General features: G+C 34.3%; 128 protein-coding genes and 2 pseudogenes (1 of these 130 running past the window's edge). 5 read left to right on the top strand and 125 right to left on the bottom strand.

What is annotated here, in order from left to right:
* The 5 genes from DFR57_RS07885 to DFR57_RS07905 form a co-directional block, all read right to left on the bottom strand.
* A partial coding sequence (locus DFR57_RS07885; protein ID WP_147269776.1) for a transposase family protein occupies positions 1-605 on the bottom strand: 605 nt, incomplete at its 3' end.
* A 195-nt stretch (positions 606-800) separates the two neighbouring features.
* Positions 801-1,049, bottom strand: a complete 249-nt coding sequence (gene tlp / locus DFR57_RS07890) for a small acid-soluble spore protein Tlp (RefSeq protein WP_114352606.1) — start codon at positions 1,047-1,049, stop codon at positions 801-803.
* Positions 1,050-1,133: 84 nt separating this feature from the next.
* Positions 1,134-1,691, bottom strand: a complete 558-nt coding sequence (locus tag DFR57_RS07895; RefSeq protein WP_114352607.1) for a TlpA disulfide reductase family protein — start codon at positions 1,689-1,691, stop codon at positions 1,134-1,136.
* A gap of 132 nt (positions 1,692-1,823) precedes the next feature.
* Entirely contained in the window at positions 1,824-4,529 is a 2,706-nt protein-coding gene (gene acnA, locus DFR57_RS07900) for an aconitate hydratase AcnA (RefSeq protein ID WP_114352608.1), read from the bottom strand.
* A 271-nt stretch (positions 4,530-4,800) separates the two neighbouring features.
* Positions 4,801-5,895 (bottom strand): ATP-binding protein, encoded by a 1,095-nt coding sequence (locus DFR57_RS07905; RefSeq protein WP_114352609.1) that lies wholly within the window; start codon positions 5,893-5,895, stop codon positions 4,801-4,803.
* A 385-nt stretch (positions 5,896-6,280) separates the two neighbouring features.
* On the opposite strand from DFR57_RS07905, the gene DFR57_RS07910 reads away from it, so the two are divergent.
* Entirely contained in the window at positions 6,281-6,757 is a 477-nt protein-coding gene (locus DFR57_RS07910) for a DUF2621 family protein (RefSeq protein ID WP_114352610.1), read from the top strand.
* Between the two features lie 31 nt (positions 6,758-6,788).
* Here the strand turns inward: DFR57_RS07910 and DFR57_RS07915 are convergent, their stop codons facing one another.
* The 7 genes from DFR57_RS07915 to DFR57_RS07945 form a co-directional block, all read right to left on the bottom strand.
* On the bottom strand, positions 6,789-7,250 hold the full coding sequence (locus DFR57_RS07915) for a CcdC family protein (protein ID WP_114352611.1): 462 nt from the start codon (positions 7,248-7,250) through the stop codon (positions 6,789-6,791).
* Between the two features lie 31 nt (positions 7,251-7,281).
* Positions 7,282-7,710: a Na(+)/H(+) antiporter subunit B gene (locus DFR57_RS07920; RefSeq protein WP_114352612.1), complete on the bottom strand. Its 429-nt coding sequence runs from the start codon at positions 7,708-7,710 to the stop codon at positions 7,282-7,284.
* Between the two features lie 75 nt (positions 7,711-7,785).
* Positions 7,786-8,490, bottom strand: a complete 705-nt coding sequence (locus tag DFR57_RS07925) for a cytochrome c biogenesis CcdA family protein (RefSeq protein ID WP_114352613.1) — start codon at positions 8,488-8,490, stop codon at positions 7,786-7,788.
* 110 nt (positions 8,491-8,600) lie between these two features.
* A complete protein-coding gene (locus DFR57_RS07930) occupies positions 8,601-8,822 on the bottom strand; it encodes a YneF family protein (RefSeq protein WP_114352614.1) in 222 nt (73 codons plus the stop codon).
* A gap of 170 nt (positions 8,823-8,992) precedes the next feature.
* Complete coding sequence (gene tkt / locus DFR57_RS07935) at positions 8,993-10,993, bottom strand: transketolase (protein ID WP_114352615.1); 2,001 nt, start codon at positions 10,991-10,993, stop codon at positions 8,993-8,995.
* Between the two features lie 224 nt (positions 10,994-11,217).
* The gene (locus tag DFR57_RS07940) at positions 11,218-11,442 is read right to left on the bottom strand and encodes a DUF896 domain-containing protein (protein WP_114352616.1); all 225 of its coding nucleotides are present in this window, start codon (positions 11,440-11,442) and stop codon (positions 11,218-11,220) included.
* A 101-nt stretch (positions 11,443-11,543) separates the two neighbouring features.
* Positions 11,544-12,209: a YneB family resolvase-like protein gene (locus DFR57_RS07945; protein WP_114352617.1), complete on the bottom strand. Its 666-nt coding sequence runs from the start codon at positions 12,207-12,209 to the stop codon at positions 11,544-11,546.
* Between the two features lie 275 nt (positions 12,210-12,484).
* Between DFR57_RS07945 and lexA the strand changes: the two genes are divergently transcribed.
* Positions 12,485-13,105, top strand: a complete 621-nt coding sequence (lexA, locus tag DFR57_RS07950; RefSeq protein WP_114352618.1) for a transcriptional repressor LexA — start codon at positions 12,485-12,487, stop codon at positions 13,103-13,105.
* 101 nt (positions 13,106-13,206) lie between these two features.
* Here lexA and DFR57_RS18245 read toward each other — a convergent pair whose 3' ends face one another.
* The 4 genes from DFR57_RS18245 to DFR57_RS18160 form a co-directional block, all read right to left on the bottom strand.
* Positions 13,207-13,380 (bottom strand): peptidoglycan-binding domain-containing protein, encoded by a 174-nt coding sequence (locus DFR57_RS18245; RefSeq protein ID WP_170132940.1) that lies wholly within the window; start codon positions 13,378-13,380, stop codon positions 13,207-13,209.
* A 97-nt stretch (positions 13,381-13,477) separates the two neighbouring features.
* On the bottom strand, positions 13,478-13,678 hold the full coding sequence (locus tag DFR57_RS07955; RefSeq protein WP_245937421.1) for an N-acetylmuramoyl-L-alanine amidase: 201 nt from the start codon (positions 13,676-13,678) through the stop codon (positions 13,478-13,480).
* A gap of 105 nt (positions 13,679-13,783) precedes the next feature.
* Positions 13,784-14,134, bottom strand: coding sequence for an N-acetylmuramoyl-L-alanine amidase CwlD (locus DFR57_RS07960; protein WP_114352620.1), 351 nt, complete (start codon positions 14,132-14,134; stop codon positions 13,784-13,786).
* A gap of 292 nt (positions 14,135-14,426) precedes the next feature.
* Positions 14,427-14,606, bottom strand: a complete 180-nt coding sequence (locus DFR57_RS18160) for a hypothetical protein (RefSeq protein WP_147269777.1) — start codon at positions 14,604-14,606, stop codon at positions 14,427-14,429.
* Positions 14,607-15,046: 440 nt separating this feature from the next.
* Here DFR57_RS18160 and DFR57_RS18660 point away from each other — a divergent pair, with 440 nt between their 5' ends.
* Positions 15,047-15,139 (top strand): IS3 family transposase, encoded by a 93-nt coding sequence (locus tag DFR57_RS18660; RefSeq protein WP_114352621.1) that lies wholly within the window; start codon positions 15,047-15,049, stop codon positions 15,137-15,139.
* 46 nt (positions 15,140-15,185) lie between these two features.
* Here DFR57_RS18660 and DFR57_RS07975 read toward each other — a convergent pair.
* From DFR57_RS07975 to DFR57_RS18460, 13 genes and pseudogenes are all read right to left on the bottom strand, one after another.
* A pseudogene (locus tag DFR57_RS07975) lies at positions 15,186-15,618 on the bottom strand (P27 family phage terminase small subunit).
* 216 nt (positions 15,619-15,834) lie between these two features.
* Complete coding sequence (locus tag DFR57_RS18165) at positions 15,835-16,080, bottom strand: hypothetical protein (protein ID WP_147269778.1); 246 nt, start codon at positions 16,078-16,080, stop codon at positions 15,835-15,837.
* Positions 16,070-16,207 (bottom strand): hypothetical protein, encoded by a 138-nt coding sequence (locus tag DFR57_RS18250; RefSeq protein ID WP_170132941.1) that lies wholly within the window; start codon positions 16,205-16,207, stop codon positions 16,070-16,072. Before DFR57_RS18250 ends, DFR57_RS18165 begins: the two co-directional genes overlap by 11 nt.
* 131 nt (positions 16,208-16,338) lie before the next feature.
* Positions 16,339-16,659, bottom strand: a complete 321-nt coding sequence (locus tag DFR57_RS07980) for a hypothetical protein (RefSeq protein ID WP_114352622.1) — start codon at positions 16,657-16,659, stop codon at positions 16,339-16,341.
* Positions 16,660-16,711: 52 nt separating this feature from the next.
* Positions 16,712-17,032: a hypothetical protein gene (locus DFR57_RS07985; protein ID WP_114352623.1), complete on the bottom strand. Its 321-nt coding sequence runs from the start codon at positions 17,030-17,032 to the stop codon at positions 16,712-16,714.
* Between the two features lie 104 nt (positions 17,033-17,136).
* Positions 17,137-17,991 (bottom strand): hypothetical protein, encoded by an 855-nt coding sequence (locus DFR57_RS07990; RefSeq protein ID WP_114352624.1) that lies wholly within the window; start codon positions 17,989-17,991, stop codon positions 17,137-17,139.
* A gap of 98 nt (positions 17,992-18,089) precedes the next feature.
* Positions 18,090-18,902 (bottom strand): DUF6414 family protein, encoded by an 813-nt coding sequence (locus tag DFR57_RS07995; RefSeq protein WP_114352625.1) that lies wholly within the window; start codon positions 18,900-18,902, stop codon positions 18,090-18,092.
* 52 nt (positions 18,903-18,954) lie between these two features.
* Positions 18,955-19,113, bottom strand: a complete 159-nt coding sequence (locus DFR57_RS18255; protein ID WP_170132942.1) for a hypothetical protein — start codon at positions 19,111-19,113, stop codon at positions 18,955-18,957.
* A gap of 327 nt (positions 19,114-19,440) precedes the next feature.
* Complete coding sequence (locus tag DFR57_RS08000; protein ID WP_342768833.1) at positions 19,441-19,833, bottom strand: hypothetical protein; 393 nt, start codon at positions 19,831-19,833, stop codon at positions 19,441-19,443.
* Between the two features lie 60 nt (positions 19,834-19,893).
* Positions 19,894-20,121, bottom strand: a complete 228-nt coding sequence (locus DFR57_RS18615; RefSeq protein WP_342768834.1) for a hypothetical protein — start codon at positions 20,119-20,121, stop codon at positions 19,894-19,896.
* The gene (locus DFR57_RS18620; RefSeq protein WP_342768835.1) at positions 20,114-20,365 is read right to left on the bottom strand and encodes a hypothetical protein; all 252 of its coding nucleotides are present in this window, start codon (positions 20,363-20,365) and stop codon (positions 20,114-20,116) included. Before DFR57_RS18620 ends, DFR57_RS18615 begins: the two co-directional genes overlap by 8 nt.
* A gap of 125 nt (positions 20,366-20,490) precedes the next feature.
* Positions 20,491-20,637, bottom strand: a complete 147-nt coding sequence (locus tag DFR57_RS18455) for a hypothetical protein (protein ID WP_245937422.1) — start codon at positions 20,635-20,637, stop codon at positions 20,491-20,493.
* A gap of 113 nt (positions 20,638-20,750) precedes the next feature.
* Positions 20,751-21,014 carry a hypothetical protein gene (locus DFR57_RS18460; RefSeq protein ID WP_245937423.1) on the bottom strand — a complete coding sequence of 88 codons (264 nt, stop codon included), beginning with the start codon at positions 21,012-21,014 and terminating at the stop codon, positions 20,751-20,753.
* An 81-nt stretch (positions 21,015-21,095) separates the two neighbouring features.
* On the opposite strand from DFR57_RS18460, the gene DFR57_RS08015 reads away from it, so the two are divergent.
* Positions 21,096-21,278 carry a hypothetical protein gene (locus DFR57_RS08015; RefSeq protein ID WP_114352626.1) on the top strand — a complete coding sequence of 61 codons (183 nt, stop codon included), beginning with the start codon at positions 21,096-21,098 and terminating at the stop codon, positions 21,276-21,278.
* Positions 21,279-21,307: 29 nt separating this feature from the next.
* On the opposite strand, the gene DFR57_RS08020 is transcribed toward DFR57_RS08015, so the two are convergent.
* Together DFR57_RS08020 and DFR57_RS08025 are read right to left on the bottom strand one after the other, a co-directional pair.
* Positions 21,308-21,541, bottom strand: coding sequence for a DnaB-like helicase C-terminal domain-containing protein (locus DFR57_RS08020; RefSeq protein WP_114352627.1), 234 nt, complete (start codon positions 21,539-21,541; stop codon positions 21,308-21,310).
* Positions 21,531-21,866 (bottom strand): DnaB-like helicase C-terminal domain-containing protein, encoded by a 336-nt coding sequence (locus DFR57_RS08025; RefSeq protein WP_114352628.1) that lies wholly within the window; start codon positions 21,864-21,866, stop codon positions 21,531-21,533. The genes DFR57_RS08020 and DFR57_RS08025 overlap by 11 nt, the downstream gene beginning before the upstream one ends.
* Positions 21,867-22,000: 134 nt before the next feature.
* On the opposite strand from DFR57_RS08025, the pseudogene DFR57_RS18570 reads away from it, so the two are divergent.
* Positions 22,001-22,317 (top strand): annotated as a pseudogene (locus DFR57_RS18570) (tyrosine-type recombinase/integrase); the annotation flags it as partial.
* A gap of 109 nt (positions 22,318-22,426) precedes the next feature.
* Here DFR57_RS18570 and glnA read toward each other — a convergent pair.
* The 94 genes from glnA to xerC form a co-directional block, all read right to left on the bottom strand.
* A complete protein-coding gene (gene glnA / locus DFR57_RS08035) occupies positions 22,427-23,758 on the bottom strand; it encodes a type I glutamate--ammonia ligase (RefSeq protein WP_114352629.1) in 1,332 nt (443 codons plus the stop codon).
* Between the two features lie 23 nt (positions 23,759-23,781).
* Positions 23,782-24,168, bottom strand: a complete 387-nt coding sequence (locus DFR57_RS08040) for a MerR family transcriptional regulator (RefSeq protein WP_114352831.1) — start codon at positions 24,166-24,168, stop codon at positions 23,782-23,784.
* A 137-nt stretch (positions 24,169-24,305) separates the two neighbouring features.
* Positions 24,306-25,535, bottom strand: a complete 1,230-nt coding sequence (locus DFR57_RS08045; protein WP_114352630.1) for a methionine gamma-lyase family protein — start codon at positions 25,533-25,535, stop codon at positions 24,306-24,308.
* A 3-nt stretch (positions 25,536-25,538) separates the two neighbouring features.
* Entirely contained in the window at positions 25,539-26,777 is a 1,239-nt protein-coding gene (hflX, locus tag DFR57_RS08050) for a GTPase HflX (protein ID WP_114352631.1), read from the bottom strand.
* Positions 26,778-26,903: 126 nt separating this feature from the next.
* Entirely contained in the window at positions 26,904-27,128 is a 225-nt protein-coding gene (hfq, locus tag DFR57_RS08055; protein ID WP_114352632.1) for an RNA chaperone Hfq, read from the bottom strand.
* A 38-nt stretch (positions 27,129-27,166) separates the two neighbouring features.
* Positions 27,167-28,099 (bottom strand): tRNA (adenosine(37)-N6)-dimethylallyltransferase MiaA, encoded by a 933-nt coding sequence (gene miaA / locus DFR57_RS08060; protein ID WP_114352633.1) that lies wholly within the window; start codon positions 28,097-28,099, stop codon positions 27,167-27,169.
* Between the two features lie 22 nt (positions 28,100-28,121).
* A complete protein-coding gene (gene mutL / locus DFR57_RS08065) occupies positions 28,122-30,002 on the bottom strand; it encodes a DNA mismatch repair endonuclease MutL (RefSeq protein WP_114352634.1) in 1,881 nt (626 codons plus the stop codon).
* A gap of 32 nt (positions 30,003-30,034) precedes the next feature.
* Positions 30,035-32,608: a DNA mismatch repair protein MutS gene (mutS, locus tag DFR57_RS08070; protein WP_114352635.1), complete on the bottom strand. Its 2,574-nt coding sequence runs from the start codon at positions 32,606-32,608 to the stop codon at positions 30,035-30,037.
* Positions 32,609-32,776: 168 nt separating this feature from the next.
* A complete protein-coding gene (cotE, locus tag DFR57_RS08075; RefSeq protein WP_114352636.1) occupies positions 32,777-33,343 on the bottom strand; it encodes an outer spore coat protein CotE in 567 nt (188 codons plus the stop codon).
* Positions 33,344-33,603: 260 nt separating this feature from the next.
* Positions 33,604-34,026, bottom strand: a complete 423-nt coding sequence (locus tag DFR57_RS08080; protein ID WP_114352637.1) for a YlbF/YmcA family competence regulator — start codon at positions 34,024-34,026, stop codon at positions 33,604-33,606.
* Positions 34,026-35,603 carry a tRNA (N6-isopentenyl adenosine(37)-C2)-methylthiotransferase MiaB gene (gene miaB, locus DFR57_RS08085; protein WP_114352638.1) on the bottom strand — a complete coding sequence of 526 codons (1,578 nt, stop codon included), beginning with the start codon at positions 35,601-35,603 and terminating at the stop codon, positions 34,026-34,028. The genes DFR57_RS08080 and miaB overlap by 1 nt, the downstream gene beginning before the upstream one ends.
* A gap of 112 nt (positions 35,604-35,715) precedes the next feature.
* Positions 35,716-36,630: a dipeptidase gene (locus tag DFR57_RS08090; protein ID WP_114352639.1), complete on the bottom strand. Its 915-nt coding sequence runs from the start codon at positions 36,628-36,630 to the stop codon at positions 35,716-35,718.
* A gap of 152 nt (positions 36,631-36,782) precedes the next feature.
* Positions 36,783-37,043, bottom strand: coding sequence for a stage V sporulation protein S (locus DFR57_RS08095; protein ID WP_114352640.1), 261 nt, complete (start codon positions 37,041-37,043; stop codon positions 36,783-36,785).
* A gap of 107 nt (positions 37,044-37,150) precedes the next feature.
* Positions 37,151-37,948, bottom strand: a complete 798-nt coding sequence (locus DFR57_RS08100) for a TIGR00282 family metallophosphoesterase (RefSeq protein WP_114352641.1) — start codon at positions 37,946-37,948, stop codon at positions 37,151-37,153.
* An 84-nt stretch (positions 37,949-38,032) separates the two neighbouring features.
* Positions 38,033-39,595, bottom strand: coding sequence for a ribonuclease Y (rny, locus tag DFR57_RS08105; RefSeq protein WP_114352642.1), 1,563 nt, complete (start codon positions 39,593-39,595; stop codon positions 38,033-38,035).
* 297 nt (positions 39,596-39,892) lie between these two features.
* Complete coding sequence (gene recA / locus DFR57_RS08110; RefSeq protein ID WP_114352643.1) at positions 39,893-40,939, bottom strand: recombinase RecA; 1,047 nt, start codon at positions 40,937-40,939, stop codon at positions 39,893-39,895.
* A 169-nt stretch (positions 40,940-41,108) separates the two neighbouring features.
* Positions 41,109-42,359: a competence/damage-inducible protein A gene (locus DFR57_RS08115; protein WP_114352644.1), complete on the bottom strand. Its 1,251-nt coding sequence runs from the start codon at positions 42,357-42,359 to the stop codon at positions 41,109-41,111.
* On the bottom strand, positions 42,359-42,937 hold the full coding sequence (gene pgsA / locus DFR57_RS08120; RefSeq protein ID WP_114352645.1) for a CDP-diacylglycerol--glycerol-3-phosphate 3-phosphatidyltransferase: 579 nt from the start codon (positions 42,935-42,937) through the stop codon (positions 42,359-42,361). Before pgsA ends, DFR57_RS08115 begins: the two co-directional genes overlap by 1 nt.
* A gap of 130 nt (positions 42,938-43,067) precedes the next feature.
* Complete coding sequence (locus DFR57_RS08125) at positions 43,068-43,988, bottom strand: helix-turn-helix domain-containing protein (protein ID WP_114352646.1); 921 nt, start codon at positions 43,986-43,988, stop codon at positions 43,068-43,070.
* A gap of 362 nt (positions 43,989-44,350) precedes the next feature.
* Positions 44,351-44,611: a DUF3243 domain-containing protein gene (locus DFR57_RS08130; protein WP_114352647.1), complete on the bottom strand. Its 261-nt coding sequence runs from the start codon at positions 44,609-44,611 to the stop codon at positions 44,351-44,353.
* Between the two features lie 95 nt (positions 44,612-44,706).
* Complete coding sequence (gene ymfI, locus DFR57_RS08135) at positions 44,707-45,435, bottom strand: elongation factor P 5-aminopentanone reductase (RefSeq protein ID WP_114352648.1); 729 nt, start codon at positions 45,433-45,435, stop codon at positions 44,707-44,709.
* Positions 45,432-46,718 (bottom strand): EF-P 5-aminopentanol modification-associated protein YfmH, encoded by a 1,287-nt coding sequence (gene yfmH, locus DFR57_RS08140; protein ID WP_114352649.1) that lies wholly within the window; start codon positions 46,716-46,718, stop codon positions 45,432-45,434. Before yfmH ends, ymfI begins: the two co-directional genes overlap by 4 nt.
* Entirely contained in the window at positions 46,708-47,994 is a 1,287-nt protein-coding gene (yfmF, locus tag DFR57_RS08145; protein ID WP_114352650.1) for an EF-P 5-aminopentanol modification-associated protein YfmF, read from the bottom strand. Before yfmF ends, yfmH begins: the two co-directional genes overlap by 11 nt.
* A gap of 125 nt (positions 47,995-48,119) precedes the next feature.
* Entirely contained in the window at positions 48,120-48,845 is a 726-nt protein-coding gene (locus DFR57_RS08150; protein ID WP_114352651.1) for a GntR family transcriptional regulator, read from the bottom strand.
* Between the two features lie 84 nt (positions 48,846-48,929).
* Entirely contained in the window at positions 48,930-51,230 is a 2,301-nt protein-coding gene (locus DFR57_RS08155) for a DNA translocase FtsK (protein ID WP_114352652.1), read from the bottom strand.
* Between the two features lie 177 nt (positions 51,231-51,407).
* Complete coding sequence (locus DFR57_RS08160) at positions 51,408-51,617, bottom strand: YlzJ-like family protein (protein ID WP_114352653.1); 210 nt, start codon at positions 51,615-51,617, stop codon at positions 51,408-51,410.
* Between the two features lies 1 nt (position 51,618).
* A complete protein-coding gene (locus DFR57_RS08165) occupies positions 51,619-52,326 on the bottom strand; it encodes a ClpP family protease (protein ID WP_245937424.1) in 708 nt (235 codons plus the stop codon).
* A gap of 109 nt (positions 52,327-52,435) precedes the next feature.
* Positions 52,436-53,311, bottom strand: coding sequence for a 4-hydroxy-tetrahydrodipicolinate synthase (gene dapA, locus DFR57_RS08170; protein WP_114352832.1), 876 nt, complete (start codon positions 53,309-53,311; stop codon positions 52,436-52,438).
* Positions 53,312-53,362: 51 nt separating this feature from the next.
* On the bottom strand, positions 53,363-54,577 hold the full coding sequence (dapG, locus tag DFR57_RS08175) for an aspartate kinase (RefSeq protein ID WP_114352655.1): 1,215 nt from the start codon (positions 54,575-54,577) through the stop codon (positions 53,363-53,365).
* Between the two features lie 16 nt (positions 54,578-54,593).
* Positions 54,594-55,640, bottom strand: a complete 1,047-nt coding sequence (locus DFR57_RS08180) for an aspartate-semialdehyde dehydrogenase (RefSeq protein ID WP_114352656.1) — start codon at positions 55,638-55,640, stop codon at positions 54,594-54,596.
* A 100-nt stretch (positions 55,641-55,740) separates the two neighbouring features.
* Positions 55,741-56,325 (bottom strand): dipicolinate synthase subunit B, encoded by a 585-nt coding sequence (locus DFR57_RS08185; protein ID WP_114352657.1) that lies wholly within the window; start codon positions 56,323-56,325, stop codon positions 55,741-55,743.
* 70 nt (positions 56,326-56,395) lie between these two features.
* Positions 56,396-57,265, bottom strand: coding sequence for a dipicolinic acid synthetase subunit A (gene dpaA / locus DFR57_RS08190; RefSeq protein ID WP_114352658.1), 870 nt, complete (start codon positions 57,263-57,265; stop codon positions 56,396-56,398).
* A gap of 232 nt (positions 57,266-57,497) precedes the next feature.
* Positions 57,498-57,731 carry a YlmC/YmxH family sporulation protein gene (locus DFR57_RS08195; RefSeq protein ID WP_114352659.1) on the bottom strand — a complete coding sequence of 78 codons (234 nt, stop codon included), beginning with the start codon at positions 57,729-57,731 and terminating at the stop codon, positions 57,498-57,500.
* A gap of 17 nt (positions 57,732-57,748) precedes the next feature.
* Positions 57,749-58,966 carry a M16 family metallopeptidase gene (locus DFR57_RS08200; RefSeq protein WP_114352660.1) on the bottom strand — a complete coding sequence of 406 codons (1,218 nt, stop codon included), beginning with the start codon at positions 58,964-58,966 and terminating at the stop codon, positions 57,749-57,751.
* A 253-nt stretch (positions 58,967-59,219) separates the two neighbouring features.
* Positions 59,220-61,325 (bottom strand): polyribonucleotide nucleotidyltransferase, encoded by a 2,106-nt coding sequence (gene pnp, locus DFR57_RS08205; protein WP_114352661.1) that lies wholly within the window; start codon positions 61,323-61,325, stop codon positions 59,220-59,222.
* A gap of 404 nt (positions 61,326-61,729) precedes the next feature.
* The gene (gene rpsO / locus DFR57_RS08210; RefSeq protein ID WP_114352662.1) at positions 61,730-61,999 is read right to left on the bottom strand and encodes a 30S ribosomal protein S15; all 270 of its coding nucleotides are present in this window, start codon (positions 61,997-61,999) and stop codon (positions 61,730-61,732) included.
* Between the two features lie 124 nt (positions 62,000-62,123).
* Positions 62,124-63,059 (bottom strand): riboflavin biosynthesis protein RibF, encoded by a 936-nt coding sequence (gene ribF, locus DFR57_RS08215; protein WP_114352833.1) that lies wholly within the window; start codon positions 63,057-63,059, stop codon positions 62,124-62,126.
* 13 nt (positions 63,060-63,072) lie between these two features.
* Positions 63,073-63,978, bottom strand: coding sequence for a tRNA pseudouridine(55) synthase TruB (truB, locus tag DFR57_RS08220; protein WP_114352663.1), 906 nt, complete (start codon positions 63,976-63,978; stop codon positions 63,073-63,075).
* A gap of 102 nt (positions 63,979-64,080) precedes the next feature.
* Complete coding sequence (gene rbfA, locus DFR57_RS08225) at positions 64,081-64,431, bottom strand: 30S ribosome-binding factor RbfA (RefSeq protein WP_114352664.1); 351 nt, start codon at positions 64,429-64,431, stop codon at positions 64,081-64,083.
* 26 nt (positions 64,432-64,457) lie between these two features.
* Positions 64,458-64,739 carry a DUF503 domain-containing protein gene (locus tag DFR57_RS08230; protein WP_114352665.1) on the bottom strand — a complete coding sequence of 94 codons (282 nt, stop codon included), beginning with the start codon at positions 64,737-64,739 and terminating at the stop codon, positions 64,458-64,460.
* Positions 64,736-66,823, bottom strand: a complete 2,088-nt coding sequence (gene infB, locus DFR57_RS08235; protein ID WP_114352666.1) for a translation initiation factor IF-2 — start codon at positions 66,821-66,823, stop codon at positions 64,736-64,738. Before infB ends, DFR57_RS08230 begins: the two co-directional genes overlap by 4 nt.
* Before the next feature lie 4 nt (positions 66,824-66,827).
* Positions 66,828-67,148 (bottom strand): YlxQ family RNA-binding protein, encoded by a 321-nt coding sequence (locus tag DFR57_RS08240; protein WP_114352667.1) that lies wholly within the window; start codon positions 67,146-67,148, stop codon positions 66,828-66,830.
* A complete protein-coding gene (rnpM, locus tag DFR57_RS08245; RefSeq protein WP_114352668.1) occupies positions 67,145-67,423 on the bottom strand; it encodes an RNase P modulator RnpM in 279 nt (92 codons plus the stop codon). The genes DFR57_RS08240 and rnpM overlap by 4 nt, the downstream gene beginning before the upstream one ends.
* Positions 67,424-67,435: 12 nt before the next feature.
* Positions 67,436-68,557 (bottom strand): transcription termination factor NusA, encoded by a 1,122-nt coding sequence (nusA, locus tag DFR57_RS08250; RefSeq protein ID WP_114352669.1) that lies wholly within the window; start codon positions 68,555-68,557, stop codon positions 67,436-67,438.
* A gap of 13 nt (positions 68,558-68,570) precedes the next feature.
* Positions 68,571-69,044 (bottom strand): ribosome maturation factor RimP, encoded by a 474-nt coding sequence (gene rimP / locus DFR57_RS08255; RefSeq protein WP_114352670.1) that lies wholly within the window; start codon positions 69,042-69,044, stop codon positions 68,571-68,573.
* A gap of 292 nt (positions 69,045-69,336) precedes the next feature.
* Entirely contained in the window at positions 69,337-73,623 is a 4,287-nt protein-coding gene (locus DFR57_RS08260) for a PolC-type DNA polymerase III (protein ID WP_114352671.1), read from the bottom strand.
* A gap of 78 nt (positions 73,624-73,701) precedes the next feature.
* Positions 73,702-75,399, bottom strand: coding sequence for a proline--tRNA ligase (locus DFR57_RS08265; protein ID WP_114352672.1), 1,698 nt, complete (start codon positions 75,397-75,399; stop codon positions 73,702-73,704).
* 32 nt (positions 75,400-75,431) lie between these two features.
* Positions 75,432-76,688 (bottom strand): RIP metalloprotease RseP, encoded by a 1,257-nt coding sequence (gene rseP, locus DFR57_RS08270; RefSeq protein WP_114352673.1) that lies wholly within the window; start codon positions 76,686-76,688, stop codon positions 75,432-75,434.
* A gap of 36 nt (positions 76,689-76,724) precedes the next feature.
* Complete coding sequence (dxr, locus tag DFR57_RS08275; RefSeq protein ID WP_114352674.1) at positions 76,725-77,873, bottom strand: 1-deoxy-D-xylulose-5-phosphate reductoisomerase; 1,149 nt, start codon at positions 77,871-77,873, stop codon at positions 76,725-76,727.
* A gap of 24 nt (positions 77,874-77,897) precedes the next feature.
* Entirely contained in the window at positions 77,898-78,680 is a 783-nt protein-coding gene (locus DFR57_RS08280; protein WP_114352675.1) for a phosphatidate cytidylyltransferase, read from the bottom strand.
* Positions 78,681-78,693: 13 nt separating this feature from the next.
* Positions 78,694-79,458, bottom strand: coding sequence for an undecaprenyl pyrophosphate synthase (locus DFR57_RS08285; RefSeq protein ID WP_114352676.1), 765 nt, complete (start codon positions 79,456-79,458; stop codon positions 78,694-78,696).
* Between the two features lie 265 nt (positions 79,459-79,723).
* Entirely contained in the window at positions 79,724-80,281 is a 558-nt protein-coding gene (frr, locus tag DFR57_RS08290) for a ribosome recycling factor (RefSeq protein WP_114352677.1), read from the bottom strand.
* Positions 80,282-80,283: 2 nt separating this feature from the next.
* Positions 80,284-81,006 (bottom strand): UMP kinase, encoded by a 723-nt coding sequence (gene pyrH / locus DFR57_RS08295; RefSeq protein WP_114352678.1) that lies wholly within the window; start codon positions 81,004-81,006, stop codon positions 80,284-80,286.
* Positions 81,007-81,192: 186 nt separating this feature from the next.
* A complete protein-coding gene (gene tsf / locus DFR57_RS08300) occupies positions 81,193-82,080 on the bottom strand; it encodes a translation elongation factor Ts (RefSeq protein ID WP_114352679.1) in 888 nt (295 codons plus the stop codon).
* A gap of 78 nt (positions 82,081-82,158) precedes the next feature.
* Complete coding sequence (gene rpsB / locus DFR57_RS08305; protein ID WP_114352680.1) at positions 82,159-82,911, bottom strand: 30S ribosomal protein S2; 753 nt, start codon at positions 82,909-82,911, stop codon at positions 82,159-82,161.
* Between the two features lie 145 nt (positions 82,912-83,056).
* Positions 83,057-83,560 carry a DUF6115 domain-containing protein gene (locus DFR57_RS08310; protein WP_114352681.1) on the bottom strand — a complete coding sequence of 168 codons (504 nt, stop codon included), beginning with the start codon at positions 83,558-83,560 and terminating at the stop codon, positions 83,057-83,059.
* A gap of 12 nt (positions 83,561-83,572) precedes the next feature.
* On the bottom strand, positions 83,573-83,878 hold the full coding sequence (locus DFR57_RS08315; protein WP_114352682.1) for a hypothetical protein: 306 nt from the start codon (positions 83,876-83,878) through the stop codon (positions 83,573-83,575).
* 12 nt (positions 83,879-83,890) lie between these two features.
* Positions 83,891-85,267, bottom strand: a complete 1,377-nt coding sequence (locus tag DFR57_RS08320; protein ID WP_114352683.1) for a flagellar assembly protein A — start codon at positions 85,265-85,267, stop codon at positions 83,891-83,893.
* 33 nt (positions 85,268-85,300) lie between these two features.
* Positions 85,301-86,062, bottom strand: coding sequence for a FliA/WhiG family RNA polymerase sigma factor (locus DFR57_RS08325; protein WP_114352684.1), 762 nt, complete (start codon positions 86,060-86,062; stop codon positions 85,301-85,303).
* A gap of 37 nt (positions 86,063-86,099) precedes the next feature.
* Positions 86,100-86,597 (bottom strand): chemotaxis protein CheD, encoded by a 498-nt coding sequence (locus tag DFR57_RS08330; RefSeq protein WP_114352685.1) that lies wholly within the window; start codon positions 86,595-86,597, stop codon positions 86,100-86,102.
* Complete coding sequence (locus tag DFR57_RS08335) at positions 86,594-87,229, bottom strand: chemotaxis protein CheC (RefSeq protein WP_114352686.1); 636 nt, start codon at positions 87,227-87,229, stop codon at positions 86,594-86,596. The genes DFR57_RS08330 and DFR57_RS08335 overlap by 4 nt, the downstream gene beginning before the upstream one ends.
* 18 nt (positions 87,230-87,247) lie before the next feature.
* Positions 87,248-87,703, bottom strand: coding sequence for a chemotaxis protein CheW (locus DFR57_RS08340; RefSeq protein ID WP_114352687.1), 456 nt, complete (start codon positions 87,701-87,703; stop codon positions 87,248-87,250).
* A gap of 12 nt (positions 87,704-87,715) precedes the next feature.
* On the bottom strand, positions 87,716-89,752 hold the full coding sequence (locus tag DFR57_RS08345) for a chemotaxis protein CheA (RefSeq protein WP_114352688.1): 2,037 nt from the start codon (positions 89,750-89,752) through the stop codon (positions 87,716-87,718).
* Positions 89,753-89,764: 12 nt separating this feature from the next.
* The gene (locus DFR57_RS08350; RefSeq protein ID WP_114352689.1) at positions 89,765-90,814 is read right to left on the bottom strand and encodes a protein-glutamate methylesterase/protein-glutamine glutaminase; all 1,050 of its coding nucleotides are present in this window, start codon (positions 90,812-90,814) and stop codon (positions 89,765-89,767) included.
* Between the two features lie 6 nt (positions 90,815-90,820).
* Entirely contained in the window at positions 90,821-91,684 is an 864-nt protein-coding gene (locus DFR57_RS08355; RefSeq protein WP_114352690.1) for a MinD/ParA family protein, read from the bottom strand.
* Positions 91,677-92,795: a flagellar biosynthesis GTPase FlhF gene (gene flhF, locus DFR57_RS08360; protein ID WP_114352691.1), complete on the bottom strand. Its 1,119-nt coding sequence runs from the start codon at positions 92,793-92,795 to the stop codon at positions 91,677-91,679. The genes DFR57_RS08355 and flhF overlap by 8 nt, the downstream gene beginning before the upstream one ends.
* Positions 92,792-94,825, bottom strand: coding sequence for a flagellar biosynthesis protein FlhA (flhA, locus tag DFR57_RS08365; RefSeq protein WP_114352692.1), 2,034 nt, complete (start codon positions 94,823-94,825; stop codon positions 92,792-92,794). The genes flhF and flhA overlap by 4 nt, the downstream gene beginning before the upstream one ends.
* Before the next feature lie 41 nt (positions 94,826-94,866).
* Positions 94,867-95,946 carry a flagellar biosynthesis protein FlhB gene (flhB, locus tag DFR57_RS08370; protein ID WP_114352693.1) on the bottom strand — a complete coding sequence of 360 codons (1,080 nt, stop codon included), beginning with the start codon at positions 95,944-95,946 and terminating at the stop codon, positions 94,867-94,869.
* Positions 95,947-96,717, bottom strand: coding sequence for a flagellar biosynthetic protein FliR (fliR, locus tag DFR57_RS08375; RefSeq protein ID WP_114352694.1), 771 nt, complete (start codon positions 96,715-96,717; stop codon positions 95,947-95,949).
* 3 nt (positions 96,718-96,720) lie between these two features.
* Entirely contained in the window at positions 96,721-96,990 is a 270-nt protein-coding gene (fliQ, locus tag DFR57_RS08380; protein ID WP_114352695.1) for a flagellar biosynthesis protein FliQ, read from the bottom strand.
* Between the two features lie 29 nt (positions 96,991-97,019).
* Entirely contained in the window at positions 97,020-97,685 is a 666-nt protein-coding gene (gene fliP, locus DFR57_RS08385; protein ID WP_114352696.1) for a flagellar type III secretion system pore protein FliP, read from the bottom strand.
* Entirely contained in the window at positions 97,678-98,352 is a 675-nt protein-coding gene (locus tag DFR57_RS08390) for a flagellar biosynthetic protein FliO (protein ID WP_147269780.1), read from the bottom strand. The genes fliP and DFR57_RS08390 overlap by 8 nt, the downstream gene beginning before the upstream one ends.
* Before the next feature lie 4 nt (positions 98,353-98,356).
* The gene (locus DFR57_RS08395) at positions 98,357-98,719 is read right to left on the bottom strand and encodes a response regulator (protein WP_114352698.1); all 363 of its coding nucleotides are present in this window, start codon (positions 98,717-98,719) and stop codon (positions 98,357-98,359) included.
* 30 nt (positions 98,720-98,749) lie between these two features.
* Entirely contained in the window at positions 98,750-99,931 is a 1,182-nt protein-coding gene (gene fliY, locus DFR57_RS08400; protein ID WP_114352699.1) for a flagellar motor switch phosphatase FliY, read from the bottom strand.
* Positions 99,921-100,922 (bottom strand): flagellar motor switch protein FliM, encoded by a 1,002-nt coding sequence (fliM, locus tag DFR57_RS08405; protein ID WP_114352700.1) that lies wholly within the window; start codon positions 100,920-100,922, stop codon positions 99,921-99,923. Before fliM ends, fliY begins: the two co-directional genes overlap by 11 nt.
* Positions 100,923-100,949: 27 nt before the next feature.
* Positions 100,950-101,369 carry a flagellar basal body-associated FliL family protein gene (locus DFR57_RS08410; RefSeq protein ID WP_114352701.1) on the bottom strand — a complete coding sequence of 140 codons (420 nt, stop codon included), beginning with the start codon at positions 101,367-101,369 and terminating at the stop codon, positions 100,950-100,952.
* On the bottom strand, positions 101,359-101,580 hold the full coding sequence (locus DFR57_RS08415) for a flagellar FlbD family protein (protein WP_114352702.1): 222 nt from the start codon (positions 101,578-101,580) through the stop codon (positions 101,359-101,361). Before DFR57_RS08415 ends, DFR57_RS08410 begins: the two co-directional genes overlap by 11 nt.
* Before the next feature lie 44 nt (positions 101,581-101,624).
* Entirely contained in the window at positions 101,625-102,518 is an 894-nt protein-coding gene (gene flgG / locus DFR57_RS08420) for a flagellar basal body rod protein FlgG (RefSeq protein ID WP_114352703.1), read from the bottom strand.
* Positions 102,519-102,591: 73 nt separating this feature from the next.
* Positions 102,592-102,957, bottom strand: coding sequence for a TIGR02530 family flagellar biosynthesis protein (locus DFR57_RS08425; RefSeq protein WP_114352704.1), 366 nt, complete (start codon positions 102,955-102,957; stop codon positions 102,592-102,594).
* Positions 102,958-102,972: 15 nt separating this feature from the next.
* The gene (flgD, locus tag DFR57_RS08430; protein ID WP_114352705.1) at positions 102,973-103,419 is read right to left on the bottom strand and encodes a flagellar hook assembly protein FlgD; all 447 of its coding nucleotides are present in this window, start codon (positions 103,417-103,419) and stop codon (positions 102,973-102,975) included.
* A 13-nt stretch (positions 103,420-103,432) separates the two neighbouring features.
* The gene (locus tag DFR57_RS08435) at positions 103,433-104,794 is read right to left on the bottom strand and encodes a flagellar hook-length control protein FliK (protein WP_114352706.1); all 1,362 of its coding nucleotides are present in this window, start codon (positions 104,792-104,794) and stop codon (positions 103,433-103,435) included.
* Positions 104,795-104,825: 31 nt separating this feature from the next.
* On the bottom strand, positions 104,826-105,401 hold the full coding sequence (locus DFR57_RS08440; RefSeq protein ID WP_114352707.1) for a MotE family protein: 576 nt from the start codon (positions 105,399-105,401) through the stop codon (positions 104,826-104,828).
* 3 nt (positions 105,402-105,404) lie between these two features.
* A complete protein-coding gene (fliJ, locus tag DFR57_RS08445) occupies positions 105,405-105,854 on the bottom strand; it encodes a flagellar export protein FliJ (RefSeq protein WP_170132943.1) in 450 nt (149 codons plus the stop codon).
* The gene (gene fliI, locus DFR57_RS08450; RefSeq protein ID WP_114352709.1) at positions 105,854-107,170 is read right to left on the bottom strand and encodes a flagellar protein export ATPase FliI; all 1,317 of its coding nucleotides are present in this window, start codon (positions 107,168-107,170) and stop codon (positions 105,854-105,856) included. Before fliI ends, fliJ begins: the two co-directional genes overlap by 1 nt.
* A complete protein-coding gene (gene fliH / locus DFR57_RS08455; protein ID WP_170132944.1) occupies positions 107,145-107,909 on the bottom strand; it encodes a flagellar assembly protein FliH in 765 nt (254 codons plus the stop codon). Before fliH ends, fliI begins: the two co-directional genes overlap by 26 nt.
* The gene (gene fliG / locus DFR57_RS08460; RefSeq protein ID WP_114352711.1) at positions 107,902-108,915 is read right to left on the bottom strand and encodes a flagellar motor switch protein FliG; all 1,014 of its coding nucleotides are present in this window, start codon (positions 108,913-108,915) and stop codon (positions 107,902-107,904) included. The genes fliH and fliG overlap by 8 nt, the downstream gene beginning before the upstream one ends.
* Positions 108,916-108,932: 17 nt before the next feature.
* Entirely contained in the window at positions 108,933-110,525 is a 1,593-nt protein-coding gene (gene fliF, locus DFR57_RS08465; protein WP_114352712.1) for a flagellar basal-body MS-ring/collar protein FliF, read from the bottom strand.
* A gap of 44 nt (positions 110,526-110,569) precedes the next feature.
* Positions 110,570-110,848: a flagellar hook-basal body complex protein FliE gene (gene fliE / locus DFR57_RS08470; RefSeq protein ID WP_245937430.1), complete on the bottom strand. Its 279-nt coding sequence runs from the start codon at positions 110,846-110,848 to the stop codon at positions 110,570-110,572.
* Positions 110,849-110,896: 48 nt separating this feature from the next.
* Entirely contained in the window at positions 110,897-111,352 is a 456-nt protein-coding gene (gene flgC / locus DFR57_RS08475; protein ID WP_114352714.1) for a flagellar basal body rod protein FlgC, read from the bottom strand.
* On the bottom strand, positions 111,353-111,751 hold the full coding sequence (gene flgB, locus DFR57_RS08480; RefSeq protein WP_114352715.1) for a flagellar basal body rod protein FlgB: 399 nt from the start codon (positions 111,749-111,751) through the stop codon (positions 111,353-111,355).
* 313 nt (positions 111,752-112,064) lie between these two features.
* Positions 112,065-112,847 carry a GTP-sensing pleiotropic transcriptional regulator CodY gene (codY, locus tag DFR57_RS08485; protein WP_114352716.1) on the bottom strand — a complete coding sequence of 261 codons (783 nt, stop codon included), beginning with the start codon at positions 112,845-112,847 and terminating at the stop codon, positions 112,065-112,067.
* A gap of 21 nt (positions 112,848-112,868) precedes the next feature.
* Positions 112,869-114,263, bottom strand: a complete 1,395-nt coding sequence (gene hslU / locus DFR57_RS08490) for an ATP-dependent protease ATPase subunit HslU (RefSeq protein WP_114352717.1) — start codon at positions 114,261-114,263, stop codon at positions 112,869-112,871.
* Positions 114,264-114,280: 17 nt separating this feature from the next.
* On the bottom strand, positions 114,281-114,826 hold the full coding sequence (gene hslV, locus DFR57_RS08495) for an ATP-dependent protease subunit HslV (RefSeq protein ID WP_114352718.1): 546 nt from the start codon (positions 114,824-114,826) through the stop codon (positions 114,281-114,283).
* Between the two features lie 18 nt (positions 114,827-114,844).
* Positions 114,845-115,343, bottom strand: the 3' portion of a protein-coding gene (xerC, locus tag DFR57_RS08500; protein WP_114352719.1) for a tyrosine recombinase XerC. 416 nt of this gene lie beyond the right edge of the window; the window shows 499 of its 915 coding nt (coding positions 417-915); its start codon lies off the right edge, out of view; its stop codon occupies positions 114,845-114,847.

Raw genomic sequence — 115,343 nt, forward strand, 5'->3', positions numbered from 1 at the left:
ACGTTATCTCCATGTTTACGTAGATATTCCTTCACGGTTTCTTTTTTTCGATCTTTCAGAATATCCAAGGGTTTCCTTTCAATGGGATCTGCGATTATCGTTTGATATTTTTCTCCCCCTGCATCCCCTTTATATTCATCAATCGCTATGATTTCTGGTAACTGTTTTGTCTCGCTTAACATCGAAGAACTAATGTGATCAAAACGACGCATCACCGTGGTTGGGGAGGTTCCAAATCGAGAAGCGACATCCTTAAAGTTCTTCCCGTGGATTAATTCAATTCCCATTGCTTGTTTATACTCTACAGATTGTCTTTGATAGCGTTCTACCATTGAATTATCTTCATAGAATCGTTTTCTACATGCTTCATTTTCACAAACATATCTACGTTTCCGATAGAATAAAGTTGTTGGTCTCCCAAATATATGTTGATGTTGAATTTTTTGCACACGATAATCATGGACTTTTTCTGTTCGTTGTTCACAACAGGGACAGCTATGAGGTTCGCGCTCCAATTCTAGATGAAGTTGATAGGAACCATCTTCCACACATGATTTCGTAACGACAAACGCTTCTAATCCTGGTAAAAAAATGTTAGAATTCACTTACACGCATCTCCTTTTTGTGTTTTGTTTATTGGTCTAAACAAAGTTTATCAAAATTAGGAGATTGCGTGTTTTTATTTGTCTGAATTTTTTCTTTACCCCAACATATATTTTAGAGCCTTAAAATATGTATTTTCGATAATAAAACAAAGATCTCCATACCTTCAATTAGGTAAAGAGATCTTTAGAATTATCTTATTCTTTCCTTTGTTGATAAGCATACTCGTCTTTAATTTCTTTTCTTAAGCCTTTTAAAGCTGCATTTCTTCTTTCATTTTTTTGCTCAATTTGTTCTTTTTCTTCATCAGATGCAGTAGCAAGAGCATCATGCGCCTCTTCAATATTTTCAATAGTGTTTGTCACCATTTCCTGAAGTTTATCAACATTATCACTTCTGTCATCTGGCTTATTATCAGTTAAATTTTCACGATTTAAATCAGTCATTGTTTCACTCCTTATATTTATTGCTTAAACAAGCTCAAAAATATTATGTGTGACAACGACTTTTTCTATTCTTTTAAGCTTTCCTTATTTATTTCTTTCCCACATTTCTGTCATTTCCTCTAATGTCAGAGCACCCTTTATCGTGTCCTCCATTAAAATTCCGTTTTCGTCAATTAAAAAACTTGTTGGAATTGTTATAACAGAGAAAGCATTTGTAACATCTGAATTTTCATCTAAGAGAACTGGAAAAGTATAGCTTCCTTCATCTAGAAAGGCTTGTACGTCTGATAGCTTAGATTCTGTTTCTGTCACATTAATTGTAATTACCTCTAATTCTTCTTTGTACTGATTGCTGAATTTTTCCAAGGCTGGCATTTCATCTCGACATGGTTTACACCAGCTCGCCCAAAAATTAATAAAAATAGGTTTATTTCGTTCCGTATTAAATGTATATACTTTTTCTTGATTTTCGAATAATTTCAATTCAAAATTATTTACCTGATCTCCTTTTTGAAGAAAAGCAACCTCTGGAGAGACAATCATAGCACCATCCTGTTTATCTTCTTCAGGCCAAAAATTTTGATAAATCAGTATTGTACTCAATGCTATTAAGGAAATGATAGCTATTATATTTTTAATCATGATTTCTGCATCCTTTTTTTAATAATTACCTTTTTAATTAATTCATTTCTTCTCTTTTAATTAAAAAGGTAATTAAAAAAGTTGTCAGTAATATAAGACAAGGCAGTCAAATGACTGCCTTGTGCATCCTTATTACTTTTGTAATTTATTACGTAATACCATTGGAAGTATACCACCGTGACGGTAATAATCAATCTCAACTTCACTATCAAATCTTGCTATTGCTTCAAAAGTAATTCCTTTTCCATCTTCACCAATAGCATTAACTCGAACTACATCACGAGGTTGTACTGATTCATCCACTTCTACATCAAATGTTTCTTTACCAGTTAAACCTAGAGAATCAGCGCTATCACCATCTTTAAATTGTAAAGGTAGTACGCCCATCATAACTAAGTTTGAACGGTGAATTCTTTCAAAGCTTTCAGCAATAACTGTTTTAATACCTAATAAATTAGTACCTTTTGCAGCCCAGTCACGTGAGCTTCCCATACCGTAATCTTTACCAGCAAGAATCGCTAAACCTGTTCCATCTTCTTGATATTTCATTGCAGCATCATAAATTGCCATTACATCCCCTGTTGGCCAGTAAGTGGTGTAACCACCCTCTGTATCAGGTGCAAGTAAATTCTTAATTCTAATGTTTGCAAATGTACCTCTCATCATAACTTCATGGTTACCACGTCTAGACCCGTATGAGTTAAAGTTACGAGGAGAAACATCTTTTTCTTGTAGATATTTACCTGCTGGCATATCCTTTGCAATTGCACCGGCTGGTGAAATGTGGTCGGTAGTTACAGAATCACCAAATTTACCAATTGCACGTAATCCTTTTAATGCTTCTACCTTCCCGCCGTCTTTAGATAATCCTTCAAAGAATGGTGGGTTCTGAATATAAGTAGACTCGTCATTCCATTTGTATAATGGCTCATCCGTTGTTTCAATCGCATTCCATTTTTCGTTTGAATCAAATATATTTTCATATTCTTTACGGAAAATCTCTGGTGTAACAACTTTCTCTACTTCATTTCTAATTTCTTCTAGAGTTGGCCAAATATCATCAAAGTAAACAGGCTGACCATCTTTATCGATCCCCATAGGTTCACTTCTAAGATCAACATCTACTGTACCAGCAAGAGCATATGCTACCACTAATGGTGGCGACGCTAAATAATTTGCTTTAACAAGCGGATGAATTCTACCTTCAAAGTTACGATTACCAGATAAAACAGAACTTACAGTTAGATTATTATCAGCAATTGCTTCTTCAATTTCCTCGCGAAGCGGTCCTGAGTTACCAATACATGTCGTACAACCATAACCAACAAGATTAAATCCTAGCTTATTCAAGTATTCCATTAAACCAGAATTTTCAAGATAAGTTGTTACAACCTTTGAACCTGGAGCCAAGGAAGTTTTAACATAAGCTGGAACTTCCAGACCTTTTTCTACTGCCTTTTTCGCCAACAATCCTGCCCCTAACATAACATATGGGTTAGAAGTGTTTGTACAAGATGTGATTGCTGCGATTGCAACTGCACCAGTTTTCATTTCAGACGTTTTACCATCTGGATGATTAATTTTTGCTGTTTTATTAAATTCAGCTTTATCTAATCCAAAGCCTTGGTTACCAGCAGGAGCTGTAATTGCATCATTAAATGATTTTTTCATATCCGTTAAAGGAATTAAATCCTGAGGTCTTTTTGGACCAGATAAATTTGGTTCTAATTCAGAAAGATTAATTTCTACTAAGTTGGTAAATTCCGGATCTGGTTGGTCGGAAGAATACCATAAATTATTTTCTTTACAATACTTCTCCACTAATGCGATTTGGTCTTCACTACGACCTGTTAAACGCATATAATTTAAGGACTCTTCATCAACCGGGAAGAAACCACAAGTAGCTCCGTATTCAGGCGCCATATTAGATATCGTTGCTCTATCAGCTAAAGGCATATCTTTTAAGCCGGGTCCGAAATACTCTACAAATTTTCCTACTACTTTCTTTTCACGTAATACTTGCGTCACTTTTAATGCTAAGTCAGTTGCAGTAGTACCATTTGGAAAACTTCCCGTAAATTTAACACCAATAACTTCTGGTGCAGGGAAATAAGAAGGCTGTCCAAGCATTCCTGCTTCTGCTTCTATACCACCAACACCCCAACCTAATACACCTAAACCATTGATCATCGTTGTATGAGAGTCGGTACCAAATAAAGTATCAGGGAAAGCATCATACTCCCCGGTTTCATTTTCTAATGCATGTACTACATTTGCAATATATTCTAAGTTAACTTGGTGCACGATACCAGTTGCTGGTGGTACAGCACGATAATTATCAAATGCTTTTTGTGCCCAATTTAAAAATTCATATCTTTCTCCATTACGTTCGAATTCTAATTCCATATTGATACGTAATGCATCACTTGTACCATACTGGTCAACTTGAACAGAGTGGTCAATAACTAAATCCACTGGAACTTCAGGATTGATCTCGTCAGGTGAACCACCCATATCAACCATCGCTTTACGAAGAGATGCTAAGTCCACTACAGCAGGTACACCTGTAAAGTCTTGCAATATAACTCTTGATGGCTTAAAAGGAACGTCTGCACCTTTTTCCTTGCCCCAGTTTGCTAAGCTTTTTACATGTTCATCTTTAATTACTTTTCCATCATATTGACGAACTAAAGATTCTAACAATACGCGAACCGAAAAAGGTAAACGTTCAATTTTCCCTAATCCAGCTTCTTCTAATGCTTTTAAATCATAGTAGTTATACTTTTTCCCATTCAATTCAAATTGCTTTTTTGCTTGAAATACATCTTGATTTGTCATGTGAATTGTTACCCCCTTCAATATGTAAGATCGTTCATCGATCCCTAAATAATCCCCATTCATATGTCACACATATGCTCTGCACTATATTATTTTAAATGAAATCGGTTTATAAGTAAAACAATTCAACAGAAATTATGTCGAAAATCTATTTTAATAGAAAATTCATATAGTTAAGTGCAAATAATAAGATTATTGTTTACATCTATATTCTAAAAACAATTTTTTATAAAAAAAGACCATCACATAAAACAAATGTAATGATCAAAAGTTACATAATAGGTAAAATAATTTCAAATGTACTTCCTTTATCTTTATTTCCACTAATATTTAACACTCCTTGATGGTTTTCAATAATTTGATTACAGATCATTAAACCTAAACCTGTCCCATTTTTCTTTGTGGTAAAGAATGGCTCTTTTAACTTTTCAATCATTTGATGCGGAATTCCTGGTCCTTCATCTATAACTTTGATAGCGCATGTAGCATAAGTGTAGCTTACATCTACCCAAATATAACCATTATCCTCCATTGCTTCGATCGCATTTTTGATAAGATTTATTAACACTTGCTTTATTTGAGAACGGTCGCAATAAATTTCTTTATTAGAAAAGGAATTAACTGAGATCGTAATACCATAAAGACTCGCTTGTGTTTGTAGCAGAACCACTACGTCCTCAATCATTGATTTTACATCAACCATGGTTTTTTCATCTGTCATTGGCTTAGAGATAAATAGTAACTCTGTAGTAATCGCTTCTATCTTTTCGATTTCTTCAGTCATAATCTTATGATAAGCTTCCTTGCCCTCGACCCCTGCTTGCATTAACTGTAGGAAACCTTTAATAGATGTTAAAGGATTTCTAATTTCATGTGCAATACCTGCCGCTAACTGGCCCGCCACTGACATTTTTTCAGAACGGATCATCATTTCCTCTGCTATTTTTTTATCTGTAATGTTTTTAGAAACTGCTACTATTTTATTACCTTCCTCTTCATCCATTATTTGCACTACATTTGATTCAAACAGGATATATTTGTCCATTTTTGATTTAAGTCTAAAATAAAATTTTTGTTGTCCTGAATAGTTGTTGTCAAATTTATTATAGAGATTTTTTTTATCACTTCTTGGTATAAAGTCAAAGAAGAAGTGACCGATGATTTCTTCTTTTCTATAATTTAATTGATATTTTACAGAGTCCGAAATAAAAATAATACGTTTTTTTTCATCACATATAATAATTAAATCAAATAGATTTTTGCTAATTTCTGATAAAACTTCTCTAGGAAGACTGGTGATTAACTCTGTATTTATAGGAGTTGCAAAAAAATCATCCTCTTCATTTTGGTCTACATAATCATTCATTCCAATCCTCCTATCGTACTTGGAAACAGTCTTTGAAAAGTTTATATTCATGTGTCCAACGTGCTATAATAAAATATAAACACTATATTATTTATAGCTATGAAATAATAGATTAATTATGTATAAAATAATTTAAGTCTTTTTGAATGGCATAACTTTCCTATTAAAATGTAAAAATTCATCGATTCAATGCTATCTTACTACAAATCTTGGAAAATATAAACGCTCTCTTGACGATTAGTGGTATTTTGTCGAAAATTTAGTTAAATAGCCTGATACGCAAATTTTTACCAATTAAGGCCCTTTATAGTTTTACCACTCTATTCTCTAAACATTTACTATTATACATAATTTGTTAATTATAAAAAAAGGTTTGGTGCTAAATATGTCAACTGAATTTTCAATTTTTATTATTTTATGGACATTTCTACTCATTGGCTTGTTAACAATTGGTGGATATTTTATGTTCAGGAAGTTTCTCAAAAAATTACCAAAACAAGATGGAAGATCTGATATGGATTGGGAAGAATACTATATTAAAGAAACCAAAAATCGCTGGAATCCAGAACAAAAAAAGCTACTAGAGGAATTAGTAGCTCCTGTTCCAGAACTGTTCAGAGATGTGGCGCGTCAAAAAATTGCAGGTAAAGTTGGGGAACTTGCTTTAAAGAATAACGAAAAAAACATTTCTATGGATACTATTATAAAAGGCTATATACTTGCTACTCCTAAGCGAGATCATAAATTTTTAAAAAAGAAATTAAAAGAAAAACAAATAAGCATTACTCCATACGAAAGTTATTTTGAAGCTTCTCCAGATGATTACCGAAACAAAAAATATGCAACAAATCGAAATAAATAATACTTCGATTTGTTGCATATTTATTTATTATTTAGATTTTGTTTACGATTCTTAAATATTTAAAAAGCATTGAAATACGCCATGTAATAATCATTCCAAATGCAAGAATGAAAAACATTCCACCAGTCTCTCCTAATGATATATGTTGCCCTAATATTGCTTTTAAGACAATTCGTATTAATAAGAGCCCAAATAAAGTAACAATAAACCATTTTGATGGGATCAGAAAAATATCGCCATCTCTTTTTTCGAATTTTGTAGTTAAAATTAAAAGAATAGAAAAGACTGCACCAACAAAAAATGCTTCTATTACTTGAATCCAAGCAACTCGAAAATACTCAAAGATAAACATCGCTGCACCAGTGCTCATAAAAACAGGTGGAAGAATTATTCTTTTTACATTTGTAGGCCTTTTTGATGCACGCATTCGTATAAATATCATTCCAACAGCCATAATCACAGCACCGACAGAACTCGCAATTGCCCAATTCATTTTACATCAGCTCATTTCTTACCATATCAAATTATTCTCTATCATTTGATATTGTTAATACGATCGTCATCGTAACACCAATTACGGTTAAGTACACTCCTAAATCAAATATAAGGGCCGTTGCGAGCTCTAGCTCCCCAAATAACGGAAAGTGATAATAATCAAAGGTTTGACTCATAAATGGTTGGCCAAAAATAAATGAACCAACACCTGTACCAACCGCAATAATTAACCCAACTGTTATAAGGATACGATAATTAATGGGTAAAATTTTATTTGCAGTAGTCGTACCATAAGCCATATACATTAAAAGGATAGCTGCGGCTGTCATTAGACCACCAATAAACCCACCACCTGGAGCATTATGGCCTGCTAACAATAAGTAAACAGCAAAGCCAAATAAGATGAAGGCAATAAGGACTGTCATCGTTCGTAATATTAGATCATTTGATTTCACCATAATTTTCAACCTCTCTTATAAAACTAACTTATAAAATTTTTAAAAAATATCGTTTAAAAAGTTATTTTCAAATAATTAAAAACCATAAAAGCCAAAGAAGCTCGCAAGAAAAGATGTTAGTCTAGTCATAAAGTCAAAAAACAACATTATGCCCATCACAATCATAACATATCCACCTATTTTCACTAGCTTTATACTGTTTCGCTTAATCCATTGCATTTTACCTATAAAGAATGATAGTACTAGAAAAGGCACGGAAAAACCTAATGAATATGCACTCATTAAAATTACACCTGTTCCAGTATCAGTTGCAGCTAATGTTATAACAGACATTAAAATTGGTCCCGTACATGGTGTCCACCCAAGTGAAAAAGCCATTCCAATCACAAAGGAACCAAAAAATCCTGCAGGTCTATTTTTCAAGTGAACTTTTCTTTCCTTCATTAAAAACTGGAAATTAAGAGCACCAATAATAATTAATCCAAAGAAAATAATTAGTATTGCTCCTATTTGTCTTATAAGATCCTGCCACCGAAATAAAAATTCACCAATATATGTTGTGGTAAATCCTAGTAAAATAAATATACTAGAGAAACCGATTAGAAAGAAAACAGTATGAATGAAACTTTTATAATTAAATTTAGTATTTTCATTTTTTAATTCATTTACACTCATACCTGTTATGTATGAAAGAAAAGCTGGGTATAAAGGTAATACACAAGGGGATATAAAGGAAAGAAAGCCGGCACCAAAAGCAATAAAAATGTTTAGTTCTGTCAATAATCCCACTCCATTTATAAATCTTCCTATTTATGTTAACTCTCTCTTTATATAGATAAAACCCTTGCTAGGTAAAGCAAGGATTTTAATTGTTTAAACAATAATTCAATTTATTTTTCTTGATTATTATTCATTGCTCTCATCATTTGTTTAATTTTTTTCTGAGACGGTTTTTGACCCATTTGCATCATTAATGTACGCAACATTTGCTCATTAATAGGTGGGTTTTTCTTTAAATAGCTCATCATGTATTTTCTCGCTATGAAAAATCCTAGCGCAATACCAATTAAGAGCGCTACTATAGCGATTAATACGACCCATAAAGTACTCATACAAAGCTTTCCTCCTTAACATTATCTATTCTACAGTATATTAAAAGTAATAGAAGAATACAAGTAGAGTTTACTAAACAAAAAAATTGATTTCTAATATATTTTTGTAGCAATAAACACAAGAAAATCCCTGACTAATTAAACAATCAGGGATTTTTTGCATCAATTAATTAAAATAATGATTTAACAGTAGAAACAACGTTCTCTACAGTAAAGCCATATTCTTCAATAATTTTATCTCCATTTGCTGAAGCACCAAATCCGTCAATAGTGATTAACTTACCTTCATCACCAACGAAACGTTCCCAACCAAGAGAAGAAGCCATCTCAATACCGACACGCTTTTTCACATCTTTTGGTAGTACTTGGTTTTTATATTCAGCAGATTGCTGAGCAAATCTATCCCATGAAGGAATACTTACTACGCTAGCATCAATTCCGTCATTACTTAGCTCTGCTTGTGCTTTAACAGCTAGTTGAACTTCTGACCCAGTTGCAACTAAAATTGCTTCAGGAGAGTCACCTTTAGCTGGACTAACTACATATCCACCTTTTTTAACACCCTCATAAGCGTTCTTAGCAGTACCTTCTAAAGTAGGAAGGTTTTGACGCGTTAATACTAATGCAGTTGGAGTTTTTTCAGATTCCATAGCTAAACGCCATGCTGCTTGTACTTCATTTCCATCTGCAGGACGAATAACAGATAGGTTAGGCATCGCTCTAAATGCAGCAAGTTGTTCAACAGGCTCGTGCGTTGGACCATCTTCCCCTACCGCAATAGAATCATGCGTAAGAACAAACGTTACAGGCAATGATTGAATCGCAGATAAACGTACAGCTGGTCGCAAGTAATCACTAAATACAAAGAATGTACCGCCAAATACTCTTAGTCCACCATGTAAAGTCATACCGTTTAGGGCTGCAGCCATTGCGAATTCTCGTACACCAAACCATATATTTCTACCTTCTGGAGTTTGCGCTGAGAAATCTCCTGCATCTTTTAAGTTTGTTTTATTAGAACCTGCTAAATCGGCACTTCCACCAAATAAGCTAGGTACACTTTTAGCTATTGCATTTAATACTTCACCTGAAGTAGCACGCGTTGCTGCAGTGTCTTTACCTGCTTCATATACTGGAAGATCTTTATCCCAATCTTTAGGTAATTGATTATTCATTGCTTGATTTAATTCTTCAGCTAATTCAGGATACTTAGCTTTATAGTCAGCAAATAATTTTTCCCATGCTGCCTCTTCTTTTTTACCTTTTTCAACAATTTTCGTGTTGAAATCTTCATAGACTTCGTCTGGAACGGAGAAGTCTTCGTGTTCCCATTTATAGAATTCTTTTGTCAATTTAATCTCATCAGCTCCAAGAGGTGCACCATGGGATGCAGCAGAAGCAGATTTATTTGGAGAACCATATCCAATAACAGTTTTCACTTCGATTAAAGTAGGTTGATCAGTATTTTTCTTAGCTTCAGCAATTGCTTTTGAGATAGCTTCTGTATCATTACCATCCTCTACGCGAATTACTTGCCAACCATAAGCTTTAAAACGTCCTTCTACATTTTCAGAGAAAGATTTATTAAGTTCACCATCTAATGAAATATCGTTAGAATCATAAAGTGCAATCAGCTTGCCCAATTTTAAATGAGCTGCTAAAGAAGCAGTTTCATGTGAGATACCTTCCATTAAATCTCCATCACTTACTAGAGCAAATGTATAGTGGTCTACTACATTAAATCCATCTTTATTGTATTTAGCTGCCAAATGCTTCTCAGCCATTGCCATACCAACTGACATCGCTACCCCTTGACCTAATGGTCCAGTTGTTGCTTCTACACCATCAGTGTGATGTACTTCAGGGTGTCCAGGAGTTTTTGAATCCCACTGACGGAATCCCTTTAGATCATCAATTGTTACATTATAACCAGAAAGGTGTAACAAGCTATAAAGTAGCATAGAACCATGCCCTGCTGATAATACAAAGCGATCACGGTTAAACCACTTTGAGCTTTTAGGATTATGCGACATATGCTCTGTCCATAAATTATAAGCCATTGGTGCAGCCCCCATTGGTAAACCGGGGTGACCAGAATTCGCTTTCTCAATTGCATCAATAGATAAAGTTCTGATCGTATTAATAGATAAATTTTCTGTGTTAACTGACATTTAAAATTCCCCTTTCCTACATTAACGAAATATGTACGTACATTTTATATCCTATAACTATTTTAGCAATAAAACAAGTGTTAACTAACAAAAAAGCGCATATATGTGTCATTATACGTCAAAACTTCTTCGTTTACTAATCAGAATATTTTGAAACTAGTGGACTAAACAAAAAGAGGTGAACACATATATCTAGTATCACCTCTTTTTTATGTTTATCCCTATTATTTTTCATTTCTTAGCTTTTTCACTTTTTCTGGGGTAACATCTTTTCCGTTGGGATCCACTACTTTCATCCCTTTAAATTGATTTTTAAAAGATTTCCTAACGTTTTGTAAATACTCTGCTCTTAGCTCTTTTTGTTCGATTTTTTCTTCTTCGCTTAATTCCATTTTCTTGGATTTATTAGCTAATTCATTTATACGGGCAATCTTTTCTTTCATTAACATATCCAAACCTCCTCTATTAATTATCATTTATTTTAGGTCAAAGTTTAATATTTTGGAAATTATAAAAGAGAGCATACATCATTTACTGTGTATACTCTCTTTTATCTTAACTTATCTTTTTTATCGAATTCAAGTAATTCGTATTCTTTATACCTTCGATGAACAGTAGCTTTTGACACTTGATACCCCATTCCTTTTAATGTGGCAGTGATATCCGTAAAGGGTAAACCCTTTTTCTTTAGACGGATCACTTCTTGAAGAGGGAAATCTCTCCGCTCACGCCCAGGCGCTTGGTCTATTTTAGACAAATTATCGCTTGGATCAAACCCGTTTCCAACCGCTTTTTGCACGCCTCTTTTGATTTTCGCATTGTGTAATTTACGTTGATACTCTTCCACTATAGACACAATTTCTAAAACCATAGAATCAGCTTCAGAAAATCTCAGTTCTCCCTGCTCATTACATGTGTAAATTGAAACTGATAATTTTTGAAGTTGTCGGAAAAGAGCAATCTTCGTATTTCCCCTACCTAAACGTGTCTCATCTTGTATCAATAAAGTGTCTGCTTTTTTTGCTGCAAAAATATCTAACATTGAAAAGACACCTTCTCGTTCAATATCATATCCACTTTTTCTTTCTTCAATAATTTTGATTACTTGCATATCATAATTAGCAGCCATTTTTAGTAATTCACTTTTTTGTCTAGCTAATGAAGATGATTGTGCTTCTTTTTGTGTACTTACACGACAATATATAACAGCTTTCACTAATATTCATCCTTTATATTAACTAGTCGCCATGGAGGCATATAAGAATACTAGCATTAAAACAAAAAGGATCAAATAGAAAACATCATGTTTTGATAAATTTTTTAACATTATATTCACCTCACTTAGGAACGATTGTTCTTAGAACCTTTGTTCTACTTTTATTATATACGAACAAAAGTTCCTGTCAAGTATTTCTCGAACGAATGTTTGTTTTTTTGTTTTTGCCATGTTATAATTACTTTAATAAAAACTATGACTAAGGAGTCTATATAATGACTAATTTATCAAAACGACAAGAAGCAATTTTAAATTATATAAAAGAAGAAGTTGATAAAAAGGGTTACCCACCATCCGTTCGTGAAATTGGATTAGCAGTGGGACTTGCTTCTAGTTCGACTGTTCATGGACATTTAGCTCGACTTGAAAAAAAGGGTTACATTCGAAGAGATCCTACAAAGCCTCGTGCAATTGAAGTACTTCAGCATGAAGGAGATTTAGAGGTTCCTAAAGAAGCTGCTACTTTTGCTCCTGTAATAGGTAAAGTAACGGCTGGTGTCCCAATTACCGCTGTAGAGAATATTGAGGAATATATTCCATTACCAAAATCTGTTGCTAACCCTGAAGATCAAATTTATGTTTTGATTATCGAAGGTGATAGTATGATAGAGGCAGGTATTTTGAATGGTGACATGGTAATTGTCAAACAACAAAATACGGCAATAAACGGGGAAATTGTTGTTGCTATGACCGATGAAGGAGAAGCGACTGTTAAACGTTTCTTTAAAGAAAAAGATCACGTTCGATTACAGCCGGAAAATGCATCCATGGAGCCATTACTCTATGATAATGTTACGATTCTAGGAAAAGTAGTGGGATTATATCGTCATATCTAATCTTATATTTTGATTTGAATATTAAAACTCGCAGCTTATAGTCAGCTGTGAGTTTTTTGGTCTAACTTTCAGGAGTCAGTACAATGTTAGAGCATGTTATTTTAAAATTTACCCTCACTCAAAATGTGTTGCATAGGCTTAACCATTTCAGAAGGTTCACTGATTTTTCCATCTTGATAGGTTAATAGATATAGTTGAATTTTTCTAATTGTTTTTGGTCCCACTAAACCATCTTGCTTCGCACCTACTCTTTTCTGTAATGCTTTAATTACCATACTTCCTTTTTCCCCACTTCCAACTCAATACCATTCACAATAGCGTCTGTCGTTTGATTGTGGACTTGGTCACTAATGATACCATCTTGGATTGTACCTATTTCAAATTAACTTTTTTGCTAGCAGTTTTTGGCTTTGTCATATCTACTTTGTCATCAGATTTATTGGCTACTCCAAAGTAATCACAAATGCTCTTTGTGTGTTCAATAGCTACGTCTTTTTGAAATTCAAGATCCAGCATCAAAAGAAATTTCACTTCATTATCCATGAAACCATTTTCGCTTAATACGGCGATCATGTTCGTCTCACGGAAGACATGAAAATTACCCTCTTTAATATCACGGTAATTTTGCCTTTTGGTGATACTTAGCAATGTTAGCTACTAACTTACCAGCTCTTTTATTTAGATGCTCTGGATAGACATGCAGGCTAATACCTGAAGGATTAGCACTCTCAAACGTACCATAGAAAGAATAAAATGAATGCTAACATAAGCATCAGCCTCTGCTTTATTCGCACGATCTGTTCTAACGCTTAATGGTTTGTTGTAATCATCATCTGCTACCTTAATTGTGACAAAGCCACATCTTTCTATTTCAATTACTAAAAAGTCCACCAACGGTCTATTAAACTCATTTGCTTTAATTGTGCGTCCAAGTGATTTATTATAAGGTGTTCGTTTACTAGGTGTAGACCGATTATATATATCCTCGTCTGCCCAGTTCCCATCTTTTAACGTGATTAAATTTGTCATTTTTATTTCCTCCTCTTATTTATAATAGAAAATAGCCATTCCTCATAGGACAGCTATTTGTACAATCCCTTCTACTCTAAAACTTCTTTCAACGCTTTACCGGTAGCAGTTAAATAAGTATTCTTAAACCAAGTCCAATCCCTTACTATCAATACTAATCCTGTTGCAGTTATTTCTTCATCTAAAACGAGATTAGGTTTTCATCCATAGTTTGCTAAAATCACGTTGCTCCAAGTAATTGCTAAGGCAATACTTCTTACGATTGTTCCTTTATCCATACTATTCATCTCCCTCATATTTTCACTTCTGCATTTTTCTTACTAATTACATCAACGCACTTATGTGCCTGCATTGCTGATTCTTTCACCCTTGTCACTCGATCACCTACAGCTTCCCTTTTATTTTCATTGGATTTTAAGTCCAGCTTGATATCATCCACACCTCTTTTGCTATAATCTAATCCTGATTTCAATTTGGCGCTTTGCGTAGTTTCTTTAAAAATACCGTCATTTTCAACCCCCTCGTATCCATTTTTGGATATATAAAAAGCACCTCAATTGAGATGCGTATAGAAAGTTAATGTCTTTCTCTACATAATCAGTAATTATTCTTGATTAAGAGAATATGTTATATCTCCTCGTAGATATAGTAGTGTGTTGCTACTTTCCGAAATCATCCCATCTCCGGAATCATATCTTTAATAGGTTGGATCAATATTTTCTAAACTAAAACTAACACTTAGCTCTACACCAAAGAAGATTTATAATTCATTCTCTTCTTTATCCAAAGTTACTTATATTATCTCGAGGTCCATATCATCAATGTAACCACCAGTTTCCATCCGTTAAAATATCCTTCTTCAAACTCTGAACTCATTAAGAGATTATGAATTTCTAATCAAAAGAAGAAGATATGGATTATTATAATTACAAGCGAATAAAACAAAAATTGGCAGGTATGAGTCCAGTCGAATACCGAACTCGCACAAGAAAATTCATTGCTTAATATAAAACTCTTACCTTTAGGGGAGATCAGAGCTGTTCGGCACTCTTCATAATCGACCACTAAACCCTTTTTCCGCTTCACTTTTAGCTTTAATATCCCCATCCCCTTCTGGAATCACTAATTTTAATCGAGATGTAATCGTCAAACCTAAATCATTGGCAGTTGACCGACACTCACTAAAAAGTAAATTTTTACTTAGTTGTATCTGAGAGTATTATTTGAAATCTTCTGAAGTTTGGTCTTTCTTAATACTCGAATCAACTTAATATATTGATCTTTTGAATCAACATAACGAGCAAGACTATCTATATCTAGGTTGCTAAAAATTTTCAATCTCTGAAACTCGTTTGTGATTTTAATAAATATCTAGGTGGCTCAATATTATCGGTATGACATCTTAAAGCTTCTTCTTTAGTTATATGGTTTGAACGACCTTTTCCCTGTATAACTGATAAAGGTTCTTTTTTCCTTCCTGCCATCAATTACACCTCCTTAAAAATAATAATTCAAAAACTGATTTTTGTGCGCGCTTGTGGGATGCTTCGCTCTACAGCAACAACAGTTAAAAAACTTACCCCGGGGAGTTGCTTGTGAATATTATTGTGACAACGATGACAAAGACTTTCCAAGTAAGCCAATTCAAAGCGTTTGTTCCAACTTTCCTTTACTTCTTCCATGTGATGGACAACATCAGCTTACTTTAATATTCCTTGTTGCAAACATCGTTGACATAAACCTTTATCTCTTTCGAAAGCTAATCTTCTTAGCCGCTGCCATTTCCGTGACTTGTAGAAGCTATCCATTTGCTTATCCATTTGATAGCGATTGTAAGTACGGTTATAAGTATCTTGATTATTAATTTGATGATCAGTACAGTAAGTTTTTTCTGTTAGATTATGACAACCTACTCTTGCACATGGACGCTTAGGTTTATGTGGCATGATCAATCAACTCAGTTTTTAGCTCAGACATTCTTTGGTTTACTTCTTGTTGTAATCTCTCACGTGTAGCCTGATCTTTAATCCGTCGAATCTCTTTTTGCTTAGCCCTTACAGCTTTGTTCGTCACATAAGATGTATATCTTTTCTTACAATGTTAACAATCAAAGTATGTCTCTTTAATTCCTTTTGCATGGTCCTGTTGTTTAAATATTATGGTTGTTGACATACTGCAATTAGAACATTGTGCTATCAACTCGATCACCCACATTCCATACATTTCTTATCGTAATATGCTAAACGATTATCTGCGTAAACTGTTACAATATCTAAACTTATTAATCCACAAGATGGACAAATGAATCGTTTAGTCTCATCCAACTCTTTTAATGCAGCTGCCGCTTTCTTCGCTTCACGTTGGATTGCTTTTAATCCTTTAAATGTTCCGTTTATATCGAAATAAGTTTCAACAATGAAATCTTTACTAGATGAAAAGTCAGCTTCAAATATTGTATTCTTCTTTTTCACAGTCACTGGTGGTTTTGGTTTATTTATTTCTTCGCACGACTTATTGTCAGCCATGATTAACACGCTCCTTTTATGAAAAATAAAAAGACACCCTGTCAAGAGCGTCTTAATTATTAACTGAAATTTCTCTTTCATAAAGGCCGTCTACAACTACAACATATTTTTTTGAAACGTCTGTTAAATTGTAAATTCTACCTTTTGTTTCGTTGTTTTCCAGTTTTTTTATTTTATTCTTAACAATCTTAGTTGCTGGTGCAGCTACTGCTTGCCCCTTGTATTCTTCATAATAATCATCATTCAAAATTCTGTTGTAGGCATAAAAGACAATAGCATTAACTAAAGTGATTTTATTTTTATTTATTGATTTAATTTGATAATAGTTTCCTAAATCATCTAATATTAAATCTCTAGATACCATTAATTCCAATGTAATTAACCTCCCTTCTACCTACTCTATTCGTCAAAAAAAGAGGAGATTCCTGCAGTAGATTTAAAAGTCTACTTCTTAAATTTTTTACCCATTTTATCCTACTACCTTTCATTCACTTCAATAATTTCAATTTCCTTAAATTTTTGTTCAATTTCGTTTACGTAATAACTAATATCTCTTTCATCTCTGATTTTTATTTTTAATTTGATATTATTGTTTATCGTTAATGCTATACCTAAATTATATATTTTAGCAATTTCCTTAACCAAAGTCTTAATGTCAACGTCAGGCTCTATTAATTTAATCTTAATTTCATATTCATTTTGAGAATATCCAGTCCAATCTTTGTAATACTTTAAATTATTTTCATTGTTATATTTCTTTTCAGAATTCACGATAGACATTATAGTACTTTCTAATTCATCCATTCTTTTTAAGATGTCATATTTTTCAGGATCCTTCTCTTTCACATCTTTCAAAACTGATAGCTCTTCAGTAGCTCTATATATTGGATTATCAGGTTCTTCATCTTTCATTGCTCCTACAACCATATTCCTAAAATCTTCTTTTTTCTCCACAACACCTAACATGTCATTTCTGTAGAATATAGTCCTCTCTTCTACAATATCAAAAGGTAATTTCGTTCCCATTTCACATAATTGAACAATAGGTTTTCTTGTAGCATGACGGATAGCTACTTCATACATTACGTTTGGATTTAAAGCTGTTAAGTTTGCTACAACGAGATCATCTGTTAAAATTCTGCTAATTAATGATTTAGTAATAGAACCAGAATTATACATTCTATGAGCAACATCTACTTCAAATCCTTCATCTTTTAAAACTGGAATAATTAAAGAATCAATTAAACCCTCTGCAGCTCTTCTAATATCTGAATTATCTGATCCTATAGGTGTAATTATAAAACATTTCTTTTTCTTTATACTCTCAGTCATATTTTCCTCCCTCCATGCCTAATTACTAAATTCGACAAAAAGAAGCAGATCCCTGCAATAAATTAAAAAGACACCTCGTTATGAGATGTCTCTTTTTGTTATTCCTGGTAAATTGCTATTGGTGTTAGTTCTATAACAGGCCCTTTAATTTCGAAGGATTCTTCATCAATATTTTCTACATCAAAAGTTATATCGTCGCTATCACTTAATTGTGGTATAAATGTTAGAAGTTGTTTTCTATTAACTTTAAGTTTACCTGGTAATAATTTTATTAAATCAATTTTTTGGTGAGGTTTAAAAATCTTTTTGATTTTAGCCAGAATGATGAATTCTCCTTCTAAATCATACCTATCTTCAACAAAACCATCAGTATCTAAAGATGTGAAGAACTTATAATCTTCATTACTGTCTATATATGGATGGATAATCACTGTTGCTTTTTTAAACTTTAACAATGATGAAGCTAGGTCTATATCTTCTTTGTTTGTAGAATCTTCAAAAAAACCTTTATATTGGTCTACCATATCCATCATGCTAGACAATACGAGTTCAGCTGGTGATTGATTAAATTCTCCGGAGAGTTCTATAAATTCCCCAGATTTTAATTGATCCCAAATCTCCTCATCAAACCCAATTAATTTCTGAATCATATCCTTATCATCTAAAATTGTATACAAATCTTTAAATAAAGCAGAATCAGATTTACTAACAGTGCCTTCAACTTGGTGATTGTTTTCAGAACCTTTGCGATATTTTGCTAGAACTTTCTCAGCATTTCCTCCTACTTCAAGATTTTTAGTTTGTCCATTGCTTTGAGTAATGTTATATTCTGTCATTAAATCTTCAACAAGCATTTCTAAAAATTGCTTTGTTCTTTTTCCATCTTGCCAGTAAATAGTAGGTAAAAACATTTTATCATCCTCCTTTTCAAAAATATTCGACAAAAAGAAGGGAATTCCTGCATTATGTTCTATTATTCTTAAAAACTCCACCTTTACTACGTTTATACGTATCACGATGAACACCCATTAACTCTAACCAATCTTTCTTAATCATAGGCTTGTCTCTGATTGAATTCAGTTTATTCTTTTGGTCCTTATCCAATCGATCAGCTATTTTCATATCACCACCTTCTTCCTTTTAAAAAAATAATTAAAAACAATTTTCTAGTTGTTTTCTTTAATGTTTTCTTTAGGAATTTCATTCTAATGAAGAAACTCGTTAAGGAGTCCGCTAATTAGATGACAGTAGTGTCAACTACATAGATGACAGCACTGTCCGCTAATCCGCTGATAGCAAAAGGTGTCAGCTAATTATAGTACAAACAAGTATTTGCATAATAAAAAGCCGATCAAGCATGTGCTCAATCGACTTTGTCAGATTTCTATGTTCCTACTATAAAACAGAATTTCAATAGATTCTATAATATTTTTACAACGTGAATTAATGTTAATTAAAATTATAAGCAAAATCTATCCGTTTCATAATTTCAGTATGTTTGTTATAGATATAATTAGGACATTTCCCTAGATCACCTGCCATATCAATTAGTTTTTTTCCTTCAACATATTTTCTGTAAATGATTTGATGATCAAGTCCTTTAAATTTACTAATTAATCGTCTGGAGTCATACAAGTCATTCATCTTATGAGCTAACTCATATTCAATATTAAAAATAGTCTCTTCTAAATAAGTAGCTTTTGATTTTTCACTTAATTTAACATCTACTAGATCTCCGCTTATCCATCTTCCTAGTTCTCTTCTATTCCGTGAAAGTTCAAATTCTAAGTACATTACTTCTTGTTCAATTTCTTGATAATCTTGTAACCATTCATACAACATGCTCACCCGCCTCTGCTTTAGCTTAAAGAAGAAAGCCCCGCTATGACAGGGCTATAATATTTACGTATCTAGTAAGTCATCATAATCAAAATTAACTTCATTTGGTTCTCCTGCAGGCAAATCTTCGGTACTCATTTGCCCTTCTACTGTTGCGGTACCATTAAGATTAACAATGTATTCAACACTTTCATGTATTTTTTCAAATTCTTCAATCGTCATTTGTGATTGCTCAAAGAACAATACACTACTTCTACCAGCGAATTCATATAACTTTAATATTTTACCCATCACTATCACCTTTGACATTGCATTTAAGTACAGTCTTTTTACTATCACGTTGAATGGACTTGAATTCAGCAAGGTAATTTTCAACTCCACTTTCTTTAACTCCTAAAGTAGCAATATCACCTGCCATGTTTACTAATTCATCAGAATGATCTAGTTCATCACCCTGCACATGAAATTCCAATACTTCTTTTTTATCGACCTTCTTAATCTTTTTAAACAATACACTTAATTCTACTTTTGACATAACAATCAAACCTTCTAATATTTATATGGTATTTTTAAACACTCTGACATTTTGCAAGTGCGGTTCCTTTATATCTATCAAATGGAAAACCTCTGAGAATGGCTTAATTAAACATTTAAATTACGCTAGTTTTCTTTTGTTAAAACATCAACTTGGTAAGAACATTGAACATTTCCTTTTTTAGCAGATAACGCAATTTGTGACATTATATAAGCATCAACTACGTTGTCACTCGGATGTTCAAAGCCGAAATGATCTTTAACTGCTGCCATTACTGTTAATTTCTTTTCTTTACCTTTTAACCTTCTCTTATTACTTGGTTCACCTATCCATCATGTTTCATTGACATATTTTTTAACGGCATTAGGAGCAACCTCGTAATATTTCAATCCTCTTCTGAAGAGTTCATTCTTAATACCGTGATACAGGCCACCGGCAAACATTGCCTTTTGTGTATCAAATGCAAAACCTTCAACACAGATAATGTCATCTTTTTAATATGCTGCATAATATCAAAAATTAATGTTATCATTCGTTTTGGATCCTTATCACCAATTCCGGTTAATTCTTTTGCTTTTAATACTTGTACGCTTTCATCTAGTGCGACAAATTCTGTTTTACTTGCTGGATCTACTCCTATGAATCTCATTCAAAATCATCTTCTTTCTATTTGTTAAATAAAGTTAATAATGTTATTATATCCCTAATGTATAGGAGGTGAATTTTAGCGATGACCTCATTGAATGTTTTTGGTATTTTTATTACTCTAATTCCAATAATTTTATCAATCGCTGCCATTATTTTTGTTGTTTGGTTTGCCTTAACATTGATAAAGATATTAAAAGAAAAAAATAGAATTTTATCTGAAATATCTCACGAGGTAAAAAAGAACAATCATCACGATAAATTGTAAGGCTGCTTTTGCGGTCTTTTTTCTTCAAATCAATCTACCTCTTCAAAATGCTGTTTCCATCCTCTAAAAAGTATTCTAAATTCATTAATGCCAACATCACGACCTTTAGCAATAAATTGTTGAATAACTTTTCCTTGTTGTTCTCTGCCGTTTGGCTCGTGCCAAAGGAATTCTACAACATCTGCATCTTGCTCAATGGATGCTGATTCTTTTAAACTAGCTAAAGTTGGTTTTTGTGCTTGCTTTTCATTATCACGATTCATTTTGATAGAGCATCATGAAGCAACAATGCATTTCACGAGGAATATTCTTTGCAGCTGTTGTCACTTTTCCAATTGATTCTGCCCTTGTTTCTCCTTTCGATCTAGGAATTTTCATGATCTGCAAGTAATCAACAGCAACCATTGAAAGATCACCATATTTTCTTTTAAAGCTTTTTACAGGCGACTTAACTTGATCAATGGTAATTCCGAAACTATCTTGAATAAAAACTGGAAGCTGTTCTAAACGTTTGTATGCTTCTTCAATATCAGCGTATTGACCAGGATTAAGTTCTTTATTCTTTACACGGTTATAGGGATCCCTGATAAATTAGAGATAATTCGACCTTTTAATTGGTTCTCATTCATAACGATTCAAGAAGGTACAGAACAATATGGAATACCTCAACAACTTCTTAATAAAAATTTTCACACTTAAAACAGAACAAACATACTTGTTTTAACTATATTTATCATCATGATCTTAACTTAGTTTTCTGTCGTGAAGAGATGGTTATATCATTGCAAAATCAAGTTTATTTAATGCGTTCTGACGCATTTTAAAGCAAGCAAATATAAGTTCTCTCCCCATCCATTCCCTACGTCACAAGCATGCTGTTTTACTTTTAAAAGCTGGAAACGACATGAAGTTCATTCAAGAAAGATTAGGTCACGGCAGTTATCAAATTACCGCAGATGTCTATTCTCATATTTCTATAAGATTGAACAAGGATCCAATTGATAAATATGAATCACACTTTAATGAAATTAACAAATAAATTTTTTGGGGTGTTTTTGGGGTACACTATGGGGTGCGATAAAACTAGCAATCTTCTAGAGACAAAGAAAAACCCTTTGATACCAATGGTATCAAAGGGTTTGATGATATTAATATGCTTGGATATATTGTTCTCTTTCCCATGGGTGTACTTGTGTACGGAACATATCCCACTCAATTTCTTTTGATTCAATAAAGTGTTCGAATAAGTGCTCACCTAATGAATTTACAACTATTTCGTCACGAGATAATTGTTGTAGAGCGTCAAACAATGTAGCAGGTAAATCTTGAATACCGCTAGCTTCTCTTTCTTCTTTGTCCATAACATAAATATTACGATCTACTGCTTTAGGTGCATCAAGGTTATTCTCAATACCATCTAAACCAGATGCTAGTAATACAGCTAATGCTAGATATGGATTTGCAGCTGGATCCACACTACGTACTTCAACACGAGTACTTAAACCACGTGAAGCTGGTACACGGATTAGTGGACTTCTGTTAGAACCTGACCAAGCAACATAACATGGCGCTTCATAACCAGGAACTAAACGCTTATAAGAATTTACAGTAGGGTTTGTAACTGCTGTAAAAGCTAATGCGTGCTTAAGTATTCCAGCAATAAATTGATATGCAGTTTTGCTTAATTCTAATGGACCATTTTCATCTAAGAATGTATTTGTTTTGCCTTTAAATAAAGACATATTACAGTGCATACCAGAACCATTCACACCAAATAGTGGCTTAGGCATAAATGTAGCATGTAAACCGTGCTTACGAGCAATAGTTTTTACTACTAATTTAAAAGTTTGAATATCATCCGCGTGTTTAATTGCATCTGAATATTTAAAATCAATTTCATGCTGACCAGGTGCTACTTCGTGGTGAGAAGCTTCAATTTCAAATCCCATTTCTTCTAATTCAAGTACGATGTCACGACGGCAATTTTCACCTAAATCAGTAGGCGCTAAGTCGAAATATCCACCCTTATCATTTAACTCTAATGAAGGATCACCTTTTTCATCTAATTTGAAAAGGAAAAATTCAGGCTCAGTACCGATATTGAAAGCTGTGAAGCCCATTTCTTCTGCTTTTTTAAGATTTCTTTTTAAGTTATAACGAGGGCAACCTTCAAATGGTGTACCATCAGTATTGTAAATGTCACAAATAAAACGTGCAACTTTACCTTTTTCTGAAGTCCAAGGGAATACTACAAATGTATCAAGGTCTGGATAAAGTTTCATATCAGATTCCTCTATACGTACAAATCCTTCGATGGATGAACCATCAAATACCATTTGATTATCCAATGCTTTGTCAATTTGACCTAATGGAATCTCAACATTCTTAATTGTACCTAGTAAATCTGTAAACTGTAAACGAATAAATTTTACATTTTCCTCTTTAATCTTTTGCTTAATTTCTTCTTTAGTTAATCCCATGTAATAAACTCTCCTTTTTTATTTTAATGGAAGAATCGTGATAATTCTCCCTGTCTTAACGAGGTTTTGCCAAAACGACCAGAATCAAATAATTCTTTATGCAGTATCTTACGTAATTCTTTATCAGATAAATCTTCTGATGTTTTTTCTGCATCTACTTCTTTGGTTATTGGCATTTCTTTCAATGATAATACTTGCTTAATACCTGCTAAATTAATGCCTTTTTCGATTAATTCTTTGATTTCTAGTAATCGATCAACATCATTAAAAGAGAATAAACGCTGATTCCCCGTAGTTCTAGCAGGATGAATCAAGTGGTGTTGTTCGTAATACCTAATTTGTCTAGCAGTTAATCCGGTTAAGGACTTAACAATGCTAATGGAAAATAGTGGCATCGAGCGTCTATCCATATCACTCACTAAATACACCCCTTTCAATTGCTTATCCATATTTATATTATACATAATGTAATTTTCTTGTCAAGGCGTGTTAGCTTAGTTAACATTATTTTTTAAAAAAAACAGTAAAGATATCCTTTACTGCTTTTCTAACTCTTTATCATTTTTAATGCTTCTATTATAGCAAGCTTCACATGTGTATATATAATTCCACCTTGTATATAAGCTGTATATGGCGGTCTTATTGGTCCATCTGCAGTTAGTTCTAAGCTTGCACCTTGCACGAAGGTTCCAGCAGCCATTATGACGTCACTCTCATAACCAGGCATAGATGCTGGATACGGTGTCACGTGTGAATTAATCGGTGACTGATGTTGAATCGCCTGACAGAATTCAACCATTTCTTCTGCTGTTTCAAAGGTAACAGATTGGATGAGATCGGTTCTTTTTTCATTATAGGATGGTGAAGTGTTAAAACCCGCTTCAGATAATATTGCGGAGGTAAAAATAGAGCCTTTTAACGCTTCAGATACTACATGGGGCGCAATAAAAAATCCTTGATAAAATTCTCTAAGCAACCCTAAATTAGGACCAATTTCTTTCCCAATTCCTGGAGCTGTTAGCTGATTTGCTACTTGATCTATTAAATCCTTTGTCCCCGCTATATATCCTCCGGTGCGCGCAAGACCTCCTCCAGGATTTTTGATAAGAGAGCCCGCCATTATATCTGCTCCAACGTCTGTAGGTTCTTTTTCTTCCACAAACTCGCCATAACAATTATCAACAAACACGATTAAATCCTTTCGAATTGATCTAATTTTGTTAATCATGTATTCTAATTGCTCCATATCAAAGGAAGGCCGATCCGCATACCCTTTTGAGCGTTGAATTGCGATGACTTTCGTATTATCAGAAAGCGTTTCTTCAAATTGCTGCCAGTCAATGCCTTTTTCATTTAACAAAGGAATATAATCCGTTCTAATATCTAAGTCGAAAAGTGATCCAGAACGGTCCTTTTTTTCTCCTATAATTTTTTCTAACGTATCATATGGCTTTCCGGTTAAGTATATAAGGTGGTCATTGGGTCTAAGTAATCCAAATAAAGAAAGTGAAATTGCATGCGTGCCTGAAATGATTTGTGGTCGCATAAGTGAATCTTCAGCACCAAAGGCATTAGCAACTACGGCTTCTAGCTTATCCCTACCATAATCATCATATCCATATCCCGTTGTTTCATTAAAATCACTATCACTAACTCTGTTCTCCTTAAAAGCCTGTAATACTTTTGCTTGATTAAGCTCTGCTATCTTATCTATTTCCTTTAAAATAGGTGAGATTCGCTCTTCGATAGCTTGTTTTTCTTGTTGAATATTAAACATAAACTAATTTTTTCCTTTCAAATACTGATTTACAGGGTGAGTGGGTTCTATAAATCCCTCGATAAAATATTGATTTTCTGCTTCTATAAATTTTTCTTCTGTTAAAATGGAATGCTTTCTCATTAAATCTAGAATTTTCCCCTCTGAAGCTGAAACAAAACTAGAAAAAGAGACCCATTCTGTTTTAATTAATTTTTCTAAAGAATGTGTGACACGTTCTACATCGTCAGAATCTAACGCACTTATCAGTTCAAACGGCACAGAAGAAGGTGTGAAAGTCTGCTCCACTAAGTCTTTTTTGTTATAGATAGTTAACATAGGAATATTTTCTGCTTCTAAATCATTTAACAAGGAGATGACTGTATTTTCATGGTCTAAATAATTGGTAGCAGAAGCATCAATAACGTGTAAGATAAAATCAGCTTCTGTTACTTCTTCTAACGTGGAGCGAAATGCTGCTACCAATGAAGTTGGTAAATCTTGAATAAATCCAACTGTATCTGACATAATAATTTCCAGTCCACTTGGTAAACGTAATTGTCTCGTTAAAGGATCAAGTGTGGCAAATAGCTTGTCTTCCTGCAAGCTTGTACTATTTGTTAGTGCATTAAATAGTGTTGATTTACCAGCATTCGTATAACCAACAATAGCCACTTGTGTGGTATGATTTCTCTTTCGCCTGGTACGGTATTGTTCTCTTTGTTTCACTACCGCTTCCAATCGGTCTTTAATTTCTTTCATTCTGCGGCGAATATGGCGCCTATCTGATTCTAATTTTGATTCACCAGGACCTCTTGTTCCAATTCCTCCGGCAAGTTTGGACATCGCTTCCCCTTGACCATGAATTCTTGGTAGCATATATTCATATTGTGCAAGTTCAACTTGGAGTTTACCTTCTTTTGTCTTGGCCCGTAAGGCAAAAATATCTAAAATCAACTGACTTCTATCTATTACTTTTACGCCCACATGCTCTTGAATATTTCTAATTTGACTACCTGATAACTCTCCATTACTAATTAATAAATCAATCTCTTCTTCTTCCATCTGTTCTTGTAGCTCTTCAAGCTTACCTTCCCCCATATAATATCTTGGGTGTGGTTTTGGCCTATTTTGTGTTGATGTGAATATTACCTCTCCATTAGCTGTTTCGACAAGCTGCGTTAATTCCTGTAACGAATATGAAAAGCGCTCATCTTCATCTTTTTGTGTTTTAACTGCAATAATTGCGACTCTTTCTTTCATAAATAAACCAACTTTCTATGAATTCCGTATGTGATAATCATGTGGAAAATATATTTCTTTATTATTTTATCTTTTTTAGAATACCTCTATACATAATAAAGGCGCTAATAGTTTAGCGCCTTTATCTTATTCTTTCTCAATATTAACATTTTTTGAAGGTGCAAATGTAGAAATTGCGTGTTTAAAAATTAACTGTTGTTTGCCTTCTGTCTCTAACAAAACAGTGAAATTATCAAAAGCCTTTACTACACCTCGTAATTGAAAACCATTTGTGAGGAAAATAGTAACAGGAATTCGTTCTTTCCTAAGTTGATTTAAATATTGATCTTGAATATTTACAGTTTGTGACATGAATGTTTCCTCCTTTTTCTATCTATACAAGTATTATTCTAGGTGGATTGCAAGAATCCTTCTAAATCATTTAAAATATTTTCTAAATACTCTAAATCTTTGTCTTCTTCTACATTATACCAGTTTATATGCATTTTATTTCTAAACCAAGTAAATTGTCTTTTAGCAAATCGTCTAGAATTTCTTTTTAGAAGCTCTATAGCTGTATCAAAAGAATTTTGATTGTCGATATACGCTACGATTTCTTTATAACCGATTGCGCCCATGGGTTGTAATTCCCGATATCCTTTTTCTAATAATGCTTTCACTTCACTTATTAATCCCTGCTCTATCATTAAATCTACCCGTTTATTTATACGATCATATAATCGTGATCGCTCCATTTGTAAACCAATTATATGCACATCGTATAATGGCGTTAAGGCCTTCTCATGTCGATCAGACATTTTATCACCTGAGTGCTCATAAATCTCCAATGCACGTATGACTCTTCTCACATTGTTGGGATGAATTTTTTTTGCTTGTTCAGGATCTATTCTTTCAAGTCTTTTATATACCTTATCTATGCCATCTGTTTCTATTTCTTTTGATAGCTTTTCTTCAAATAGTGTATTTCTTTTTTCCTCTGTAAATTTATAATTATAGAGCGCTGCTTGAATATAAAGACCAGTACCCCCTACAATGATAGGCAGTTTTCCTCGATAACTAATTTCTTTAATTAAGGAACGTGCTTCCTTTTGAAAGTTAGCAGCAGAATAGGACTCAGTCGGTTCTAATGTATCAATTAGATGATGCGTAACCCCATCCATTTCTTTAGTTGAAACCTTAGCTGTACCTATGTCGAAGTCTTTATAAATTTGCATCGAATCACCACTTATAATTTCACCATTATATTTTTTGGCAATGTCGATACCTAAACTAGATTTTCCGACAGCTGTTGGTCCTACAATAGCTATCACTTTTTGTTTCATAAAATAACCTCTCTATCCCCTATTACATGATTCTTTTAAACATTTTTTCCATTTCGTAGGTTGAGAATTGAATAATAATAGGTCGTCCATGTGGACATGTAAACGGGTCTGTGCACTTTCTTAAATCTTCTAAAAGCTGAAACATATCATCGTTATTTAAATAATGATTAGCCTTAATGGATCGTTTACATGACATTAATATTGCTGCTTCTTCTCTTAGTTTGTATATATCTATTTTTCCTACATCCATTATCTGTTCAATCATCTCTCTAATAACTTCTTCTTCAAAGCCCTTTGGAAACCAGTTAGGATGTGAACGTATGATATACGTTTGATGACCAAATTCTTCAAAAAATAGTCCAACCTTCTCGAGCTGTACTTTATGTTCCTCAATTAATAAGGTTTCTTGTTTTGTAAATTCAAACGTAATTGGTACAAGTAGCTCCTGTACTTCTTTGGAGACATCGCCTATCATATCTTTAAAAAATTCATACTTAATTCTTTCCTGGGCAGCGTGCTGGTCAATAATATATAAGCCAGCTTCGTTTTGAGCTAGAATATATGTACCATGATGTTGTCCGATTGGATACATTTGAGGTACTCCGGTTTGATCCTCTAATTCGGCTTGTTGTTCGCTTTCTTCTTCAGTTGAATTATTTATTGCTTCTTCTTTTTCAGTTACATCCTTCTCATAGAAGCTATCAACTGGACTATCATTCGAAAAAAGACCGCTTGAAATATTTTCGTTTTTTATAGAGTCATCATTAGCTGCATTCCAAGGATACTTTTCATCATGAACTTCTGTTTGGTTTATTTTTGAAAGCTTCTCAGAAGCTTCTGGGTTCTTCTCTTGACCAAACATAAAGCTATGCTGTAATGATTTTTCTTTTGACACTTTCTTATGTCCAGCTGGAATCAACCGTTGCTCTCTCAATGCATTTTTTATCATTTCTTCTATCGCTTGAAAAAGCTCTTTTTCTTTACTAAATCGAACTTCTAATTTTGCAGGATGGACATTTACATCAACCAAAACCGGATCCATTTCAATATTTAAAACTACAATAGGTTGACGTCCAATTGGTAACAAAGTATGGAAGCCTTGATAAATCGCACGAGCTAAAGCCATACTGCGAATATAACGACCATTTACTACTGTGGTCATATAATTTCTTGATGCTCGATTTACTTCTGGTTTAGCAATAAACCCTGAAATAGAGAAATCTAACGTTTTATATTCCACTGGAATCATTGCTTTTGCAACTGACATACCATATACCTGAGCAATTATTTGAAGTAATTCACCTTTTCCGCTTGAAAAGAATAATTTATTACCATTATGGACCAATTCAAATCGGATATCAGGATGGGAAAATGCCATTCGATTTATCGTATCACTAATATGCCCTAGCTCAGTATGGATTGTTTTCATGTATTTTAAACGTGCAGGTGTATTATAAAATAAATCCTTAACAGCTATTTCAGTACCTTTTCTGGCATCCCCATAACTTTCAGAAATAATTCTTCCACCTTCTAAAGCTAGAATAGAGCTACTCTGTGTTCCATCTGAGGTTTTGATTTGTAGTCGACTTACCGCCGCAATACTCGCTAATGCCTCCCCACGAAAGCCTAGCGACCGTACATGAAAAAGATCTTGTTCATTCTTTATTTTGCTCGTTGCATGTCTAAAAAATGCCTTTTTACAATCTTCTCTATCCATTCCATCTCCGTCATCCGCCACTGTTATAGAAGATAGTCCTGCTTCTTCAATTTCGATTTTTATCCACTTACTATTTGCATCAATACTATTTTCCACTAATTCCTTCACAACTGAAGCAGGTCTTTCTACTACTTCTCCTGCTGCGATCTTGTTCGCTAGGATATCAGGCATCTGAAAGATAGCCATCATCTCACCTCACTTATTATAAAAATGATTCATTATTCCTTTAGTTTTTTCTGAATCTGATAAAGTTCATTCAATGCATCCATTGGAGTCATTTCTAAAATATTAAGTTTTAAAATGGCTTCTACCGTTTTACTATTTGCTGCTTTTGGCATTGGTTGCTTGGACTTTTTCTCATCTGCCGGAAAGAATGATAATTGATCTAATGCTTCAGATTCTTTAATTTTCCCTTTATTAGAGCCTTCGAGTTCCTTTAATATAACAGAAGCACGATCGATCAGTTCATCAGGAAGGGATGCCAGCTTAGCCACATGGATCCCGTAACTTTCATCCGCAGCTCCATCTTGAATTTGGTGTAAAAATACAACTTTCCCATCGATTTCTTCCGCTTCTACATGAATATTTTTTAATCTTTCTAGGTTATCTTCTAAACTAGTAAGTTCATGATAGTGCGTCGAAAATAACGTTTTCGCTTGAACATGATGATGTAAATGCTCGATGATAGCCTGGGCTAATGCCATGCCATCATATGTACTTGTACCTCGTCCAATTTCATCAAATAGAATAAGACTGTCAGAGGTTGCATGTTGTATAGCATTATTTGCTTCTAACATCTCTATCATAAAGGTACTTTGACCAGCGACAAGGTCATCAGCCGCACCAATTCGGGTAAAAATCTGATCAAAAAGTGGCAATACTGCTTTCTCACATGGAACAAAACAACCGATTTGAGCCATAATAACCGTTAAAGCAAATTGACGCATATACGTACTTTTACCTGACATATTTGGTCCTGTAATCAATAAAAGCTCTTTTTCTTTATCCATATTTATATCATTTGGCACAAAATGGCCATTCTTCATTACTTTTTCTACGACGGGGTGTCTACATTTCTCAATTTGAACTACCTTATTTGTGGAAAAATTAGGTTTAACATAATTATTTTCTTCACTAATCGTCGCAAAGCTTTGCAATACATCTATTTCACTAATAATATCTGCTAGTTCCTGCAATTGAGAAATATAACCTCTTACTTGATCACGAATTTTTAAGAATAGCTCATACTCAAGCTCTATGCTTTTTTCTTCCGCTTCAAGAATAAGTGATTCTTTTTCTTTTAACTCAGGTGTAATGTATCTTTCCGCGTTGGTTAACGTTTGCTTTCGTTCATACATTCCTTCTGGCAATAAATGAAGATTAGCTTTAGTTACTTCAATATAATAGCCAAACACTCGGTTATAACCAATTTTTAGTGACTTAATCTTGGTTTTTTCTTTTTCCTTTTTTTCTAATTCAGCAATCCACTGTTTACCGTTTCTAGATGCATAACGGTATTGGTCTAATTGCTCATTGTATCCATCCTTAATAATATTTCCTTCTTTAATCGAAAGGGACGGATCATCTGAAATACTTTTATCCAGAATTTCAAATAAAGCTGGTAAGGGATCTATTTTCTCACTTAAGGCCATGATTTCCTTATTTGAAAATTGATTTAATATTTCTTTTAAAGATGGAATTCTACTAATGGAGTTTTTAAGCTGTACTAAATCTTTGGCATGAACATTTCCATAAGAAACTCGTCCTGCTAATCTTTCCATATCATAAATAGCAGTTAAATGTTCTCTTAGTGTTTGTCTTTCAAAAAATTGTTGTTGAAATCCTTCTACTACAGTTAATCTTTTTTCAATTTGATTTTTACTCAGTAAAGGACGCTCCATCCATTTTTTCAGCTTCCGCGCTCCCATTGCAGTTACAGTTTTATCTAAAATCCATAATAAACTACCATATTTTTCATTTCGAATTAAAGAATTGGTAATTTCTAAATTTCTTTTTGAATAAAGATCTAAAGCCATGTATTCTTTGAGCTCTATTTCTTGTGCTGGCCTTAAATGATCAATGGACCGTTTTTGCGTATAAAACATGTAGGAAAATAAATGATTACAGGTCCTTTTTAAATTATCATTGGTGAGTGATGAGAGTAATGCTTTCTGACTTTCTATCTCAAATTCCTCTTCTAGTTCAGATATGGTGAATTGATATCGTTCCTTTAATTCAGAACGTAACTGATCAGGGAAATCTTCTTTTAATACAATTTCTTTGATTGGTCGATTTGCGATTTCAGTAATGACCGCATGCCAACCATCTTCTACTATTGCTGTAATAGTTTCACCTGTTGATAAGTCTGTATAAGCTAATCCGAAGTTTTCTTCGTTAATAAAATGAATTGTAGCTAAATAATTATTTTCCTTTTCATCCAACATACTTCCTTCCATTACAGTACCTGGGGTAATATGTTGCACTACTTCTCTCTTTACGACACCTTTTGCTATTTTTGGATCTTCCACTTGCTCACATATAGCTACTTTAAAACCTTTTTCGATAAGTCTTTTAATATAGCCTTGAGCTGAGTGGTGAGGAACGCCGCACATTGGAATTCTTTCATCACTTCCACCGTCTCTACTGGTTAAAGTGATTTCCAATTCCAATGCCGCTTTCTTTGCATCCTCAAAAAACATTTCATAAAAGTCACCTAATCTAAAAAACAAAAAACTATCTTGATATTTACTTTTAATTTTTAAATATTGTTCAATCATTGGCGTAAAACCCATTTTTCATCCTCCGTACATTTAATCTACCTGTATTATAGCATAGATAATACCTCATTTAATGACTCTAGAATCGATTAATCATCAGCTAAAGATGCATGCATTTTACCATGATAAAGAAGAAAGTGTATACCAAAAGGCGTATACACTTCATCATTGATCATGTATCCATTATACTCTTTCTTCATGGCCTTTTGACTTATGCTTAGGTTCGATTGATGATAACTCGTCATCTGATACCGGCCACTCCCAAGAATCTTCACAGCTTTCACAGCTAGGGTCAATTCTTACACAAAGTTTTGTTTCGCCTACCGCTTCTACTAAAAATTCACGTTCTACTTCGACTTTAATCTTATGGCCTTCTGTTGTGATATTACACTCTAAACAATTGGGCTGTTGCAGTACTTTTGCAATAACTTCTGTCTCATTTCCAAATGATTGTTCATCCCTAACACTTAGTGGTATCTCATCCGTGTATTCTACTTTTTCTGTCACTACCTGAGTTTTCGTATTATGATTGTAGGAAAACCAGATATTCACCTCATAGCTGCCATGAATTTCAACTACATCCTCACACTGTAATTTTGCTTTATAATGATGGTTGATGATCCAGCATCCTAAAATACTTGTCGGCCGTTGAGGTGGTGTCATTGTATTGGTGTCGCGGATGAATTTTCGCCCCTTACCAATTACTGCTTTCGTTATGATCTCACGATAATCTTGATCAAAAAATGCCATTAGTAACTACCTCCTATTCTTTCCGTTTCATCTTATGCAAGACATTCACCTAGTGTGCTTGCATAGAAAAGAATCTTTCATTGATTCTAATTCATCCTATGCATCTGCCTATATTTGTGTAACAGTTAGTTTGTAATTTTATATAAACAGTTGCTCTTTATGGGTAATTTAACGGTAAAATAAAAAGGTGGCACATCCATCATTTAAAAGAGGTTAAAAAGACTACACACTCCTATAAATAGAAGGGTGTAGTCTTATGTTTAATGACAACCAGAGTTCTGACTTTTTGAACCAGTTTCACCTGATAATAAATCTCCATCAGTCGATCGAATTACTTCATTAGTTATTTCTCTTGCTATTGTATTTGTAACCAATTGTAAAATGTCATTAATGACCACTTGGGATTCCTTAAATTCTTGAACGATAGGAATTTCATCAATCTCTGCTTGAAGACGATCGATTTCCTTCTCTACTTTTTCAAGAGCTTCATGCTTTCCGTATGCTTGAAAATTAACAGCTTGCTTTTGTAAGGCTTTTATCTTTTTAATCAAGCTCTGAATTTTTTGATTCTCATTTAACTTGGCTTCCAATTGCTTGAAACGGTCAATCTCATCAATGTTTGCCATCATTTTTGCTAATTTATGCGCTTCTTCTACCACTTGATTTCTTGTATATACTGTCATTATTTCACCTCAACTGCTGCTTCCACTAATTCACCATCTAGTGTCCACGTTTTCGTGTTTACTACTTTCACTTCTACAATTTGACCTATTAAGTCCTTTGGTGCACGGAAGTTTACTAGCTTGTTTTTATCTGTGTAGCCTGATAATACATCAGGATCTTTTTTACTTTCACCTTCTACTAAAACTTTTACTACCTGGTCTTGATACTTTTTCATTGCTTCGGCTGATTGGTCATTAACTAGCTTATTTAACCGTTGCAATCTTTCTTTTTTTACTTCCATCGGTATATTATCTTCCCATCTAGCAGAAGGAGTTCCTTCACGAGGTGAATAGATAAATGTATACGCACTTTCAAAGCCTACTTCTTCCATTAATGTCATGGTTTCTTCAAATTGTTCATCTGTTTCATTTGGAAAACCGACAATAATATCAGTAGTTAGAGTTACATTTGGCATTGCATCCTTGATCTTTTTCACTAGCTTAAGATAGTCTTCTCTTGTATATCTTCTTGCCATTACACGCAAGATATCGGAACTACCTGATTGAACTGGCAAGTGAATATGATCTAATAAATTACCACCTTTTGCTATAACTTCAATAAGATGATCATCAAAATCACGAGGGTGTGAAGTTGTAAAGCGAACCCTTGGAATATCGATTTTTCTCATCTCATCCATTAATTCGCCTAAACCATATTCAAACTCAAGATCTTTTCCATATGCATTCACGTTTTGACCTAACAATGTTACTTCTTTGTATCCTTGTGCCGCTAAATGGCGAACCTCTTGAATAATATCTTCAGGCATTCTACTTCTTTCTTTCCCACGTGTGTAAGGTACAATACAGTACGTACAGAATTTATCACAGCCATACATAATGTTAACCCACGCCTTGATTTTTCCTTTACGTACTTTGGGAAGATTTTCAATAATGTCGCCCTCTTTGGACCATACTTCTACCACCATTTCCTTGCCAAACATCGCTTCTTTAATTAATTGCGGCAAGCGGTGAATATTGTGGGTCCCAAAAATGAGATCAATAAATGGATGCTTTTTAAGGATTCTATTTACAACAGATTCCTCTTGGGACATACAACCACATATTCCTACAATTACATCAGGATTTTCTAATTTCAGTGGTTTTAAATGACCAATCTCTCCAAACACCTTATTTTCAGCATTCTCTCTAATAGCACATGTATTTAATAAGATAATATCTGCATCACTCGTATCCTCTGTAGATATATATCCCATTTGCGTTAATATACCGGCCATTACTTCTGTGTCATGTTCATTCATTTGACATCCATAAGTACGAATCATAAATTTTTTCCCTTTTCCGATTCCACGCATTTCTTCAGGAATGTCGAAGTCATAATGAATTTGGATATCTTCTCTTCTTCTTTTCTTCGCCTTTTTCATATTAGGTGGTTCATATGTCGATTGAAAATATTTGGAGATAAGATCATCACTAGACATGTCTTTTATACGGGACAAATTATGATTCGAATCGGATTTTATGTCCGTTGAATCTACTTGTCTTATTTGTTGTCCTTCTTTTCGTTGTTTTTCATTCATTGTAACAAACATCCTTCCTTTCCAACTCTCTTTTAAGGAGAGTTGCAAACTCACTTATCTATTATATGGGATTTAGTAAGGAAATACAAAGTAATTCAGCAGAAGTTTATCCTTAAGTCGGGAATTTTCTGATGAAATTCTCATAAGCTATTTTATTGCAAATATTTATTGGTAGCAACTCTTTCATTCTAGATAATAGTGACGTAAAATCCTCAGGGCTAGTTAACTCCTGTACATAAAGATCCGCACCATCAAAATCAGAACCAATTCCAATAGAGTCTCCCGCTCCATAATCGATCAAATAAATCATATGCTTACAAAAATCCTCGATCGACACCTTATCATCATCTGAGACAAATTCTTTAACATAAGTCAGGCCAATCCAACCATTCTGGTTCATCAATGCTTTAATTTGATGGTCATCTAAATTTCTCTTATGACCAGTGATTGAATAGACATTTGCATGCGATACGATAGGATGTTTTGCAAGCTTTAATGTATCAAAAAAGCCTTGATAAGAAATATGAGCTAAATCTATCCAGATTTTTTCTTCATTCAATTTTCTTACCACATTTTCACCAAAAACAGATAACCCTGTATCCAGTTCATCTAGCACTCCTGCTGACACCGCATTCTTATAATTCCACGTTAGTCCTACCATTCTTACGCCAAGGGAAAGCAATTTATCTAACTTATGCATATCATTTCCAATAGCATCTAAGCCTTCCAAGGTCAACATAGCTCCTATTTCATCAGGGGCGAGAGCAAGCAAATCATTCTTATTTTTTATTTGTACTATTTCTTCACATTTATCTATAATTTCTGAATAAAATAACTCTACCATTTCCAGGGCTACGCCAAATTTATCTTTCTGTGGAATACTTTCAGGAATGTATATAGCAAAACATTGCAGTTTAATGGGGCTATTTTTTAAAGCATGATAATTTACAGTTAACTCTTCTCTATTAAAAAAAGAAACTCTCTTACTCCACATCTTCCAAAGTGCATCACAATGCGCATCTATCATTAATATTTCCCCCTAACTCCCCGTATACTATGATCTATCTTTTTACAAAAGTGAAATTATTTGCTCAACAAAGCAAAAGAAAAAACCTGCTAGAACAACAGGTTTTAAAATATATTCTTTATTTCAGAAAAACATAAAGGTTAGTAAATAAGTTATCTTGGTTCTATTATTAATTTTATTGCGGTTCGTTCTTCCTCATCAATCATAATATCAGTAAAAGCAGGAATACAAATTAAATCAACTCCACTAGGTGCGACAAATCCTCTTGCGATAGCTACTGCTTTAACCGATTGATTGATTGCTCCAGCGCCAATTGCTTGTATTTCTGCTGAACCATTTTCACGTAAGACATTAGCGAGTGCGCCTGCTACTGAATTCGGATTTGATTTTGCTGAAACTTTTAATATGTCCATTCCTAGTACCTCCTTCGTCTCCTTATGTTATTCCTCTTCTACTATATTCATGATAATGAAAGATATGTTAAATTTATTATGCCGGAAAAAGGGAAAAAATTCAAATCTTAACCGAAGAACGGTTGGTCGTCATTAATTAAAATGCGTTCAATTTTTTCTGCTTTTCCAGTTGTATTATTTATTGTGATAATAACTCCACTTAATTGTGTACGACTTTCTTTTGAAACTTCAAATCGAACAGGTAAGCCTGTTAGAAATTTTTTTATAACCGCGGTCTGCTCCATACCTAAAATACCATCATAAGGTCCTGTCATACCCACATCAGTTATGTATGCAGTACCATTTGGAAAAACACGATTGTCTGCAGTCTGCACATGCGTGTGTGTGCCAACTACAGCTGACACTTTGCCATCTAAGTACCAGCCCATGGCTAATTTTTCGCTAGTAGCCTCTGCATGAAAGTCTACAAAAATAAGATTGGTCTTCTTTTTTGCTTCTTCAATTAATTTATCTGCTACTTTAAAGGGATCATCTACTGGCTGCATAAACGTACGACCTAATAAATTGATTACAGCCACTTCTAAACCATTGGATTTAACATAGATAATTTCATTTCCTGGTGTTCCTTCGGGTAAGTTAGCGGGAACTACCATGTTTTTCGCATCTGAAACGAAATCGAATATTTCTTTTTTATCCCACGTATGGTTGCCCATTGTAATTCCTTGAGCTCCCCACTCTAGTAACTGTTTATATATTTTTTCTGTGATTCCTTTTCCAGCTGCAGCATTTTCCCCATTAACAATCGTTACATGAGGTTGATGCTTACTCTTTAATTTAGGTAAAAACTCTTGAATCATATCTCTTCCTGGAGATCCTACGATATCTCCAATAAATAATAATTTCATATTTAACCCTCTTTTCTTAATTAACGTAAGTTTTACACATCTCCTTTATAAAGTCAAAAAAATAAAGCAACCAAAAAGGCTGCTTTATTTTGCATATTCTACTGAACGTGTTTCGCGAATTACCGTGACTTTTATGTGGCCAGGATAATCTAATTCATTTTCGATCTTCTTACGAATATCACGTGCAATCTTAATAGATTCTGCATCATCAATTTCATCTGGTTTAACTATTATTCTAATCTCACGCCCCGCTTGAATAGCGAACGATTTTTCTACACCAGCATATGATTCAGAAATCTCTTCTAGCTTTTCTAATCGTTTAATATAATTTTCTAGTGTTTCACTTCTAGCACCAGGTCTTGCGGCAGATAACGCATCTGCAGCAGCTACTAATACGGCAATAACAGATGTTGCTTCTTCATCACCATGGTGTGAAGCAATTGCATTGATGACAACGTCATTCTCTTTATACTTACTTGCGAGCTCTTTACCGATTTGAACATGGCTACCTTCAACTTCGTGATCAATAGCCTTACCAATATCGTGTAATAACCCAGCTCTTTTTGCAAGCATTTGATCTTCACCTAATTCAGCAGCAAGCAATCCAGATAAATAAGCAACTTCTATCGAGTGTTTTAATACATTTTGACCATAGCTTGTACGATATTTTAGACGACCTAAAATTTTAATTAAATCAGGGTGTAGACCGTGAACTCCAACTTCAAAAGTAGTTTGTTCACCAAATTCACGAATATATTCATCAACTTCACGTCGAGATTTATCAACCATTTCTTCAATACGAGCTGGATGAATACGTCCATCCTGAACTAGTTTCTCTAACGAGATTCTAGCCACTTCTCTACGTATAGGGTCAAAACCAGATAAAATTACTGCTTCTGGTGTGTCGTCAATGATTAAATCAATACCAGTAAGGGTTTCAAGTGTACGTATGTTACGCCCTTCTCTACCAATAATTCTTCCCTTCATTTCATCATTTGGAAGATTTACTACAGAGACAGTCGTTTCCGCAACATGATCAGCTGCACACCTCTGTAAAGCAAGTGATAAAATATTTTTAGCTTTTTTATCAGCTTCTTCTTTAGCGCGATTTTCAGCTTCCTTAATAATAATTGCCGTTTCGTGTGTTACCTCTTTTTCTACACGTTCTAAAATTACCTGTCTAGCTTGATCAGATGTATAGCCCGAAATCCGTTCTAATTCTGCTTGTTGCTCGCTTAACATTGCTCCAACTTTGCTTTCCATTTTTTCAATTTGTTGTTGTTTTTCTGTTAGCGAACCTTCTTTTTTCTCTAACATTAACTCACGTTTATCTAACGTTTGGTCTTTCCGATTTAAATTTTCCTCTTTTTGCATTAAACGACTTTCAAGTTTCTGTGCTTCTGCACGTCTTTCCCTGAGGTCTTGTTCTGCTTGTTGGCGAATTTTATGATTCTCATCTTTCGCTTCTAGCAATGCTTCTTTCTTTGCTACTTCTGCGTTTTTATGGCCCTCTTCTACAATCTGGCGAGCCAAGTCTTCCGCGCTGGAGATCTTTTTCTCTCCAACTGTTTTTCGAATCAGATAACCAACAACAATACCGACAAATGTAAGCAAAATGGAGATGATAGTGTAAAGCAAAATATCCATTATTTCACCTCCTCTTGCTATAAACTTGTACAACTTTTTTTAAGTCGGCATGTACAAATTAAACATTCTAATGAAATTCAATGTACAATTCCAATGGAATTATACAAGTTAATTTTAATCTTGTTAAATAGGTATGTCAAGGATTGTAAAAATTGTCCAACGTTGTCGTAAATGCATTTTCTCATTATATTAGAAAATGGGAGGATTAATAGACTGAAAGAGTCACATTCACGTTAATAATTACCATAAAAAAAAAGACCCAAAATAAATTTAATAATTTGGGCCTTTCACTATGGATTACTCCATATCTAATGCTGCTTGCTTTTCTTCCTCAGTTGAAGCTTCTTCTAAAACTTCCCCATTTAAACCATGATGATTTCTAATACCTGTATTGATCTCATCTGCTATTGCAACATTTTCTTTTAAGAATTGTTTTGCATTTTCTCTTCCTTGTCCTAAACGTTCTTCTTTATAGGAATACCATGCCCCACTTTTTAGGACGATATCAAGATCAGATCCAATGTCTAATATTTCTCCTTCTCTAGAAATACCTAAGCCGTACATAATATCTACTTCAGCTTGCTTAAAAGGAGGCGCTACTTTATTTTTCACGACTTTAATTCTAGTACGATTACCTACCATATCATTTCCTTGTTTTAATGTTTCGGCACGTCTTACCTCTAATCTTACTGAAGCGTAGAATTTTAGCGCTCTTCCACCTGGTGTAGTTTCTGGACTACCAAACATAACCCCAACTTTTTCACGAATCTGGTTAATGAAAATTGCTGTTGTTTTAGATTTATTTATTGCACCTGACAATTTACGTAAAGCTTGTGACATTAATCGAGCTTGTAGCCCAACGTGAGCATCACCCATCTCGCCTTCAATCTCAGCTTTTGGAACTAGTGCTGCTACAGAGTCAATAACTACAATGTCTACTGCTCCACTACGAACAAGTGCTTCAGCAATTTCTAGTGCTTGTTCACCAGTATCAGGCTGTGAAAGTAAAAGTTCATCAACATCTACTCCTAAGTTTCTAGCATAGGTAGGATCTAACGCATGCTCCGCATCAATAAACGCTGCTTGACCTCCAGCACGTTGCGCTTCTGCAATTGCATGCAAAGCTACAGTCGTTTTACCAGAAGATTCTGGGCCATAAATTTCTACTACACGACCTCTAGGGTAGCCACCGACACCTAAAGCTATATCCAATGCTACTGAGCCACTAGAAACTGTAGCGATCTTTTGCTCTGCGTGCTCACCTAACTTCATAATAGAACCTTTTCCGAATTGCTTTTCTATTTGTTTCAGCGCCATATCTAACGCTTGTTTACGATCACTCAAATTATTTCCCCCTCAAAATGTGGTACTTCCATCATACAACTTTTAAAATAATTTAACAAGTAAAAAACGAATAAATGTTCCCTTTTTTTCGTTAGACAATTAGCTTGGTAAAATGATTATTAACTATTAATTTTTATGTTTTTCTGAAAAATCGATAGCAAAAAAATATTTATAAGTTTTTTAAATGATGAAAGAGAATTTCTAATCCCTTTTTCACAGCTCTTGTTCGGATCGAGGAACGATCACCATGGAAGTGATGTTTCGTCGTCTGTGCTTTTTTTCCATTAGTGTATAAAGAAATATACACGGTACCAATATCTTTGCCTTCACTTTTATTTGGTCCTGCAACCCCAGTAAAGCTTATTCCAATATCGGAATTAAATTTTTCAGTTGCATTTTTAGCAAGTAACTCTGCACATTCTTCACTAATTGTTCCATACTTTTCTATTAGTTCAAAAGGAACCTCTAAGACAGAGTTCTTTGCTTTTGATGAATAGACAACGGCACTTCCTTGGAATACTTGTGAAGCGCCTGAAACAGATACTAACTTATCAGAGAACAAACCACCTGTTAAACTTTCAGCAGATGAAAGTGACAGTTGTTTTTCCGCAAGTAAGTGGATCACTGTTTCTTCTATATTCCTATTATTTTCTCCATAAATAAACTGACCAACTATAGGTTTAATTTTTTGTTCAACTTCTTCTATCATTTGATCTGCTTTATTTATATCAGATGCCTTCGCTGTAAGGCGGAGTGCAACTTCTCCCTCAGAAGCTAAAGGAGCTATCGTAGGATTGGATTGACTCTTTATAATATCTAACAAGTCATGTTCTAATTGCGACTCTCCTATACCTATAAAACGAAGCATCTTAGAGCGAATAACGCTATCTAACTTATATTTTTTTCGAAGATATGTAAAAACAAACGGATCTAAAATTGCTTCCATTTCCTTTGGTACTCCAGGTGTGAAAATCCAGGTAACATTTGCATACTCTACTATAATACCAGGTGCAATACCTACTGGGTTTTCAATAACCATCGAATCTTTAAATACATGTGCTTGTTTTCGATTATTAGGTGTCATCCCTTTATTTCTATTTTTAAAAAAGGTTTCCATTGAAGCAAATGTCTTTTCATCCTCTTCAATAGGAATGCCACTTAATGTAGAAAATGCCTCTCTTGTTAAATCATCTTCCGTAGGCCCCAATCCACCTGTAATAAATACAATATCCGACCGCAAAGAAGCTGTTTTAAATGCTTGCTCCACACGTTGCAAATTATCGCCTACAGTTTGATGGTAATACATACTAATTCCAAGGTTTGCCACACGGTCAGATATCCAAGCTGTATTGGAATTAACAATTTGACCTAGTAATAGTTCTGTTCCAACACTAATGACTTCTGTTTTAAGATCTGGCATTATTTCGATTCCTCCATGACATGCCAATTTTTCGCAAAGTAATCATATCCAGAAACAACTGTAACTATCATAGCAAGATAAAGCACAATTGTATCCACAGGTATTCCTATAAAGTTAAAAGGAAAATTTTGTAGTAATAAAAGGATTATTGCTGCAATTTGCAGAACAGTTTTAAGCTTACCCATACTTCCAGCTGCTAAAACAAGCCCTTCGCCCGCAGCTACCAATCTAAGTCCTGTAACAGCAAATTCCCTACTTATAATTATAATTACAATCCATGCCGCTGCTGCATCCATCGCAACAAGTAAGATAAAAGCAGCAGATACTAAAAGTTTATCCGCCATGGGATCAAGAAACTTGCCTAAATTTGTCACTAAATTGTGTTTTCTTGCATAATGACCGTCAATCCAATCTGTTGCTGATGCTACGATAAAGATAATAGTTGCAATTAAATGGGTTAAAGGAATTGATACTTCACCTAATGACACCGTTCCCCAGTCGTAGGGAAGAGATAAAAACAAGATAAAAATCGGGATAAGCATAATTCGTGATAGTGTAATTCTATTTGGAATATTCATAACAAGTTCCTCCACGGTTAATTTTTTTCTTTTCAACAAAAAAGAGTATGCCTCTCATTAATTATACCCTCCTATCAGTATTTCTGATTTAAGAGGGTATAATTAATTCATATAAAAGCTAATTAAATAGTTATCTATTTATATTAATGTAAACTCTTGGAACATCACCAGCATTAATTTCTTCTGATAATTCAACATCCAAGTCATTTACATCAATATCAATCGCATTTGGAGCACCAAATCTTAAAGATATTTGTTCCTTATCTGAAAAATCGAATTCAACCGTACCTTCTTCAGCAGTAAGTGTCTTTTCGTAGAAGGTTTCACCATTTCCATCATAAACCTCAAGCCAATTCCGATCAGAAGAAGTTATGGAAAGAATTAATTCTTCCTCCTCTAATTGCAATTCATAGGTGGACTCATTATTCTCATGATTCTCCAACGTTATGCTGCTTGATGCTGCTTCTTCTTCCTGTTCTTGCTCTTGATCCTCTTCAGTTGTTTCATCCTCATTTTCTGCATCTTCTTCATTATCCGCATCTTCTTCCTCAGCTGGCGCATCGCTATCTGGTGGTAGTTCAACTGTGTCCCCGCCATTAGATTCCTCTTGTTGTTCAGTAACATTTTCTCCACCTGTAGAAGTCAAGTCGGAAAATGTTCCTTGCTTAAATAGCCATACTACTACCACAATGCCAATAATCAATAAAACCACAATAACAGTCGGGAGAAAGGAAAAAATCGCAGGACTACTTACAGAAGTCGTGGTATTTTTTTTGCTACTCTGCACTCGTGATAAAGCAGGCGATGCTTCTTGTTCATTAAAAGGTAAATCTTCATGGTATTCTTCCATCAATTCTTCTGGATTAAGATTAACGGCCATCGCATACTCTTTAATAAAGGCACGCACATAAAATGCCCCTGGCATAACTTCAAAATTTTCATTTTCTATCGCATATAAATACCTTGTTTGAATTTTTGTCATTTTTTGTATATCATCTAACGTTAATTTTTTCGCTTCTCTTTCTTCCTTCAGTCTCTCTCCAATAGCCATGTATAACACCGTCCAATTTTTTATATTCATTTTATTATTCTATTTTTTAAGTATTTATCAAAGTATTTAAACTGTGTCATAAGAAATTTATAAAAGATCTATATGCTACGCATTTACATTTATCATATATGAAAAATAGTAATATGAAAAGACATAAATAAATTAACTATAAAAATCGTGTAGCTTCTTGTAATATCATCAAAATACAAAACAAATTATATTAATATTTGCTTAATTAGATAGTTCTTTTTGCATGTCGAATAATAGTTTCACTCTTCCAACTAATACTAAACTATTTAAGATGATTTTCCAAGAAATTGAAACTAAAAAACCTTGAAGCTTAAGCTCCAAGGTTTTTTAACTTATTTGTTTGTACCTTCATTCTGAACTAATTTTATCATACTATTTGCAATAGCATGTCTTTCTTGTTCATTTGCTGCACTCCATAAATCAGTAAGCATACGTTCTTGATCATTTTTTGGTTCTACATGTGCTTGAAGGTAGTTTCCGATATCATACGCTACCTCAGAAATTGCATTTGATTGCATTCCTTTATTTTGCGCTCCATGAAGACGATCGCCTAAAAAATCCTTCCAAGATTCAAAATTATCCAAAACAGACATGAATTTTATCCTCCTTCAAATGTTTTCACTCCTATCATTTGCAAATGAATAAACTTTATACCAAAATTTTTAAAATAGAAGGAAAATATTTATCATTACCATGCTCCATTTACATGAATTATTTCACCTTGGATATAAGAGGATTTCTTATCAAGCAGAAAGGAAATTACTCCAGCAACTTCCTCTGGTTTTCCGGCTCTTTGCACCGGAATACTATTGATCAATGTTTCTTTTTCTAATTCACTTAGGTTATCATTCATTTTTGTATCAATATAACCTGGACTTACTGCATTCACAGAAATTTTCATCGGGGCGACCTCTTTTGCCAGTGCCTTCACAAAACTATTTTGAGCTCCCTTTACCATGGAGTATACAACCTCACAGCTTGCACCAACATCACCCCAAATAGATGTAACAAAAAGTACATGACCAGATTGTTTTTGAAGCATGGAAGGTAAGATGCTTTTGACGATCATCGTAGGTGCTGTAACATTTAATTCAATCAATTCTTGAATCGTTTCCTCATCCATAGACTGCAATACACCACTATACGCGGTTCCGCTAGCAAAAATAATGGCATCAATATTGTCAGGTAACTGGCTAACCAATTGCTCCCAGCCACTTTTTTTACTGAGGTCTGTTGAAATACTCCCTACTACTTGGTTATTTTGGTCTTTTTCAATGATATGATCAATCGCTTCACGATTTTTATAAAAATGAAGAATTAAGTCAAAATCATCCTCTAATAAATTCTTAGAAATAGCTTTTCCTATATCACCACTGGCACCAATAATAACCGCTAGTGGCCTTTTTTCATTTATCATGCTTCTTTCTCAACAATCAGTTGTGTTAATTGTTCTTCAGATACCCAGCTACGGATAAATTGCTTATACTCATCAAAAGTTAACGACTCAAGCGTTGCTAAGCTCTCAAAAAAATCTAGATCCATCATTTGATAATGGGAATACTGATTTGCAATAAGCTCTAACGAATTTAAAGAACGAATAAACTGACCTATTTTTTTCTGCTTAATACGTTTAAAAGTATTTTCATCAATAGATAGCTTATCCAAATTTACTAAGTGATTATTTAACACTTCAGTAAATTCAAGTGGGTTTTTAGTATTACTACTGATAATGGTAAAACCAAAATTTTCTTCTAAATATGATTCATAACTAAAGCTCTGATCTATTAAGTTCTTTTCATACATCTCTTCATAAATAACCCCACTTTTTGAAAACAAGAAATCTAAAGCTAGGTCTAAAAGCCATTCTCTTTTAATAAATTCTTCTCCATTTTTTGGAATGTCTGCTTCTTTTATCCCTACAAATGCTTTTGGAATAGAAACTGGCATATTCAATATCGTTTTTTTATTGGCTACAGCTTTAGGTTCCTCAGGGTAAAAGCGTTCGATTGGTTGAGGTGGTTCGAACGTTTTTCCTTTTTGATTATTTTGAACTAATTCGAGAATATTTTCTGGTTCAATATTTCCAGCGATAAATAAAACCATGTTAGAAGGATGATAAAAAGACTCATAACAGGTATACAAATCTTCTTTTGTAATTTTATTTATCGAATCCACTGTACCTGCAATATCTATATGAACAGGGTGTTTTTCAAACATATTCTTAATTGTTCCAAAGAAAGCACGCCAATCAGGTTGATCATCATACATATTAATTTCTTGAGCAATGATTCCTTTTTCTTTTTCAACAGATTCATCAGAAAAATATGGTTCTTGCACAAAATCTAATAACGTTTTAATGTTTTCATCGATATTCGATGTTGCGGAAAATAAATATGCAGTTTTTGTAAAAGAAGTAAATGCATTTGCAGATGCACCTTGCTTAGAGAAATCATGAAAAACATCTCGATCTTCTTTTTCAAATAATTTATGCTCTAAAAAATGTGCCACACCATCTGGGACCTTCACCGCTTCTTGTTGATTGATTGGAACGAAATGTTGATCAATAGAGCCATATTTAGTGGTAAAAATACCAAATGTTTTAGCCATTTCTTTTCTTGGTAAGACACACACGGTTAAACCATTTTCTAACTTTTTCGTATAAATGGTTTCATCTAATTGCTTATAATATTTATGCTCCATTTCCTGATCCCCCTTCACTAGTTAATACATAAATCGTATCTAAATGTAGTTGGTTTGCTACTGAAACAATATCATCATAACTTACACTATTGATATCCTCCAATAAGGCAGAAGGTGATTTTTCTGTATCTGCAATTACTTGTTGATAATGAAGTTCAATAATGCCCTGAGGATTATCCATTGTTTCTTTAATTTGGTTAATGATCATTTCTTTCGTCTGATCCAGTTCTTTTTCAGTAAATTCACCTTTTTTCATATCTTCAACTTGCTCTAGGATAATTGTTTTTGCTCGATCATATTGTTCGGGTGCAATACCGCTAAAGACAAATAGCAATCCAACATGGCTTTCAATTCTAGATGCTGCATAATATGCTAAACTATGCTTTTCTCTTACATTTAAAAATAATTTTGAACTAGGAAAACCACCAAATAATCCGTTAAAAACTTGTAAAGCAGCGTAATTGGTGTCACCAAATGAAACGAAGGTTCTAAAACCCAAGTGCAATTTTGCTTGTTGAATCTTTTGTTCTTCTTTAATTTCCTGCATCTTTCTAGGCTTTACTTCAGCAAATTCAATTTCAAGAGGTGACGTCTTCTCTCTCTTTAAATATTCGCCAATTTTTTTCTCTATATCTAACCCTTCTATATCTCCTACCACATACACATCTAATTGGTCATCTTTTAAAAGTGATTGCAATGTTTCAAAAAGTAGCTTCCCGTCAATTTCATCTAAATCTTCCTCATAACCATGTGCATGGATAGAGAATGCTTCATCCTTACACATTTCGTCAATTAAGCGAAGATTGGCATAGCTCATTTTTTCGTCTTTAATTGCATCCATTTTATCAAGTAAAGTTTGCTTCTCACGATTAACAACCTTATCTGAGAATTGGTTGTTTTCTACCTTTGGGTTATAAATAACTTCAGCCAAAAGAGCTAGTCCCGCTTGTAATAACTGTTGATTTCCCTCGATAAATTTGGAATTAGCAAGTTCTAATCGAAAATTAAGTAAATGACTATTCCCTTTTTTCGAAGCATCGATTTGCAATACCGCTCCGTATAGACTATCTAATGCAAGACGAAGATCTCTAGCAGAGGAATAGTTATTAGTGCCTTGCTGCAAAACATATGGCAGTAATGCTCTTTTCGTAACCGTTGATCGGTCTAAGGGTGCTTTGAATTTCAGATTTACATGTACAGTTTTAAATTTTTTGGTATGTATTAAGTGTAGTTTATACCCATTTTTTTCAATAACTTTTTCGTTTGCTAATTTCATATCCATCCTCCTCGTGTATTATGTATATTCTATCAAAAAACACACCTGATTATCCCTATTCTAAAGTATTTATTGGTGAAATGAAAAAAATCTGCAATTTCTGCAGATTTAATTGGACAAAATTATTATCCTCTTTGCCTTAAAACATAGAAACTAAACACATCTGCTCTGAAAAAATTTGCAGAATAAAGAATCGGCTTATTGTCTTTTGTATAGTGTACCTGTTTTAACAACAGCAATGCTTGATCTGGTTGACAATCTAAAATCGGAGAAATCTTTTCATGGTAGCCTATTGGTTCAATATAGGCTACCGCATAATCAATTTCTTCGTTTCTGTACGTCTTAATGAATTGAAAAATCGAAGGGTGTGTATGAATCATTTCAATAGGTACTTCATCAGCATCTAATTTGTCAATACAATAGACAACCGGTTCTCCATCAGCTGTTCTAACTCGCTCTACCTGAGCTAAATTAGAGAGTGAAAGTGGTTTAAATCTTTTATTATCTTCTTCTGTAGGTGTGATTATTTCCGTTGAAATAAATTGAGAGCCTGGGGTTTTACCGGAATTCTTAATCATTTCCGTTACACTTGCTAATTGTTCAATACCAGAAGAAAAAATAGGCTTTGAATTAACAAATATCCCAACACCAGGTCTTCTGACTACAATATCATCTTCTTCAAGTACCCTTAGCGCTGTTTTAATATTTTCCCTTGATTCCTTATAAATTCTAGATAATTCAAACTCAGATGGAAGCTTTTCTCTTTCTTTATACGTTCCATTTTCGATCGCTTGTTTGATTCTTTGCATCACCTTTACAAACTTAGTAACCTCGTTCCCCTTTGTCAACATACGCTACCCCCAGCCATCTATTTACAAAATTCCAGATGAATATATAAAATTTAATATAACATAAAGTTAACTTTGAAAACATACTTAAGTTTCTGTAGCCTCTTCGGAATAGGAAGACACTAAAACGGTTCTTGGCTTAGACCCTTCATATGGACCCACTATGCCTCTATCCTCCATTGCGTCAATTAGACGAGCTGCACGTGTATAACCTACACGAAATCTTCTCTGAAGCATCGATACACTGGCGCTTTGCATCTCAGTTACTAGCTGTACGGCATCGTCAAATAAGTCATCATCTACTTCACTATGTGTTTCAGATTCTTCCTCAGGTATCATTTCTGTCTGGTATTGAGCTTTTTGCTGTTCAATGCAATAGTCTACAATATCTTCTACCTCAGTATCCGATAGAAATGCCCCTTGAACTCTAATTGGCTTTGACATCCCTACTGGAATAAATAGCATGTCCCCTCTTCCTAAAAGCTTTTCAGCACCGCCAGAATCAAGAATAGTTCTTGAATCAGTTGCAGAGGAAACACTAAAAGCAATTCTCGAAGGTATATTAGCTTTGATAACACCTGTAATAACATCCACCGATGGCCTTTGGGTTGCTATTATTAAATGAATACCAGCAGCTCTAGCCATTTGTGCCAATCTTGTAATCGCATCCTCCACATCATTAGAAGCTACCATCATTAAATCAGCAAGCTCGTCTACAATAACGACAATATATGGTAGAGAAGGTTGCTCTTCTTCATCCTCATTTTGTTGATTCGTTTTATTAATTAATTCATTATAGCCCTCGATGTTTCTTGTACCTGTTTCAGAAAATAGTTCATAACGTCTTTCCATTTCAGCTACGACTTTTTTTAAGGCACGAGAAGCTTTTTTCGGGTCTGTAACGACAGGTGCTAATAAATGTGGAATTCCGTTGTATACATTTAACTCTACTTTTTTAGGGTCAATCATCATCATTTTCACTTCATGCGGTTTTGTTCGCATTAGAATACTAGTGATAATGCCATTGATACATACACTCTTACCACTTCCAGTGGCACCGGCTACTAATAGATGAGGCATTTTATTTAATTCCGCCATAATTGCTTCCCCTGAAATATCTCTGCCTAAAACAAAAGAGAGTAATGATCCCTTATTCATTTTTTTAGACTCCAATACTTCTCTTAACGAGACCATTGCAACTTCTTGATTAGGTACTTCAATTCCTACAGCAGATTTCCCAGGAATTGGTGCTTCAATTCGGATATCCTTAGCAGCAAGTGCGAGAGCCAAGTCATCATGTAAATTCACAATTTTACTCACTTTAACACCCGCTTCAGGATAAACTTCATATTTTGTAACGGCTGGTCCTACGTGAACTTTCGTTACTTTAGCTTTTACTCCAAAGCTATGAAACGTTTTTTCAAGTTTTCTTACCACTGCTTGAATTTGTGAACGCTCTTGTTGCTGGGTATTTTTCTTTGGTGCTTGTAATATATCCATTGGTGGAAGTTTGTAATCAATATTTTCTAGTTCTGTCATAGGTAAAACTTCATCTTTTTCGTTTTTGACAACTTCATCCTGTGTTTCATCTTGTGGAACCTGATTATTTGGTTCATCTGTTAGATTCTTTTCCTCGGACTGGCTTTTGTCATTGGCATAAGCTATAGCTGGATAAGTTTGGTCTGGATCATTTTCAAGATCTGTTTGAGGTTCATCCTGTTCAATGACGACCAACTCTTCTTTTTTATTCGCACGTTCTTTACGATTAGATTTCCATTTTTTTAAACTTTTGCTCCATTTTCCTTTCAACCAATTTATAATTTTACTGAAGAATTTACTAGTTGAAAAATTAGTAGAAAGAATGATTCCTAGAATAATCATAAAAAATGCTAGTATTTTAGAGCCAATTGCTGAGAACAAATAGTAACCAGAAGCATATAAAAATGCTCCTACCATCCCACCTCCTAAATAATCAGCAGGAACCATCATATTTAAGTAATCACTGTAATACGTCCAAGACTGATTAACAATCGAGGGATAATCGTTAGAATTAAAATTAGCCTCAAACAATTCTATATGTGTAATAAGTAAAATGCCTATAAATATTAAATAACTACTAACCCAGTATTTATTTCTCATATTTGGCCATTTTCTCTTAATCAAAAGATAGAGTCCTAGAATGAGAAATAAAACAGAGGCAACAAAATACCAGACACCAAAAATCATTCTAAATATATTTTCAAGTAAAGCTGGAATTGCACCATCACTTATAGCACTAGCTCCGCTTCCAAATACAGCGAGAAAAAGAAATAGAACTGCTACAACTTCTTTTCTTTTAAACCAATTATTTGTTTGTTTTTTTTTACGACCTTTTTGACGCTTTGCCATACTGTCACTCCTAAAAATTTCATGCTTTATTTGAGAGAATTCTTTCTTTTATTCAGAAACATTTCATTTTAATTATTAAATTCAATTAAACCCTTGCCTTTATATGACAAGGGCTTGCTCCATTTTTCACACTAGTTTTATTATAGCACATATTTAACTTTTGATGTTTTTACTTTTTTAAAGTTTAACGATCGACCCAGGTTTAAAAGCTTCGTCTAAATAATCATTTGGTTCTGTTGAACAGACTTGAATAATTTCATGATCACCACTACCTGTTTTTTTTACTAATAGAGAACAATTTTCTTTTTGAAGCCACTGGTAGGATGTGTTTTTCTGATTATCTAATTGATAAATATCATGTGCATTTAATGGAGTATAGTGTATCATGTTAATGCTCCTTCTTATTATTTTCTTCTGCTTTCATTAATTCTTCTAGCTTAGAAATTGCTTGGCTAATGCCTCCAACTTCATTTATTAAACCATGTTTAACTGCATCCTTACCTATCACATTAGTTCCAATATCTCTTGTTAAATTGCCTTTTTCAAACATTAAATGTTTCAAGGTTTCTTCGTCAATATCAGAATGGGTAATAACAAATTGAAGCACCCGCTCTTGCATTTTATCTAGGTACTCAAAGGTTTGGGGCACACCAATTACTAATCCAGTTAATCTTACTGGATGGATCGTCATCGTTGCAGTGGGCACGATAAATGAATAATCCGTTGCTACAGCAATTGGAACGCCAATGGAGTGACCGCCACCCAATACAACAGAAACAGTTGGTTTCGATAATGAACTTATCATTTCTGCAAGTGCTAATCCAGCTTCAACATCACCACCAACTGTATTTAAAATAACGACCAATCCCTTAATCTTTACATTTTGCTCTATTGCAACTAATTGCGGGATTAGGTGTTCATACTTTGTCGTCTTATTTTGAGGTGGAAGTTGAATATGCCCTTCCACCTGACCAATAATGGATAAAACATGGATAGGTGAGTCATTTGAAGCTGCAACATTTGTTTGACCAAGCTGTTGAATTTTTTCGACTAATGATGATGAAGGATCTTCTTTTTTATCGGGACTATTGCTCAATGAAAAGCACTCCTTTTCTTCAGTTAACCATAGTATGACCAAAGATAAGTATGCCATTCTTTATGTACCTAATTTTTGAGTATAAAAATAACGACTAGAATTCTAGTCGTTATTTATACGTATCAAGTAATCGGTATAGGTTCTGCTCTTCAAATGGCGATAATGGAACTAAAGGTAATCGCACAGAGCCTACATTTAGTTGTTGGTAACGAAGTGCAGCTTTCACTGGTGAAGGTGAAGGAGCCATGAATAGAGCTTTCATGATAGGTAATAATTTCCGATGAAGTTTAGCAGCTTGTTTAACCTCACCTGCTTCGAAGGCCATTATCATTTCCTTCATTTCTGTTCCAATGACATGGGATGCAACAGAAACTACACCAGTTCCTCCAATAGACTGTATAGGAAGGGTTAAGCTATCATCTCCACTATATACTGTAAAATCTTCACTGACCTGCTCTAATATGGATGAAATAGCATCTAGATCTCCACTAGAATCTTTTACAGAAACGATATTATCAATCTGAGATAAGGAAACGATTGTCTCAACTGTTAATCGGACAATTGCTCTAGAAGGTATATTATAAAGCATAATAGGAAGCTTTGTTTCATTTGCCACTGTTTTAAAATGCTGATATAACCCCTCTTGATTTGGTTTATTATAATATGGTGTCACTAATAAGGCTGCATCTACACCAATTTTTTCTGCTTCTTGGGTTAACCTAATGGAAGCTTCTGTATTATTATTTCCTGTTCCAGCTACTACAGGTACTCGACCATTTACAACTGTCACTACATGGTTAAACAAAGCTAGTTTCTCATCGAAACTAAGCGTTGGTGACTCTCCAGTTGTCCCAGCTATAATCAAGCCATCTGTGCCATGATCAAGTAAGTATTCGATTAATTCTGTAGTTCTTTCTAAATTAATGCGATTATTCTCATCAAATGGGGTGACCATAGCTGTGAGTAAGCTACCAAAATCCATGATCCTCACCTTCTCCTTTCATAGCGACAACAATCTACACACCTTAGTTCTCTTTTACAAATTAAGATCAAAAGCTTCATGTAATGCATTCATTGCCGTCATCAAATATTGCTCCTCTATCAATACCCAAATGGTAGTATGACTATCTGCAGATTGAAGAATTGGAATATTAGCGTCTGACAAGGTTTTAACTATTTTAGCTGTAACACCTGGAACACCAGTCATTCCTGCTCCAACCAATGAGACCTTTGCGCAATTTTTCTTTACAACCGGTTTTAGATTAAGGTCATTTAATAAACTAACAGCTTTATCAGCTAGCAAATCAGCAACAGTGTATACGACACCTCCTGGAGAGATGTTAATAAAGTCGACTGAAATGCTTGCTTCTGCCATAGCTTTAAATATATGTGATTGTAAATAATTCATATCCTCTTCTGAATCAATCTTTAATTGCGTGATATTTTCCATATGTGCAATTCCTGTAATTAATCGATCTGGAACATCGTTTCCTTTTGTCTCATCTCTTGAGGTTGTTACTAACGTTCCGGTTCCTTTTTCTCTGGTTGCGCGCACTCTTATTGGTACATCAGCTTGCATGGCGATCTCAACTGCTCTTGGATGAATAACCTTCGCACCCTGATAGGCCATATTGCAAATTTCAGCGTACGTAATAACATCAAGTGTTTTTGCACTACTAACAACTCTAGGGTCAGCAGTCATAATACCATTAACGTCCGTAAATATATCAACATAGCTTGCATTAAGGGCAGCTCCTAAAGCTGCAGCAGAAGTATCACTCCCGCCACGTCCAATCGTAGTTGTTTCACCCAATTCAGTTTGCCCTTGAAAACCAGCTACAACAATTACATCCAAATTATGAAGCTCCGTGATTAGGCGCTCTACTTTCATTGATTTAATCTTAGCTTCTGTAAAATCATCTGTTGTAACAAAACCAGCTTGAGCTCCTGTCATCGCTAGAGAATTAATTCCCTTTTGATTTAATTCATTGGAAAAAACAACAGATGATATAATTTCACCACAAGACAACAATAAATCTTGTTCCCTTTTTGATATATGTTGATTTGGATACTCCACTAGCTCTAATAATGAATCTGTCGCATAAGGTTCTGGATACCTGCCGATTGCTGAAACAACAACGACAACTTTATACCCTTCATCGATAGCATCTCTCACATGAGTGAGAGCATGCTGTCTTGATTCTTTATCTTTAACTGAAGTACCACCAAATTTTTGAACTAAAATTTTCATGGAACCACCTCAAGGATTACAACCAGTTATTTTTAATTAATGACTCAGCTATTTGAACTGAATTCCATGCAGCACCTTTTAATAAGTTATCGGATACTACCCATAGATGGAAACCGTTCGGGTGATCTATATCTTTTCTGACTCTACCTACAAAAACATCACTCTTACCAGAAGCGGATAATGGAGTTGGATAAACTTGATTTGTTGGATCATCTTCTAAAACGACTCCATCAGCATTCTTAAGTGCTTGTTGAATATCTTCCACCGTAATGTTGGCATCATTTACTTCTACATAAACACTTTCAGCGTGAGCAGTAAAGAATGGTAACCTCACACAAGTAGCTGAAACATGCAAACTATCGTCATGCATGATTTTTTTCGTTTCATTAATCATTTTCATTTCTTCAAACGTATAACCATTGTCTTGAAATACATCGATTTGTGGCAACGCATTAAAAGCAATTGGATAATGTTTCTTTTCCCCATTGACTGGTAACAAATCAGCTGTCATTTCTTCTCCATTTAAGAAGTCTTGAGATTGCTGGCGTAGTTCTTCTACTGCTTCATTCCCTGCACCCGATACCGCTTGGTAGGTTGAAACAATAACGCGTGATAAACCAAATTTCTCTTTAATTGGTTTTAGTGCTGCTACCATCTGAATTGTAGAACAATTTGGGTTTGCAATAATTCCTTTGTGCTTCGTAATATCTGCTTCATTCACTTCAGGTACAACTAATGGTACTTCTGGATCCATACGAAAAGCGCTTGTATTATCAACCACTACCGCTCCACGTTTTACTGCTTCATCAGCTAATTTCTTAGAAACAGATCCTCCTGCTGAAAATAATGCTATTTGGATCCCTTCGAAACTTTCAGGTGTTGCTTCTTTAACCACGTATGTTTCACCTTTATAGGTTAGTTCTTTCCCTGCTGAACGTTTGGAAGATAATAAATGTAAATTTTCAATTGGAAAATCCTTCTTATCTAATGTTTCCAACATTTTTTGTCCTACTGCTCCTGTAGCCCCAACTACTGCTACGTTATATCCTTTTATTACTGTCATGATTACTTGCTCCTTCCATTTACTACAATCATTTGTTTATTCATAAATCATATTTTAACATACTCGAACTCTTTCTTATAATATTTCACCATATTTTAAGCTATCTTTCAATAATCACTGGTTGAATTTGTTGTAATTCAAGAGCTTTTTCTATTGTTGAAGGTATTAAAGTCATGTCTGAAACAAGTGAATTTGGTTTTTTTATTGGATCATCTTGACCGTAAGGAACAAAATATACAAGCTTAGTCGACATTAACCGCATTAAATTAACACCATTTAACCCGAGAGCATCATTTGTTGAGACAGCTAACACTACTGGGTTTCCATTTCTTATCGTTGCTTTTGATGCCATTAATACAGGTGTGTCCGTTATAGCATTTGCCATTCTACTCATTGTATTACCTGTTAATGGTGCTATGATCATACAATCTACTGGGGCACTTGGTCCAAGAAGTTCAGCTTCGACAATTGTTGTAATTGGCTCTTTTCCCGTTAGTCTTCTCAATGTATCCATATGATCGCTTGCTTTACCAAATTTACTGTCTGTATTCATAAATGTGTAAGATACAACTGGCACTACCTCTGCACCTAAGTCTATTAATTTTTTTATTTGTGGAAACACATCTTTATACGTACAGTGAGAGCCTGTTAATCCAAAACCTATTCTTTTTCCCTTTACATTCATCTTTATTCCCCTCCATATTTCATTGAAGTTTTTCTAAGTAAGTTTGTATAGTAGAGGAAGTTTGGTGTATTTAAAGCATTTCTTTTATTGCATTTGCTAGTATTTCTCCCGACGTTTTAGGTGCAACAATACCCGGTAAGCCAAGTGCATGAATGGCTTCAACACCTCTAGCTTTAGCAAAAGAAAAATCTGTTCCACCAGGTTTTGAAGCTAAATCTAATATAACCGCTTGAGAGCCCATCAATTGAATTTCCTTTTTCGTCAACACTTTAGCAGGAATGGTGTTAATGACAATATCAGCAGCATGAATATGAGCACTTAATTGTTCTAACGGTAACGGCGTTACTCCCATTACATCTGCTCTTGCTAAATCTTCTTTGTTTTTTGATACAGACCAAACATTTGCACCGAGCGCTTTAAACTTTTGCACGCATGTAGTTCCTACACGACCTAAGCCTAGTAAAAATACATTAGCATGTTGAATCGTTATATTCGTATGTTTAATAGTTAACATAATCGCGCCTTCTGCAGTTGGAATAGAATTATAAATAGCTATATCATTTCTATTCATTAAAGGTATAAATTTAAGATTTCTTGCTGCCACGTTTTCCTTAAGAAATGGTGTTGTAATACCTGTAAATACGGTGCAGGTTTCTGGTAGTTTATTTATCCAATCTACTTTCAGTGTTATTTGCTTATTGGAAAAGACAGTCTCAACGTTTCCAAACTCATCTACCCCTGATAATGGTAAGATGACGGCACTTAATTCAGTCGGTTCAAGCTCATTCATCGAAACCTGTTTAACAGCACTAAAACCAGGATTTAGTTGGTCAAAACCAACTAATAATATATCTAAATCATCACTAGAGGTTAATGATTTAATCAATTCTAAATAACGTGCATCGCCTCCTAGCACTGCTATCTTCTTTCTTTGTAACATCTTCTCACCTCTTTCGATTGAACTTTTCATATCATCATATGACAAATATTTAGAAGAGTGAATGTACAAATAGATGGAAAACCTTCTAAATATAAAAACGTTTTATAAGCTAAATTATAAATTATTCTCAATTTAAAACATTTTTAATTTCTACCTACAATATTAGGCTAATATTTAAAAATAGAAAAATAAAAAGAAGTGCCATGACGACACTTCAATTTTTGTGCGTATTCTATTTGTCTTCAATTACGATAACGTCTTGACCAATTTTTTTAATATCCTTCCAAGGAATGCGGTGTTTGGAATCACCTTTTTTCAAACCTAGAAAATTATAATGATAGGTAACAAAGGCTTCAATTTGTCCAGTTTCTGTATTAATTTCCATGTCTGTGTGACCTAAAACACCCATTCTTAAGCCGCTTTTGACATCAATCATCTCTTTATTACTTAAATCCTTATAACGCATTCACAAACCACCTCTCTTTATTTATGCGCAGTTACATAAGCTGTGGAATGAACATTTGTGAATATACTTTCTAACGTTTTTTTTGCTGAATCTTCGGTGACTTTATCAATTGAAAGCATCATGTTGTCTACAGTTCGATGCTTATTCAGCAACAACTCATTTCTTGCATTACGACTCATTCTACTATTTGTACTTTCCAATCCTAAGACGATATTTCCTTTAAGCTGTTCCTTACTATTTTGTAGCTCTTGTGAGGTTAACCCGTTTGTTTTCATTTTATCTATAATATCAAAAATGCTCTCTTTCACAGTATCCAATTGATGATGGGCAGTAGCTGCATAAATTGTTAAAAGTCCTGTATCAATAAAAGTACTTGGATAGGAAAAGACAGAATAAGCAAGCCCTTGGTTTTCTCTGATCTCTTGAAAGAGTCGTGAACTCATACTTCCACCTAATACATTATTGATTATCATAAGTTCATATAAATATAGATTATCAATTGCTAAACTCTCAAAACCTAAACAAAAATGGCTTTGTTCTATTTCCTTTTTCTTCGTACGAATCCCATTATGAAATAGAGGCTTTTCCAATTTTTTTTGTTCTAAGCTACGGTTAAATTTGCCGAATAAAGCTTCTAATTCTAAGATAAAATCAGTTTTAACATTCCCAGCCACCGAGATAACAATATTTTCTGGGGTGTAATTTGATTCCATAAAAGTAAATAAGTCATCCTGTGAAAATCCCATCACAGTTTCCTCAGTTCCCAAAATAGGAAAAGCTAATGGATGTTTGTCATAACTTGCGTCTGCTAACAGATCATGAACGATATCATCTGGCATATCTTCATCCATACTTATTTCTTCTAATACGACTTTCTTTTCTTTTCCTATCTCTTCTTCTTTAAAAGTAGAATGAAAAAACATATCAGAGAGGATCTCTATAGCTAAAGACTTATGGGTATCCAATACTTTCGCATAAAAACATGTATATTCTTTGGATGTAAAGGCATTAACTTGTCCTCCGATAGAATCAAAAGCTTCGGCAATCTCTTGAGCATTCCTTTTATTCGTCCCTTTAAATAACATATGTTCTAGAAAATGAGATATTCCTGTATTTTGTGCTGATTCATTTCTCGAGCCAGTTTTTATCCAAATTCCGATCGTTACTGATCGAACAAACGGAATTTCTTCTAAAACTATTCTTAATTGATTATCGCAAGTGTGTCGATGTAACAAAGGTGTTCCTCCTAAATTCCCATTACGTCTAGTTTAAAACGATGTTGAAAATAACTATTTTGGAAAACAATTAGAAAAACTTGGCATATGGCCAAGTCTTTCTGGCGAAAGCCTTCGTTTTCCTTATACTATAGTCCGATAATTTTTATACTTTCTTATAGTAAAATAAAAAAGAAACTGGAAAACCAGCTTCTTTTATACCTTCTATAACTTGCCAAAAAGCTATTATCACAAATTGTTACGTATGGTAATATTATTTGTTTGATTTCTCTTTTTCTTCTGCTAATGCAGCTTTTCTTGATAAGTTGACTCTACCTTGACGATCAATTTCTTTTACTTTGACCATAATTTGATCACCGATAGATACCACATCTTCTACCTTACCAATTCGTTCCTCTGCCATTTCAGAAATATGAACAAGCCCTTCTTTTCCTTTAAACAATTCAACAAATGCACCGAATTTTTCAATTCGTTTTACTGTACCTAGATACAGTTCACCCGCTTGTACTTCTCTAACGATATCTTCAATAATTTTCTTTGCCTTCTGGTTCATTTCATTATTAATGGATGAAATAAATACATGACCATCTTGCTCTATATCAATTTTTACACCTGTTTCTTCGATGATCTTATTGATATGCTTACCGCTCGGCCCAATAACATCACGAATTTTATCTGGATGTATATCCATAGTTAAAATTTTAGGTGCGTATGAAGACAGTTCTTCATTTGGTTTCTGAATCGTTTCAATCATATGACCTAAAATATGCATACGACCTTTTTTAGCTTGGATCAATGCCTCTTCAAGAATTTCTTTCGATAGCCCATCAATCTTAATATCCATTTGTAAAGCTGTAACACCTTTTTCAGTACCAGCCACTTTAAAGTCCATATCTCCTAAGAAATCTTCCATCCCCTGTATGTCAGAAAGAATCGTATAATCTTCTCCTGATTTAACAAGTCCCATAGCAATTCCAGCCACTGGTGCTTTGATAGGAACTCCCGCATGCATCATAGCTAATGTACTTGCACAAATACTCGCCTGGGAAGTGGACCCATTAGATTCTAATACTTCTGAAACAAGTCTAATTGTGTATGGGAATTCTTTTTCATCTGGAATAACTACTTCCAATGCTCTTTCCCCTAATGCGCCATGACCTATTTCACGTCGTCCAGGTCCACGAATTGGTCCTGTTTCACCAACACTGTAAGAAGGGAAGTTATAGTGATGCATGAAACGCTTAGATTCTTCAGCATCAAGACCATCTAAGATTTGCACATCTCCTAAAGCACCTAATGTACAAACACTTAATGCTTGGGTTTGTCCACGAGTAAATAATCCAGAACCATGTGTACGTGGAAGTACACCAACACGAGAAGATAATGCTCTAATTTCATCAACTTTTCTTCCGTCAGGACGGATTTTTTCTTTCGTAATTAGACGACGGACTTCCTCTTTTACCATTTTATCTAAAGAGGATTTTACTTGTTTAATTACCTCGTCTTCTGCCTCTTCGTAATGGTTGAGAATGTCTTTTTTAACCTCATCAATAGCTACTTCGCGTGCATGTTTTTCTTGCACTTGAATAGCATTAAGTAATGCTGTTTTAGCCTTCTCTTCTACTTCAGCAAAAATTTGTTCATCAAGCTGTAATAAGGTGACTTCTGATTTTTCATTTCCTACTTCTTCAATGATTTTCTCTTGGAAAGCAACTAATCGTTTAATCTCTTCGTGGCCAAACATAATTGCTTCTAACATTGTTTCTTCAGGAACTTCAAGCGCCCCAGCTTCTACCATATTAATAGCGTGTTTCGTACCTGCTACCGTTAAATCTATATCACTATTTTCTCTTTGTTCTAGGGTTGGATTAATAATAAATTCTCCGTCTACTCTTCCTATTACTGCACCAGCAATTGGTCCATCAAAAGGAATATCGGAAATAGATAGTGCAATGGAGGAACCAATCATTGCAGCAATTTCTGAAGGATTGTTCTGATCTACACTCATCACTGTGCTAATAACTTGTACTTCATTACGAAAACCATCTGGAAATAAAGGGCGGATAGGACGATCGATTAATCGCGATGTCAATACTGCTTTTTCACTAGGACGACCTTCTCTTTTAATAAAACCACCTGGTATTTTACCAACGGCATATAATCTTTCTTCATAATTAACTGTTAACGGAAAAAAAGGTAAGTCTTTTGGCTCTCTAGATGCAGTTGCTGCAACTAAAACCGAAGTTTCACCATATTGAACCATACAAGCTCCATTCGCTTGTTTTGCCAGTTCACCAATTTCTACCGTAAAAGGTTGTCCTGATATCTCTGTTGTAAAAATTTTTTTCTCATCTGTCATGTTTATTTGTACTCCTCTCAAATACCTTTCTTAATAACCTATTTAGATTGTAAATAATCCAACCATTTACAAATTTCCCTAATTAATCACTATTGAAAATAGAAATTTCATTACGTGTTTCACGTATACACGTTAAAAGGTATGTAAAAATCAATCTAGTTTAACTATACATCTATGTAATAGTATAGACAAGTTTATTTAAATAAATTAGTCCAGAATAAAAAATCATGTAAAAAACAAATTTCAATAAAAATGTCATACCTCTATTATTATAAAGAAAGCTTGGCTTATTGCCAAGTCCTTGCTGTAATATCAAGCTTCATGTTGGAAATTGCATTTTAATAATTATTAAAGTTTTATACTTTTACATACAGAAAAAGCGGGATATAATCCCGCTTTCCTAGTTATCGGCGCAAACCTAATTTTTGAATTAAATCACGATATCGCGTGATATTATTATCGCGAAGATAATTTAATAAGTTACGGCGTTTACCGACCATTTTTAAAAGTCCACGACGTGAGTGGTGGTCTTTCTTGTGTTCACGTAAATGGTCATTTAAGTTATTAATTTCTTCCGTTAGGACAGCAATCTGTACCTCTGGAGATCCAGTGTCGCTTTCATGTGTCTTAAACTCATTAATAAGTTCGTTTTTGCGTTCTTGTGTTATGGCCATCCCATTCACCTCCTAAATATTTATTTATAACCCCAATCCCCGAGCATTCGTCGGTGACTCGATATGCCAAGTGGATGGTTTACGTATTAAAGACTACATGTTTTTGGTGAAAAAAGCAAGGAATTTAATTGAAAAATTCACGTACAACGGTCTCATCCTTCTTCAATTGTTCTACTAATGCCTCAATTCCTGAAAACTTTATTTCCCCGCGAATATTTTTTTTCCAAGATATTTTAATTTCCTCATCATAAATGGAATGATCAAAATCTAAAATATGCACTTCTACTTTTGGCTCTAACAATTCTTGATGAAACGTTGGATTATATCCTAAATTCGCCATTCCATTGTATACGCAATCCTTATAATATACTTTAACTGCGTATACACCTATTTTAGGAAGTAGATAGCTATTGTCAATATTTAAATTAGCGGTAGGATAACCGATTGTTCTTCCTCGTTGGTCGCCATTTATAACCTTTCCCACTGCAGTAAGTTCATGTCCTAGAAGTAATTCTGCTTGTTCCACTTTTCCTTCTTTAAGTAGCTGTCTAATTTTAGTAGAGCTAATCTTTTCATTATTTTCCTCTAACTTATTCATAGTAGTGTAACGAATGTTGTCACTTAAAAATTCATTTATATTATTCATATTCCCTTTTCCCATGTATCCAAAAGTGAAATCAAAACCTGCAACTAAATGTGTTACGTGTAATTTTTCAATGAATTCTTCTAGAAACATCTTTGGAGAGAGTTGTGATAATACTGAATTAAAAGCAATAATATAGAGTCTATCCACACCTAATGATTCAATTAGCTTTACTTTTTCATGGAAGGGTGTAATATAACGCGCATAGGTGACATCATTGGATAATACAACTGAAGGATGCGGATCAAAGGTTATTACCGCACTTTCTTTTTGCTCACCTTTTGCAAGCTTAACCGCTTCTTTTATGACAGACTGATGACCCCTATGAATCCCATCGAAAAAACCAATTGCCGCTACCGTCTCTTTAAACTGGTCTTTTGAATAATAATGAGGATAGGTTAGCTTAATTGTTTCCATTTTTTCACCTTCTTTAATTACAATTAAATACACGAACAGGTTTAATTTCCTCACCATTCTCATGGTGTCTATAAATAGCTAATAATGTATCATTTTGCTGCACACGAAACAGATCAGAATGAGGCACTTGTGGAGTTTTATTAAACTTCTGACCCATTAACACTTTCTCAGCAAATTGGGAATCTACATGCCAGACATCTAAATAAGAAACACCCGTAGAGATGGGCAATAAAATTGATTTAATTTCATTATTCTCTATAATGTTTGGAATATCAAATAACTTTATGGATTGACTTTCATTGAAGCTTCCTGCAGCAGTCCTTATTAGCTTTGACATATGTGCTGGGTAACCAATTCTACCACCAATATCTTTACAAAGGGTTCTTATATAAGTACCTTTCGAACATGCTACTTCGAATTGCACGTCTTGTGTCTTCTTGACTTTATCATAGGTACTATCTATTAATCGAATATTATGGATGTGAACCTCTCGAATTGGTCTTTCAACGAATTCACCATTTCTTGCGTATTCATATAATTTTTTTCCTTTTACTTTGACTGCTGAATATAAAGGTACTTGCTGTTTAATTATTCCCTCAAAAGCATTAAGATTATTTAAAATCTCTTCTTTAGAAACTTGCTCATTCACCTCTTGTTGTGAGGTAATATTCCCTGTTTGATCTTCTGTATCAGTAGATAAACCCAATGTCATGGTAGCAACATATGTTTTATCTGTATCCGTTAAATACGGTACAATTTTTGTTGCTTCGCCTATACAAATTGGCAGTACTCCCTCAACTTCCGGATCTAAGGTTCCTGTGTGTCCTACTTTTTTTATATGTAACCATTTTCTAATTTTAAAAACACAATCATGCGATGTATAGCCCTTTGGTTTCCAAACTGGTAATATTCCATGCATTAGATTCTCTCCACCTTAATCAAAACAGTATTTAAAATTGGTAAGAACCCCTGCTGTATAAACAAGGGTTCTATCATTTATAATGGAGCCTCTCAATCAAAATTAAGCATCCGGATTATTTAAATCACGTAAAATATGCTCAATACGATTTCCTTTTTCTATCGTCTCATCCCACTCAAAAATTAATTCCGGAGTTTTGCGTAGACGAATTCTTTTCCCGATTTCAGAGCGAATAAAGCCCTTAGCTTTTGCAAGACCTACTAGCGTATCTTGCTTCTGCTTATCTTCACCTAATACTGAGATGAAAATTGTAGCTTGCTGCAGATCTCCTGTAACCTCTACATCCGTCACAGTAACGAAACCTACTCTGGGATCTTTAATTTTCCGTGATATTATATCGCCTAATTCTTTCTTCATCTGTTCTCCTACTCGATTAGCTCTTAACTCACTCATCTTATCACCTCAACGAATATTATTTCTTAGTACCTATCAATATTAGTTATGGTACGTTCAAGCTCAGTAAATTGATCAATGATTGCAAAGGATTGATTAATAATTCTTTCAGCTTGGACATAATCTGAAGAAACAGTTGCTATGGCAATTTTCGTTCTTTGCCATAGCTCTTGATAATCAATTTCTGCGACTGTAACATTTCGCTCCTTTTGTAATCGATGCAGAAGCTTCTTAATAATCGCTCGCTTTTCTTTTAGCGAATGAGGTTCATAAAAGAAACACTCTATTTCTGCTACGAGTAAGATCATCTTTCAATTTCTTGCATAACAAAACCTTCAATTACGTCGCCCTCTTTAAGATCATTGAAATTAGTAATGGTTATACCACACTCATAGTTTTGAGCTACTTCTTTCACATCATCTTTGAAACGTTTTAGTGTATCAATTTCACCTTCAAAAATAACAACACCATCACGTACTACTCGAACGCCTGCATCTCTAGTTAATTTACCATCCGTAACATAACTACCAGCAATGGTACCAATACGGGATACTTTAAAGATTTCACGGACTTCAGCTTGTCCAATTACTTTTTCTTCAAATTCAGGATCTAACATACCTTGCATTGCTGCTTCAATTTCTTCAATAGCTTTATAAATAATGCGGTGTAAACGAACATCCACTTTTTCAGATTCAGCAGCTTTCTTAGCATTTACATCTGGGCGAACATTAAACCCTATTACGATAGCATTAGAAGCTGAAGCTAAAATAATATCTGATTCTTTAATAGCACCAACACCTGTATGAATGATATGAACATTCACACCCTCTACATCAATTTTTCTTAAAGATGCAGCCAAGGCTTCAACTGCACCTTGTACGTCAGCTTTTACAATAAGGTTTAAGTCTTTCATTTCACCTTGCTTGATACGCTCAAAGAGATCATCTAAACTTACGCGTGCTTGATCACCACGATTTATTTCAATTTGTTTTTGTTGTCTTAGTTCACCAATTTGTCTAGCTTTTTTCTCGTCTTTAAATACAACAAATTGATCTCCAGCTGAAGGTACTTCGTTTAAACCAGTGATCTCTACTGGTGTAGATGGACCAGCTTGTTTTACTCGTTTACCTAAATCGTTAACCATTGCACGAACGCGACCGAAGGTATTCCCGACTACTATCGGATCTCCTACTTTTAATGTCCCATTTTGTACAAGTAAAGTAGCAACTGATCCTCTTCCTTTATCTAGTTGCGCCTCTATTACAGTACCATTTGCTCTGCGATTAGAGTTTGCCTTTAATTCTTCTACTTCGGCAACCAATAAAACCATTTCTAAAAGTGAATCTATACCTTCATGCTTGATCGCTGAAAGCTGAACAAAAATAGTGTCGCCGCCCCAGTCTTCTGGTACTAATTGATGCTCGGTTAATTCCTGCATCACACGGTCAGGATTGGCTCCTTCTTTATCCATCTTATTAACAGCAATAATAATTGGTACATCAGCAGCTTTAGCGTGATTTATAGCTTCAACTGTTTGAGGCATAACACCGTCATCTGCTGCAACTACTAAGATTGCAATATCTGTAACCTGTGCTCCACGTGATCTCATACTTGTAAAAGCAGCATGACCTGGTGTATCTAAGAAAGTTATTTTTTTGCCATTTTCTTCTATTTGATAAGCACCGATATGTTGTGTAATACCTCCAGCTTCACCTTCTGAAACTTTTGTATTTCGAATGGAGTCTAATAAAGTGGTTTTACCGTGATCGACGTGTCCCATAATCGTAACAACAGGTGGTCTTTCTTCTGAAGCCTCTTCATCATCCTCAGGTATAAAATGAATCAAATCAGCTTCATCAATTTCTGTTTCTTTATCTACTTCGACATTATATTCAGCACAAATTAATTCAATCGATTCATCATCTAAATCTTGGTTGATTGTAGCCATAACACCTAATGACATTAACTTTTTGATAATTTCACTAGATTCTTTTTCTAGCTTTCCAGCTAATTCTCCTACAGTTAACGTGCCTATATAACTTATTCTATTTTCATTTTCTGTGTTATCTTCTGCCTTTTCTTTTGTATCCGGTGTAGTATTCTTTGAATTATTATTATCTTTCGATTTTGATTTCTTTTTAGATACCTCTGGCTTTGCAGCTTTATTTGTTTTCTCATCTTGTTTCTCATCTTGTTTCTCATCTTGTTTCTCATCTTTTTTATCGTCTTTTGATGAGCCTTTAAAATGAGTATCTAATTGTTTAATTATTTCATCATCAATCGTTGACATATGATTTGAAACAGCAACATTTAAATCTTTCAATATGTTAATAACTTCTTTACTAGAAACCTTATTTTCCTTTGCGTATTCGTATACTCTAATTTTACTCATACATTCACCCCCGATTAGATTCATCAAGTAACGTCATGAACTTTTTAGCAAAGCCCTTATCTTGAATGGAAATAGCTACTCGACCTTCCTTACCAATTGCTTGTGATAATATGTCACGATTATCTACCACGTAACATGGAACTTCATAAGACTTACATTTATCACGTATTTTTTTGCTTGTTTGTTTACCAGTGTCATTTGCCAATAACACTAATTTAGCACGTCCTTGCTGAATTTCTTTTACAATGAATTCTTCTCCTAACGTACATGCACCTGCACGATAAGCTAATCCTAATAAATTTAAATATGATGACTTATTATTCAAATTGATTTCCTACCAATCATATCCATTAATTCTTCATATATAGCATCAGGAATTTTGACTGCTAAGTTTTTATCAAGTTCTCTTGATTTTTCTGCTTGTTTAATCACTTCAGGGTCTAGTGTTAAGTAGGCACCACGACCATTTTTCTTTCCAGTGGTATCTACAAAAACTTCACCTTCTTTATTTTTAACTACACGAATTAATTCTTTCTTAGGTTTCATTTCTTTCGTAATTACACATCTTCTCAATGGAACCTTTTTGACTTTTTTAGGCATGTGTATACCTCCTTATTCAAACAAGTCTTCATCCATAACAGAATAGGCATTGTCCCCTAATTCCTCATTTGGTTGACTTTTTTCAGATAATAAACCTTCTTCTTTTGCCTCTGATTCACTTTTAATATCAATTTTCCACCCTGTCATCTTTGCTGCAAGTCGCGCATTTTGTCCTCTTTTACCAATTGCTAATGATAGTTGGTAATCTGGGACGATAACAGTAGTTGCTTTTTCTTCTTCATTCACAATTACTTCTACTACTTTAGATGGGCTAAGTGCATTTGAAACATAGACTACTGGGTCTTCAGACCATTCTACAATATCAATTTTTTCACCCTTCAGTTCATCCACGATTGTCTGAACTCGCTGCCCTTTTTGTCCTACACAAGAACCTACTGGATCTATATCTTCATCTTTTGCATATACAGATATCTTTGAGCGATCTCCAGCTTCTCTTGCAACTGATTTCACTTCAACAGTGCCATCATAAATTTCAGGTACTTCCATTTCAAATAGTCGTTTTAAAAGACCTGGATGGGTTCTTGAAACAAAAATACTTGGGCCTTTATTCGTGTTTTCTACCTTTGTAACATATACTTTTATTCGATCATGAACCTGGTACTTATCTGCCGCCATTTGCTCACTCTCTGGTAGCTTAGCTTCAACTTTACCAAGATTCACATAAATAAACCTAGGGTCCATTCGCTGAATTATACCTGTCATAATGTCATCTTCACGGTCAATATATTCGCTAAAGATTACACCACGTTCAGCCTCACGTACACGCTGTGTCACTACTTGTTTAGCAGCTTGAGCAGCAATTCTTCCGAAATCCCTTGGTGTTACTTCAATTTCGATTACGTCACCTAATTCATAGTTAGGATTAATCTCTTGAGCTTCCTCTAATGAAAGCTGTTGTTGGTGATCTTCCACCGCTTCCACAATTTCTTTTTGTGAATACACATGCATGCTTCCAGACTCTTCATTTAAATCGACACGTACATTTGATGCTGACTTAAAATTTTTCTTATAAGCAGAGATTAACGCAGCTTCTAGAGCATCGATTAATACTTCCTTATTAATCCCTTTTTCTTTTTCTAAGTAATTGATTGCTTCAAATAATTCCTTATTCACTATTTATCCCCCTTTAATCGAAACTTACAGATAGATTAGCTTTTGCAATAAGCTTATACGGTATTTCTAGTGTTTTCTTTCGTGTTTTAACCTTGTATTCGATCTCCACTAAATCTTCTTTGAATGAAAGTAATTTCCCATTGAATTCTTTTTCATTGTCTATTGGCTGATATAATTTCACAAAGATATTATCCCCAACATGCGCTTTAAAATCTTCGGGCTTTTTCAGTGGTCTTTCTACACCGGGTGAGGATACTTCTAGGAAATATGCTCCTGTGATAGGGTCAATTTCATCTAGCTTTTCACTTAAGCGTTCCGATACCGTACCACATTCTTCAATATCTACTCCGCCAGCCTTGTCTATATATATGCGAAGAAACCAATTTTTTCCCTCTTTTTCATACAATACTTCTACTAATTCCAAATTCAATTCTTCTAGTATGGGTTGCAGGAGTTGTTCTGTTTCTTCTACAATTTTGTTTGCCAATTTATTCCCTCCTTTATTTAAGTCCTGAGTGTTTTAAGATTTCTTCTTTATTATAAGTATAATTCCCTTATCAATACTTCCTAACACTTTCTTCTTTTACAATGATAAATCCCTTGCCAGGTTGAATTGGCAAGGGATTACTTCTTTACCCTATTACGAATGAAAAATAACACCAACACGAACTTGGTCGTAACAAGAAAGAGTGGGAAAATCCCACTCTTTCAACGACACGTTTGTTACAAGATACTTAAAATATAGCACGGATGATTAGTAAATGCAACCATTAGCAAATTTAAAACAAGGACAATTGGTTTTTATCTGCCATTCCTTGCAAGCAACCATGGTTATCTAAATATTCTAAAACTGTTTTTGAAATTCTACTTCTTTCTCTTAAATCTTCTTTAGATAAAAATTCTCCGTCTTTTCTAGCATTTACAATGTTAAGTGCGGCATTTGTACCCAAACCATCTACAGCGTTAAATGGAGGGATCAATGTGTCACCATCAACTACAAATTCTGCAGCTTCTGAACGGTATAAATCAACCTTTTGGAAAGAATAACCTCGTTCATTCATTTCTAGTGCTATTTCCATAACAGTCAGCAAGCTTTTTTCCTTTGGAGTCGCATCATTTCCCTTTGCCTGTATTTCTTCAATCCTCTTTCTAATTTGAGAGGAACCCTTTACCATGGAATCTAAATCAAAATCCCCCGCCCTTACTGTAAAATACGCAGCGTAAAAATAAAGTGGATAATGGACTTTGAAATAAGCAATACGCACAGCCATTAATACATATGCAGCAGCATGAGCTTTTGGAAACATATATTTTATTTTCTTACATGAATCGATATACCAGTTAGGTACATCATGTTTTTTCATTTCGTCTATCCATTCGTCTTGAAGGCCTTTCCCTTTTCTAACAAATTCCATAATTTTAAATGCAAGGGACGCATCTAATCCTTTATGCATGAGATAAACCATGATATCATCACGACACCCTATTACATCCGGCAAACCACAAATTCCGTCATTTATTAGCTCTTGGGCATTTCCTAGCCATACATCTGTTCCATGCGAAAGCCCAGAAATGATTACTAATTCTGCAAATGTTTTGGGCTTAGTATCTTCTAACATCTGTCTAACAAATCGCGTTCCAAATTCTGGAACCCCTAATGTTCCTGTCTTACAATTAATTTGATCAGCTGTTACCCCTAAAACATCGGGACCTGAAAATATTTTCATTACTTCAGCATCATCGATTGGAATAGTTTGTGGATCGATTCCACTCAAATCTTGGAGCATCCGGATAACAGTTGGATCATCGTGCCCTAGTATATCCAATTTTAACAAATTGTCATGAATTGAATGAAAATCAAAATGTGTGGTTTTCCATTCGGAATTACGATCATCCGCGGGAAATTGGATAGGTGTAAAATCATATATTTCTTTATCGTCCGGTACAACTATGATACCACCAGGGTGTTGTCCAGTAGTACGTTTCACCCCAGTACATCCTTTGACCAAACGGTCTACTTCTGCGGCTTTATAATTTAAATCGTGATCAGAAGCATATCCTTTCACATACCCATATGCAGTTTTTTCTGCGACAGTACCTATTGTTCCCGCTCGAAATACTTTCTCTTCTCCAAACAATACCTTAGTGTAGTTATGTGCTCGTGGTTGATATTCCCCTGAAAAATTCAAATCAATATCGGGAACTTTATCACCTTTAAAGCCTAAAAAGGTTTCAAATGGAATATCCTGTCCGTCTTTCTTTAATTCGGTATCACATTTGGGACAATTCTTATCGTCCAAATCAAAACCACTACCAACTGAACCATCTGTAAAAAACTCATTATGTTTGCATGAAGGACAAACATAATGTGGTGGTAATGGATTTACTTCAGTGATTTCAGTAAAAGTTGCTATTAAAGAAGATCCAACAGACCCCCTCGAACCAACTAAATAACCATCATTTAATGATTTTTTCACTAGCTTTTGTGAGATTAAATAAATAACGGCAAAACCATGTCCGATGATACTTTCTAATTCTTTCTCAATTCTCTTCTCAATTAATTCAGGTAGTGGATCACCATATATGGAACGGGCATAATCATAGCTTAATTGCCTGATCTCACTATCTGCTCCTTCTATATTGGGTGTATAGAGATCTTCTTTAACAGGTTTTACGTCATCTATTTTATCTACTAATAATTTCGGATTAGAAATGATGATTTCTTTTGCTTTTTCTTTCGGAATAAAATGGAATGCCTCCATCATTTCAACTGTAGTTCTAAAGTGAACATTCGGTAGTCTTTGTCTACTTAGTGGATTTCCACTTTGTGAGCTTATCAAGATTTGTCGATAAAGACGGTCATTTTCTTCTAAATGATGGACATTTCCTGTTGCCACACAAGTCTTATCCAATCTATCACACATATCAATAATATTTTTTAATATATCAAATAATTGTGCTTCATTTTGAATAAGCTCTTTTTCTATTAAATGATAATAATTTTCTGGCGGTTGAACTTCTATATAGTCATAGAAAGATGCAACACTTTCGGCTTCTTCAACTGATTTTTGCATCATTGCCTCAAAGACCTCACCCTTATCACAGGCAGAACCTACAATAATTCCCTCTCGAAGCTGTTGTAACTTAGATCGCGGAATTCGGGGAACTCTGTAAAAATAATCAATATGAGCAGTAGAAACTAATTTATAAATATTTTTTAATCCAACTTCATTTGTAGCAAGTAATGTAGCATGAAATGGCCTAGCGCGTTGATAAGCATTCCCTTCCCCCATATGAAGGTTAAAGTGCTTGTGATTAGTTATTTCTTTTTCTAGTGAAAGCTTAATGAATTTCCATAATAAATAGCCTGTAGCTTCAGCATCATAGATAGCTCTATGGTGTTGCGTAAGTTCGATATCCATTTTTTTACACAATGTGTTTAGTCGATGATTTTTTAATTCCGGAAATAAAAATCGAGCTAATTCTAATGTATCGATAACGGGATTTTCAGCTTTCTCATAGCCAAACTTCTCAAAGCCTGTGTTTAAAAATCCCATATCAAAAGAAGCATTATGGGCAACTAATATATCATCCTTCATCCACGCTTGAAATTCCTTTAGAACTTCCTCTACTTCAGGCGCATTTTGAACCATATCATCTGTAATACCAGTCAAATTCGTCGTTGTTTCAGATAGTGGATGATGTGGATTTGCAAAGGATTCATATTTATCAATAATTTCCCCATTTTTTATCCTAACTGCAGCGAGTTCTATTATCGTGTCATATTTTGCTGATAGCCCTGTAGTTTCTACGTCAAAAACAACATATGTGGCTTCTTCTAAATCTCGGTCAGTTTCATTATAGGCCATCGGTACTCCATCATCGACCACATTCGCTTCCACACCGTAAATCACTTTTACGCCATGCTTTTGTCCTGCAGCATATGCTTCTGGATAGGACTGAACACCTGCATGATCTGTAATAGCAATTGCTTCATGGCCCCATTTACCAGCTTGCTCGACCAATTTTGATGCAGTAACAACAGCATCCATTGAGCTCATAACGGTATGAGTATGTAGCTCAATTCTTTTTTCATTATCTATGCCAGCATCATTTCTTATTGTTCCTTCAATTTCCTGCATATCATTAACCATCATCGTTAGTTCATTAGAGAAATTATCTGTTTGAATCGTACCCTTTACCTTTAACCAAATTCCAGCTTTGATGGAACTAAAAGTATCGGCATCCTGATCGCCTTTTGAAAACATTTTAACGGAAAATGAATCGGTATAATCAGTCATTTTCATAATCAACAGATGTCGGCCAGATCTTAACTCTCTTACTTCAGCATCGAAGACATACCCTTGCATGATAATTCCTCGATCCTCTTCCTTTATACTTTCCATTTCTATAGGAGTACCTTTTATCGCATATCCAATAGAAATAGGACCTTTATTTCCTTGGTCATCTTGCTTAGCTTTTTCTTCAATTTGCTTTACTGCTTGCTGTACAAAAGCTTTATCTTCCATATCTTTTCTTTCTTTAAACTTTTGAATTTCGTCTTGTTCCTGATTAATCTCAATATCAATCGTAAAAAAGCTAGCACCAATTTTCTCGCAAAAGGAGCGATACTGTGGTTCTATATTTTTTTTAATCGATTGCAATTGAATGTCATCTTGGCAAGTTAACATAATGTTATTATCGTTAACTATTGGTTTGTTGAATTCCATCGATTTATATCGAGGTGAAGCTTTAACAATTTCAGAAATAAATATATTCCAATATTCTTTCATATAAGTACTTGAAATCTTATTGTTCTCGGTTTGAATGTTCCACTTTACTGCTGCGATATTTGAAAATGCAGTATTTAATTTTAAAATAAACAATTGATATACATCTGGAGGTAGTACATTTTCAAAATGAAAATAAAAATGCCAAACTTTACTTTGACGGTGAACAATTAATTTTTCCAGTTTAGCCGATTTAAAATATTGTTCGCGAATATCTTTTGGTAACTCAATTTGATCTAAGAGGACTTCCATTTTCTTTGCGCCAGTCATGGACATCTAACTACTTCCTTTCCCATTAAAGTCAAGAACAGCTTATAGATAAATTCCCTTGTCGTTATGACAAGGGAATCGCATTTATAATACTTCTTGTAAACGACCAAGCAGTTCAGAAATATGAATATCAAATTGTTCACCTGTAGCTCTAATTTTACATTCAATTATTCCCTCATTTGCTTTTTTCCCAATAGTAAGTCTTACTGGAATACCAATGAGGTCACTATCAGCAAATTTAACGCCTGGACGCTCTTTACGGTCATCATAAAGTACATCTATTTGATTTTCTTTTAAAGTTGTATATATCTGTTCTGCTAATTCTACTTGTTCTTCTTTATTACTCTGCATGGTTAGCATATGAATTTGATAAGGAGCTACAGCACTTGGCCAAGTAATTCCGTTTTCATCATTATACTGCTCGACAATTGCAGCTAATGTTCTAGAAACACCTATACCATAACAACCCATTGTCATAACCTGTGATTTACCAAACTCGTCAAGGTAATTGGCGCCCATTTTTTCTGTATAAACTTTTCCTAGTTTAAAAACATGACCAACCTCAATACCTTTAGCGAATTTAATTATACCATTACCGTCCGGTGAAAGATCCCCTTCTTTTATAAAGCGGATGTCTTCATATTTACTGATCACTAGATCTCTTTCAGGTTGAACATTAATATAATGCTTGTCATCTTCATTTGCACCACAATATCCGTCAACAATAGATTTCACACTGTAGTCCGCAATAACTTCAACATTCTTAACATTCACTGGTCCTAGTGATCCAACAGAAGCCCCTAAAAGATTCTTTGCTTCCTCTTCGGTTGCTAATTCGACCTCAACTGCTTGATATATGTGCTTTAATTTGATGTCGTTAACATCATGATCTCCACGTGTTAATACAAGAACAAATTCCTCATCTATTTTAAATAACAAGGATTTAATACCTTGATCTAACGGACGATTTAAGAAACTAGCCACTTCTACCATAGTCTTTTGATTCGGTGTGGAAACGAGGGCCAATTCATCAATCTCAGTTTGTTTAGTATCTTCATATCGATCAATAACAGGTGCCATTTCTATATTAGCGGCATAATCACTTGAATCTGAATAAGCTATTGTATCTTCACCAACTTCAGATAGAACCATAAATTCATGTGTATCTTTACCACCCATTGCACCAGAATCTGCAATTACTGCTCGAAAATTTAAGCCGCAACGCTTAAATATATTAGAATAAGCAGTAAACAAACGATCATAAACTTCGTCTAAGCTCTCGTCGTTAGTATGAAAGGAATAAGCATCCTTCATCACAAATTCTCTACCTCGTAATAAGCCAAATCGAGGTCTTTTTTCATCTCGAAACTTCGTTTGGATTTGATAGAGAGTAAGCGGTAATTTCTTATAGGAATTTATCTCACTTCGAATTAAGTCTGTTATAACTTCTTCATGCGTAGCACCAAGTGCAAACTCTCTATGATGACGATCATGTAGACGCATTAACTCTGGACCAAAGTTATCCCATCTATTTGTTTCTTTCCATAGTTCACTTGGTTGAAGTGCAGGCATTAACATTTCTACTGCACCCGCATTTTCCATTTCTTCTCGTACAATTGCTTCTACTTTTGTTAGAACTTTTTTACCTAAAGGTAAGAAGCTATATACTCCTGATGCTGTTTGGCGAATAAACCCAGCACGCAATAACAGTTGATGACTTTTAATGTCAGCACCTGCTGGTGTTTCTTTTAACGTTGGTAATAATGTCTGACTTTGCCTCATTCTTTTGGGTCACCTCATCTAACTTATCTAATTTATAAAAATAATCGTTGGATATCATTCCATGTAACAACAATCATTAGTAGCATTAATAGCGCGAATCCTATAAAGTGTACAACACCTTCTTTTTGTGGATCAATCGGTTTACCACGTACTGCTTCTAATCCGACAAATAATAGCCGACCCCCGTCAAGAGCTGGGAGTGGTAGTAAATTAATTATGCCTAAGTTAACACTCAAAATGGCAGTCCAAGTTAAAAAGTTCAGAAAGCCTGTCTTAACAACTTGATCAGTGGCATCATAAATGCCTACAGGTCCAGATAGCATGTCAATAGAAAATTGTCCTGTAACAAGCTTCCCTAGGTTTACTAGAATTAATTTCGACCAATCGTAGGTCTGTTCTAAACTATAGGGTATAGATCCCCAAAATGACTTTTCTAAAGCCAATTGAACACCCACTTGACCTATAGATTGTTCAGGTGTCTCAATAAGCCTTGGTGTTACCGTTAAATTAAGCTCTTCATTCCCTCTTAATACATTCATTTCTAGAGGCGTTTCTGGATTGCTTTGAACAATCTCTTGAAATTGTTCCCATTCAGAAATTGATTGATTTTCAATACTTAAAACTGTATCACCTTCTACAAATCCAGCTTCATCAGCAGGACTATCCGGTTGCACATTGCCAATTTCAATCTCATCAACAGGTACCCCTTGTACGTAGCCTAAAATAATGAAGATAACAATTGTTAAAAGGAAATTCATCATTGGCCCAGCAAATAATTGTATTCCTCTTTGGCCTACTGTTTTAGAAGAAAACTGACGATTATATGGAGCGATTTGTGTTTCCTTTTCATCCATGATAAAGTCAGCTTTTTCATCAACTTGGAAATGTAGCTTTGTTTCTGTTTCAATCTCGTATCCTTCAATTACTAATTGATGATCCAAGTCTATTCTTTCAACTTCTACTACTTGTGCATTTGGATGCTTTGATTTATTATTCACAATAATCTTGTTTACTTTTCCAGCCTCATTGAATTCTAATCCGACGTGTTGCCCACGTTTCAAATCAATTATTTCTGGATCTTCTCCTGCCACTCTAACATATCCACCAAGTGGTAAAAGTCTAACAGTATATAATGTTTCATTTTTCTTAGTAGAAAAAACTTTCGGACCAAAACCTATTGCAAATTCTCTTACAAGCATACCCGCTCGCTTAGCAAAAATGAAGTGTCCAAACTCGTGAACAAACACAAGGAGTCCGAACATAAAAATAAAAGCAATGACTGTATTCAAGTTTTATTCACTCCTTCCTTTTAGAAAAAAATACATCTAATATCTGTGATAGATTCTCTGGCGTGTTTCCTGATCAATATTTATAATTGTTTCAAGATTGGGTTCGTTTATCACTTGATGATTTTCCATGCTACTCTCGATCACTTTTTCAATTTCTAAAAAAGTGATTTTTCCATTTAAAAATAAATCAACAGCAGCTTCATTTGCTGCATTTAAAACTGTTGGCATCGAGCCACCAATTTCTCCAGCCTTAAAAGCATAAGCTAAACATGGAAAACGCTCCATATCCATTTTCGCAAAATGAAGTGTGCTAATCTCTGCCAAATCAAGACGTTTACTTTGTGCAAAAGCTTCTCGATCCGGATAAGTTAATGCGTATTGAATTGGTATTCGCATATCAGGAGTTCCAAGCTGTGCCATTACGCTCTTATCCTGAAATTCTATCATAGAATGAATAACACTCTCTTTATGAAGTAAAACCTCTATATCTTTATAAGCGATATCAAAAAGCCAATGAGCTTCGATAACTTCCAGACCTTTATTCATCATACTTGCAGAGTCAATTGTGATTTTAGCGCCCATACTCCAATTAGGGTGGTTTAGAGCATCTTCCACCGTAACCCCAACTAACTCATCCCTTTTTTTATCACGGAAGCTACCGCCTGAAGCAGTTAAGATCACTTTATGTATATCACTAGATTTTTCACCATTTAAGGATTGAAAAATAGCAGAGTGCTCACTATCAACAGGCAACAAATGAACACCATTTTTTTTAGCCAAATCCATCACAATGTGTCCTGCAGTTACTAATGTTTCTTTATTAGCGATCGCAATTTGTTTTCGCTTCTTGATAGCAGCTATAGTAGCTGGAAGACCTACGCTTCCCATAACTGCATTTACAACAATATCTGTTTGAGGATCTTCAGATATAGCTATCATTCCTTCTTGTCCAATAAGTATTTCGCATTTGTGGTTTAAGCTCTCAGCTAATAACATTTTTCTTACATTATTATCCTGAACAACAATTATTTTTGGTTCATGTTTTTTAATAATTGGTAAAGCTTTTTCAATATTTTTTCCAAAAGCAAGTGCATATAAACGAAATTTTTCTTTATGCGCTCCAATTATATCTATCGTCTGTAATCCAATAGAGCCTGTAGCACCTAACAAACAAATATTTTTCATGTAATGAGACGCTCCTATTAATATTTATGAAATAAAGTGAATAAAATGCAATAAAGGAAAAACAAATAACCAACTATCAAAGCGGTCTAAAATACCACCGTGTCCAGGTAAAATTTTACCAGAATCCTTGACAGCATAATGTCTTTTAATTGCAGATTCTACTAAATCACCCACCTGAGCAAATATCGATGCGAGTACTGTAACAATTAAAAGAATTACTATAGACTCATGCACCGCAAAGTAAAAATGAAAGACAAGCGCAACGATACAAGATAAAATGATTCCACCCACAGCACCTTCAATGGTCTTTTTAGGGCTTATTTCGGGCCATAGTTTGCGCTTACCGAATAATCGTCCACTAAAATAGGCACCAGTGTCTGTCGCTAGTATAACAAGGATAGCATAAAATATATAGACAAGTCCGTTGTCTACAGTTCTAGTTTGAATGAAATAATAGAAGCCTAACCCAACATAAATTGCTGATAATACCAAAAACGCACAATCATTAAATGTAAATTTATTTTTGACCAGCACGGTATACGCTAGTAGCAATAATACAATGAAGAGTAATATTTCAAGTTTAGTAGAAAATAACACATAATCACTTTGAAATAATAACGACCACAATAAAATAATTGTTAGACCGGTTGGTATAGGATAATTAAAAGCAGCACGCATTTTTAATAGTTCTAATAAACCGAGCGTTGCAATAATATACATGATTATATAGAAGGGCCATGCACCTAAAAATACTAAAGGAAAAAACAATGCAATTGCTAATATAGCTGTTACAATTCTAGTTTTCAATTTAATTCACACCTTATATCCCGCCGAATCGACGCTTTCTCTGTTGATAATCTCTAATTGCTTCCACAAAAAGATCTTCATTAAAATCTGGCCAAAGCTCTTCTGTAAACCATAGTTCTGAGTATGCAGCCTGCCATAATAAGAAATTACTTAGGCGTAATTCTCCACTCGTTCTTATTAACAAATCTGGATCCTTTAAATGATGTGTATAGAGATGCTGGTTTAAAGCACTTTCATCAATTTCATCAATAGTATACTTTTTCGATTCTACATCCTTACAAATTGCTTGGATTGCTTGTGTCATTTCATACCTACTACCATAGTTTAACGCAATATTTAAAATTAAACCATCATTGCGAGAAGTCTTCTCAATAGCATCTTGTACGGCTTGTTTAGTATGAGGCGGTAGAGCTTCAAATTCTCCAATTGTCTCTAACCGAACATTTTCTTCTATTAATTCAGGCAAATATGTATGTAAAAACTCCATTGGAAGTTTCATTAAATAATCTATTTCCTTTTTTGGTCGCTTCCAATTTTCAGTTGAAAACGCATATAAAGTAAGTATCTTCACATCGTATTTATTAGCAACTTTAACAATTTTCTTGACGGTATCCATGCCTTCTCGGTGACCAGCAAATCTTGGCAAACCTCTTTTTTTTGCCCAACGGCCATTTCCGTCCATAATAATTGCTATATGCTCGGGGATATTCTCTTTGCTTAGTTCATAATCATTCAATGTCGTAGCTTTTCTTAAAAAAGGAAGTTTAAACTTAGACATGTTAAATCCTCCATCAGTTAATAAAAAAATTTTTGAAATTATGGAGAAAACTTTTTCTCCCACTCCAATTAAAAACAGTTAGAGAAAAAGTTCTCTTCATATTCCTAGTTTATTTAAGGTTTATAATTTAAGAATCTAACTTTTTGTCAAATATCAACTTAAAAAGTCTATTTTAACTTACTTATTAGATATTACGTAATAAAAGTGGAAAAACCCTCTTTTGAAGAGGGTCTTACTTACCACCTTTATTTTAACTTCTTTTGCCTTAAACTTCCATCATTTCTTTTTCTTTTTGTTTGGTTAATTCATCAACTTCATTAATATATTTGTCAGTTTCTTTTTGGACTTGGTCTTGATAATCACGTAAATCATCCTGTGTAAGATCTCCATTTTTTTCATCTTTTTTCAACTGATCATTGGCATCTCTACGATGATTTCTAATTTGCACTTTTGCTTCCTCAGCAAATTTCCCCACTACTTTTATTAATTCTTTTCTTCTTTCTTCAGTTAGCGGTGGGATATTTATTCGAACAACATTTCCATCACTTGATGGTGCTAAGCCTAAATCAGCTTTTTGAATAGCCTTTTCTACATCAGAAATAGAACCCTTATCAAACGGTGTAATGACTAGTAACCTAGCTTCAGGAACTGAAATAGTTGCTAGTTGATTTAAAGGTGTAGCTGCTCCGTAATAGTCCACAAATATACTATCTAAAAGAGCTGGATTAGCTCTACCTGCTCTTACGGTAGAAAGATTTTTTGAATAAGACTTTACTGATTGTGTCATTTTCTCACGAGTATCTTTAATTATTTTTTCTGACATTTTTAACTCCCCTTTATTACTGTTCCTATTTTATCACCTAGGACAGCGCGTTTTATATTGCCTTCTTCTGAAATTGAAAATACTAATAATGGAATATTGTTATCCATACACAAAGACGAGGCAGTAGAATCCATAACACCCAAGCCTTCATTTAAAATTTCCATATAGGATAATTGTTCATATTTCTTTGCTTGACTATCTAATTTTGGATCTGCTGTATAAACTCCATCGACATTATTTTTAGCCATTAAAATGACATCTGCCTCTACTTCTGCTGCTCTTAAAGCGGCTGTAGTATCTGTGGAAAAGTAAGGATTACCAGTACCAGCAGCAAAAATCACTACACGTTTTTTTTCTAAGTGGCGAATTGCTTTTCTTCTTATATATGGTTCTGCTACTTGTCTCATTTCGATAGAGGTTTGGACTCTAGTAGGAATACCGACATTTTCTAAGCTATCCTGAAGTGCTAAGGAATTCATTACTGTAGCAAGCATCCCCATGTAATCTGCATTAGCTCTATCCATTCCCATTTCGCTTCCAACTTTACCTCTCCAAATATTACCACCACCAACAACTACAGCCACTTCAACTCCAAGCTCTACTACATCTTTAATTTGTTTAGCAATAGACTGAATAACTGAAGGTTCAATACCATATCCCTGTTCTCCACTCAGTGCTTCTCCACTTAATTTTAATACGATTCTTCTGTAGTTAGCAGTTGCCATATTAACCTCCATATATGTAAATATTTTATTAAATATATCATTCTATTGTCCATTGATTTGATCTTTGAAATATCTTATTTATAAATAGAAAACACAGATATCAGATTATGGTTTATATTAACTTGTCTCTTCTATCTTTACACAAAAGGGACACAATGTGTCCCTTTTCTGTATATTTACAATTAATTATTTTTTATTTACTTGACTCATTACTTCATCAGCAAAGTTATCTTCACGTTTTTCCATTCCTTCGCCAACTTCATAACGGACAAATGTTTTAACAGAAGCACCTGCATTCTTAACTACTTGCTTCACTTTTTGATCTGGATCTTTAACAAAGCTTTGCTCTAGAAGACAAATATCTTCAAAGTATTTATTTAAGCGGCCTTCCACCATTTTTTCAACGATGTTTTCTGGCTTTCCTTCATTTAAAGCTTGTGTTTTTAATACTTCTCTTTCTTTTTCAATTTCTTCTGCATCTACAGCATCACGAGATACATACGTAGGCTTTACAGCTGCAGCATGCATTGCAATATCTTTTGCTACTTTATCATCAGTTGTACCTTCGAGTACAGTGACAACGCCAATATTACCACCCATGTGAATATAAGTACCAAATGCATCTTGATCAGATTTTTCAAAAATAGTAAAACGACGTAGAGAAAGTTTTTCTCCAATTTTCGCAATATTACTGTTAATAAAGGATTCTAGCGTTTCACCATTACCATGTAGTGGTTGTTGTAATGCAACTTCCACAGATTCTGGCTTCTCTGATAGCAAATGTTTTCCTAACTCGCTAAGTAATGTTTTAAATTGATCGTTTTTAGTTACGAAGTCTGTTTCACAATTCACTTCTAACAATACAGCTGTGTTTCCTTCAACTTCTGCATGTGCAGAACCTTCTGCTGCTATACGATCTGCTTTTTTTGCGGCTTTAGAAATACCTTTTTCTCTTAGGTAATCTACAGCTTTGTCCATGTCACCTTCTGTTTCCTGTAATGCTTTTTTACAATCCATCATACCCGCACCTGTTTTTTCTCTTAATTCTTTAACCATCTGTGCAGTAACTGCCATTTTATATTTCCTCCTTAGTTGTCAATTCCTTAAAAAAAGGTGATAAAAGGTCCCCCCCTTATCACCTAAACCTTTTGGTTACTCGTTTACAGTTTTAGTTTCTTCTTCAGTAGAAGCTGCTTCTTCTTGAGAAGTCTCTTCTATTTCTTCCCCTTGTTTAGCTTCTAAAATAGCATCCGCCATTTTACCAGTAAGAAGCTTAACAGCACGAATTGCATCGTCATTCGCTGGAATAACGTAATCAATTTCGTCAGGGTCACAATTTGTATCTACAATTCCGATAATAGGAATGTGAAGTTTATGAGCTTCAGCGACCGCAATACGTTCTTTGCGTGGATCAATGATAAATAAGGCATCAGGAATTTTCTTCATATCTTTAATTCCGCCTAAGAATTTAACAAGACGTTCTTTCTCTTTAAGTAGTCCTACCACTTCTTTTTTAGGTAGAACTTCAAAAGTTCCGTCTTCTTCCATTTTTTCAATTGATTTCAAACGATTAATACGTTTGCGAATCGTTTCAAAGTTAGTAAGCGTTCCGCCTAACCAACGTTGGTTAACGAAGTACATACCAGAACGAATAGCTTCGTCTTTCACAGATTCTTGTGCTTGTTTTTTAGTACCTACAAATAAAACAGTACCACCGTTCTCTGCGATTTGCTTTACATAGTTGTAAGCTTCATCTACTTTTTTAACTGTCTTTTGTAAGTCGATGATGTAAATGCCGTTACGCTCCGTGAAAATATATTTTTTCATTTTCGGATTCCAACGACGTGTTTGGTGGCCAAAGTGCACACCAGCTTCAAGTAATTGTTTCATTGAAATAACTGCCACAATATTTCCTCCTAATTTGGTTTTTTTATCCTCCGCTTCCATCATCTAAGATAAGAACTGTTAAGCACCACTCATCTTATTAAAAAGCGTGTGTATTTAACACCATGAACAAATATACCACATGCAGTTTTTCGAGGCAAGGGTTTTACTCTTTTTTTTGGTGAAATTTAAGGATTAATTCTACTTCTGTTTTTCCAGTGTTTAATTTTTTAGCTATTTCATCAATACTATATCCCAAATCATGCAAATGATAGATTTGAGCTTCACGTGATGACTCTACTTTTTCCTCTTTTAAATTTGAAATTGGTGGAGAATAAATCGGTGATCTATTCTCTTCAGCTTCGCTTGGAGCTTTTTCCTTTTTTAGGGGAGTATTTTTTTTTGGAGAAGGAACGGGAACATCATCATTATTATTTCTTTTCTCAAGATTATTACTTTTCTCAAGTTTTTCAATTGTTTGAATCAAAGCTTTGTTTTCTTCTTGAATCTCAAGGAGATATACTGCAAGTGTATCCTCTAATTGCTTTTGTTGCTGATTTACACTTGTCTCTACTTGATCTACTTTTGTTAATTTACCGTATAAAACTTTTATCAAAATAAATGTAAGTAGATGAATTATGAAACTAATAGCGATTAAAAGATATTCCATATTACCCCTCTTTTATCCATTGAAATCAACATGGTTACCTAGGAATGGATGATTTAAGTCTTCTTCGTTTTCCTCTTGCTGTAATTCTTTTCTATCATTTTCTTCAGCTGCACCATGGTTGCCATTTTTATTGTTTTTTAGTGCTTGCTTCTTATCTAAATCATTTACTTGTTTTCGTTTTTGTTCATTGATTTTTTGTTGATTTTCAGCTAATTGATCCTGTGTTAATCTTCCTTGTTGTTGCAACAAATCCTGTATTTTTCCTGCATCATTGGTTCTAGGTAGCGCTACTTGCATCTCAACAGCTTTCCAGCTCATGATTAGCCCTCCTTAAGATTTTCCAATATATTTTACAACAATTTCATTGTCCTCAAGATAGCTTGATACTCGTTTGAATTCTTGTTGAATCAATCGCTTATATTTTCCAAAAGTAATTTCCACATTTTGATGCAACAATCCATTAACAATTAAGTTCATTCCATCTAAATTACCAATTTCTACTTGGAGTTCACTTAAATCCTTTTCTATTTCATCTAACTGGTCATTTATTTGTTTCACCATGTTACGCTGTTTTAACAGTATAATACGCTCTTTTGAAGGTAAATTCCCGTTTGAATCCTTCTTCAAACTTATTTGCTTAGCAATGGTGTGTAACTTTATTGAGTTTTCTTTTAATTCTTTTTGTTTTGCCAATAAATACTGCTCATGCTCTCTTTTTTTCTTATTCACACCAAATGTAAGCTCTGTTTTTGAACTTGCTACATTTCCGACATCTCTTGCCTCAATTGTTTTTCCTGCTGTCGTTACTCCACCTATTATATTACCGTTACCGCAACGCACATTCTCTTGTGCAACACAGTAGCTATGTATAATGGAGTTTCGAACTAAAATATCACGACCAGCATGAACAGAAGCTTGATTTATATAGCTTGCCTGGATATCTACTCCTGCATTTAAAACAGCTTTTTTCAATCCTGAAATTCCTTCTTTTATAACAATATTCTGTTCAGCATCAAGAAAAGCACCTTCCACAAGACCAAATACATTTATATCTCCGCCAGCTTTCACGGAATAACCCGTAGGTACATCTCCATAAATATTAATAGAACCTACAAATTCTAAATTACCAGTTTCTAGAGAAAGGTCTCCTTTTATATCATAAACTGGAAATACCTGAACACGATCTTCACCAATAGAGAGCTGGCCTGCTTCCATTGCATAAAAACTAAGTGTATCTTGATCAAAGCGGACACTATTTCCTGCTTTCATGCGGACTTTTTTTCCAGGTTTTTGCTTTACAATTAAACCTTGAACATTTATTCCTTGTTCACCTGTTGTAGGTAAGGTCAATTCAGCTAAAAGATCGTCTTTTTGTACTGTTGGAATGCGAGAAACATCTCTAAAGTTCTTTTTCTCATCATTTGAAAGGGTTTGATTCATTGTTTGTCTTAATATAAATTTTCCATCGGTACCATTTTCAGCTGCTTTTCCTTCTGCAATTACTATCTCTCGTTGCTTGGTAATTAATTCTTGAATGTTTTCTAAAACCGTTTCTTTTATTCCATAAACTATTCCTTGGTCCTTTAAGAATTGTTGGATGGCAGAAGTAGTAATTTGTTCCTTTTCTTCCTCATTTAAGAGCTGTAGGGTTGCCTTCATATTATCAGAAGAAATATTTAACTGTACCATTTCATTCCAAACGCGCATGTGATTAGCCCCTTTACCATTACATATTCTATTTTAATTCATTAATAGCCCTTTTACTTTAAAAATAGCCTGCTTATGGACCTGTGAAATTCGAGAGGTAGTTAACTGTAAAACCTTACCGATTTCTGTGAAAGTAAGTTCCTGTTGATAGAATAAACTTAGAACAAGTTGTTCATTTTTCGATAAATTTTTAATTGCCTCTGCTAATTCTTTAAAATCTTCTGTTTGGATAATTTGTTCTTCAGGAGTTAAATTTTTATTATCTTGTACGCTATACCCGATACCTTCTTTAAAAGTATCGTCATTGGCACCTTTTTTCTCTTCCATAGATAAAAGGTTAGAGAAAAAACTATCTTTAACAGTTTCTTCCACTTCCTGTACCGTTAAATCCAAATATTTAGCAATTTCTTCTGCAGTCGCTTCTCGTTGAAAGGTTTGTTCTAAATGCTCTCTCATTTTTTCAATTTTTTTAACTTTATCTCTAGTTGACCGTGGAAGCCAGTCCTCTTTACGCAATCCATCTAAGATTGCTCCCTTGATTCGAAACGAAGCATACGTATCAAATTTTAAATCTCGACCATAATCAAATTTTTTTAAAGCATCATAGAGACCGACTAACCCTAAACTTCGTATATCTTCTTTATTAATATTTTTTGGAAGTGTTGAAGAGATTCGTTGCACGTGGTAGTTTACCAAATACATATAATATTCGATTAAGCGATTCGCATTCGCATCATTTTCTTCTTTTATCCAATCTTCCCAAAGTTGTTCATGATTAGATATACGATCAACCACGAAAACACCTCGTTTCTATTGCTTTTGTCAAATAATTTTAAATTTCAGCTACACCACTGTACACAGTTTTAATCCGAAGCGTACCACTCTCGCAAAAAAATTCTATTGTTCTGCCTTTATTGCCACCTACATCTTCGGCTAGTAATGGAATTTTAAGTTCTTCTAACTTTGTTAATACAGCTTCAACATTTCGCTCTCCTACACGAAGCATCTGATTATTATTGCTAAAAGCAAACATTTGTGCCCCACCAGCAATTTTAGCTTTTAAATTATATTTTTTTGCTCCACCTTCTAATAATAAATGAACTAAAAGTTCAATAGCAGTGTCTGCATACTTCATTTGATTGAAATCAACCCGATTATTAGTAGTAGAATCTGGAAGCATAACATGTGCCAACCCGGCTATTTGATTTTTCAAATCGTATACGCAAACACCCACACACGAGCCTAATCCAGAAGTCTTTAGAATTTCGGGCGAATTTGCAACCTTCAAATCAGCAATGCCCACTTTCACTATTTCACCTAATAGATTCATTTATTATTAACTCCTAACGCTTCAAATATTTTATCGAAAGACTCGGGATCAGGTAAAAGAAAAAAGTGTCCTTGTATCGCCTCTTTATCTTCCGCTTCCTCGTGAATTATTGTGTCTATTATAATGGCATAATCATAATCTTGAGATATTTCCATTAGACCTTGCATTAATATTGCTCCTGCCATATCAATAGTTAAACTAGGAACAGAAGGTTGCATATTGATTAAGGTGAAATCTGATAGTGCTGAAAGATAAGAACCAGATAATATGTTTCCTATCTCATGTAAAGCTGAAAGAGCCATTTCATCTTCTTCTAAATCAGCTAATTGAAATGATTCACTATGGGTGATTTGTCGAACGAAAGTCTCTGCTTCAAGGGGGGACAAGACAAAGAACATATTACCTGGTGCTTGTCCTTGAATGCGTAAGAAAACACTTACGATCAATTCCTCAGGCCCACCAACTATTTCCATAATTTCATTAAAATCTACTATCCTAACAGATGGTACTTCCATATCTATTTTTCTATCTAATAACTTTGATAAAGCAGTTGCAGCATTACCAGAGCCAATATTACCAATTTCTTTCAATATATCTAACTGGTAGTTGGTTAAATGTTCTATATTCGTCATCTTGACAAACCCTTCCACTTAGTTATTTATTTCCACACCTTCGGATTGCAATACTTTATCCAAATTTAACAACATGATTAAACGTTTATCTATTTTTGCTACTCCATCAATATAATCTGCGTCTACTGTACCGATTACTTTTGGTGCGGGTTCGATAGCCTCATTATCAATATCAATTACGTCGTAAGCTGCATCTACGATAAAACCGACGTCAAAATTTTCTAAATGTAAAATAATAATTCGGGTACTATCTGTATAAGCTTCTTCATTCATTTTAAATCTTTTTCTCAGATCAAGGATTGGAGTCACAACTCCGCGTAAATTAATAACACCTTTAACAAAGTCTTTCGTTTTTGGTACACGCGTAATATGCTGCATTCTTTCAATTGAACCAACTAATTCTACTGGAACCGCGTATTCTTTTGTTTCTAATTCAAAAACAATTGCTTTTAGTTTTTCTGCTTGTTCTGTCAATTAATACCCCTCCTACCTAATTAATGAATTCGTATCGACAATTAACGCTACTTGACCATCGCCTAAAATGGTTGCGCCTGATATTGCAAAAACATTGCCTAAGTAATCCCCAAGAGATTTTAAAACAATTTCTTGTTGACCGATAAATGTGTCTACGATTAAACCTGCCATTTTATCACCTTTACGAACAATTACAACAGAGAATAGTTCATCTTCATCATCCTCAATGGGAACCTCAAATACTTCTTTTAATGAAATTAAAGGAACTACCTTGCCTCTGAAATCTATCACTTTTTTATTGTGGGCGTATAATATGTCTGACTTATTGACAATCGCTGTTTCAATAATAGACGATAACGGTACAGCGTACTTCTCACGCTCCACCTCTACTAATAAAACGGAAATAATCGATAAAGTCAGTGGTAATTGGATAGAAAATTTTGAACCTTTATCTTGTTCAGATTCAATGGTGATTGACCCACCCAAGGATTCAATCGTGTTCTTCACTACATCAAGACCAACACCTCGACCTGAAACATCTGAAATTACATCTGCTGTAGAGAAACCACTCGCCATTATTAATTGATTAACTTGACTATCCGTCATCATAGCTGCTTCATCTTCTGTAATGACGCGATTAGAAATAGCTTTTTCTATAACCTTAGATTGATTTATACCAGCACCATCGTCTGTAATTTCAATAAATACGTGATTTCCACTATGGTAAGCATTTAATAGTAATTGCCCTTCTTCAATTTTACCTTTTTGTTTTCTAACTTCAGGATTTTCTACTCCATGGTCTAATGCGTTTCTAATTAGATGCACGAGTGGATCTCCAATTTCATCTATAACTGTTCGGTCCAATTCTGTTTCTGCACCTTGAATTTCTAAATTGATTTTCTTACCCAGATCTTTGGATAATTGTCGAACCATACGTGGAAAACGGTTAAACACCTGTTCCACTGGTACCATTCGCATATTTAGAATTATATTTTGCAAGTCCCCAGAGATTCTAGACATACGCTCTACTGTGTCCTGTAATTCTGGATGTTTTAAATTCGCAGATATTTGCTCTAATCTACCTCTATCAATTACTAATTCTTCAAAAAGATTCATTAATCCATCTAAGCGATCAATATTTACCCGGATAGTTTTCGTTGCTACTGCTTTATTTTGTGTTTTTGTTTGATCTTTATCTTTTGCTTCGTCATTAGTATTAGTAGTAGGAGCAGGAGTTTCTTGTATAACTGATTCTTCCTGTTGGCTAGTATTATTAACATTATTGACATCAAAAACTGTGAGCGAAACTGATTCAATTTCTGATACTTTTAATATTTTTTGTTTTATTAATTCCGCTTCTTCTTTTGAGACAATTAGAACAGTAAACGCTAAATCAAAATTTTCCTCTTCCAATTCTTGTACAGTAGGTATTGATTTAATTACTTCTCCAGTTTGTTCAAGCACTTCAAAAACCATATAAACTCGAGCAGCTTTTAATAAGCAATTTTCATTTAATTTTACTTCTACCAAATAATTTTTGAAGCCATTTTCATTTGATTGCTGTAAAACAGTTGTTTCAAATTGATCAAGTTCTATACTTGCTCGAGAACTAGTATTTGATTGCTCGGCAGGCTTTGTTTTTTCCGTATGTAGCTTGGATTGTACTTCTTGACCATTCTCTATTGCTTGAAGCTTCCCAACAGAATCTTCAACATTTAACTTTCCATCTCCACCAGCAGCAATATCTACAACCATTGTTTCTAAATGGTCTACTGATTCTAGTACAACGTCTAAAATTTCTGAATTAATTAAAATTTGATCATTTCTTGCAGCATCTAAAACATTTTCCATTTTGTGTGTTAGATTCGCTAAGTCCTGATAACCCATTGTTGCAGCCATACCCTTAAGCGTATGGGCTGACCTAAATATTTCACTTAACGTTGCTTTATTTGTAGGCTCATTTTCCAATATCAATAATTGTTGATTTAAAGACTGTATATGCTCTTTACTTTCTTCAATAAAAACCTCAAGATATTCATTCATTTCCATTTACGGTCACCTCTACCTAGATATTTTTTGATCCAAAATATGACTAACCTCATTAAGTGGCAAAACATAATCAATTAATCCTGTTTTTTCTGCCGCCTGAGGCATGCCGTAAACAATACATGTTTCTTTTCCTTCTGAGATAGCGATTGTTTTTGGCTGTAAGCTTTTTAACTGTTTTAAACCTGTTGACCCGTCTGCACCCATACCTGTTAATATTGCAACTACTGGTTGCCATCCTTTAATTTGAGCAATTGACTCAAATAAAACGTTCACTGAGGGCTGATGCCCATTTACTGGTTCTTCTTTGGTTACCATTGCTGTTAAGACTTTATTTTTTTCTATTACTCTAAACTGATGTCCACCACGCGCTATATAAGCCGTACCTTTTACTAAAACTTCTTTATCTTCTACTTCTTTTACTTGAATGCTAGAAAGTTTATCTAGTCGATCTGCTAAAGATTTTGTAAAACCTGGTGGCATGTGCTGAACAATTACAATAGGTGCATCAAATTCTTTTGGTAAGTGAGTTAAAACCTCCTGTAAAGCTCTTGGTCCTCCAGTTGAAGTGCCAATTGCTACTATTGCACTTCCTTTTTTTATAGAAGTGAAATTACTAGTAGGTGGTTTCTTTAGATTATTTTTCTTAATAATAGTAGAGACATTAGATTCTGCTGCTACAAGCAGTTTACTTACAATTTCGTCTTCAATTTTTTTAATGTCTAAAGAAATAGATCCTGATGGCTTTGCTATAAAATCGATGGCTCCTAGACTCATAGCCAGTAATGTTTTTTCAGCACCTTCTTTTGTTAAACTTGAAAGCATCACAACTGGTGTAGGTTTTGTTTTCATTATGTTTTCTAACGTTGTAATTCCATCCATTACGGGCATTTCAACATCTAATGTAACTACATCCGGATTAAGTTCAGAAAGCTTTGAAAGCGCATCCTCTCCATTTCTAGCAGTTCCAACTACAGTTAGAGAGCTAGATTGATTAATAATATCTGAAATCATTTTTCGCATAAATGCGGAATCGTCTACAACTAATACTTTATATGGATTCATGATGATCTACCTTTCTGCTAGAAGCCGTTTTAATGTTTTAAGGAACGATGGCTTTGATGAATGTGTTAAATGAGTTGAATTTCCTATATAAACATCTACTAATTCTTCTAAAGCTTTTGACGAAGCAGATTTTGGTTTATGAATTATAAAAGGTTTTTGTGCAAAAACTGATTCTGTTACTGCTCTATCATCTGGTAGTATTCCTAATTCATTAATTTGTATAGATAAAAACCGCTTCACTACATTTTTAAATCTGGACATCGTTTGGATTCCATTTTTCTTAGATATTGCTCGATTTATTATAAGATGAAATGACATGTCATGCTGTTGATAAGTTATATGCTTTATCATTGCATAGGCATCAGTTAATGATGTTGGTTCTGGAGTAGTAACTACCATACATTCGTCCACAGCTAAAATATAATGAATAGATTCTTGTGTCACCCCTGCTCCCATGTCGAAAAAAATATAATCATAATCCTGAAAAAGAGTCTGCAATTCTGTTAAAAAGTAATTTAATTTATCTTGGTTTAAGTGAAATATATTATTTGATCCACTACCCCCAGCTATATAAGATAAGTCGTATGGACCTGATTCAATTATACCATAAATGGACATTTTATCGTCGAACATATTTATAATTGAATATTTAGGTGTGAGACCCATTAATATATCAATATTTCCCATACCTACATCTAAATCAAATAATAAAACTTTCTTCCCTTTTTTAGATAATGTAATCGCAAAATTAAGCGCGATATTCGATTTCCCCACACCACCTTTTCCACTAACCACAGCGATTGTTCTTGCAATTTTCTGAGAACTGTCATGGTTCATACGGTTCCTTAAATTTGCAGCTTGATCACTCATTTTTTTCTACCCCAATTATTTGTCTGCTCATATCTTGGATAGATGCTGTTTGTATATCATCTGGTACATCTTGACCATTAGTAATATATGCCACACCAATTTGGAACGTTTTACATAGGTTAAGCATTGATCCAAATGTACTAGTTTCATCCGACTTAGTAAAAATTACTTGTCTTATTGGAACATTTTTAAACTGCGAAAAAATTTCTTCCATGTCTTTACTTCTAGTAGTTAAGGATAAGACTAAAAATGTATCTATATCTTGATCTAAATCAATAATATTAGATAACTCTTCTACATATTTTTTATCTTTAAAATTTCTTCCTGCTGTATCAACTAGGACTAAATCGTAGGAAGCGAATTTTTCAATAGATTTTTTATAATCTTCAAGGTTATATGCCACTTCAATTGGTATATTTAAAATTTTTGAATAAGTTTTTAATTGTTCAATAGCTGCAATTCGGTAAGTATCTGTGGTTATAAAAGCCACTTTCTTTCCTTGTGTTAAAACTGCATGGGCCGCGAGTTTTGCAATAGTAGTAGTTTTGCCGACACCGGTTGGCCCCACTAAATGAATATATCTTTTTTTAAAGCTATTTCCACCAAAATTACCACAATTAGTAAGCGCTTGATTAATCTCTTCTTGAATTTCTGAAAGAATTCTTTCTCGACTCGCACTAGAATCGTCCATTCGTTTAGCAACACTTTCTACAATTTCAAAAGCGATACTTTCTTTCACTTCATTTTCAATCAATAACTGATATATATCTTGAAGTTCCCCTTGAAATATTGATTCCTTACCCCCATGTGTCTGAATCCATTTCTTAATTTCTCTTACTTCATCAAGGACAGCTGTATCAGCACCAGGAGAGTTGGGTTGTTTTATTGGTGCTTCTTTAAATTTATTTTTTTTTGTTGGAATTGTTGACTGACTAGCAGTACTTGGATCGATTGCTGCTAAAACTTCAATTTTTCTCTTTTTAAATAGACCTAAAAACCCACCATCATGGACTATTTTAGAATTGAGAATCACCGCATCAGAACCTAATTCTTTTCGAACTTCATGCATCGCTTCAGGCATCGTAGTTGCTTTAAATTTTTTTACTTTCATGATGCTTTCACCATCCCAATACTCTTGATTTCTATTGTTGGCTCTAACTCGTTATAGGATAAAACCGTGACTTGTGGAAAAAAACGATCTAATAATTGCTTCATGTACATCCTTACCGTGGGTGAACATAAAATGATTGGAGTTTCTTCTTGCAAGGACAATTGCTCCACGTTTTCTGATACCGATTGAATAATCTTTTGTTGAGACTCAGGGTCCATTGCTAAATAACTTCCATGTTCTGTTTGCTGAATATGTTCAGCAATTAACTTTTCTACTTCTCCAGAAACGGTTACAACATTTAATTGATTCCTATTCTCCGCGTGGTAATTCGTAATTTGTGCTGAAAGAGATTGTCTAACATATTCAGCCAATAAGTCTGTGTCCGTAGTCATCTTTGCAAAATCAGCTAACGTTTCAAAGATAACAGGAAGATTTTTAATCGAAACTTGCTCTCGTAGTAATTTTGCGAGAACTTTTTGTACGTCTCCTACTCGTAGTGGTTCAGGTGTAACTTCCTCAACTAGTATTGGATAGCTTTCCTTCAAATGATCTATTAATTGTTGTGTTTCTTGTCTTCCTAATAACTCATGAGCATATTTTTTTATGATTTCTGTTATATGTGTAGAAACAACAGAAGGTGGGTCTACCACTGTGTAACCGGACATCTCAGCATCATCTTTAAAGTCCTCACCAATCCATTTTGCAGGTAAGCCAAAAGCTGGTTCTACCGTGTCTATACCTTCTAAATCATCATCTTCCATTCCAGGACTCATTGCTAAATAATGATCAAGTAAAAGTTCTCCTTTTGCAACTTCATTTCCCTTAATTTTTAATCGATAAGCATTGGGATTTAATTGAATGTTATCTCTTATTCTAACGACAGGTATTACAATTCCTAATTCAATTGCCAGCTGTCTTCGAATCATCACAACTCGATCTAATAAATCCCCACCTTGATTCGAGTCTGCTAATGGTATTAATGCATACCCAAATTCAAATTCAATCGGGTCCATATTAATTAATCCAACCACATTTTCCGGTGACTTCATCTGATCAGTTTCAGCATCGTCTTCGTCAGATTCAGTAGGTTCACTTTCTTTTGTTTTTGCTCTAGATAGCATGTATGCAGAGCCAATTAAAACACTAGCTATAGAAGTTGTTAAAAAGAAATTTATTGGTGTTAAACCAAGGAAAAAAATAGTTCCACCAGCGATATATAATAAAGTCGGATAACGTAATAATTGCTCTGAAACGGCAGACCCTAAATTTGAATTTGAGGCAACTCGAGTTACAACAATCCCTGTTGCAGTTGCAATTAAAAGAGCAGGTATTTGACTTACTAATCCGTCACCAACTGTTAAGCGCATGTATATATTTACTGCCTCAGCAAAGCTTAATTCCATTTGGACCATACCAATTATTAAACCGAAAATGATGTTGATTAAAACAATTACTATCCCGGCAATCGCATCACCTTTTACGAATTTACTGGCACCATCCATTGCACCGTAGAAATCTGCTTCATGTTCAATTTTCTCCCGTCTTTCTTTTGCCTGATGCTCATTAATCATGCCTGCATTTAAATCAGCGTCAATACTCATTTGTTTACCTGGCATCGCATCTAAGGTAAAACGTGCAGCTACTTCTGAAACACGCTCACTACCTTTTGTAATAACTAAAAATTGAATAATAACAAGAATAACAAATACAACAAAACCAACTAATGGATTATCACCAATTACAAACGTACCAAATGTTTCAACTACACCACCTGCATCCGCTTCAGATAAAATAGATCTTGTAGTAGAAACGTTTAAACCTAGACGAAAAAGTGTTAATAAGAGTAATAATGACGGGAAAACGGAAAATTGCAATGCTTCCGTTGTATTCATAGATACTAATATAACAATTAAAGCTAGAGAAATATTGATTAAAATGAGTATACTTAATAGCCATCCCGGTAATGGAATAACTAACATAACTATGATTAAAATAACACCGATGAGTACAGAAAAATCTCTAGCTTTCATTGTTAAACCTCTCCTTCAAACCTAACCAAAACAAAATCACATTAAATCTTTCGTTGCACACGATATACATACGCCAGTATTTCAGCAACAGCTTGGAAATAGTCTTCACTAATCAAATCGCCAATTTCCATCTTGTCATATAGTGAACGTGCCAGTGGTCTGTTCTCCACTGTCATAATCTGATGATTCTTGGCAATTTCCCTTATTTTTAAAGCGATGATATCCACACCTTTTGCAACAACATAAGGTGCATCAGCTTTATCTTCATCATATTTAATTGCGATTGCATAATGAGTTGGATTTGTAATAATAACATCTGCTTGTGGAACTTCACTCATCATACGTTGCATCGCCATTTGTCTTTGTTTTTCTTTAATTTTTGATCGTATCAAAGGGTCTCCTTCGATATTTTTATATTCATCCTTAATGTCGTTTTTGGACATTTTGATATTTTTTTCGTAATCATATTTTTGATAGGTATAGTCTACTACGGATATAATTAACAACCCGATCGATGCAGCTATTCCCATCTGTAACGTAATCGAGCTAAAAAAGGCTAATGAACCATTGATCCCTTTATCAGCAAGCATTAACATTTCATCGATATTCATCCAAATAATCGAAAAAGTAATTGTTGTTACAACCGTAATTTTTAATAATGATTTGACTAATTCTACTAAAGCACGAACTGAAAAAATTCTTTTTGCACCTTGTATTGGATCAATTTTATTTAGCTTCATTTGCAATGGTTCAGCAGTAAATAAAAAACCAATCTGCATAAGGTTTGACGCTAGACCTGCTACGATTGCCATTAGCATTATCGGAGTAAGTGCAATAGCTATTTCAATGGTATAATCCACAAACATATCAGGTAATTGAAATACATTTACCTCTTGATGAATATATTCTGTGAAAGATTTACGATACATTGCTGTCATTGAATTTCTTAAGGAGTTACCAATCACCAATAATATGATAAAAACAAAAAATAAAAGAATTGCAGTATTAACATCTTGGCTTTTGGCGACTTGCCCTTTCTTGCGTGAATCCTGCCTCTTTTTCGGGGTAGCTCTTTCAGTCTTTTCGCCAGCAAAAAATTGTAAATCTAACCTTAGTAACATCTAAACCCCTCCGAAGATTCTCATCAAGCCTTGCATCGCCTCTAATGTATAAGCAAACAGTTGCTGCACTACAGTTATATAAATAGCGATAAACATAAACAAAACAAGAAATGAAACCAATATTTTTAATGGTAGACCTACTACAAATACATTTAATTGCGGAACTGTTCTTGCTACAATACCAAGCGCTACATCAACTAGAAACAGACACCCAACAACTGGTATGGCTAGTTGAAAAGCCATCAAAAACATTTGGCTAAACGTACGTAATATAAAATCAATATTATTAAAAGAAATCAAGGCATCTATGGCTATAACCTCGAAACTGTAGAACATCCCATTGATGAGCAAGTGATGGCCATCTACAGCTAATAAAAATAAAATTGCAATCGTATAAAAATACTGCCCAATTAATGGACTTTGTGCTCCAGTCTGAGGATCTATTACATTGGCTATTGCAAAACCCATTTGAAAGTCTATAAATCCACCAGCTATTTGTATAGCTGCAAGAATAATATAAGCCAACAATCCTAAAAATAGTCCAATCACAATCTCTTTCATAATAAGTAAAATATAAATACCATCAATCACAAGTTCAGGTGTAGGTATTGAATAAAAAAGGATCCATGCTAAAAAAAAGCCTATACCAATTTTTAATTGCGTTGGGATATTTCGATAAGAAAATATTGGTACAGTTGCAAAAAATGCTAAAACACGTACTAAAATTAATAAGAAAGCTGGTAAACTATTTATATTTATTAAATCCAACATGTTTTAACCTACAAACTGATTTAAATTTCTAAATATATTCGCTGCAAACTCCACCATTGTCGTTAACATCCATGGGCCAAAAACAACCAAACCAATTAACACAGCTACAATTTTCGGCACAAATGCTAATGTTTGCTCTTGTATTTGTGTAGTTGCTTGAAAAATACTAACTGTCAAACCTACTACCAATGCTAAAATTAATAATGGACCAGTAACGATTAAAATAGTAAATATACCTTGTTCCGCTAGGGATACGACATATTCTCCGTTCACTTATAATCAACCCTTTCTTTCAAAGCTATCTAGAAACCTTCTAATAATGAATGAGAAATTAAATACCAGCCATCTACTAAAATAAATAATAGAATCTTAAAGGGTAAAGAAATCATGACTGGTGGAAGCATCATCATCCCCATTGACATCAAAACACTTGCAACTGCCATGTCAATAACTAGAAATGGAACGAAGATCATAAAGCCCATTTGGAAAGCTGTCTTCAGCTCACTAATTGCAAAGGCTGGAACTAGAGTTGTCATGGGTATATCTTGTACTGATTCAGGTCGATCGATTTCAGCATAATTCATAAATAAAGCTAAATCTTTTTGTCTCGTATGTCTTGCCATAAATTCTTTGATAGGAGAACTTGCATTCTCATACGCCTCGTCCAATGTAATTTCTTCAGCAAATAATGGTTGAAGTGCATCCTCATTAATCTCTTGAAACGTTGGTGCCATAATAAAGAATGTCATAAATAAGGCAATACCAACTAAAACCTGATTTGGAGGCATTTGCTGTGTTGCTAAAGAAGTTCGAACAAACGATAACACAATGATAATTCTCGTAAAGCTTGTCATTAGGATTAATATACTAGGAGCAAGCGAAAGTACTGTTAGTAACAATAATAAACGAACAGATGTAGAAATATTCTCTGGGTCAGAATTTGAAAAAATATCTATAAATTCATTCATTTTTATTACTGTCCTTTTTATCCCATTTAGCTTTTAATTCTTTTCTTTTTGTTACCATACCTTCTAACTCCTTTTGAAACATGGTAGAAAACGTTGCTTGGTTTTTTTGATCTTTTTCACCATTTTCAGTTCCCTTCTTTAGCCAAGGAAGTGGAATTTTAGATGAAAGTTCATCAGAAGGTTTACCCTCTAATAATTGGTCAATTGTATCTGGATCTGTTATTTCATGTAAAAGCTCTATATTTTCTCCTACACCAATAACGAAAAATTTATTTCCAATCCTTATCGTCTGAATAGATCGATTTGTTGCAACGGAAATACCACCGAGATTTTCAATTACATGATCTTTTTTGGCGAAAATATTTTTACGATTAATAAATTTTAATACCACATAAATTAATGCAACTACAAAAATCAATGCCACGAGTAATTTTAAGAAACTCTCCAAAAAGCTAGGTGAATCTACCTCTTGGGTTACATCATCTTCTATTTCCACAGGTGGCTCTGTTGTTTCTTGATTATCTTCGTTATCTTTTTCTTCTTGCTTAATAAACATCTCGTCAACAGTTGGAGCTGCATATGTTATAGGAAATAACAAAAATAGAGATAAAATTAATAGAAAGCTAGTTGACAAAAGAATCTTTCTGATACTAATTATAATTCTCACCTCATTAACTCAATACCTTAGAGATTGCCTCTATTACGCGATCTGCCTGAAACGGTTTTACGATAAAGTCTTTAGCTCCTGCTTGGATTGCGTCAATAACCATCGCTTGTTGTCCCATTGCTGAGCACATAATAATCTTTGCGTCACCATTAATTTTTTTAATTTCCTTTAAAGCAGTAATCCCATCCATTTCTGGCATTGTAATATCCATTGTTACTAAATCTGGAGTTAGTTCTTGATATTTCTCAACAGCTTGAGCACCATCTTGAGCCTCTCCTACTACGTCATATCCATTCTTTGTTAATATATCCTTAATCATCATTCTCATAAATGCTGCGTCATCAACGATTAAAACTGTTTGTCCCATTCCAAATCTTCCTCTCAAAATTATCAAAATTTATTTTAATTTTTTCAAACGATCCGTTTGACTTACGATATCTGTTACTCTTACTCCAAAATTTTCGTCAATTACTACTACTTCACCTTTAGCGATCAGTTTTTGATTGACGTGAATGTCTACCGGTTCACCAGCTAGTTTATCCAGTTCAACGATAGATCCTGATGATAGCTCTAAAATTTCTTTTATAGTTCGTTTCGTTCTACCGAGTTCAACAGTTACACGAAGTGGTATGTCCATTAACATTTCTAAATTTCGTTTTTCCTCTTTAGGCAAACTAATATTATCAAATGTTGAAAATGAAGCTGCCTGTACTTCGTCATTTCCAGAACCTTTTTCTCCTAATGTTTGAGGTTCTGAAGGTGCTCTGTTTATAGTAGATTGTTGCTCATATTGTGATGAAGTTTGCCTTGAAACATCTTCAGCCTGTGCAGAACTATTAGAACTTTCATTTGTTGATTTATTCTCTGCAGGCTTAGCTTCAGGTGCAGGTTCTTCAGAAGCATTTAAAAGCTGGTCAACTAATTCTTTAGCAAAGGTCACAGGCAACAGTTGCATAATTTTTGAATCTATTAAATTACCAATCTGAAGTTGAAAAGAAACCTTTATAAGTACATCGTCTTCTGGGATAAACTTATTTGTTTCTTCTTCTGTAACATCCATTATCGAAATAGACGGTGGTGAGATATCTACTCTTTTACTGAAAACAGTTGACATACTTGTTGCCGCCGTTCCCATCATTTGATTCATCGCTTCTTGAACTGCACTCAGGTGAATCTCATTAAGCTCTGAGTTCTCCGCTTCACCATTTCCACCCAGCATTAAATTCGCAATGATAGCTGCATCTTTTGATTCTAAAATAAATAGATTCGCTCCACTGAACCCTTCTGTATATTTAACCTCGACTCCAACATATGGCTCTGGAAATTCTTCGGATAATTCACCTTTAGGAATCACAGAAATAGTTGGTGTGGTAATTTCCACTTTTTGATTTAAAAGCGTCGAAAGTGTAGTTGCTGAACTGCCAAATGATATGTTTCCAATTTCTCCTAATGCATCTACTTCAAGAGATGTTAAATAATCCTCGATAGACGGCTCTTTTTCTTGGTCAGAATTAGAATCATCTGTACCATTAAGTAGTGCATCAATTTCATCTTGCGACAGCATGCCATCATTCATCATCAAGGTCCCCTCCCTTAATTTCTTCTATAATTTGCACAGCGATTTTATTCTTATTTTTTCCTGGCTGTACTAAAAATTTGGGCTCCCTATCTACGTGTAAGGATAACGGTTTGTCTATACTTTGATCTAATATAATAACATCATCGCTATTTAGAAAGAGTAATTCCTCTAATGTGATGTTACTTTCACCTAAAATAACACTCATATCCACTTCCGCTGTTTTAAGATTGCGAGCAAGGTTATTATATTCTTCAGGCTTACGCTCTTTATTACTTTCATTTTGCATCCAATAGTGGACGGAAAGTTTTGGTATGATTGGTTCTAATACCACATGTGGAATACAGATATTTATCATTCCACTGCTCTCGCCAATAGTTGTATCAAGTGAGACAACTACTACTGTTTCATTTGGTGATACTAACTGGAGAAATTGTGGATTGACCTCGAATTCTTCCAAAATGGGATCAATTTCAACTACTGAGCCCCATGCTTCTTGTAGATTATCTAAAGCTTTTTCAAAAAGCTGTGACATTAATGTTGTTTCAATTTCCGTAAGGTTTTCGACTTTATTAATACTTGAGCCTTTTCCTCCCAATAGCCGGTCTAGCATCGAATAGGCAATGTTAGGATTAAATTCAAAAATAATTCTACCGTCTAATGGTTGCACACTATAAATATTTAAGATGGTCATCGTAGGTATTGAACGGATAAATTCTTCATATGGTATTTGATCAACTGAAGCCACCGAAATATGTACATACGTTCTTAATTGTGCTGAAAAATAAGTCGACAATAGTCGTGCAAAATTATCATGAATCCGAGAAATACTTCGAATTTGATCTTTTGAAAATCTCAAAGCTCTTTTAAAATCATAGACTCTAACTTTTTTACTTTGATCTTCTTGTTTTAATTCATTGGCATCCATCTCACCAGAAGAAAGTGCTGAAAGTAATGCATCTATTTCATTCTGGGATAATACTTCTTCTGCCATAAAGGGCACCTCCTAGACAGAAATAAATCATTGAATGACTTTACTTACAATATAAACATCCGTTATCTTACCTTCGTTCATTTGTTCATTCATGATCGTTTTTAAATTATCTTCTATTTCTGCTAAGTTATTTTTAAAATCTTCTTCCGTTAATACAACTGATTCTTTAATAAATTCGTTTTTCACTTGAAATTCACGCATTTGAATTTCTTCTTTTGCTTTTTTACTATCTGTTACAAATTGAAATTGAATTAACACAAAATTACCGTCTTTTAAGTCTGTTCTTAATTCAGTTGTCGTATAGGAGTACTCTACTACTTTTTCAAGAGATAACTCTCCATCTGAATCATCGCCCGAAAAAAACAAGACCCAAACAAATGCAGCAATTCCAATTATAGTAACTGTAGTTAAAGATATGATTAAGATTTTTAACAATTTAGGATTCATCATGATCACCTATTTCTTTTATCAGTCCATTTAATCCAATTTCCTTGTAAAAGGCAGTAACAGACTCTTTTACTTCTTCTAAGCTTTCTTTCACAAAGACTTTTCGTTTTGACACAAGCGAGATCGTTGTATCAGGCAAAGCCTCAATTTGTTCAATGTAAAGTGCATTAATAGTAAAGCTCTCATTATTTAATCTAGTTAATGTAATCATATTTTGGTGGGAGTTAACTTTCGTTAACCCCCTACCCCCTTATATTATCGTTTAAGATTAACAAGCTCTTGTAAGATTTCATCTGAAGTTGTAATTATTCTAGTGTTTGCTTGAAATCCACGTTGAGCGGTGATCATTTCTGTAAACTCTTCTGCTAAATCTACGTTAGACATTTCTAAGGCGCCTGAAACGATAGAAGCAGTTCCATTTGTTTCTGGTTCAGCAAGGTCAGCTAATGTATTTAAAATTCCATCTCCGTCAGTAAATACACCATCGTTTACGGATGAACGGAACATATTAGATCCTACTTTTTCTAAACCGCCAGGATTAGAAAATTTTGCTACCATAATTTGTCCAGCTTCTTGTGTTTCTCCGTTTGCATTAACATAATTTACAATACCATTTCCCTGTATACTAAAACTTTGAGCTGTTTCAGGAATGCGAATTCTACTACTGTTTGCAATAGGGTTACCGGCATCATCTAATCCATTTTGACCAATTAAGTATTGACCATTTGAGTTTACAACATATCCGTTGTTATCCAAGTACATATTACCAGCTCTTGAAAATAATAATTCAGAATCTTCTAAATCTACTGCTCCAGCATTTTCAGCGATACCTTGTCCAAAAACAAACATGCCATCGCCTTCTAATTGTAAGTCTAGTGTTCTATTTGTTGTTTGGCGATTACCTTGTTGGTGAATATTGTCTATTGAGCCCACCTGAGAACCTAAACCTACTTGAGATGGATTAATACCACCACGTTGATCTGTTGGTTCACTTGCTCCTTTAATTGATTGACTCATCATATCCTGAAATGTAATTCTACCTTTTTTATATCCTGAAGTATTTACATTTGCAATATTATTCCCAACGACATCTAATTTAGTTTGAAAACCTTTCATTCCGGATATTCCAGCATACATTGATCTTAACATTTTCATTACCCTCTCTTATTTTAAATTGCTACGTCAATCATTCAGTAGCATGTAGCCTCCCAAAAGGGTCCAGCTAATCTATCAAAATAGTTCCATTTATATTGGTGAATATTTTACTGCTTGCTTCTGTTCGATCCATTGCCGTGACAACCATTTTGTTTTTGTTACTCACAATTAATGCATATTGATCCATCAAAACTAATGAATCTGTGACTCCCTTTTTACTCGCTTCAGAAACCTTCGTGTTTATCTTATTCCAATCATTTTCATCAATATTAATATCTCTTTGGGCCATTCTTTCTTTTGCATGTTTTGTAATTTGAAGCTCTTGTACTTTTTGTAATGTTTCTTGAAAACCAATATTTCCTTTTACATTAGGCTGTGATCGTTGTTGGTTAGGTAATACTGGATGATGATATTGATGAATTTTTGTCTCCATACTGCACCTCCTTTATTAAGAAGATGGATGATTTACACGAACTACTTCGTCTGTATAAATGGCCTTTCCGTTATCCAACTCTAATACTGCAGAACCTTCTTGCTGCGAAACTGCTTCTACAATACTTTTAACCTTTTCAGCAGGTTGGACATATTCTCCTGTTTCTTCATCAATTTTCAAATAAGTTACTTCTTTCCCTATCATATGGCTATACTCGATAACCGGTGAAATAGATTGATTATTAACGAGTGCATCCATTGATTTGGACATATTCATCATTTGTTCTAGAGAAGAAAAAGTAGCCATTTGTGAAATAAATTCTTTATCTTCCATCGGATTTAGTGGATCTTGATTTTGCAACTGAGCCATTAATATTTTCAAAAATTCATCCTTACCCAAAGCATTACTAAAGCTACCTCTGGATTGATTATTCAAATATAACGAAGGATCGATTTTAGTCATTAGAGATTTTCACCTACACTTTCTCGTTCATTAAAATTTGATGAAAGCTATTTTCATCTTCTGATTCATTTTCGCTATCTAATTCCTGCTCTTCATAGCTAGAATGATTTTCTTCTCGGTCTTCAGCTGAAGCCTGTTGACCTTGTTGAGATTTTTGATCTAATTGACTATTTGGTAAGTCAGCTTTTTCAACGACAACCTGTTGCGGTGAGAACATATGACGTAATTGACTTAAATTACCTTCTAAAAGCTCTTTTGCACCTTGGGAAGAAGCAATCATTTTCACTACCATTTCCCCGTTAATTTGTGTTAATTTCAGTGTAATTTCACCTAAATGTTCAGGTTGTAGCTTTAGCATTAACTGTGTAGCTCCATTAGGACCTTTCATGAAATTACTCTTACTCAAAATTTGCTGAAATTGATCTAACAATTTCTGTTGTGTGGTTACTTCTTCTTGATTTGAACTTTGTACGTGTACCACGAATTGTTGAATCTTAGATGCGAAGTTTTGATTAACTAAAAGATCCGTATCTGTTTTTTGAGTAGTATTCACTGATGAAGCACTTTGGTCATAATTTTGCATCGCTTTTTTAAGCATATTTGCTAAATCATCTAATGTGAGTTTAGGCGCATTGGGAATCTTTCTTTCAATAGCTACTTTGTTTTGATAGCTATTCACCAGTCTTTCCCATATTTGGCGCTCTCGCTCCGTTTTCGTGTCAAGAACTCCTTGTTTTAAGAGGGTGCTTTCTGATCCAGTTTGGTTACTCCATTTTTCTAGAGCCGCTAATAAATTCTTTAGCTCTGTTCTATTTTCTGCTTTATTTGAGCTACCATCTAATAATTTCTGAATCCCAGTGAATATCTCTTCTAAACTTTTCGTAGCATTATTTTTTTCTATGTTACTTGGATTCTCATTTAACTGTTGAGCATACATTTGAATAAAATGAAATACTTCTACTCCATTTTTACCTAGCAAAAAGTTTTCAGGAAGCTCGTTCTGTTTACTACTATCCATCTGCATCAAGAGCTTTTCTAGTTCACTTCCATTAAAACCTTCGCCCTCTAAGCTTTTTTGAATTTCTTCAAGCATAGAAGGTTCAAGTATTTTCAACTCTTCTAATCCTTCTACTTCATCTAATCCATTAATCAATTCTTTTATTTTGCTTAATAAAGCTTCGAGATTCTCTTCATTGGAACTACTTGTAAGGGCACTAGCTTTAATATTCTCTTGTGTTTGTTGATTAGTAGATAATTTCCCATTTTCTTGTGTTAAAGCTTGTGAAAACATGCCTTTAACAGTAGTCTTTTTTCCGTTAACAGAGAGCTCAGTGGCCAATGGAGAATTTATCATTGTGTTAAGAATCGCATTCATTTTTTCACCTCCTCTCAAGTTTTAATAAAAATTATGGTGTAATAAAGTTACTGGAAAGTGATGCAGCAATCTCAGGATCCATTTCCCCTAAAATACTTCCTCTATCTTTAGCGCTAAGTGATTGTAATATTTCAACCGCTGCCTCTTCTTCCATATTCGTTAGGATGGCACCAGCAGATGCTGCTTCCATATTTTTAAAGGATCCGGTTATTTCTTCTACCATATTGACGGTTACTTCTTCTTCCTCGCTGTTTAGAGCTTCCAATTGTGCTTGTAATGATTCGAGTTCAATTTCTAGATCTTCAATTTGATTATCTTTTTGAAACAACTCGTTATTTAACGCTTCAATTTCAGATTCATGATTTTCAATTTCTGTATCCTTTTGCTCTACAAGCAGTTCTTCTTGTTCTTCTTCATCTGTGGTTACCACGGTGCTTACAAAGGGAATTTTGTTAAGAGTTTCTTTTGATTTAGTGAATACATCAACTCCTAACACGCTCAAAAGAATAAATGCTATAATACTAGCCAAAAATAATGGGAACGTAATGACAACTACCCATTGAAAGAGGCCTGCTTTCTTTTCTTTATTTTGTTTATCTTTCTTCATCGCTTATCCCCTACCTTTATTACCTAAAAACTGCCTTGTAGAAATATCATCCATCATTTTTCGTTCTTCAAACTCTTCATGCTCTAGCAATTGGAGCCTTTTTCGATCTATAATTTTTTCGATTTTTTTTACTTCTACATGTTGCGTTGTTAAGTGATCTTGCTTTTTATTCATATCATCACGTGCTTTATTTACTTTTCTCTGCACTTGACTAATATCTTCTTCTATTTTTCTGAGATAGTTATAATACATGTTTATCGTCGATACATCTGTGTTTCTTTCTAAGTACCTATAATATTGCTCTTCATACTTCTCTTTTTTTTGTAATAAATCTACTAATTTCAAAGCTACTGCTTCAAATTTTTCCATCGAAGTCTGGTAATGCATTTGTGCTTCATTTTTCTCTGTTTCTCTGAAACTCAAGATTTTTTCATAAACCATCTCTTTTGCCATCATCTAACACTCCTAGATATCAATTGGCGTAATTGCTCCATAGCTTCTTCTCTCGAAATTGATTCACCTACGTTTTGTCGCAAAAACTCCATGATTCTTGGTTGCATCGTGATCGCTTCATCTATAAGTTGGTTGGTTCCTTTTTTATAGGCACCAATCTGAATCAATTCGATATTCTCTTCATAAGTAGAGAGAATCGCTCTGGCTTTTTGAACAATCTGCTGCTCTTCTTGAGTTGTAATTTCCGGCATCACTCTACTGACAGATTTCAAAACATTAAGGGCCGGAAATTGTCCTTTTTCTGCTAGTTTTCTATCTAAGACAAAGTGCCCATCTAAAATCCCTCGTACTGTATCGGATATTGGTTCATTAAGATCATCGCCATCTACTAAAACCGTGTAGAATGCAGTAATGGTACCAAGTGCATTTGTTCCGGTCCTTTCAAGTAATGATGGTAATAAAGCAAATACAGATGGTGTATAACCTTTAGTGGTAGGTGGCTCACCGATAGCAAGTCCTACTTCTCGTTGCGCCATCGCTACTCTTGTTACTGAGTCCATCATTAAATTCACATTATAACCAAGGTCTCGAAAATACTCACTGATTGCAGTTGCTGTATAAGCTCCTTTAATTCTCATTAAAGCGGGTTGGTCAGAGGTTGCCACAACAATAATTGTTTTTCTTAAGCCTTCTTGTCCCAATTCTTTTTCAATGAATTCTTTAACTTCTCTGCCTCTTTCTCCAATTAGTGCAATTACATTTAAATCAGCAGAACTATTTCTAGCTATCATTCCAAGTAATGTACTTTTACCAACACCACTACCCGCAAAAATTCCAATCCGTTGACCGAGTCCAACTGTAAGCATGCTATCAATTGTCTTTACACCACTCTGAATCGGAGTGGTTATTCTTGGACGAGACAAAGGATTTGGCGCCATTTGGTCAGTTGGAAAGTCTATAAGGCCTCTTACTTTAGACGTTCCATCTAATGGATTTCCTAAAGGGTCTATCACACTACCTATAAGGGCACGACCAACCTTGACAGATAATGAACTTCTTGTTGATTCAACCATGCACCCCGACCCAATGTCTTGGAGGGGAGAATATGGCATTAATAAAACTTTTTCATCATTAAAACCTACTACTTCTGCTAAGATACTTTTTTTCGACTTTGCAGCGTGAACGTGACAAACTTGACCAATGCTTACTTCCGGTCCAATAGACTCTAAAAGTAGCCCCACTACTCGATGTACTTTCCCATACCTACGATATGCGTCAAATTCTTTGATATCATTCAAGTAAGGCTGAATGTTCACGTTCGATCTCCTCCATTAACTGAAACAATCGGTTACGAATTTCTTCTAGCTGACTATCAATGGATGCATCTATTTTTCCATAAGGAGTTTCTAACAAACAGCTATGTTTACTTAGCTCTTCATTTGGGTATATAAATAACTCAGCCCGGTGATTAACTATTTGCATTAACTCATCTTTAAAGGCTAGAAGTCTCTCATAATCGTCTGGATGGACAAATAATTTTATCGTCGACTGTTCTTTAAATTGCTTTAAAAAGCCTTTAACCATCTGATGAAATGTTGTGTCGTCTTTTAATTCTTGATGCAAGATTTTATTTGCGACTTCAATGGCTATATGGAGTACTTCTTCATCACTACTTTCAATAATGTTTTGGTAATCAATATTTGCTTTATCAATAATCGAGTTAGCATTTTCGATTAGTTGGTGATATTGAGCTAGACTATCATTCTTACCTACTTCAAATCCTTTTTCATAACCCTCTTTTTTTGCAGAAGTAATTAGTTGCTCTTTTTCTTGTTTCCATAAATCTTTTTGTTTGGTGATTTCCATTTCTGCATTCTCTAACTTGGTTTTCACTTTATCTTCTAATTCTTCTAGTTGTTTTTGCTTAACTTGAATAGATTTTTCAAGATTTTCTATCATTTCTTGTTCCGTGTTCGATGATTCTGCTGCAGTATTAACTTTATTAAAATTAATACTTCTAATTGGAATTGCTTTAGTAGGTTGATGATTAGACAATAATATCATCTCCTCCGCCTCTAGCAATTACTATTTCTCCTACTTCTTCTAACCTTCTTATTACTGATACAATTCTCGATTGAGACTCTTCTACATCTCTTAATCTAACAGGTCCCATGAATTCCATTTCTTCTTTAAATGTTTCTGCCATTCGAGTAGACATATTATTAAAGATGATTTCTTTTACTTCCTCACTTGCTACTTTAAGTGCAAGTCTCAAGTCATCATTCTCGACCTCGCGAATAACTCTCTGAATTGCTCTATTATCAAGCGTAACAATATCTTCAAATACAAACATACGTTTCTTAATTTCTTCTGCAAGCTCAGGATCTTGTATTTCAAGTGAGTCAAGAATTGTTCTTTCTGTACTTCTATCTACCCCATTCAACACTTCAACCACTGCTTGAATACCGCCAGTTTGTGTATAATCTTGTGTTACGGTTGTTGATAATTTTCTCTCTAAGATCTGTTCTACTTCTGCAATGATTTCTGGAGAAGTGGAATCCATTACTGCAATCCTTTTAGCAATATCTGCTTGCATTTCTTGTGGGAGCTCAGAAAGAATCTGCGCTGCCTGTTCCGAATCCAAATAAGATAAAACCAATGCAATTGTTTGAGGGTGTTCCGTTTGAATAAAATTTATAATCTGACTCGGATCTGCTTTTCGTGCAAAATCAAAAGGTTTTACTTGTAAAGAAGAAGTTAAACGACTGATAATATCTCCAGCTTTATCTTCTCCTAGTGCTTTTTCTAAAACTGTTCTGGCGTAACTAATTCCGCCTTGTGATATATAATCTTGAGCAAGTGCGATCTCATGAAATTGTTCTAAAATCTCTAATTTTTGATCTGATTCAACCTTTTTCACAGACGAAATCTCAAGAGTTAATTTTTCTATCTCTTCAGCTGTAAGATGCTTGTACACTTGTGCCGAAACATCAGGACCTAAAGAGATAAGCAAAATAGCAGCTTTCTGCCTGCCTGTTAATGGTTGTCTTTTTTTTGCCATTTCGATAGTCCCCTCCTTTAGTCCTCAGTAATCCAGCTTCGAAGTAATTTTGCAAATTCCTCTGGCTTATCCTTCGCATAATTCTCTAGTTGCTTACGCCTCATCGCGGAATCTGAATCGTCTGATTGACTAATTGGAGGAACAAATTCTTCTTGTTCAACCTCATTCATTACTTGCTCTTCCACAACTTCCTCATCTTTTCTTCTACGCAATAACCAAATTAACAATACAATTGCAGCTAATAAAACCCCACCTACTGCATACATCCAAATAGGAATAACTGGAGTAGTGGTTGTTTGCGGTGTAGTAGTTCCGTTAAAAGGCTGGAAAACAATCGATGTATTTTCACCAGGTGCAACTTCACCGTATGTTTTATCAATAGAAGTAGTTACGATTGAATCCAGTATAGAAGCAACACTTTCTTCTACTGCTAATTGCTCTTGTTGCGTTAACAACTCTGCCTCACCATCAGCATTTTCTCTCATACTATCTATTGCTACTTGTATTCCCAAATCTCTTATCTTATAAGGACTCTCAACTATGTCACGTTGTATTCTATTAAATTCATTATTTACTGAATCTTTTACTAATTCATAATCACCTGTATTACCTGCTACACCTGCTGGATAATTAGGAATTTCTCCTTCTTCAGCTCCAACCGCACCATCAATGGGCGGGTAACCTGTATAAGATTCTCTAATAGATTCAATACTAACTGGTAAGCCTTCCATATTTTCCTCGTCAACAGGTTCTACTAAATGTTCGACTCTTTGTTCCTGAGTGAAATCAATATCTGCTGTAGCAGAAATTGCTACTTTATCCATCCCTATCATCATTCCAAGCATCCGTTGTACGCGTCTTTCAATATCTTTTTCAATATCACTTTTAATCTGTTGCTGAGAACTATATGTATCATTACTCGCAAATGAATTTGAATTATTTTGATCAAAATACTCAAAAAATTGATTCATGATGACGATATTATCGGTAGGTAGGTTAGGTATAGATTTTGAAACCAAATGATAAAGTGAATTAATTTGCCCTGGCTCAAATTGATACCCTGGCTGTGAGTTAATTACAATAGATGCAGAAGCTTCTTCTTGCTGATCACTCACAAAAATTGGATCTTCTGGTTTATTAATCATTACTTCAGCAGACTGAATGCCATCGATTTGTGCAATTAAAGTAGCAAGCTCGGTTTGCATAGCATCCAATTCCATTACATTAAATTCATTTTCAGTCATTCCCCAAGAACTATTGGCAGCAAAAAACGAATAATCAATATTTCCACTATCAGGAATGCCTTGAGCAGCTAAGTCTACAATGAGAGATTCAGCATCCGCTTCAGAGACTCGGATAGTTGTTCCAGCGCCATCAATTTCATACGCAACTCCTCTTGCATCCAGCTCTGATTTAATTTGACCTACTTCTTGTATTGATAAATTATCATAGAGTGGTACCATTTTTGTTTGATTGGTACTAAAGCTAACAACCGCAATTAAGATAACGATTAATGCTAATCCACCAATCATCATGCCCTTTTGCATAGGTGTTTTTGATTTAAAAAAGGATATTGTTTTGTCCTTATAAAGCGTCCATTTTTCTTTCATTTTGTGCCCCCAAAACCGTTTACTACAAAATTGTTAAAGCAAAGTTATACTTGCATTCTCATAATTTCGTTATACGCTGTTATTACTTTATTTTGAACCTGTACTCCTGTTTGTAATGCAACGCTAGCTTTTTGTGACGTAATCATTACATCATGCAGATCGTCTATTTCTCCATTTGCCAGTGCATTTGTTTTTTTGTCAGAAGTGATTTGCATATCATTTAATTGTTCAATTGCTGTTTTTAAACTATTAGAAAATGCTTGTTGTGATTCACCAACGGTTTTTTTTGCTTGATTTTCTTCCATATTCACTTGACCTTGCATCGATATGGGGGTTAAGCGATTGATTTCCATGTTAGATTGTCCCCTTTCTTATTTGCCAATTTCTAAGGCTTTCATTAACATTGTTTTTGAAGCATTTACTGCAGTAATGTTTGCCTCATAGGATCTCGTTGCACTCATCATGTCAACTGTCTCTTTTAAAGGATCTACGTTCGGCATTTCAAAATAGCCAGCTTCATTTGCATCAGGATGCTGTGGATTATATACCAATTTAAATGGTTCTTGATCCTCTGCTATCTCAGATACTCTTACTCCACTACCTACACTTCCACCTCGTTGTGTTGCTTTTTGTAGCATGGATGAAAAACCTTCATCTTTCGCTTGGAAAACTGTCATTTTCCGACGATAAGGTTCATATTCTCCATCCGCATTCATTGTAGCTCGTGTAGAATCAATGTTTGCTAAGTTAGATGATATAGTATCCATCCGCAATCTTTGTGCAGTTAAACCACTACCACTAACATTCATCGCATGGAATATTGACATCTAATTTCCTCCTCTTAAAACAGACTGTAAGCTGCTAAATTTCCCATTAATTCGATCAACCAGTGCTTGATAATAAATTTGATTTTTTGCTAAGTCAGTCATTTCTTTATCAATGTCAACATTGTTTCCATTATGGTTATACATAGTTGAATTATTTTGTGTTATTCGAAAGGATTGACTTCGATCTAGATTAGAAAATGAAAGATGTCTTGGATCTGTTCTTTTAGTTTCAAAAGTATCTTCTAATTCATTTTTTAATACGTCTTTAAAAACAACATTCTTAGATTTATAGTTTGTTGTATCCGCATTGGCAATATTTTGAGCTATTGTATTATTTTTGACGGTTGCAAAATCTAGAGATTTTTCTAAATTTTGTATAGTTGATCCAAAAAAAGACATTTATTTCCCTCCAATATTTAATTTCGACAGTCACAAAAATATCCTATTATCGAATATTGTAATTTATATAGCAAGGCATGTCTATGACTTATCGTCATATTCTGCCTAAAGTAGTTATAAAGAAAATAAAAAATAGGTATATAGTTATATTGTTTTGTCAGACTATTTAAAATTATTTAGTAATTTATTGTCGAAATAAGTCAATATTTCCCCTAATTATGCCATACAATTAAGAATAAAGGTATGGGTTTTCAAAAAATTCCACAAAAAATTAAAAAAATCGGTTGTATTTGTTATACAACCGATTTTTCTTTTATTTATTTAATTTTTTATTTTCTAATTCTACAAGAAATTTATTATTTAGAACTTTAATATAGGTACCTTTCATGCCAAGAGACCTTGACTCTATTACACCAGCACTTTCGAGTTTTCTAAGCGCATTTACAATTACCGATCTTGTAATTCCTACTCGATCTGCAATTTTACTTGCCACTAATAACCCTTCTTTTGCATTTAATTCTTCAAATATATGTTCAATTGCTTCAAATTCACTATAAGATAAGGACCCTATAGCCATTTGTACAACAGCTTTACTTCTGGCTTCTAGTTCAATTTCTTCTGTTTTCTCATGCAGTATTTCCATTCCAACAACAGTAGCTCCATATTCAGCGAGTATAAGGTCATCTTCGTTAAAACTATCCGTTAAGCGGCTTAAAATTAATGTACCTAATCTTTCACCACCACCAATAATCGGTACAATAGTGGTAAGTCCATTTTTAAATAACTCTCTATTCTCTACCGGAAAAGCTGTGTAGTCACTATCAATATCTAAGTTAGTCGTCGTTTCATTAATATTAAATAAATTTGCTGTATAGTTTTCTGGAAACTGCCTTTCTTCTAACATTGATTTCATACGATCATTTTCAATTTGTTGATTAATAGAAAATCCTAACAGTTTACCTTTTCTACTTACTATAAATACGTTTGCTTCTATTACGTCTCTCAATGTTGCGGACATATCATTAAAATTAACTGACTTTCCTGTTGCTTTTTGAAGCATCGCATTTATTTGTCTCGTTCTCTCTAATAATTTCATTATAAATATCCTCCTCTTATGTTATAAAATAAAATGGCTTAAATCTTTATTGGACGCTATCGTTTTTAACTTTTCGTTTACATAAGCTTCCGTTATTTCAACATTGCCCATTCCAATATCAGATGCTTCAAATGAAAGTTCCTCTAATAATTTTTCTAAAATAGTATGCAATCTTCTTGCCCCAATATTGTCTGTTTCTTGATTTACTTCATAAGCAATTTCAGCTAAACGTTTTATCGCATCATCTTTAAAGGTAATTGATATTCCTTCCGTTTCAAGTAATGCTTTATATTGTTTTAATAAAGCATGAGAAGGTTCTTTTAATATTCTTTCAAAATCATTTACGGAAAGTTTTTCAAATTCAACCCTGATAGGAAATCTGCCTTGTAACTCAGGAATTAAATCTGAAGGTTTAGCCATATGGAATGCACCAGCTGCAACGAATAAAATGTGATCAGTTTTTACTGGTCCAAATTTCGTAATAATCGTAGATCCCTCCACAATTGGAAGAATATCTCGTTGCACCCCTTCGCGCGAAACATTAGCAGATTGTTCCTGTTTAGCAGCTATTTTATCAATTTCATCAATAAATATAATACCTGCTTGTTCTACTCGTGTCACTGCTTCCTGTGTCACTTCATCTAAATCAATTAATTTTTGAGCTTCCTGTTGTCTTAATACATTTCTTGCTTCTCTTATTGGTAGTTTGCGTTTCTTGGATTTTTTAGGCATAAATTGACTTAAAGCATCTTGCATATTCATTCCCATTTGTTCCATACCCGACCCTTGGAACATATCAAACATTGATGGTGTTTGTTCTTCAACTTCGATTGCTATTACCTTTTCTTCAAGTTCACCAAGTTCTAATAATTTTTTTTGTTGCGCTCGTCTTTGTTTAAGTGTTTCTTTTTCTTCCTCAGAATCATCCTGATCCTGCTGGGAAGCATTATTATTTAGAAACATATCAAAAGGATTTTTTGATTGGTTATTTTTTTTCTTTCCGGGAACTAATATAGATACAATACGTTCATTAGCTAATTTCTCAGCTTTGTCTTTCACACTTTCCATTTTTTCTTCCTTAACAATTCGTACTGCCATCTCTACTAAATCTCGAACCATCGATTCCACGTCACGTCCGACATAGCCTACCTCTGTGAATTTTGTTGCTTCCACTTTTACAAAAGGAGCACCTACTAGTTTGGCTAATCTTCTCGCTACTTCTGTTTTCCCTACCCCAGTTGGACCAATCATTAATATATTTTTAGGAACAATTTCTTCACGCAATTCAGGTTTTAATTGCATTCTTCGATAACGATTTCTTAGAGCAATAGCCACAGCTTTTTTTGCGCTTGTTTGTCCAATTATGTATTTATCTAATTGTTCTACAATTTCTTTTGGCGTTAAATTTTTAAACATCTTTTAAAACCTCCTTTTTATTCAATTACTTCCAGTGTTAATTGATCATTAGTGTATACGCAAATTTCACCAGCAATTTTTAAAGCTGCTTCTGCAATCTCAGCTGCTGTTAAATGAGTAGCATGTGCTTTTAAAGCACGCCCTGCACTTAATGCATAATTTCCACCCGAACCAATTGCTAATACGCCATCATCCGGCTCTATTACTTCCCCAGTGCCAGAGACAAGCAAGAATTCTTCTTTATTCATGACGATCAACATAGCCTCTAGTTTTCGAAGATATTTATCGCTTCTCCATTCTTTTGCTAGTTCTACTGCAGCTCTAGACAAGTTGCCATCAAAAGCCTCTAATTTTGCTTCGAATTTTTCAAACAGTGTAAATGCATCGGCAACTGAACCTGCAAACCCTGCAATTACCTGACCATGGAAAAGTTTTCTTACTTTCTTAGCTTTATGCTTCATTATCACTGCGTTCCCCATGGTCACTTGACCGTCACCACAAATGGCAGACTGATTATTATGTCTTACTGCAAAAATAGTAGTTGCATGAAATTCTTGATTCATTAAACATTCGCTCCTCATTTATTTATTTTTTGCTCTAGGATGGCTGCTATTGTAAATTTTCATTAAGTGATCTTTGGATACATGTGTGTAAATCTGTGTAGAAGATAGATGAACATGCCCTAATAATTCTTGTACAGCTCTTAGATCTGCCCCCTCGTTTAATAAATGAGTAGCAAACGTATGCCTCATTTTATGAGGATGCAAATCAATTGTTAATGCCGCCTTTTTAACTATTTGATTTAAAATATGTCGAACGCCTCTTGCAGTTAAGGGGTTTCCAGAATTATTTAAGAACAGAAATTTAGTAGGTTGCTTACTCTTTTCTTGAAGCTTAAACCTGCCATCCTTCATATATTGTTCGATCGCACGTTTACAATAGGCGCCAATAGGCATATACCTTTCCTTACTCCCTTTTCCAATTACTAAGATAGTATCAAGTTCAAAGTCTAAGTTGTTTTCTTGAATCGAAGTCATTTCTGACACACGCATTCCTGTTGCATAAAGTAACTCGATAATG

It is taken from the genome of Saliterribacillus persicus, from assembly GCF_003337485.1.
GTDB classification, from domain to species: Bacteria; Bacillota; Bacilli; order Bacillales; family Amphibacillaceae; genus Saliterribacillus; species Saliterribacillus persicus.

Coding starts and splice junctions, on each gene's coding strand:
- DFR57_RS07990 (WP_114352624.1), bottom strand. CDS start 17,991: ATGACTGAGAGTATAAAGAAAAAGAAATGTTTTATAATTACACCTATA.
- DFR57_RS18165 (WP_147269778.1), bottom strand. CDS start 16,080: ATGCCACATAAACCTAAGCGTCCATGTGCAAGAGTAGGTTGTCATAAT.
- DFR57_RS18455 (WP_245937422.1), bottom strand. CDS start 20,637: ATGGCAGCAGTTAAAGATCATTTCGGCTTTGAACATCCGAGTGACAAC.
- fliG (WP_114352711.1), bottom strand. CDS start 108,915: ATGGCAAAAAAAAGACAACCATTAACAGGCAGGCAGAAAGCTGCTATT.
- DFR57_RS08000 (WP_342768833.1), bottom strand. CDS start 19,833: ATGTTGTATGAATGGTTACAAGATTATCAAGAAATTGAACAAGAAGTA.
- ribF (WP_114352833.1), bottom strand. CDS start 63,059: ATGGAAACAATTAAGCTAACCTATCCTCATTATTATTCAAAAGACCAG.
- DFR57_RS08195 (WP_114352659.1), bottom strand. CDS start 57,731: ATGCGTTATAAGGATTTAAGTAATAAAGAGATGATTGATGTCAAAAGC.
- DFR57_RS07915 (WP_114352611.1), bottom strand. CDS start 7,250: ATGAATTGGGCAATTGCGAGTTCTGTCGGTGCTGTGATTATGGCTGTT.
- dapG (WP_114352655.1), bottom strand. CDS start 54,577: ATGAAAATTTTAGTTCAAAAATTTGGTGGTACTTCAGTTAAAGATAAA.
- acnA (WP_114352608.1), bottom strand. CDS start 4,529: ATGACAAATCAAGATGTATTTCAAGCAAAAAAGCAATTTGAATTGAAT.
- miaB (WP_114352638.1), bottom strand. CDS start 35,603: ATGAATGAAAAACAACGAAAAGAAGGACAACAAATAAGACAAGTAGAT.
- fliY (WP_114352699.1), bottom strand. CDS start 99,931: ATGATGAATGATGGCATGCTGTCGCAAGATGAAATTGATGCACTACTT.
- yfmF (WP_114352650.1), bottom strand. CDS start 47,994: ATGAAATTAGCAAACGAAAAAGTTATTGAAAAAAATGGGTATAAACTA.
- DFR57_RS18460 (WP_245937423.1), bottom strand. CDS start 21,014: ATGAGATTCATAGGAGTAGATCCAGCAAGTAAAACAGAATTTGTCGCA.
- DFR57_RS08410 (WP_114352701.1), bottom strand. CDS start 101,369: ATGAATCCTAAATTGTTAAAAATCTTAATCATATCTTTAACTACAGTT.
- flhA (WP_114352692.1), bottom strand. CDS start 94,825: ATGAAAGCTAGAGATTTTTCTGTACTCATCGGTGTTATTTTAATCATA.
- rbfA (WP_114352664.1), bottom strand. CDS start 64,431: ATGAGTGAGTTAAGAGCTAATCGAGTAGGAGAACAGATGAAGAAAGAA.
- DFR57_RS08260 (WP_114352671.1), bottom strand. CDS start 73,623: ATGTCCATGACTGGCGCAAAGAAAATGGAAGTCCTCTTAGATCAAATT.
- glnA (WP_114352629.1), bottom strand. CDS start 23,758: ATGGGATTAACTAAAGAAGAAATTAAGCAAAAGATTAAAGAGGAAAAT.
- flgC (WP_114352714.1), bottom strand. CDS start 111,352: ATGTCAATATTCCATGCGATGAATGTTAGTGGTAGTGGTTTAACTGCA.
- yfmH (WP_114352649.1), bottom strand. CDS start 46,718: ATGGAGCATAAATATTATAAGCAATTAGATGAAACCATTTATACGAAA.
- DFR57_RS08125 (WP_114352646.1), bottom strand. CDS start 43,988: ATGGCTATTGGAGAGAGACTGAAGGAAGAAAGAGAAGCGAAAAAATTA.
- miaA (WP_114352633.1), bottom strand. CDS start 28,099: ATGAAACAAAAAGTGATAGCTATTGTAGGACCAACAGCTGTCGGAAAA.
- dpaA (WP_114352658.1), bottom strand. CDS start 57,265: ATGTTACAAAGAAAGAAGATAGCAGTGCTAGGAGGCGATGCACGTTAT.
- DFR57_RS08045 (WP_114352630.1), bottom strand. CDS start 25,535: ATGTTTAATATTCAACAAGAAAAACAAGCTATCGAAGAGCGAATCTCA.
- fliM (WP_114352700.1), bottom strand. CDS start 100,922: ATGGCAGAAGAAGTATTATCCCAGAATGAAATAGATGCATTACTTTCA.
- DFR57_RS07955 (WP_245937421.1), bottom strand. CDS start 13,678: ATGATCGCCGTATTAAGCGAAAATGGTTTCATGGATAATGAAGTGAAA.
- pnp (WP_114352661.1), bottom strand. CDS start 61,325: ATGACAGATGAGAAAAAAATTTTTACAACAGAGATATCAGGACAACCT.
- rnpM (WP_114352668.1), bottom strand. CDS start 67,423: ATGCCTAAAAAAGTCAAAAAGGTTCCATTGAGAAGATGTGTAATTACG.
- DFR57_RS08320 (WP_114352683.1), bottom strand. CDS start 85,267: ATGCGCGTTTGGAATGAAATGGTACAGTTAAATATTTCTTCTGATAAT.
- hslV (WP_114352718.1), bottom strand. CDS start 114,826: ATGAATCAAGAATTTCATGCAACTACTATTTTTGCAGTAAGACATAAT.
- DFR57_RS18660 (WP_114352621.1), top strand. CDS start 15,047: ATGGATTATTATAATTACAAGCGAATAAAACAAAAATTGGCAGGTATG.
- mutL (WP_114352634.1), bottom strand. CDS start 30,002: ATGGCTATCTTTCAGATGCCTGATATCCTAGCGAACAAGATCGCAGCA.
- DFR57_RS07895 (WP_114352607.1), bottom strand. CDS start 1,691: ATGATTAAAAATATAATAGCTATCATTTCCTTAATAGCATTGAGTACA.
- fliE (WP_245937430.1), bottom strand. CDS start 110,848: ATGCAAGGTCAAGTGAATATGGAAGAAAATCAAGCAAAAAAAACCGTT.
- truB (WP_114352663.1), bottom strand. CDS start 63,978: ATGCATGGAATATTACCAGTTTGGAAACCAAAGGGCTATACATCGCAT.
- ymfI (WP_114352648.1), bottom strand. CDS start 45,435: ATGATAAATGAAAAAAGGCCACTAGCGGTTATTATTGGTGCCAGTGGT.
- DFR57_RS08355 (WP_114352690.1), bottom strand. CDS start 91,684: ATGAGTGATCAAGCTGCAAATTTAAGGAACCGTATGAACCATGACAGT.
- DFR57_RS08285 (WP_114352676.1), bottom strand. CDS start 79,458: ATGTCTAAGTTTAAACTTCCTTTTTTAAGAAAAGCTACGACATTGAAT.
- DFR57_RS08330 (WP_114352685.1), bottom strand. CDS start 86,597: ATGAATCTATTAGGTGAAATAGTGAAAGTGGGCATTGCTGATTTGAAG.
- DFR57_RS08335 (WP_114352686.1), bottom strand. CDS start 87,229: ATGACGAATATAGAACATTTAACCAACTACCAGTTAGATATATTGAAA.
- DFR57_RS08350 (WP_114352689.1), bottom strand. CDS start 90,814: ATGAATCCATATAAAGTATTAGTTGTAGACGATTCCGCATTTATGCGA.
- hfq (WP_114352632.1), bottom strand. CDS start 27,128: ATGTCACAAACTGTAAATATTCAAGATCAATATTTAAATCAACTTAGG.
- pyrH (WP_114352678.1), bottom strand. CDS start 81,006: ATGGCAACTGCTAACTACAGAAGAATCGTATTAAAATTAAGTGGAGAA.
- lexA (WP_114352618.1), top strand. CDS start 12,485: ATGACTAATTTATCAAAACGACAAGAAGCAATTTTAAATTATATAAAA.
- rpsO (WP_114352662.1), bottom strand. CDS start 61,999: ATGGCCATAACACAAGAACGCAAAAACGAACTTATTAATGAGTTTAAG.
- mutS (WP_114352635.1), bottom strand. CDS start 32,608: ATGGGTTTTACGCCAATGATTGAACAATATTTAAAAATTAAAAGTAAA.
- flgB (WP_114352715.1), bottom strand. CDS start 111,751: ATGTCTTTTTTTGGATCAACTATACAAAATTTAGAAAAATCTCTAGAT.
- DFR57_RS08315 (WP_114352682.1), bottom strand. CDS start 83,878: ATGAGCTGGAAAGCTGTTGAGATGCAAGTAGCGCTACCTAGAACCAAT.
- flgD (WP_114352705.1), bottom strand. CDS start 103,419: ATGACTAAAATCGATCCTTCGTTATATTTGAATAATCAATCCAGAGGT.
- DFR57_RS07930 (WP_114352614.1), bottom strand. CDS start 8,822: ATGAGTACTTTATGGGTCGTATTAATCGCTATAGTAGCGCTCTTAATT.
- flgG (WP_114352703.1), bottom strand. CDS start 102,518: ATGTTAAGATCAATGTATGCTGGAATATCCGGAATGAAAGGTTTTCAA.
- DFR57_RS08080 (WP_114352637.1), bottom strand. CDS start 34,026: ATGACAGTATATACAAGAAATCAAGTGGTAGAAGAAGCGCATAAATTA.
- DFR57_RS08425 (WP_114352704.1), bottom strand. CDS start 102,957: ATGGAGACAAAAATTCATCAATATCATCATCCAGTATTACCTAACCAA.
- DFR57_RS08095 (WP_114352640.1), bottom strand. CDS start 37,043: ATGGACATATTAAAAGTTTCAGCAAAATCAAATCCGAATTCAGTAGCA.
- DFR57_RS08020 (WP_114352627.1), bottom strand. CDS start 21,541: ATGAATCGTGATAATGAAAAGCAAGCACAAAAACCAACTTTAGCTAGT.
- fliR (WP_114352694.1), bottom strand. CDS start 96,717: ATGTTGGATTTAATAAATATAAATAGTTTACCAGCTTTCTTATTAATT.
- infB (WP_114352666.1), bottom strand. CDS start 66,823: ATGAGTAAAATTAGAGTATACGAATACGCAAAGGAAAATAAGGTTTCT.
- DFR57_RS08180 (WP_114352656.1), bottom strand. CDS start 55,640: ATGACAGTAATAAAAGGATATAACGTAGCAGTAGTTGGGGCTACAGGA.
- tsf (WP_114352679.1), bottom strand. CDS start 82,080: ATGGCAGTTACTGCACAGATGGTTAAAGAATTAAGAGAAAAAACAGGT.
- DFR57_RS08265 (WP_114352672.1), bottom strand. CDS start 75,399: ATGAGGCAAAGTCAGACATTATTACCAACGTTAAAAGAAACACCAGCA.
- DFR57_RS18615 (WP_342768834.1), bottom strand. CDS start 20,121: ATGGGTAAAATATTAAAGTTATATGAATTCGCTGGTAGAAGTAGTGTA.
- hflX (WP_114352631.1), bottom strand. CDS start 26,777: ATGAAAGAAAGAGTCGCAATTATTGCAGTTAAAACACAAAAAGATGAA.
- DFR57_RS18620 (WP_342768835.1), bottom strand. CDS start 20,365: ATGTCAAAAGTAGAATTAAGTGTATTGTTTAAAAAGATTAAGAAGGTC.
- DFR57_RS07910 (WP_114352610.1), top strand. CDS start 6,281: ATGTCAACTGAATTTTCAATTTTTATTATTTTATGGACATTTCTACTC.
- flhB (WP_114352693.1), bottom strand. CDS start 95,946: ATGTTACTAAGGTTAGATTTACAATTTTTTGCTGGCGAAAAGACTGAA.
- cotE (WP_114352636.1), bottom strand. CDS start 33,343: ATGGCATTTTTTGATCAAGATTATCGTGAGATCATAACGAAAGCAGTA.
- DFR57_RS08345 (WP_114352688.1), bottom strand. CDS start 89,752: ATGGAAATGAATGAATATCTTGAGGTTTTTATTGAAGAAAGTAAAGAG.
- flhF (WP_114352691.1), bottom strand. CDS start 92,795: ATGAAAGTAAAAAAATTTAAAGCAACTACGATGCCTGAAGCGATGCAT.
- DFR57_RS08040 (WP_114352831.1), bottom strand. CDS start 24,168: ATGGATAGACGCTCGATGCCACTATTTTCCATTAGCATTGTTAAGTCC.
- DFR57_RS07980 (WP_114352622.1), bottom strand. CDS start 16,659: ATGGCTGACAATAAGTCGTGCGAAGAAATAAATAAACCAAAACCACCA.
- DFR57_RS08440 (WP_114352707.1), bottom strand. CDS start 105,401: ATGAAGAAAGATAAACAAAATAAAGAAAAGAAAGCAGGCCTCTTTCAA.
- fliJ (WP_170132943.1), bottom strand. CDS start 105,854: ATGGCAAAAGAGATGGTTTATGAAAAAATCTTGAGTTTCAGAGAAACA.
- codY (WP_114352716.1), bottom strand. CDS start 112,847: ATGAAATTATTAGAGAGAACGAGACAAATAAATGCGATGCTTCAAAAA.
- DFR57_RS07960 (WP_114352620.1), bottom strand. CDS start 14,134: ATGACAAATTTAATCACGTTAAAAGATGGGAACTGGGCAGACGAGGAT.
- DFR57_RS08435 (WP_114352706.1), bottom strand. CDS start 104,794: ATGAATGCGATTCTTAACACAATGATAAATTCTCCATTGGCCACTGAG.
- DFR57_RS08150 (WP_114352651.1), bottom strand. CDS start 48,845: ATGTTGACAAAGGGGAACGAGGTTACTAAGTTTGTAAAGGTGATGCAA.
- rny (WP_114352642.1), bottom strand. CDS start 39,595: ATGGATATTTTGCTTTACACTATCATCTCCATTTTGCTTACATTTGTC.
- DFR57_RS08160 (WP_114352653.1), bottom strand. CDS start 51,617: ATGATACACTATACTCCATTAAATGCACATGATATTTATCAATTAGAT.
- fliP (WP_114352696.1), bottom strand. CDS start 97,685: ATGAATGAATTTATAGATATTTTTTCAAATTCTGACCCAGAGAATATT.
- fliF (WP_114352712.1), bottom strand. CDS start 110,525: ATGAAAGAAAAATGGACGCTTTATAAGGACAAAACAATATCCTTTTTT.
- hslU (WP_114352717.1), bottom strand. CDS start 114,263: ATGTTTAAAAATTTAACGCCAAAAGAAATTGTAGAACAATTAGATAAA.
- DFR57_RS08090 (WP_114352639.1), bottom strand. CDS start 36,630: ATGATAGATGCGCATTGTGATGCACTTTGGAAGATGTGGAGTAAGAGA.
- DFR57_RS08100 (WP_114352641.1), bottom strand. CDS start 37,948: ATGAAATTATTATTTATTGGAGATATCGTAGGATCTCCAGGAAGAGAT.
- dxr (WP_114352674.1), bottom strand. CDS start 77,873: ATGAAAAATATTTGTTTGTTAGGTGCTACAGGCTCTATTGGATTACAG.
- frr (WP_114352677.1), bottom strand. CDS start 80,281: ATGTCAGAAAAAATAATTAAAGATACTCGTGAGAAAATGACACAATCA.
- tkt (WP_114352615.1), bottom strand. CDS start 10,993: ATGTCAGTTAACACAGAAAATTTATCTATTAATACGATCAGAACTTTA.
- DFR57_RS07995 (WP_114352625.1), bottom strand. CDS start 18,902: ATGTTTTTACCTACTATTTACTGGCAAGATGGAAAAAGAACAAAGCAA.
- DFR57_RS07940 (WP_114352616.1), bottom strand. CDS start 11,442: ATGTTAATGAAAGAAAAGATTGCCCGTATAAATGAATTAGCTAATAAA.
- DFR57_RS07905 (WP_114352609.1), bottom strand. CDS start 5,895: ATGAATGATTATGTAGACCAAAATGAAGAGGATGATTTTTTTGCAACT.
- DFR57_RS08155 (WP_114352652.1), bottom strand. CDS start 51,230: ATGGCAAAGCGTCAAAAAGGTCGTAAAAAAAAACAAACAAATAATTGG.
- tlp (WP_114352606.1), bottom strand. CDS start 1,049: ATGACTGATTTAAATCGTGAAAATTTAACTGATAATAAGCCAGATGAC.
- pgsA (WP_114352645.1), bottom strand. CDS start 42,937: ATGAATATTCCAAATAGAATTACACTATCACGAATTATGCTTATCCCG.
- DFR57_RS18245 (WP_170132940.1), bottom strand. CDS start 13,380: ATGGTAATTAAAGCATTACAGAAAAGAGTAGGTGCGAAGCAAGATGGT.
- DFR57_RS08015 (WP_114352626.1), top strand. CDS start 21,096: ATGACCTCATTGAATGTTTTTGGTATTTTTATTACTCTAATTCCAATA.
- DFR57_RS08415 (WP_114352702.1), bottom strand. CDS start 101,580: ATGATTACATTAACTAGATTAAATAATGAGAGCTTTACTATTAATGCA.
- DFR57_RS08130 (WP_114352647.1), bottom strand. CDS start 44,611: ATGTCTGTTTTGGATAATTTTGAATCTTGGAAGGATTTTTTAGGCGAT.
- DFR57_RS07920 (WP_114352612.1), bottom strand. CDS start 7,710: ATGGTGAAATCAAATGATCTAATATTACGAACGATGACAGTCCTTATT.
- DFR57_RS08395 (WP_114352698.1), bottom strand. CDS start 98,719: ATGGGACAAACAGTTTTAATCGTTGATGACGCAGCATTTATGAGAATG.
- DFR57_RS08185 (WP_114352657.1), bottom strand. CDS start 56,325: ATGAATGTAAAGGGAAAAAGAATAGGTTTTGGATTAACAGGCTCTCAC.
- DFR57_RS08115 (WP_114352644.1), bottom strand. CDS start 42,359: ATGCCAGATCTTAAAACAGAAGTCATTAGTGTTGGAACAGAACTATTA.
- DFR57_RS18255 (WP_170132942.1), bottom strand. CDS start 19,113: ATGAAAATAGCTGATCGATTGGATAAGGACCAAAAGAATAAACTGAAT.
- DFR57_RS08230 (WP_114352665.1), bottom strand. CDS start 64,739: ATGATCTTACTCGTAGCAGAAATAGAGTGTTTCTTTTATGAACCTCAT.
- DFR57_RS08310 (WP_114352681.1), bottom strand. CDS start 83,560: ATGGAATATCTTTTAATCGCTATTAGTTTCATAATTCATCTACTTACA.